General features: G+C 31.5%; 79 protein-coding genes, 5 pseudogenes and 1 riboswitch (1 of these 85 cut by a window edge). Of the genes and pseudogenes, 46 read left to right on the top strand and 38 right to left on the bottom strand.

Annotated elements, in window-relative coordinates; translation table 11 throughout:
• The 6 genes from N456_RS01150 to N456_RS01125 form a co-directional block, all read right to left on the bottom strand.
• Positions 1-3,846 (bottom strand): non-ribosomal peptide synthetase (locus N456_RS01150; protein WP_148639131.1); only part of this gene is annotated, 3,846 nt, incomplete at its 3' end.
• 23 nt (positions 3,847-3,869) lie between these two features.
• Positions 3,870-26,633 (bottom strand): hybrid non-ribosomal peptide synthetase/type I polyketide synthase, encoded by a 22,764-nt coding sequence (locus tag N456_RS01145; protein ID WP_062053012.1) that lies wholly within the window; start codon positions 26,631-26,633, stop codon positions 3,870-3,872.
• A 2-nt stretch (positions 26,634-26,635) separates the two neighbouring features.
• Complete coding sequence (locus N456_RS01140; RefSeq protein WP_062053010.1) at positions 26,636-28,048, bottom strand: aspartate aminotransferase family protein; 1,413 nt, start codon at positions 28,046-28,048, stop codon at positions 26,636-26,638.
• Positions 28,049-28,239: 191 nt separating this feature from the next.
• Entirely contained in the window at positions 28,240-29,904 is a 1,665-nt protein-coding gene (locus N456_RS01135; protein WP_062053008.1) for a cyclic peptide export ABC transporter, read from the bottom strand.
• A 170-nt stretch (positions 29,905-30,074) separates the two neighbouring features.
• Entirely contained in the window at positions 30,075-31,667 is a 1,593-nt protein-coding gene (locus N456_RS01130) for an MBL fold metallo-hydrolase (protein ID WP_062053006.1), read from the bottom strand.
• A gap of 4 nt (positions 31,668-31,671) precedes the next feature.
• Positions 31,672-32,412 carry a thioesterase II family protein gene (locus tag N456_RS01125; protein ID WP_062053004.1) on the bottom strand — a complete coding sequence of 247 codons (741 nt, stop codon included), beginning with the start codon at positions 32,410-32,412 and terminating at the stop codon, positions 31,672-31,674.
• 1,006 nt (positions 32,413-33,418) lie between these two features.
• On the opposite strand from N456_RS01125, the gene N456_RS01115 reads away from it, so the two are divergent.
• The 8 genes and pseudogenes from N456_RS01115 (at position 33,419) to N456_RS01085 (ending at position 39,582) form a co-directional block, all read left to right on the top strand.
• A complete protein-coding gene (locus N456_RS01115; RefSeq protein WP_062053000.1) occupies positions 33,419-33,991 on the top strand; it encodes a GNAT family N-acetyltransferase in 573 nt (190 codons plus the stop codon).
• The gene (locus N456_RS01110) at positions 33,984-35,090 is read left to right on the top strand and encodes a helix-turn-helix domain-containing protein (RefSeq protein WP_062052998.1); all 1,107 of its coding nucleotides are present in this window, start codon (positions 33,984-33,986) and stop codon (positions 35,088-35,090) included. The genes N456_RS01115 and N456_RS01110 overlap by 8 nt, the downstream gene beginning before the upstream one ends.
• Before the next feature lie 96 nt (positions 35,091-35,186).
• A pseudogene (locus tag N456_RS25315) lies at positions 35,187-35,480 on the top strand (transposase); the annotation flags it as partial.
• Positions 35,481-35,919: 439 nt separating this feature from the next.
• Positions 35,920-36,060, top strand: a complete 141-nt coding sequence (locus N456_RS25310) for an IS3 family transposase (RefSeq protein ID WP_148639130.1) — start codon at positions 35,920-35,922, stop codon at positions 36,058-36,060.
• A gap of 575 nt (positions 36,061-36,635) precedes the next feature.
• Positions 36,636-37,112: an Hsp20/alpha crystallin family protein gene (locus tag N456_RS01100; protein ID WP_062052988.1), complete on the top strand. Its 477-nt coding sequence runs from the start codon at positions 36,636-36,638 to the stop codon at positions 37,110-37,112.
• A 93-nt stretch (positions 37,113-37,205) separates the two neighbouring features.
• Positions 37,206-37,436, top strand: coding sequence for a hypothetical protein (locus N456_RS01095; protein ID WP_062052986.1), 231 nt, complete (start codon positions 37,206-37,208; stop codon positions 37,434-37,436).
• A gap of 35 nt (positions 37,437-37,471) precedes the next feature.
• A complete protein-coding gene (locus N456_RS01090; protein WP_062052984.1) occupies positions 37,472-37,960 on the top strand; it encodes a hypothetical protein in 489 nt (162 codons plus the stop codon).
• A gap of 380 nt (positions 37,961-38,340) precedes the next feature.
• Positions 38,341-39,582, top strand: coding sequence for a site-specific integrase (locus N456_RS01085; protein WP_062052983.1), 1,242 nt, complete (start codon positions 38,341-38,343; stop codon positions 39,580-39,582).
• A 41-nt stretch (positions 39,583-39,623) separates the two neighbouring features.
• Here the strand turns inward: N456_RS01085 and N456_RS23585 are convergent, their stop codons facing one another.
• Both N456_RS23585 and N456_RS01080 read right to left on the bottom strand, forming a co-directional pair.
• Positions 39,624-39,902 (bottom strand): helix-turn-helix domain-containing protein, encoded by a 279-nt coding sequence (locus N456_RS23585; RefSeq protein WP_082422390.1) that lies wholly within the window; start codon positions 39,900-39,902, stop codon positions 39,624-39,626.
• The gene (locus N456_RS01080; RefSeq protein WP_062052980.1) at positions 39,877-40,179 is read right to left on the bottom strand and encodes a helix-turn-helix domain-containing protein; all 303 of its coding nucleotides are present in this window, start codon (positions 40,177-40,179) and stop codon (positions 39,877-39,879) included. Before N456_RS01080 ends, N456_RS23585 begins: the two co-directional genes overlap by 26 nt.
• Before the next feature lie 762 nt (positions 40,180-40,941).
• Here N456_RS01080 and N456_RS01070 point away from each other — a divergent pair.
• The 11 genes from N456_RS01070 to N456_RS01020 all read left to right on the top strand — a co-directional run bounded on the left by N456_RS01070 (position 40,942) and on the right by N456_RS01020 (position 46,766).
• Positions 40,942-41,160, top strand: a complete 219-nt coding sequence (locus tag N456_RS01070) for a hypothetical protein (protein WP_062052976.1) — start codon at positions 40,942-40,944, stop codon at positions 41,158-41,160.
• A 2-nt stretch (positions 41,161-41,162) separates the two neighbouring features.
• Complete coding sequence (locus tag N456_RS01065; protein WP_205410239.1) at positions 41,163-41,492, top strand: molybdenum ABC transporter ATP-binding protein; 330 nt, start codon at positions 41,163-41,165, stop codon at positions 41,490-41,492.
• A 12-nt stretch (positions 41,493-41,504) separates the two neighbouring features.
• A complete protein-coding gene (locus N456_RS24815) occupies positions 41,505-41,984 on the top strand; it encodes a hypothetical protein (RefSeq protein ID WP_062052972.1) in 480 nt (159 codons plus the stop codon).
• Positions 41,971-42,381, top strand: a complete 411-nt coding sequence (locus N456_RS01055; protein ID WP_062052970.1) for a DUF6908 domain-containing protein — start codon at positions 41,971-41,973, stop codon at positions 42,379-42,381. Before N456_RS24815 ends, N456_RS01055 begins: the two co-directional genes overlap by 14 nt.
• Positions 42,382-42,385: 4 nt before the next feature.
• Positions 42,386-42,721 carry a hypothetical protein gene (locus tag N456_RS01050; RefSeq protein WP_062052968.1) on the top strand — a complete coding sequence of 112 codons (336 nt, stop codon included), beginning with the start codon at positions 42,386-42,388 and terminating at the stop codon, positions 42,719-42,721.
• Between the two features lie 244 nt (positions 42,722-42,965).
• Positions 42,966-43,481: a PRTRC system protein E gene (locus tag N456_RS01045; protein ID WP_062053035.1), complete on the top strand. Its 516-nt coding sequence runs from the start codon at positions 42,966-42,968 to the stop codon at positions 43,479-43,481.
• Positions 43,482-43,506: 25 nt separating this feature from the next.
• Positions 43,507-43,725: a PRTRC system protein C gene (locus N456_RS01040; protein ID WP_062052966.1), complete on the top strand. Its 219-nt coding sequence runs from the start codon at positions 43,507-43,509 to the stop codon at positions 43,723-43,725.
• Between the two features lie 150 nt (positions 43,726-43,875).
• Positions 43,876-45,033: a hypothetical protein gene (locus N456_RS01035; protein ID WP_062052964.1), complete on the top strand. Its 1,158-nt coding sequence runs from the start codon at positions 43,876-43,878 to the stop codon at positions 45,031-45,033.
• A 12-nt stretch (positions 45,034-45,045) separates the two neighbouring features.
• Positions 45,046-45,774 (top strand): PRTRC system protein B, encoded by a 729-nt coding sequence (locus N456_RS01030; protein WP_062052963.1) that lies wholly within the window; start codon positions 45,046-45,048, stop codon positions 45,772-45,774.
• Positions 45,774-46,562: a PRTRC system ThiF family protein gene (locus N456_RS01025; RefSeq protein ID WP_062052961.1), complete on the top strand. Its 789-nt coding sequence runs from the start codon at positions 45,774-45,776 to the stop codon at positions 46,560-46,562. The genes N456_RS01030 and N456_RS01025 overlap by 1 nt, the downstream gene beginning before the upstream one ends.
• A 3-nt stretch (positions 46,563-46,565) precedes the next feature.
• Positions 46,566-46,766 (top strand): hypothetical protein, encoded by a 201-nt coding sequence (locus tag N456_RS01020; RefSeq protein ID WP_062052959.1) that lies wholly within the window; start codon positions 46,566-46,568, stop codon positions 46,764-46,766.
• A gap of 101 nt (positions 46,767-46,867) precedes the next feature.
• On the opposite strand, the gene N456_RS01015 is transcribed toward N456_RS01020, so the two are convergent.
• The 15 genes from N456_RS01015 to N456_RS00945 form a co-directional block, all read right to left on the bottom strand.
• Entirely contained in the window at positions 46,868-47,911 is a 1,044-nt protein-coding gene (locus N456_RS01015; RefSeq protein ID WP_062052957.1) for a PDDEXK nuclease domain-containing protein, read from the bottom strand.
• A 39-nt stretch (positions 47,912-47,950) separates the two neighbouring features.
• Positions 47,951-48,373: a TraQ conjugal transfer family protein gene (locus tag N456_RS01010; RefSeq protein WP_062052955.1), complete on the bottom strand. Its 423-nt coding sequence runs from the start codon at positions 48,371-48,373 to the stop codon at positions 47,951-47,953.
• Between the two features lie 12 nt (positions 48,374-48,385).
• Positions 48,386-48,955, bottom strand: a complete 570-nt coding sequence (locus tag N456_RS01005) for a conjugal transfer protein TraO (protein ID WP_062052953.1) — start codon at positions 48,953-48,955, stop codon at positions 48,386-48,388.
• Positions 48,949-49,869: a conjugative transposon protein TraN gene (gene traN, locus N456_RS01000; RefSeq protein WP_062052951.1), complete on the bottom strand. Its 921-nt coding sequence runs from the start codon at positions 49,867-49,869 to the stop codon at positions 48,949-48,951. Before traN ends, N456_RS01005 begins: the two co-directional genes overlap by 7 nt.
• A gap of 50 nt (positions 49,870-49,919) precedes the next feature.
• Positions 49,920-51,158 (bottom strand): conjugative transposon protein TraM, encoded by a 1,239-nt coding sequence (gene traM, locus N456_RS00995; protein ID WP_062052948.1) that lies wholly within the window; start codon positions 51,156-51,158, stop codon positions 49,920-49,922.
• Positions 51,159-51,334: 176 nt separating this feature from the next.
• A complete protein-coding gene (traK, locus tag N456_RS00990; protein WP_062053033.1) occupies positions 51,335-51,958 on the bottom strand; it encodes a conjugative transposon protein TraK in 624 nt (207 codons plus the stop codon).
• Between the two features lie 20 nt (positions 51,959-51,978).
• Positions 51,979-52,989: a conjugative transposon protein TraJ gene (traJ, locus tag N456_RS00985; protein ID WP_062052946.1), complete on the bottom strand. Its 1,011-nt coding sequence runs from the start codon at positions 52,987-52,989 to the stop codon at positions 51,979-51,981.
• 10 nt (positions 52,990-52,999) lie between these two features.
• Complete coding sequence (locus N456_RS00980; protein ID WP_062052944.1) at positions 53,000-53,626, bottom strand: DUF4141 domain-containing protein; 627 nt, start codon at positions 53,624-53,626, stop codon at positions 53,000-53,002.
• Between the two features lie 19 nt (positions 53,627-53,645).
• Positions 53,646-56,219 carry a TraG family conjugative transposon ATPase gene (locus tag N456_RS00975; RefSeq protein ID WP_062052942.1) on the bottom strand — a complete coding sequence of 858 codons (2,574 nt, stop codon included), beginning with the start codon at positions 56,217-56,219 and terminating at the stop codon, positions 53,646-53,648.
• Positions 56,216-56,542: a DUF4133 domain-containing protein gene (locus tag N456_RS00970; RefSeq protein ID WP_062052940.1), complete on the bottom strand. Its 327-nt coding sequence runs from the start codon at positions 56,540-56,542 to the stop codon at positions 56,216-56,218. The genes N456_RS00975 and N456_RS00970 overlap by 4 nt, the downstream gene beginning before the upstream one ends.
• A gap of 4 nt (positions 56,543-56,546) precedes the next feature.
• Positions 56,547-56,819: a DUF4134 domain-containing protein gene (locus N456_RS00965; protein ID WP_240315461.1), complete on the bottom strand. Its 273-nt coding sequence runs from the start codon at positions 56,817-56,819 to the stop codon at positions 56,547-56,549.
• Between the two features lie 358 nt (positions 56,820-57,177).
• Entirely contained in the window at positions 57,178-57,780 is a 603-nt protein-coding gene (locus tag N456_RS00960) for a hypothetical protein (protein ID WP_062052936.1), read from the bottom strand.
• A gap of 11 nt (positions 57,781-57,791) precedes the next feature.
• Positions 57,792-58,262: a DUF3408 domain-containing protein gene (locus N456_RS00955; RefSeq protein ID WP_062052934.1), complete on the bottom strand. Its 471-nt coding sequence runs from the start codon at positions 58,260-58,262 to the stop codon at positions 57,792-57,794.
• A 12-nt stretch (positions 58,263-58,274) separates the two neighbouring features.
• On the bottom strand, positions 58,275-58,682 hold the full coding sequence (locus N456_RS00950) for a DUF3408 domain-containing protein (RefSeq protein WP_062052933.1): 408 nt from the start codon (positions 58,680-58,682) through the stop codon (positions 58,275-58,277).
• Between the two features lie 2 nt (positions 58,683-58,684).
• The gene (locus tag N456_RS00945; RefSeq protein ID WP_062052931.1) at positions 58,685-59,443 is read right to left on the bottom strand and encodes a ParA family protein; all 759 of its coding nucleotides are present in this window, start codon (positions 59,441-59,443) and stop codon (positions 58,685-58,687) included.
• 673 nt (positions 59,444-60,116) lie between these two features.
• On the opposite strand from N456_RS00945, the gene mobA reads away from it, so the two are divergent.
• From mobA to N456_RS25305, 4 genes are read left to right on the top strand one after another with little or no spacing between them, the layout of a single operon-like run.
• Positions 60,117-60,536, top strand: a complete 420-nt coding sequence (gene mobA, locus N456_RS00940) for a conjugal transfer protein MobA (protein ID WP_062052929.1) — start codon at positions 60,117-60,119, stop codon at positions 60,534-60,536.
• Positions 60,521-61,777, top strand: a complete 1,257-nt coding sequence (gene mobB / locus N456_RS00935; RefSeq protein ID WP_062052926.1) for a conjugal transfer protein MobB — start codon at positions 60,521-60,523, stop codon at positions 61,775-61,777. The genes mobA and mobB overlap by 16 nt, the downstream gene beginning before the upstream one ends.
• Positions 61,761-63,773 carry a conjugal transfer protein MobC gene (mobC, locus tag N456_RS00930; RefSeq protein ID WP_062052924.1) on the top strand — a complete coding sequence of 671 codons (2,013 nt, stop codon included), beginning with the start codon at positions 61,761-61,763 and terminating at the stop codon, positions 63,771-63,773. Before mobB ends, mobC begins: the two co-directional genes overlap by 17 nt.
• Before the next feature lie 47 nt (positions 63,774-63,820).
• A complete protein-coding gene (locus N456_RS25305; protein WP_082422391.1) occupies positions 63,821-63,934 on the top strand; it encodes a transposase in 114 nt (37 codons plus the stop codon).
• 71 nt (positions 63,935-64,005) lie between these two features.
• On the opposite strand, the pseudogene N456_RS00925 reads toward N456_RS25305, so the two are convergent.
• Positions 64,006-64,883: pseudogene (locus tag N456_RS00925) on the bottom strand (IS5 family transposase).
• Positions 64,884-64,987: 104 nt separating this feature from the next.
• Between N456_RS00925 and N456_RS00920 the strand changes: the two are divergent.
• Together N456_RS00920 and N456_RS24750 are read left to right on the top strand one after the other, a co-directional pair.
• Positions 64,988-65,506 (top strand): biliverdin-producing heme oxygenase, encoded by a 519-nt coding sequence (locus N456_RS00920; protein ID WP_062052920.1) that lies wholly within the window; start codon positions 64,988-64,990, stop codon positions 65,504-65,506.
• Positions 65,507-65,517: 11 nt separating this feature from the next.
• A complete protein-coding gene (locus N456_RS24750; RefSeq protein WP_162838813.1) occupies positions 65,518-65,688 on the top strand; it encodes a hypothetical protein in 171 nt (56 codons plus the stop codon).
• Between the two features lie 281 nt (positions 65,689-65,969).
• On the opposite strand, the pseudogene N456_RS25510 reads toward N456_RS24750, so the two are convergent.
• The 4 genes and pseudogenes from N456_RS25510 to N456_RS00900 all read right to left on the bottom strand — a co-directional run.
• Positions 65,970-66,215, bottom strand: a pseudogene (locus N456_RS25510) (HmuY family protein); the annotation flags it as partial.
• A gap of 269 nt (positions 66,216-66,484) precedes the next feature.
• A pseudogene (gene tnpA / locus N456_RS00910) lies at positions 66,485-66,895 on the bottom strand (IS200/IS605 family transposase).
• 43 nt (positions 66,896-66,938) lie between these two features.
• On the bottom strand, positions 66,939-67,376 hold the full coding sequence (locus N456_RS00905; RefSeq protein WP_062052917.1) for a hypothetical protein: 438 nt from the start codon (positions 67,374-67,376) through the stop codon (positions 66,939-66,941).
• 6 nt (positions 67,377-67,382) lie between these two features.
• Entirely contained in the window at positions 67,383-67,724 is a 342-nt protein-coding gene (locus tag N456_RS00900; protein WP_262482796.1) for a phage integrase N-terminal SAM-like domain-containing protein, read from the bottom strand.
• Between the two features lie 244 nt (positions 67,725-67,968).
• On the opposite strand from N456_RS00900, the gene N456_RS00895 reads away from it, so the two are divergent.
• From N456_RS00895 to N456_RS00890, 3 genes are all read left to right on the top strand, one after another.
• Positions 67,969-68,757 carry an alpha/beta fold hydrolase gene (locus N456_RS00895; RefSeq protein ID WP_062052913.1) on the top strand — a complete coding sequence of 263 codons (789 nt, stop codon included), beginning with the start codon at positions 67,969-67,971 and terminating at the stop codon, positions 68,755-68,757.
• A gap of 76 nt (positions 68,758-68,833) precedes the next feature.
• Positions 68,834-68,980 carry an META domain-containing protein gene (locus N456_RS25295; protein WP_420834718.1) on the top strand — a complete coding sequence of 49 codons (147 nt, stop codon included), beginning with the start codon at positions 68,834-68,836 and terminating at the stop codon, positions 68,978-68,980.
• A gap of 153 nt (positions 68,981-69,133) precedes the next feature.
• On the top strand, positions 69,134-69,424 hold the full coding sequence (locus N456_RS00890; protein ID WP_062052911.1) for a DUF4298 domain-containing protein: 291 nt from the start codon (positions 69,134-69,136) through the stop codon (positions 69,422-69,424).
• 103 nt (positions 69,425-69,527) lie between these two features.
• Here N456_RS00890 and N456_RS00885 read toward each other — a convergent pair whose 3' ends face one another.
• The 4 genes from N456_RS00885 to N456_RS00870 are packed head-to-tail and all read right to left on the bottom strand — an operon-like array spanning position 69,528 to position 74,547.
• Positions 69,528-70,409, bottom strand: coding sequence for a DUF4249 family protein (locus tag N456_RS00885; protein WP_062052909.1), 882 nt, complete (start codon positions 70,407-70,409; stop codon positions 69,528-69,530).
• On the bottom strand, positions 70,399-72,987 hold the full coding sequence (locus N456_RS00880) for a TonB-dependent receptor (protein ID WP_062052907.1): 2,589 nt from the start codon (positions 72,985-72,987) through the stop codon (positions 70,399-70,401). The genes N456_RS00885 and N456_RS00880 overlap by 11 nt, the downstream gene beginning before the upstream one ends.
• Positions 72,984-73,949 (bottom strand): FecR family protein, encoded by a 966-nt coding sequence (locus N456_RS00875; protein ID WP_062052905.1) that lies wholly within the window; start codon positions 73,947-73,949, stop codon positions 72,984-72,986. Before N456_RS00875 ends, N456_RS00880 begins: the two co-directional genes overlap by 4 nt.
• A 31-nt stretch (positions 73,950-73,980) precedes the next feature.
• On the bottom strand, positions 73,981-74,547 hold the full coding sequence (locus N456_RS00870) for an RNA polymerase sigma-70 factor (RefSeq protein WP_062052903.1): 567 nt from the start codon (positions 74,545-74,547) through the stop codon (positions 73,981-73,983).
• A 109-nt stretch (positions 74,548-74,656) separates the two neighbouring features.
• On the opposite strand from N456_RS00870, the gene N456_RS00865 reads away from it, so the two are divergent.
• The 14 genes from N456_RS00865 to N456_RS00795 all read left to right on the top strand — a co-directional run bounded on the left by N456_RS00865 (position 74,657) and on the right by N456_RS00795 (position 86,888).
• Positions 74,657-75,259, top strand: a complete 603-nt coding sequence (locus tag N456_RS00865) for a hypothetical protein (protein WP_062052902.1) — start codon at positions 74,657-74,659, stop codon at positions 75,257-75,259.
• 24 nt (positions 75,260-75,283) lie between these two features.
• Positions 75,284-76,315 carry a hypothetical protein gene (locus N456_RS00860; protein WP_062052900.1) on the top strand — a complete coding sequence of 344 codons (1,032 nt, stop codon included), beginning with the start codon at positions 75,284-75,286 and terminating at the stop codon, positions 76,313-76,315.
• Positions 76,316-77,145: 830 nt separating this feature from the next.
• The gene (locus tag N456_RS00850; protein WP_062052896.1) at positions 77,146-78,606 is read left to right on the top strand and encodes a S41 family peptidase; all 1,461 of its coding nucleotides are present in this window, start codon (positions 77,146-77,148) and stop codon (positions 78,604-78,606) included.
• A gap of 187 nt (positions 78,607-78,793) precedes the next feature.
• Positions 78,794-79,279, top strand: coding sequence for an energy transducer TonB (locus N456_RS00845; protein ID WP_062052894.1), 486 nt, complete (start codon positions 78,794-78,796; stop codon positions 79,277-79,279).
• A 118-nt stretch (positions 79,280-79,397) separates the two neighbouring features.
• Positions 79,398-79,832: a MarR family winged helix-turn-helix transcriptional regulator gene (locus N456_RS00840; RefSeq protein ID WP_062052892.1), complete on the top strand. Its 435-nt coding sequence runs from the start codon at positions 79,398-79,400 to the stop codon at positions 79,830-79,832.
• A 156-nt stretch (positions 79,833-79,988) separates the two neighbouring features.
• The gene (locus N456_RS00835) at positions 79,989-81,293 is read left to right on the top strand and encodes a serine hydrolase (protein WP_062052890.1); all 1,305 of its coding nucleotides are present in this window, start codon (positions 79,989-79,991) and stop codon (positions 81,291-81,293) included.
• Between the two features lie 39 nt (positions 81,294-81,332).
• On the top strand, positions 81,333-81,845 hold the full coding sequence (locus N456_RS00830) for a GNAT family N-acetyltransferase (RefSeq protein ID WP_062052888.1): 513 nt from the start codon (positions 81,333-81,335) through the stop codon (positions 81,843-81,845).
• Between the two features lie 55 nt (positions 81,846-81,900).
• Complete coding sequence (locus N456_RS00825) at positions 81,901-82,488, top strand: Crp/Fnr family transcriptional regulator (RefSeq protein ID WP_062052886.1); 588 nt, start codon at positions 81,901-81,903, stop codon at positions 82,486-82,488.
• Between the two features lie 138 nt (positions 82,489-82,626).
• Entirely contained in the window at positions 82,627-83,346 is a 720-nt protein-coding gene (locus N456_RS00820; RefSeq protein WP_062052884.1) for a DUF4386 domain-containing protein, read from the top strand.
• Complete coding sequence (locus N456_RS00815) at positions 83,343-83,729, top strand: VOC family protein (RefSeq protein WP_062052882.1); 387 nt, start codon at positions 83,343-83,345, stop codon at positions 83,727-83,729. The genes N456_RS00820 and N456_RS00815 overlap by 4 nt, the downstream gene beginning before the upstream one ends.
• 235 nt (positions 83,730-83,964) lie before the next feature.
• A complete protein-coding gene (locus N456_RS00810; RefSeq protein ID WP_062052880.1) occupies positions 83,965-84,792 on the top strand; it encodes a class I SAM-dependent methyltransferase in 828 nt (275 codons plus the stop codon).
• A gap of 44 nt (positions 84,793-84,836) precedes the next feature.
• Positions 84,837-85,031 (top strand): hypothetical protein, encoded by a 195-nt coding sequence (locus N456_RS00805; protein ID WP_062052878.1) that lies wholly within the window; start codon positions 84,837-84,839, stop codon positions 85,029-85,031.
• Positions 85,032-85,078: 47 nt separating this feature from the next.
• On the top strand, positions 85,079-86,206 hold the full coding sequence (locus tag N456_RS00800; protein ID WP_205410238.1) for a serine hydrolase domain-containing protein: 1,128 nt from the start codon (positions 85,079-85,081) through the stop codon (positions 86,204-86,206).
• Positions 86,207-86,273: 67 nt separating this feature from the next.
• The gene (locus N456_RS00795; protein ID WP_062052874.1) at positions 86,274-86,888 is read left to right on the top strand and encodes a hypothetical protein; all 615 of its coding nucleotides are present in this window, start codon (positions 86,274-86,276) and stop codon (positions 86,886-86,888) included.
• 29 nt (positions 86,889-86,917) lie between these two features.
• Here N456_RS00795 and N456_RS00790 read toward each other — a convergent pair whose 3' ends face one another.
• From N456_RS00790 to N456_RS00775, 4 genes are all read right to left on the bottom strand, one after another.
• Positions 86,918-87,610 (bottom strand): DUF2490 domain-containing protein, encoded by a 693-nt coding sequence (locus N456_RS00790; protein WP_062052872.1) that lies wholly within the window; start codon positions 87,608-87,610, stop codon positions 86,918-86,920.
• Positions 87,594-88,229: a class I SAM-dependent methyltransferase gene (locus tag N456_RS00785; RefSeq protein WP_062052870.1), complete on the bottom strand. Its 636-nt coding sequence runs from the start codon at positions 88,227-88,229 to the stop codon at positions 87,594-87,596. The genes N456_RS00790 and N456_RS00785 overlap by 17 nt, the downstream gene beginning before the upstream one ends.
• Positions 88,216-88,704: a DUF2938 family protein gene (locus tag N456_RS00780; protein ID WP_062052868.1), complete on the bottom strand. Its 489-nt coding sequence runs from the start codon at positions 88,702-88,704 to the stop codon at positions 88,216-88,218. The genes N456_RS00785 and N456_RS00780 overlap by 14 nt, the downstream gene beginning before the upstream one ends.
• Before the next feature lie 82 nt (positions 88,705-88,786).
• Positions 88,787-89,614 (bottom strand): AraC family transcriptional regulator, encoded by an 828-nt coding sequence (locus tag N456_RS00775; protein WP_062052866.1) that lies wholly within the window; start codon positions 89,612-89,614, stop codon positions 88,787-88,789.
• Between the two features lie 151 nt (positions 89,615-89,765).
• Here N456_RS00775 and N456_RS23565 point away from each other — a divergent pair.
• The 4 genes and pseudogenes from N456_RS23565 to N456_RS00760 form a co-directional block, all read left to right on the top strand.
• A pseudogene (locus N456_RS23565) lies at positions 89,766-90,128 on the top strand (DUF932 domain-containing protein); the annotation flags it as partial.
• Positions 90,129-90,366: 238 nt separating this feature from the next.
• Positions 90,367-90,551: riboswitch (cobalamin riboswitch) on the top strand.
• A gap of 180 nt (positions 90,552-90,731) precedes the next feature.
• The gene (metE, locus tag N456_RS00770) at positions 90,732-93,050 is read left to right on the top strand and encodes a 5-methyltetrahydropteroyltriglutamate--homocysteine S-methyltransferase (RefSeq protein WP_062052864.1); all 2,319 of its coding nucleotides are present in this window, start codon (positions 90,732-90,734) and stop codon (positions 93,048-93,050) included.
• Positions 93,051-93,057: 7 nt separating this feature from the next.
• The gene (locus N456_RS00765; RefSeq protein ID WP_062052862.1) at positions 93,058-93,312 is read left to right on the top strand and encodes a cysteine-rich CWC family protein; all 255 of its coding nucleotides are present in this window, start codon (positions 93,058-93,060) and stop codon (positions 93,310-93,312) included.
• Positions 93,309-93,695 (top strand): acyl-CoA thioesterase, encoded by a 387-nt coding sequence (locus N456_RS00760; RefSeq protein ID WP_062052860.1) that lies wholly within the window; start codon positions 93,309-93,311, stop codon positions 93,693-93,695. Before N456_RS00765 ends, N456_RS00760 begins: the two co-directional genes overlap by 4 nt.
• Positions 93,696-94,120: 425 nt before the next feature.
• Here the strand turns inward: N456_RS00760 and N456_RS00755 are convergent, their stop codons facing one another.
• Both N456_RS00755 and N456_RS00750 read right to left on the bottom strand, forming a co-directional pair.
• Complete coding sequence (locus N456_RS00755) at positions 94,121-94,384, bottom strand: helix-turn-helix domain-containing protein (RefSeq protein WP_062052858.1); 264 nt, start codon at positions 94,382-94,384, stop codon at positions 94,121-94,123.
• 265 nt (positions 94,385-94,649) lie between these two features.
• Positions 94,650-95,443, bottom strand: the 3' end of a protein-coding gene (locus N456_RS00750) for a helicase-related protein (protein WP_062052856.1). 4,378 nt of this gene lie beyond the right edge of the window; the window shows 794 of its 5,172 coding nt (coding positions 4,379-5,172); its start codon lies beyond the right edge, outside the window; its stop codon occupies positions 94,650-94,652.

The following is a 95,443-nucleotide window of genomic DNA, read 5'->3' as shown; positions in this document are numbered from 1 at the left end:
ATACAATTCCATAAACTCATCAACCAATATACCCTCTGACCAGCCATCACTGGCGATATGATGAAAAACACAAGCTAATACATACTGATCACCTCCTAAAGTATACAAACATGATCGTAACTTATACTCCTTTGATAAATCAAAAGGACGAATCAAATAGTTCTCCAAATTACTCTTTAACAGCATTTCGGACGATACTTCTTCTATATCCAATGACCAATCTTCAGCTCCTATAATTTCTTGATACCCGATACCTTCTTCTGAAACCAGTAAACTCCGTAAAACTTCATGACGGGAAACAATTTCTTGTAACGTCTGCTCTAATATTGAGATATCCAAACTCCCTTCTAAACGAAGAACAATAGGGATGTGATACTCTGTACTACCTTGCAACTGATCCAAAAACCATAACCGCTCCTGACTAAAGGATAAAGGAATACGATCCGAGCGATCCGCTACTTCAATACTTGGTAATAAAACTCCCTTAGATTGAGTCAATAAATGTTCTCCTAATCTAGAGATCGTTGTATATGCAAAAATATCTGCAATTTCAATCTCTATAGACAACTCCTTACGAATCATAGAGATTAATTGGGTTGCCAATAAACTATGACCTCCTAATTCAAAGAAATCGTCCTGTATACCAATCTTTTCTACTCCTAATAATTCTTGCCAAATAATAACTAGCTTTTCTTCTGTCTCATTACGAGGTGCTACATACTCTTTTGTCGATAACTCTGAACCATCCGGAGTTGGTAATGCTCTCTTATCCAACTTACCATTACTCGTTAATGGCATCTCTTCTAATTGAATCCATAATTGAGGAACCATATACTCCGGTAAGCTTGTCTTCAATTGGTCTTGTAATCTCTCTTTATCTAATACCTCATCCAATACCACATAACCTACCAAACGTTTTATACCAATACCATCTTCTTTAGCCAATACACAACAGTGGATAACCCCAGATAAAGATGACAATACATGCTCGATCTCTCCCAATTCAATTCGATATCCTCGAATCTTAACCTGATCATCTTTCCTACCAATATATTCTATACCCCCATCTGGTAGCCAGCGCGCTAAATCTCCTGTTTTGTATAATCTCTCATCTTCCACAAAAGGATTCGAAATGAATTTCTGTTTGGTTAATTCTTCTCGATTCAAATACCCTTGAGCTAAACCTTCTCCCCCTATACATAATTCTCCTATTACTCCAATAGGTAATAATTGTAATTCTTTATTTACTATATAGATCCTTGTATTAGCTATAGGATGCCCTATATGTATACGGTCCATGGATTGATAATTTGTAACATCCAATACACTACAACCAATTGTTGCCTCTGTAGGGCCATACTCATTAAATAACTTAACGGAAGAATTTAATTCTCCTAAATTATATAAATCTGAATGCGCTAATTGTTCTCCTCCAATAATTAACCTTTTTAGTTTAAGACGATCTAAATCTCTAAAAAATGACAGGTGTGCAGGAGTTAATTTAATTGAATTAATAGAAGCATTTAACACAATATCTTTTAACACTGATCCAACATTATCATCCTTGTAAATATGCAATTCCCCCCCTGTTAAAAGTGTTAAATAAATACTGGTCTGGGTTAAATCAAATGATAATGAACTAAATAGTGGAAAACTATAACTTGTATCATCTCCTCTATAATGCTCTATACTATATAATAAATAGTTTACTAGACTACCATGACTTATCATGACTCCTTTTGGTTGACCTGTACTTCCTGAAGTATAAATTATATAGGCTAAATCTGAGGATTGAATACTTCTCTTATCAATAGCCGATACTTTTAATTCTTCTTTTGATACTGTTTCTAACTCTATATCTATCGAAAAAACAGGTATACTATACTCTATAACATCAAATAAACTTTCTGACTCTATTATGAGTAATTTTATATTGGCATCATTTATAAGAAATGATTTGCGAGTATCTGGATAATCTTTAGCTATGGGAAGATAACATCCTCCTGATTTTAAAATACCTAATATAGAAATAATGGACCATACGTTACGATCTAACATTAAACCTACGACATCATTTGAAGTTAAATCATAGTTCTGCTGTAAATAAAATGCTAATTGATTAGATTTCTCATTTAGTTCTTTATAAGTCAATCTCTCTCCTTCAAAAACTATCGCTATATCATCTGGAGTATTCTTAACCTGCTCTTCAAATAGATCGATTATTGTCTTATCTTTTGGATAACATATTCTTGTATCATTAAAAGTATATAACAATTCATTTTCTTCCTTATTAGTAAGCATCGATAAACTATCTATGGGTTGGGAAATATCACTTACAATACTATTCAACAACTCCTGATAATGTAGTAACATTCGATCTATTGTACTCTCATCAAACAGAGCTGTACTGTAATTCACTCCTAACAAAATACCATCTTCTTTTTCCAATAAATTCAGCATTAAATCAAATTGGGCCGTAACGGTATCAAAATCATAATTAGAAATCGTAATATTTTCTAAATCTAAATCTGTTTCTTCAGATTCATCAAGAGCATTTTGTAATACAAACAACACCTGAAACAAAGGACTCATACTCCTATCTCGGCTAGTAACTACCCGATCCACAACCTTCTCAAAAGGTGCTAATTGATTGTCATAACTCTCTAAAGTTGTTTGTTTGACTCTTGCTAATACCTCTTTGAAACTCGGATCTCCGCTCAGGTCACTACGAAGGACCAGCGTATTTACAAAAAAACCTATCATCCCCTCTAACTCCGATTGCGTACGGTTTGCAATAGATGTACCTACACAAATATCTTCTTGCCCACTGTATCGAGACAATAAAACCTTAAAAGCAGCTAACAATAACATAAACATAGTTACTCCCTCTTGCTGGCATAATGACTCTAAAGAATTACTTAACTCCTGATCCAGTTTAAAAGAAATACTTGCTCCTGCATTACTCTGTACTGAAGGACGAGCATAGTCTGTTGGTAATGATAAGGTACTTACTCCCTTTAACTTTTCTTCCCAATAGGATAACTGAGCCTCTAAAACAGCTCCTTCTAAATACTTACGTTGCCAGATTGCATAATCTGAATATTGTAAACGTAACTCTGGTAGATCAGCAGAACGACCCGATTGTAAGGCACTATACAGCTCCATAAATTCATTAACCAATATTCCTCCTGACCAACCATCACTGGCGATATGATGAAAAACACAGGCTAATACATAGTGCTCATTTCCTAAATTATATAAACAACTTCTTAACATATAATCCCTTGATAGATCAAAGGGCTTTATAAGGTAATTATCTATGATATCCTCTAAATTAGATTCTGAAACTATCATCATTTCATCTAACTCCCATGATAATGGTGAAATTATTTCTTGATAACCAATACCTTTATTGGACTTGATTACTGTACGTAATACTTCATGACGGCAAATAATTTCTTTAAGAGATTGCTCTAATATAGATACATCTAAAGGTCCTTCTAGACGAAGAACAATAGGGATATGATACTCTGTACTGCCATGCAACTGATCTAGAAACCATAACCGATCTTGACTAAAGGACAATGGAATATAAGCTATATCATCTCTATTAATTTTTTCAATAACGATTCTATTTTTATATAAATTCGGTTGAATAAGTTCTGATTCTAAAAAATTGATAAGTAATTTAGAATTAGCTTTAATGAGCTTAATAAAATCAGTATCTATGGCTGAGGAATTATTCTTTTTTAATTTAAGTTTTCCTTCTTCTACATAAAGTTTATACCCTTTATTTTTACCTTCTTTTATAAGTGAAAGTGCATCTATATTTTTTAAATCCGACATATTTACTTTTTAATTTTACCTTATTAAAGATCTATGATGTCTACATCATCTTCAAATACTAATTCATTAGCCAAGAAATCAATATATAATGCTAATTTTTCTACAGTAGAATATTGAAAAATATCTTTAATGGCTATTTCAACTTCTAAGCTCTCACGTATCATCGATACCTGTCTAGTTGCTAATAATGAATGACCTCCTAACTCAAAGAAATTATCATGAATTCCTACACGCTCAATACCTAGCAATGTTTGCCAAATTTTAACAAGCTGTATTTCTATATCTGTAATTGGTGCTACATATTCATGGGTTGATAAATCTAAATTATCTGGTTCTGGCAATGCCTTCTTATCCAGTTTTCCATTACTACTAGTTAAAGGCATTGCTTCTAATTCCACCCAAATCATAGGAATCATATACTCTGGCAAACTGGATTTTAAGTTTTCTTGTAAACGCTCTTTATCTAACGCTTCTTCTAATACCACATAACCGATCAAACGTTTTATTCCGTTTGGATCTTCTTTAGCCAATACACAACATTGACTAATTCCTGATAGAGATGACAAGACATTCTCGATCTCTCCTAACTCAATTCGATACCCTCGGATTTTAACTTGATTATCTTTTCTTCCTATAAACTCTATATCACCATTTGGTAACCAACGTACTAAATCACCTGTACTGTACATACGAGACTCTTTTTCATTACTGAAAGGATTACGTATAAATTTCTCATTTGTTAATTTTTCATTATTCAAATAACCTCTAGCTAAGCCATCATCACCACCGATAAATAACTCACCTACAATACCTATAGGGCAAATATTATGATTAGAATCCAATACGAAAATTTTTGTGTTACCAAATGGAATACCTAATGGGATAGATTTTCGGAAGTTTTCAGTTAATGAAATCTTTTTTATTAATTTTCCTATTGTTGCTTCTGTAGGACCATAATGATTATAAACTTGGCAATCAATTTTATTTGAAGCAATAATATCTACAACATCTAACGTAAGTTGCTCACCTCCAAACATTAAACATTTTTTAGGTAAAAACAATTTTTCGTTATATTGTAAAGCTTTCCAATGTGAAGGAACTATTTTTAAGTAATCTATACTTATGTTAATTATTTTTTCAGGATTTGTAATTTCTTCTTTAGAAAAAATATAAAGAGAACCGCCTGTTAATAAAGAAGTATAAATAACTGTATTTCCTGAGTCGGCGGAAATTTTAGAAATTAATCCAAAACTACTACAATCTAACATATTAGTTTTATCTATAACCCCCCAAAGATGATCTGTTAAAGATTTATGTTCAATCATTACTCCTTTAGGCTTACCTGTACTTCCTGAAGTGTAAATAACATAGACCAAATGACTTGGCAATAATACACTACTAAGATTTTTTGAAGAATAACCCGAGACGACAGTCCAATCTGTATCCAAGCACAGAACGGATAAACCTTTACACTCCTCTAATACTTTGCTATTGACTGCGCTACTTAATACCAAATCAATAGCTGTATCACTAAGCATATAATCTATACGGTCCTTTGGATATTCTGGATCTATAGGAACATACGCTCCACCAGATTTTAGAATCCCTAAAATCCCTATGATCATCTCTAAACTACCTTCCATACAAATACCTACTAAATCATCTGGTTGTACACCTTGTTCGCGTAAATAATGTCCCAATTGATTTGAACGTTTGTTCAACTCCTGATAATTTAATTCTTCTCTTTCATAAACTACTGCTGTAGTATCTGGTGTGCGTCTCACCTGTTCCTCAAACAAATCTACTATCGTTTTATCTTTAGGGTAGGTTACAACTGTATTGTTAAAAACATTTAATAATTGATACTCTTCTTGGTGACTAAGCATCGATAAATTAGTGATGGGTTGAGTTATGTCAATCACAATACTCTTCAATAACTCCTGATAATGCAATAACATTCCATCGATTGTACCCTTATCAAATAAAACAGTAGAGTAATTCATTCTTAATGAAATACCGCGATCTGTTTCCAAAATATTTAATGTCAAATCAAATTTTGAAGCAACAACGTCAAAATCATAATTGGATATCGTAATACCTTCTATTCCTAATTCTTCAGATGCATCAGGAGTATTCTGTACTACAAATAATACCTGAAACAATGGGCTCATACTCATATCTCGGATAGTAACCACCCGATCCACAACCTTCTCAAATGGAACCAATTGATGATCATAGCCCTCTAATGTCGTCTGTTTTACATTTTTCAAGACATCTTGAAAACTTGGTGCTCCACTTAAATCACTGCGAAGTGCTAACGTGTTGACAAAGAATCCTATCATACCCTCTAACTCCGATTGTGTACGATTGGCAATAGGAGTACCTACACAAATATCATCTTGTCCACTATATCGAGATAATAAAACCTTAAAACCCGATAATAATAACATAAACAGCGTTACCCCTTCTTTTTGACACAATGACTCTAGGGAACTACTTAACTCTTCATCCAATTCAAAAGAAATACTTCTCCCTGCATTGCTCTTTACAGAAGGTCGAACATAATCTGTTGGTAATGATAATGTACTTACTCCCTTTAACTTTTCTTCCCAATATGATAACTGATCCTCTAAAACAGCACCCTCTAAATACTTCCGCTGCCAGATTGCATAGTCTGCATATTGTAAACGTAACTCTGGTAGCACTGCTGAACGACCTGATTGTAAAGCGCTGTACAATTCCATAAATTCATCAACCAATATACCCTCTGACCAACCATCACTAGCAATATGATGAAAAACACAGGCTAATACATAGTGCTCATTTCCTAAAGCATACAAACATGCTCGTAACTTATAGTCCTTTGATAAATCAAAAGGGTGCGTCAGATAGTCCTCTAGATTACTCTCTAATGCTGTTTTATCTGTTATTTCAATACGATCCAATGACCAATCTTCAGCTCCTATAATTTCTTGATATCCTATACCTTCTTCTGAAACCAGTAAACTGCGTAAAACCTCATGACGGGAAACAATTTCTTGTAACGTCTGTTCTAATATTGAAATATCTAAACACCCTTCTAAGCTAAGAACAGTAGGAATATGATACTCGGTACTACCTTGTAATTGATCTAAAAACCATAACCGTTCTTGACTAAAGGATAAAGGAATACGATCTGAGCGATCCGCTACTACAATACTTGGCAATAATACTCCTTCGGATTGAATGGATAAATGCTCCCCTAGAGCAGAGATTGTAGTATGTGTAAATACTTCTCGAATAGAGATTTCTATACACAGTTCCTTACGGATCATAGAAACCAATCGAGTAGCCAATAAACTATGTCCTCCTAATTCAAAGAAATTATCATATACTCCTACTTGTTGTACTCCTAATAATTCTTGCCAAATAACAACTAGTTGCTCTTCAGTCTCATTACGAGGTGCTACATACTCCCGTACGGATAATTCTGAACGATCTGGATCTGGTAATGCCTTCTTATCCAATTTGCCATTAGATGTTAATGGTATTTCATCTAATTTAACCCATAATTGAGGAACCATATACTCTGGCAAACGTAACTTTAAACGATCTTGTATTTCTTCCTTATTTAACTCTCCTTCTACAACTACATAGCCTACCAAACGCTTGTTTTTACTTGCATCCTCTCTTAACAGTACACGACATTGAGTAACTAAATCTAAGGATAATAACACATTTTCAATCTCTCCCAGCTCTATACGATAACCACGAATCTTTACCTGATCATCTACTCTACCGATAAACTCAATACTACCATCAACCAACCAACGTGCTAAATCACCCGTCCTATAAATTATTTCCCCTTCTACAAAAGGATTTACTATAAACTTTTCTCTCGTTAATTCTTCTTGATTCAAATACCCCTTAGCTACTCCTGTTCCTCCAATACATAACTCTCCAACTACGCCAATAGGTAATAATTCTTGCTTAGAATTTAAAACATAAAGACTTGTATTTGTAAGAGGTCTCCCTATTGGAATAGTTTCTGCACGATCTGATACCTTATTAATTGTGTAACAGGTAGCATATACAGTGGTCTCTGTAGGACCATAGACATGAAGGATTTTATCCGAACCTAATACTGATAACATCTCTCGAACAGGAGATATTGAAACTTTTTCACCACCAAATAATAATAGTCTTAAACTTGATAATAAGGATAGATCGTATTCTGCTAAAGAATTAAATAATGCTGTCGTAATAAAAATAACACTCAGTTTATTCCGACTTATAACCTGAGACAAAGCTCCAGCATCTGAAGCCGTTGAACTATCTATCAAATAAAGAGAAGCTCCACTTAAAAGACTCCCAAAAATCTCATATGTTGAACCATCAAATGCATAATTAGACCATTGAAGTACTCTATCTGAATCCTCTATTGAGATCTTACTTGATGGATCATTAACAAGAGTAATTACATTTTCATCACTAATAAGGATTCCTTTAGGAAATCCTGTTGTTCCTGAAGTATACATTACATAAGCAACTGAACCAAATTTTCTTTTATATAAACTTTCTGAAGTTTCATAATTATAAGATTCTACTATATTTAAAAAAGTACATCCCGAAACTGATAAACTTGATAATAAAGCCTCTTCTTTATATATAAGAAAATTTACACTTGAGTCTTTAACGATATAAGATAATCGATTAGATGGTAATGATGGATCTAAGGGAACATAAGTACATCCTGATTTCAGAATACCTAGCATACTAATGATCATATCAAAACTTCTATTAAATATAATAGCTATTCGAGAATTTTCAACCACTCCTGCCGACTCTAAGTAATGAACCAACTGATTTGACTTATCATCTAAATCTCTATAAGTTATAGATTCTCCTCTAAAGACTATTGCTGTAGCTTCTGGAGTTTTTCTTACCTGTTCTCCAAATAAATCAACTATTGTTTTTTCTTTTGGATAAGAAATCTTTGTATCATTAAAAACATTTAATAACTGATATTCTTCCGTTGCTGTAAGCATCGAAAGACTATTTATTGGCTTAGTAATATCACTTACAATACTATTTAATAACTCTTGATAATGTAACAGCATTCTATCAATCGTACCTTTATTAAATAAAGCCCTAGAATATCCCATATCTAATGAAATACCAGTATCCCCTTCAGAGACACTTAGCATCAAATCAAATTGAGAGGTAACAATATCAAAATCATATTCTGAAATTGTAATATCTTGTAGGTTTAATTCTTCAGAAGATTCAGGGGTATTCTGTACTACAAACAACACCTGAAACAATGGGCTCATACTCATATCTCGAGTGGTTACTACCCGATCCACAACTTTCTCAAAAGGAGCCAACTGATGGTCATATCCTTCTAATGTCGTTTGCTTTATTCTTCCTAATATATCTCGAAAACTTGGATCTCCACTTAAATCACTACGAAGTGCCAACGTGTTTACAAAAAATCCTATCATACCTTCTAACTCCGATTGCGTACGATTTGCAATAGGGCTGCCTACACAAATATCATCCTGTCCACTATATTGAGACAATAAAACCTTAAAGGCGGATAATAATAACATAAACATCGTTACTCCTTCTTGTTTACATAATAACTCTAAGGAATTACTTAACTCTTTATCCAACTCAAAAGAAATATTTGCTCCTACTGTACTATGTATTGAAGGTCGGACATAATCTGTCGGTAACGATAAGATACTTACTCCCTCCAACTTCTTTTCCCAATACGATAACTGAGCTTCTAAAACAGCACCTTCTAAATATTTCCGTTGCCAAATAGCGTAATCTACATATTGTAAATTTAACTCTGGAAGATCTGCAACTTTGCCAGATTGTAAGGTGCTGTACAATTTCATAAATTCATGAACCAAAACACCTTCTGACCAACCATCACTGGCAATATGATGAAAAACACAAGCTAGTACATATTGCTCACCTCCTAAAGCATACAAACATGCTCGTAACTTATACTCCTTTGATAAATCAAAAGGACGAATCAAATAGTCCTCTAGATTACTCTCTAATACTATTTTATCTGTTATCTCAATGTAATCCAATGACCAATCCTCAGCCCCTATAATTTCTTGATACCCTATACCTTCTTCTGAAACCAGTATACTACGTAAAACCTCATGACGCGAAACAATTTCTTGTAACGTCTGCTCTAATATCGATACATCTAATGCCCCTTCTAGTCGAAAAACACTAGGAATATGGTAATCGGTACTACCCTGCAACTGATCTAAAAACCATAAGCGCTCCTGACTAAAGGATAAAGGAATGCGAACAGGGCGATCTGCTACTACAATACTTGGTAGTACTATTCCCTCTGATTGAACCGATAAATGCTCTCCTAATGCAGAAATTGTAGTTTGGACAAAGACTTCTCGAATAGAAATCTCTATACATAATTCCTTACGAATTATAGAAACCAGACGAGTAGCTAATAAACTATGACCGCCCAATTCAAAGAAATTATCGTGTATCCCTATTTGCGGTACTCCTAATAAATCCTGCCAAATTACAACCAATTGTTCTTCGGTTTTATTACGAGGCGCTACATACTCACGACTTGACAATGCTGAACTATCTGGATCTGGTAATGCCTTCTTATTCAACTTACCATTATCAGTTAACGGCATTCTATCTAATGAAACCCAAATCATAGGAACCATATACTCAGGTAAACGTAACTTTAATTGTTGTTGGATATACTCCTTATCTAATACTCCTTCCAATACCACATAACCTACTAAACGTTTTATACCAGTGATATCTTCTTTAGCCAAAACACAGCATTGCTTAACTCCTGATAACAAAGATAGTGTGCTCTCAACCTCTCCCAATTCTATACGATACCCGCGGATTTTTACTTGGTCATCTTTCCTGCCTATAAATTCTATATTACCATCTGGCAACCAACGTGCTAAATCACCAGTCTTGTATAACCTATCATTTTCTACAAAGGGATTCTTTATAAACTTCTCTCTAGTTAATGCTTCTTGGTTTAAATACCCTTTAGCTAAACTATTTCCTCCTATACACAATTCTCCAACTACACCAATTGGTAGTAATGATTCCGAAGAACTCAGTACATAAAAATTATTATTCCATAAAGGTTTACCTATCGGCACATTAACTAACCCTTCTAAACTACTAATAGTATCTGTTTCGAAATAAGAACTATCTATCGTGGTTTCTGTAGTTCCATAACTATTAATGATTCGCATAGCATGCCCAAATCTAGTATAAACTCTTTTAAAATCATTAATACTACAAACATCAGATCCTAAAATCAAAAGCTGTATCCAGTCATAATCTAAGCCTTGATCATAGATATAGTCCATCAATGGCACAATTAGTCCTGGAGTACCTTCTAGTATAGTAACACCCGCTTCTGAAATCAAATTATACAATCTCGACGAATCTAATCGAACGTCTGAAGGACAAAGCACCATTTTACCTCCAAATAACAAACTCCGGCATAAATCTCCAGAGAATACATCAAAAGAAAAACTTGCCATTTGTAATAAGCATGTATCACTATTCAACTTATACACTGATTCCCAACATAATGCTATATTCAATAAATTCGAATGACTTACAGTAACACCTTTAGGATTACCTGTAGAGCCTGATGTATAAATCACATAAACAGAATGATCAGGATTAATAATGGTGTTTACTTTTTTTATTGATTGTTTTCCAATTGCTTTCCAATTGTTATCTACAATAATAACTTGCATTTTTTTATGCTCGGCAACTAAAAACTCATGAGCATGATCAGTAATAAAAAAAGAAAGAATACTATCCTCGATTATATAATGAATACGCTCTTCTGGATATTCTGTATCTATAGGAACATAGGTGCCTCCGGCCTTTAAAACTCCAATCACGGCTATAATCATATCCATAGAACGATCAATACAAATCCCTACTAAGTCTTCTGCTTTAATCCCTTTCTTAATCAAATAATGAGCTACTTGATTAGATCTCCTATCCAATTCTTTATACGTTAGTTCTTCTTTTTCAAAAATTATTGCTATTGCTTCTGGGGTACGCTTAACCTGATCTTCGAATAAATCGATTATTGTTTTATCTTCGGGAATTGCTATTTTAGATCTATTAAATATTTGAAGCTGTTCTTCTTCTTCCTTGCGTAGTATGCTTAAAGTGTTTACACTCACTTCTTCTTCACTACTCAATCCTGCTATAAGCTGAATCAATGACTCTTCCATATAAGCAAGTATACGGTCAGCACCAATACCTCCATCTATCAATACCGATAATCCAAAATCAACACCAAAATCATCTACACTTAGATCAAATGGATAGTTTGTCCGTTCATAATCATCTAAAACGGTTATACCTAAGTCTGTAATATCATCCTTTTCTGATAAAGATGGAGAAGAATGACGGTAATTTAATAATGCACTGAAAAAAGCCATCTCATTGGGGATACTACTCCAATCATGAATATGAGATAAAGGGGTTTGCTCATAGGGTAATAAATTCTGTAATCCATCTCTAACTTGTTCCAAATATTCCTTTACACTTCCTTTTAATTCCAAAACAACTGGTAGCGTATTGATAAACAAACCTAAAGAATCAGCAGCTCCTAAAGAACCTTGCAATCTACCTGAAAATAAAGACCCAAATAAAGCGTATTCTTTATTACTACATCTCGCTATAACTAATCCAAAAGCTGCATGAAACAATACCGCTGGACTCATACCAAGACTTAAACAGATTTTACGCAATGTAATACTTAAATCTTTGGAGAGAATAACTATAGATTCTTCAATATCTTTACCATCCCCTAAGACATTTGATAAATTAAAAGGATATGTTGGCTCTTCGATTGCCCCTAATAATGACTTAAAATAGAGTTCTCCATTGCCGATTGATTGTTCATATAATGTATGACCAATAAATTCTCGATATAAAAAAGGAACGGGGAGCTTTGCTTCTTCTCCTGATAAATACAACATAACCTCTTCTGTTACTTTCTCTAAACCTACATGATCCATTATCAAATGGTGATAATGTACTATCAGATAATAGCATTCATTCTTAGGGTCATCAGCCAATTTTAATTCCAATAATGGAGCTTTTGAGAGATCCATCCAATGACCTCCCGAGGCTACCAACAATTCTAACTGAGGTAAAATTTCCATGGAGGTATCTAAATCTAAGTTATCTACTGACAAAACCGCTTCTCGCAATACTACTTGAACAGCACTAGGTAAACCAACACTCAAAACACAAGTACGCAACACATCGTGTCGATTTACGACAAATTGTAAAGCCTCTATAAACGCTGCTCTCTTTCCTAGATCTGAAAATGAAAGTAAACTCGAAAGAATATAAAGATCGCCCTGATCAGAATCATTTATCAAATGATGGAAATAAATTCCTTCTTGCAAAGGAGATAAAGGATAGATGTCCTGAATATTCGAAACACCACCCGGAACCATTGCCATTATTTTGTTCAAATCGCTTTGACCAAAGTTAACTAAAGGTACCATTGATGGAGTGATATCCTCACTTGTAACTGTAATCCCATTATCAGGAACGCTATAAACTGAAGATACGGACGATAACTTATCACTTATGAAAGCTACTGTAGGGCCTGCAAAAATATCTTTTACTACAATATTAAAATCTAACACTTGTAAGCGAGATATCAATTGAACTACCAATAAACTATGACCTCCTAATTCAAAAAAGTTATCATGAATTCCTACTTGCTCTACTCCTAATAATTCCTGCCAAATCTCAACTAATTGAAACTCTATCTCGTTACGAGGTGCAACGTATTCTTGCGTAGATAATTGAGATTCATCGAACTCTGGTAAGGCCTTCTTATCCAACTTTCCGTTAGGTGTTAACGGTATTGTATCTAATTCGACCCATAACTGAGGAACCATATACTCTGGTAAACTAGACTTTAATTGTTCTTTAATCTCTTCTTTATTTAATACTCCTTCTACTACTACATAGCCTACTAATCGTTTATTCCCACTTACGTCTTCTTTTATCAAAACACGACATTGAGTAATCTGATTTAAGGACAATAAAACGTTCTCAATCTCTCCCAACTCAATACGGTAACCCCGAATCTTTACCTGATTATCTAATCTGCCAATAAACTCAATACTGCCGTCAGGTAACCAACGAGCTAAATCTCCTGTTCTATAAATTACCTCTCCTTCTATAAAAGGATCAGTGATAAATTTCTCCTTGGTTAAGTCTACTTGATTTAAATACCCTTTGGATACTCCTGCTCCTCCAATATATAACTCTCCAATAACTCCAATAGGTGATAATTCTTGTTTAGAATTTAAAACATAAAGATTTGTATTAGTAAGTGGTTTACCTATTGGAATAGTTTCTGAATTATCTGGTATCTCATAAATTTCGTGATAGGTAGCATATACTGTTGTCTCTGTAGGTCCATAAACATGAAGTATCTTATTAGGTCCTAAAGCTAATAGCATCTTTCGAACAGGAGGTACAGAAACCTTTTCTCCTCCAAACAACAAAAGTCTCAAACTTGATACTAAAGATAAATCACAGGTTGCTAATGAATTAAACAATGCCGTTGTAATAAAGACGATACTCAACTCATTTTTATGTATAACTTTAGATAAAGCTCTAGCGTCTGAAGCCGTTGAACTATCTATCAAATAAAGAGATGCTCCACTTAAAAGACTCCCAAAAATCTCATATGTTGATCCATCGAATGCATAATTAGACCATTGAAGTACTCGATCTGAATCATTCATTGCAATCTTACTTGATGGATCATTTATCAAAGTAATTATATTTTTATCGCTGATAAGGATTCCCTTAGGAAAACCTGTTGTACCAGAAGTATACATTACATACGCAACTGAATCAGGTTCTCTTTCATATAAAATTTCTGAAACTTCATAATTATGAGACTCTCCTATATTTAAAAAAGTACATCCTGAAACTGATAAATTTGATAATAACGATTCTTCACTATAAAGAAGTAAGTTTACCCCAGCATCTTCAAGTATATATGATAAGCGATTAGGTGGTAATAAAGGGTCTAGAGGAACATAAGTACATCCTGATTTCAGAATACCTAATATGCTAATGATCATATCAAAACTTCTATTAAATAAAATAGCTATCTGAGAATTCTTAACTATCCCTACCGATTTTAAATAATGAGCTAATTGATTCGATCTATCATCTAACTTCTTATAACTTAATTTTTTATCTTTATAAACTACCGCTATAGCTTCTGGAGTTTTTCTTACCTGCTCTTTAAATAAATCAATTATTGTTTTATCTTTTGGATAAACAAAGGTTGTATCATTAAAAATGTTTAATAATTGATGTTCTTCCTGTGCAGGGATCATAGATAAACGATCTATAGGCTGAGTAATGTTGCTCACAATACTCTTCAATAGCTCCTGATAATGTATTAACATTCTATTGATTGTTTTCTTATCAAATAAAGCCGTACAATATGACATATCCATTGAAATATTGTTATCGTCTTCAAATACACTCAACATCAAATCAAATTGAGAGGTAATCGTATCAAAATCATAATTTGAAATCGTAATACCTTCTAAGTTTAATTTTTGAGATGCATCAGGAGTATTCTGTAATACAAAAAGCACCTGAAACAATGGACTCATACTCATATCTCGTTTAGCTACAACGCGATCTACAACTTTTTCAAAAGGAGCTAACTGATTATCATAACCTTCTAAAGTCGTCTGCTTTACCATTGTCAGTAAATCCCTGAAACTTTGGTCTCCACTTAGGTCACTGCGAAGCGCTAAGGTATTTACAAAAAAACCAATCATACCCTCTAACTCTAATTGTGTCCGATTCGCAATTGGCGTACCAACACAAATATCATCCTGTCCACTATAACGGGATAACAAGACCTTAAAGGCTGATAATAAAAACATAAACATGGTAACGCCTTCGGATTTACATAAGGACTCTAGGGATGCACTCAGCGTTTTGTCTAATACAAAAGAAATACTAGCTCCCTCTGTACGATGTACGGAAGGGCGAACATAATCCGTAGGTAATAATAAAGTGCTAACGCCTTGTAGCTTTTCTTCCCAATATAATAATTGGTTCTCTAAAACAGTGCCTCCTAAATATTTTCGTTGCCAAATAGCATAATCAGAATACTGCAAACTTAATTCTGGTAGAACAGCTGTTCGGTCAAGCGTTAGAGCACTATACAACTTCATAAATTCATTTACTAAAACGCCTCCAGACCAACCATCACTAGCAATATGATGGAACACACTAGCTAGTATATACTTTCCATCTCCCAAGTCATACAAACAAGCACGTAATTTGTAATCACTTGATAAATCAAAGGGTTTTGTCAGATAACTATTCAGGCTGCTCTCTACTACTATTTCATCAGCTATTACAGAATGATCTAAAGACCAATTTTCTGCACTTACAATTTCTTGATACCCTACTCCTTCTTCTGAAAGAAGTAGACTACGTAATACCTCATGACGAGAAACAATCCCTTGCAGGGTTTGCTCTAATATCGATACATCTAAAGATCCTTCCAAACGAAGAACAATAGGAATATGGTAGTCTGTACTGCCTTGTAGTTTATCCAAAAACCATAAACGCTCCTGACTAAAGGATAAAGGAATGCGACTAGGGCGATCTGATGCTACAATACTTGGTAATAATTCTCCTTTGGATTGAGCCAATAAATGCTCTCCTAATGCAGAAATTGTAATATGCGTAAAAACTTCTCGAATAGAGACTTCTATCGCTAGTTCCTTACGGATTATAGAGACTAGGCGAGTAGCTAATAAACTATGACCACCTAATTCAAAGAAATCATCATGTATTCCTACTTGTTCTATTCTTAATAATTTTTGCCAAATTGTAACTAATAGAAACTCTATTTCATTACGAGGAGCTACATATTCTTTACTTGATAATTCTGAGCTATCTGGATCTGGTAACCCCTTCTTATCTAACTTTCCATTACTCGTTAAAGGCATTACATCTAATGCAATCCAGATCATAGGAATCATATAATCAGGTAAGCTTAACTTTAATTCTTCTTGGATTGATTCTTTATCTAACGTACTTTCCAACACAACATAACCTACCAGACGTTTAGTACCATTCACACCTTCTTTAGCCAATACACAACACTGAGTAACTCCTGATAAGGATGACAATACATTCTCTATCTCTCCCAACTCTATACGATAACCTCTAATTTTAACTTGATCATCTTTTCTCCCAATAAATTCTAAATTCCCATCAGGCAACCATCGTGCTAAATCGCCTGTCTTGTACATTCGCTCTCCTGCTTTAAAAGGATTGGCTATAAACTTCTTAGCAGTAAGTTCAGGTTGATTTATATAGCCTCTGGCTACTCCCAATCCGCCAATACACAATTCGCCAACTACACCAATAGGTAATAATGATTCTGAAGTGTTTAATATATAAAAACTGCTATTCCATAAAGGTTTACCTATTGGTACATTAACCAAATCATCAAGGTTATCAACATTATCAGTTTCGAAATATGAGCTATCTATTGTAGTTTCTGTAGTCCCATAACTATTAATGATTCGGATAGCGTGTCCAAACCTAGTATACACTCTTTTAAAATCATTAATTTTACATATGTCAGATCCTAAAATCAGAAGTTTTATCCAAGCATAATCCAAATTTTCTTCATAGATATAATCCATCAATGGAATAACTAAACCTGGCGTACCTTCTAATATACTAACACTTTTTTCTAAAATTAGATTATACAGCCTAACTGGGTCTAGCTTAATATCTGAAGGACAAAGTACCATTTTACCTCCAAATAATAAGCTCCGGCATAAATCTCCAGAAAATACATCAAAAGAAAAACTTGCCATTTGTAATAAACAAGTAGTAGTATCCAATTCATAAGATGACTTCCAACATAAAGCCATATTCAATAAACTTTTGTGATTAATCACAACACCCTTAGGTCTACCCGTAGAACCTGATGTATAAATCACATAAACAGACTGATCGGGATTGATAATAGTATCTACCTTCTTTGTTGGTTGTTTGCCAATTGCCTTCCAGTTATTATCGATAGTAATAACTTTCATCTTCTTATAACCTGTAACTAAAAACTCATGAGCATGATCTGTAATAAAAAAAGTAGTAGTACAGTCTTCTATTATGTAATGAATACGGTTTTCTGGATATTCAGTATCTATAGGTACATAAGTTCCTCCTGCTTTCAAGACACCAAATACGGCTATAATCATATCCAAGGAACGATCAACACAAATCCCTACTAAGTCCTCTGATTTTATTCCCTTCTTAATCAAATAATGTGCTACTTGATTAGATTTCTTATCTAATTCTTTATACGTTAATTCTTTTTTTCCAAAAACTACTGCTATATTATCTGGAGTTCGCAAAACTTGTTCTTCAAACAAGTTAATTATCGTTTTATCTTCAGGAATTACTACTTTGGTTTCATTAAATACTTGTAATTGTTGCTCTTTTTTATCTTTGGATAACAATTGTATATCCTCTATAGTACCTCCTTTGTTTTCAATTACCTGATTTAATATAAACTGATAGCTATCTAAAATATCTTTTGCTAATTCATTACTTAAGAAAGATTCTCTATAATCCAAAGTAAGAACTAAATCTCCTGATTCCTCAATAGCGTTAAATATTAAGTCAAAATCACTGTAAACCGGCTTATTATGTGTGATCTGCAAGTCTAACCCTTCCATATCAGTATTAGCTATACTAACATCAAAATTGAAAATAACGTTTACAAAATTATCATACCTTATATCAGTTTCTTTTTGTAATAATTCCATAAAATTAGCATATGGATATTCTTGATGTTCATATGCTTCGTATATTCTACTTTTTAAATCTTTAAGATATTTAAATAAAGAGTCTTTGGAATTATAGGATGCTAAGAAAGGCATAAAATGAGAGAAATCTCCAATTGCTTCTTCTATATCTGGCATGGTTCGACCACCTGAAGGCATACCGATAATAAGTTCATTTTTTTGACATATTTTACATAATAAGAGCTCGAATGCCGACAAAAATGTCATGAAAAGTGTTAAATTTTGTTGACCACTCCACTTTCTATATCTCAGAACATCTTCTTTAACAATACGTAACGAAACTGAATTAGAGGTATTACTATATTTAGATAGATTATTATCAAAAGGAAGTGTTATATAAAAGGATTTTTTAGAAAATTTATTTATAAAATAGTCTTCATGAATCTTCCACTCATTACTATTTAAGTTATTTTCTAACCATACTGTATACTGTCTAAAATCTACGGATTGTAATGAATTAAGTTTTTTTCCTTGAAATAACGAATTATAATTATCTATAATTCCCTGAATAAACAAAGCGCAAGACCATCCATCTGCTATTATATGATGCATTGTTACAATCAAAGTTCTCTTTTCTGATGAAAATTTTATTAATTGTAAACGTACAAATGGGCCATTGATAAATGAGAATGCAGTAACTAGGTTTTGATGAACTAAAGCTTCATATTTTTCTTCTTGTTCTTCTAAGCTATCCGCAGAAAAGTCAATCTCTTCTAATGGTAAATTAATAGGGGGATCAAAAACTAAATGTTCTCCATCTTTTGAAACTCTGGTTCTTAAAATACTGTGAGTATCTATTAAATTATGTATTGCCATTTTTAGCAATGATGCATATATTTTACCTTTCATCTGTAAGCTGAAAGATTGAGTATATGCTAAAGATCTTTCTGGATCAATCTCTTGAAGAAGGTTAAACTTTTTTTGTGTCAAAGTTAACTTAGTCATCGAAATCTGTGACTCTTGCACATTATCATTACTATTTGTAATATCTTTTACCTTCTCTTCTTGAGAAATATTAGAAGATGTATAAACCAGTTTGGCACATTCAGTAATTCCTTTATATAATGCTTCTATATCATCATCAGAATGAGCAAATGAGAGAAAAAGATTATTAGACTCCCACACATATATCCCTCTCTGTACTAAATGAAAAGCTAATAATTCGAAGTTAGCTTTATATCTAAATGAAAATAAGGATCCAAAGTAGACCATCATTATGGGGAGTGATTCTTTTTCAAAATAATCATTCAATCGCCCCATTAAAGAAGCTGTTCTGTTATTAAGATCCAGATATGCTTCTTTTCCATCTTTTTTTATCTGATTAAGAACTGCTCTTGATGCTGCCATAGTTAATGGATGGCGTGTAAAAGTACCTGCTACAAAAGATTTATCTATTTCTGGATAAGAATCATCTCCAAATTGCCAAGAACCACCGTCTACTGCATCAAGATATTTTGATGAACCTGCAACAATACCTATAGGCATCCCTCCTCCTGCAATTTTTCCGTAAATGGCAATATCAACTTTGATATCAAAATACTCTTGAGCTCCTCCTGGCATAATTCTAAAACCAGTAACCATTTCATCAAAAATTAAAGGAATATCTAATTCTTTGCTTAATTGACTAAGTTGATGTAATAATTCTTTTGGTTGAAAATCAGGAAATCTACTTCGTACAGGCTCTACGAGTATTCCTGCAAGATCATCTTTATGAGTCTTAATTTGTTCAATAATATTATCATCAGAATAATTAAGTATAATTAAATCCTTAACCATATTTTCTGTTACTCCTGAAGATAATGACTCTACTACATTTTCTTCACTCCCTTGAACTCCAAGTGTTATTTCTCCATGTCCATGAAAAGAGGCTGAAAAAACTACAATTTTATTCTTTCGTGTAACTGCTCTTGCTATTCTTAATGCAAAAGAAACAGCTTCTGTACCTGTATTGGTGAGACAAACTCGTTCGGCTCCTGTCAGTTCTGATACTAATTCTGCAATCTCTCCCGACATTTTATTCATAGGACCAATAATCATTCCTTGATTATGTTGTTCGAGAATTGCTTTAGCAATAAAGTCTGGTTGATGCCCAAAAATACAAGACCCAAATCCCATTACTATATCAATATATTCATTACCATCAATATCTGTAAACTTAGATCCTAAAGCATGTTCGCACACAATTGGATATACCATTTCTTTTGTAGAAATATTAAACTTATAAGTAGAACGATAATCCGCTAAAACAGCTTTGTTCTTAACAGCAAAAGACTTTGATTTCTTAGTTTTATCAGTATAACTCTCTATTAATTGTGGTAACTGTTCTTCCTGATTTTTTGGTAATTTTTGAAAATAAAAACTTTTACTACCAAATGATCCTGGGAGATTAATCTTTTGTTTTGGTGTTATTTTTTTTTTTTCAGAATCGAATGCATTGATTGTTTCAGAAACTTGAATCGGAGTTTTTTTTATATCAAGTTCATCATCAATTTTTGTTGTACTAGAGGTATTCAGATATTCAGAAAGTATCTGGTTTTGTTGTGCTAGAATACGATTCTGTTCTGCAAACTGATCTCTAATTATTGTAAGTCCAATACTACGATCAAGCTTGGTATCCTTAATTACCTCTTTAATTGGAGTTTTAGCATCTTCTTCAATCGATTTGCTTATGTCTTCTTTTCCTATATTTAAATGTATTTCATCAACAATATCTTTATTAGAGGCTCCTGAAATTTTACAAGAAGTATTTGTATTAAATACCTCTACTGCTTGTAACTGATCATCCGATTCCGATATAGTTTGTATTTGCTTCGTTTCTTGAATAATATATTTTATAATTGCTCTCAAATCTGTCAAATCTTCGAACATCTTACGAATCGGGAGTTTCACTTTGTATTCTTTCCGTATTTTGTTTATGATTTCCATCAAAGAAAATGAGTCCGCACCATATTGTAACAGTGGTCTATCTAATTCTATTTCTTTAATATCCATCTGAAGCGTAGCTGAAATTGTTTTCTTTAAAAAATTCTCTATATCCTTAAAAACCATCGTTACGGAAATGTCTTGATTGTTACTATTTGAGCTTGTATGTGATGTTTGAGAAATGGTTGTTTTATTTTCTTCTATCCAAAATCTTTTTCGTTGGAAAGCATATGTTGGGCAATTTATTTTCTTAACATCACTATTGGAGTAAAATGAATTCCATTGTACGTCACCTCCTTCTGTATACCATTCGCTTAAACTTTCTAATAATTGTAGGTGTTGCTTTTTATCTTTTCTGAAGGAAGGTAACCAAATCGCTTTATCTGCTTTTTGTTCTGACAAGCATTGATTTCCCATAGTAATCAAAACTGGATGTGGTCCTACTTCTAGGTATACATCACATTCTAACTTCTCTAGTGATTGTATACCACTTAAAAAATCTACAGGCGCACTAATATGATCTACCCAATACTGCGAGGTACTTATTTCTTTTCCTGCCACCATTCCTGTTAGATTACTTATCAGTGGGTACTTTGGAGATTGAAATTGAATTGTATCTGCTATCGCTTTAAAATCAGATAGCATTGGTTTCATTAAAGGGGAATGAAAAGCATGTGAAACGTTCAATCGTTTCCATTTAATTTCTTGTGAAGAAAATATACTCGTTATCTTCTCAATCGCTTCTTTTTCTCCAGACAATACTATTTGATCTGGCGTATTAATTGCTGCGATCGTAATTTTCTCTTTATAATCCTTTAATAGTTCAGAAATATATTCTTTACTTGATTGCACAGATATCATTACTCCTGCCTGTGATAGTCCTTGCATAAGACGCCCTCTGGATGCTACTAGTCTAAGACCTTCTTCTAAGGAAAATACTCCTGCTACGCAGGCTGCAACAAGTTCTCCTACACTATGCCCCATTACTACACTTGGTATAACACCCCAGTGTATCCAAAGTTGGTATAATGAATATTCTATTGCAAATAGTGCGGGTTGTGTATATTGTGTGTGATCTATTAGCTTTGCTTTTTCACTTCCTTTTTGTGCAAATAAAACTGTAATTAAATTTTCATCTAAATAAGGTTTTAACAATTCTGTACATAGATCTAAAGTATTCTTAAAAACTGGTTCGGCAGCATACAGTTCTTCTCCCATCCCCGTATATTGAGCGCCTTGTCCTGTAAATAAGAATGCTGTTTTTAATGATTTCTTTTTTTGAAATGAAACCACTGCTTCATTTAGTTTTTGGACTAGTTCTTCTTTAGTTTCGGAAACTACTCCCAATCGGTTTTCAAAATGATCTCTGGTAACCGATAAACTATACGATAAATCATTAATTGTAATTTCTGGAGTATTCTTTATATAATCAATTATCGAAACAACTTGAGATTTTAATGCTTTTTCTCCCTTTGCAGATATTGTTGTTATTGTTATTTTTTTAGAAGAAATTGGATTTTTTGATATTTCTGTTTTATGAAACGGAGCTTCTTCTAGTACTATATGTGCATTTGTTCCGCCAAATCCAAAGGAACTTACACCTGCACGGCGTATGTGATTTTTTTTCTGATTCCATAATAACAAATCTTTAGGAATCGATATATTCAATTTTTCCCAATTAATATATTTATTAGGGGTGTTATAGTGTAACTGTTTTGGGATTGCAGAATGCTGTAAACATAAAAGCGTCTTAATTAAGCCTCCAATTCCTGCTGCCGCTTCTAGGTGACCTATATTGGCTTTAACTGATCCTACTATTAAAGGGGTATCTATGTCTCTATTTTTTTTGAATACTGCATCTAGCGCATTAATTTCTATTGGATCTCCAAGAGATGTCCCTGTACCATGGGACTCTACATAATCAATATCTTTAGAGTGTAATCCCGCAGATTGTAATGCTGATTGTATTACCTCTTGTTGAGCCAATCCGTTTGGAGCAGTTAACCCATTGCTTTTACCATCTTGATTAATAGCAGATCCCTTAATTACACCTATGATATCATCCTTGTCTTTTATTGCTTTTGATAGTGGCTTTAGCAATATTAGTCCGGCACCTTCACTTCTTACGTATCCATTAGCAGAATTATCAAAAGTTTTACACCTCCCATCTACTGCCATCATTTTAGATTGGGACAATGCTATTGTAGATTCTGGTGTTACTATTAGATTTACACCTCCTGCAATAGCCATAGTACATTCCCCACTGCGAATACCTTTTATGGCCATATGTACACTGACTAATGAAGAGGAACAAGCTGTATCAATGGATATACTAGGCCCTTTAAAGTCATAATAGTATGATAATCGATTGGAAACAATACTTAATGCTGCCCCCGTTCCTGAATACATATCCTTAGGGTAATTTTTAAGTAGTGCTGCATAATCACTTTGAAGAACTCCAATATAGATCCCAGTTTTTGATCCTTTTAATTCCTTTGTCGGGTATCCTGATCTTTCTAATAACTCATGGGTTAATTCTAATAAAATACGTTGTTGAGGATCCATTAATTTAGCTTCTCTGGGCGATATGCCAAAAAAAGATGCATCAAATTCATCTATAGTATCTATAAATCCTCCCCAACGTGTATTCATTTTATTCCCGTCAATTTCTTCATTACTACTGAAGAAATCATCTATTTTCCATCGGTTCATTGGAACCTCTGTGATAGCGTCTACTCCTGACTTTAAATTTTCCCAAAATGTTTCTAAATCTTGTGCTCCCGGAAAACGACAAGACATCCCAATAACTGCTATCGGCTCTGAATGCAATATTTTTTTATCTTCAAAACCTGAAATTAAGTCACTCCCTTCATTAGATAATAAATAGGTTGCTAGATCCTTTATATTTGAATAGCTATAGATAATTGTTGGTGTTATTTCTGTATCTAAATAATCCGACAATTTCCCAGTTAATCTTATACTTTGTAGGGAGCTCATACCTAATTCTGAAAAAGAAGTACTGACATTAATCTTTGATATACTTACATTTAGCTCTGCTGCAATCGCTTCTTGCAACCACTTTTCTAAATCATTATTAGCCAATTCAGCTACTTTTAATAATTTATCTTCTTGTAAGTTTTCACTTGGGGAATTTATATTTTTACCTTCAACCCATTGCTCTAATATTCCATCAATAGCATTGGATTCATATAGCAATTTAGTGGCTAATCGTTTAATTTTTCCACTAGATGTTTTCCCTACTCTTCCTGGTTTAACCAATATAATGGCATATATGGATAGTTCATGTTGTTCAAATACACTATCACAGATACTTTTAATAATCCTATCAAAGTCATACCTTCTCATGGAGGTTCGTTTGATTTCTTGAACAATAACCAATTGTTCTTTCCCTTTTATTTCAGCACTAAAAGCCACTCCTGCATTGTTTTGTAAATCAGTATGTGATTTTTGTACAACACGTTCTATATCTTGCGGAAAATGATTGACTCCATTAATAATCATAAGTTCTTTTAAACGACCTGTTATATAGAGTTCTTTATTGTTTATAAACCCCATATCTCCTGTACGTAAATAGGTATCTTCTTGTTGGTTTGAGTCAACAATCTGCGCTTTAAAAACTTCTTTAGTTAATTTCTCTCTTTGCCAATATCCTTTAGTGATACTTTTCCCACTAACCCAGATCTCTCCAATCTCATCCTTATCACATACTTTTTTAGTATTTGGATTTACAATTATAGCATTCATGTCTTCTAATACCTGTCCACTGCTCATACATCTTATCATGTCTGATTCGTTACAGTCGTTTTTAGAAATCACAACTTTTCCTGAATGAAAATTTTCTTTATTCAGGAACAATGTTACAGGTATAGCATTAAAGTCCTTAGTACTTATAATCAAAGTTGTCTCTGCCATTCCATAACAAGGTGACAAATAAGTTGTTTTCAATCCAAAAGGCTTAAAAGTTGCTTCAAAACTATCCATTGTTTCAGGTCTAATCGGTTCTGATCCGTTAAACACAACACTCCAACTACTTAATTCTAAATTATTTAGATCTTCTTCTTTAATTTGCTGAACACATAGGTCATAAGCAAAATTAGGGGCTCCGCTAGTAGTTCCCTTATAATTTGAAATAGTTCTTAACCATCGAATAGGTTTTTGAATAAAAGCAGTAGGGGGCATAATTATTGTTTCGCATCCTACATATACGGCCTGAAGAATATTTCCTATCAATCCCATATCATGGTAAATCGGTAACCAGCTAACAATTATAGTTTCAGGATTATGACGATAACAATTACAAATTAGCTTTGAATTATGTATGATATTAGTATGTGTAACCATCACTCCTTTTGGGTCTCCTGTTGATCCAGAAGTATATTGAAGAAATGCCGTGTCACTAGGAAAAACAACTGGTAAGTCTTTATCTATGCCATCGGGCAAGATATCGGTTTGAACCCATTTTATATTCTCGAAATCTTCATTATCAAACCACTTATAGCTTTTTACATAAATAACGTCGGTAGTTAATATAAGGTTAGCCTCACAATCTGCTATGATATTCTCTAGCCGACCTATTCTTCTTTTTCCTTGTGGTGGAAAAGCTGGAACGGCTATTACACCCGCCAATAAACAACCAAAAAAAGCATCTGTAAAATCTAATCCTGATGGATATAAGAGTAAAACACGATCTCCGGGTTTTACATATTCTAATATATGTAATGCAATACGTTTTGCATTATCATATAAATCTTGATAGGTTCTGGAATCACTTTCTTCTTCTCCTTTTGCTAAAAATCTATAAATAACCTTATCGGGGGCTTGACTGATATGATCATTTAATATTGTAACTAAGGTTTTTCCTGAATTTATGTCCTCTGGGATCGCTGATTTTATTAATGACATTTTTATTCGGTTTTATTTTTTGCTAGAATTGGCTCCATATATTCTTCCATACAAACTACTATCGCATCTTTCATAATTTCAATTGCTACATCAATAATATTTTTAGTTGTAATTAAAGGTGGAACCAATCGCATTACATTATTATAATGGCCACCTACTTCAAATAATAGTCTTCTCTGAAAGCACTCCGCTCTAAATTTTTTAAGATATTCTGGGAAAGGTTCTTTTGTCGTTTTATCCTTTACAAATTCAACTCCTATCATCATTCCTTTTCCTCTTACTTCTCCTATAAAAGGATTTTCTGATTCTAATACCCTTAACTTCTCTACTAAATAAGATCCTATAGTCTTAGTATATTCTTCTATATTATATTCTTCTATAAAATCAAAAGCTCCTCTTGCTGCTGCTATACTAACTTGATTTCCTCTAAAAGTACCTATGTGATCTGCCGACTTCCAAGCTTCTATATTTTTTTTATATATTAATCCAGAAATTGGAAAACCTATCCCTCCAAAACCTTTAGAAAACGTTATGATATCAGGCACTGCTCTGGTATTCATAAACTCTAAAAAACTTCCAGTTCTATAAAAACCACTTTGGATTTCATCAAAAATTACGATAATCCCATACTTATGAGCTATTTCTACTATGCGCTCCAAGAATCCTTCTTTAGGCAAAATATTACCTCCTTCTCCTTGTAAGGGTTCTAATATAATTGCGGCGGGTATTGTTATACCAGAATGTCCTGTTTCTAGTATCCATTCAAAATGCTTGGCACAATCATAATCACAACTGTTTTCTTCTTTATTAAAAGGACAACGATAGCAATAACTATAAGGGACAAAATGCACGTTAGGAATAAGGGAAGTTATTTTTTTACGAAAAAAAGTATCGGATGTAACTGCTAGTGCACCAGAAGTCATCCCATGATATCCTCCTGAAAAAGCAATTATACCATCCCGACCTGTCTTTATTTTTGCTAATTTTATTGCGGCTTCTACTGCATCTGAACCGGTAGGACCTCCAAAACTAACCTTATAATTTCCTTGAATCTCTTTGGGTAAATGTTTTAATATTTTTTGAATTAAGGCAAGCTTATTTTCTGTCGGAAAATCTAATGCATGAATCAATTCTGATTGTTGTTCTTTTACATAATCCAATACATACTCATTACCATGACCCACATTTAAAACTCCACAACCTCCAAAAAAGTCAATAAAATGATTTCCGTCTACATCTTCTATAATGCTTCCTTTTGCCCTCTTTATAGCTATTGGCATATTTTTAGGGTATGAAACAACATTTCCTTCTATTTCACCTTGTAATTTTAATAGTGCCTTTGACTTTTCTCCTGGTAATGAAGGAGAAACAATTTTCACTCTTTCAGATAAATGATACTTTTTAAGTGACTTCATAATAAATTACAAATATTTAAATTATTTAAAAAAACAGGTCTTGATCAGTAAAATTCTCAAGTCAAACTATAAGTCTACAGTTGCATAGCTATTCAGGCTAATAAAAAATTATTCATTAGGTAATCAGCAAAATTGAAATCTAATAGTTAAACTACTTTTAAATAGATAAGGTTACTATAACGTTAGTAGATCTAATAACTCGAAAATGTTACCGTATCTTTTTCTATCATTTTTCCATAATCAAATTTTATTAATCGATCACAGTATTTATAATATGCATCATCATGGGTTATTGCTATTACAGTTTTTCCTTTACTTTTTAAATCAGGAATTATGTTCTCATAAAAATATTTTCGAAATTCTGGATCTTGTTCTGCAGCCCACTCATCAAAAATAAAAATGTCTTTATCTTCCAACACCGAATATATCAATGCTAGTCGCTTCTGTTGTCCGCTAGATAGATTTTGGAATATTCTATTGTTAGCTATATCTTGTCGAATAATTTCGTCAAGTTTCATTTCTTTTAAAAGCTTCGTTAGGTGTGTATTAGAAGGGAGTAAATCGAAATTATCGTAATTCTCAGTAAAAAGATAATTATCAGCAAAAATACAGGATATCATATCTCTATAGTTGGATCTATTGTTATTTGTAATGAGCACATCATTAACAAATATCTCCCCAGATTTAGGTATGTATAACCCTGATAATAAATTGATAAAAGTGCTTTTTCCACTACCATTACTTCCAGAAATAAAAACTACTTCTCCTTTATTAATTTTTAGGTTAATCGGCTTTAGTTGAAACGTAATATTTCCTTTTTCATCAATATGCTGATAGTCTATATTATTAGTATAAAGAGTTTCAAAAACAGGTAACTCTTTTGATGTTGATAATAGAATTGAATCTGAGTCGTTAAAATTATCTGTAAGAGTATCATTGAACTCATTAATTCTTTTAAAAGCTACTTTATAACTAATAATGCTTTCCATAAGGTTTATTAAAATAGCGATTGGTCCCATTAAAAATAATAGTGTAATCATAAAACCAGAAATAACAGTTGCATCAATGCTAAAAAAAGTAGGTAATATAAAAAGTACAGTACCTATCAAAAGATAAAAGAAATAATCTCCTAATAATTCATTACCAAAAGCTGATAATCCTGATTTTATACTAAGTTTTATTGCTTTATCACGATTTTTAGTAATATGATCTAAAAAGATAGAATCACTCCTTTTAGTACTCATTTTAACTTTATTGAAACCATGTAAAAAATCATTATAATTCCTCATAAACACATCATCAAGATCTCTTTTAGCATCCATATCCTTTTCAATAATTCCATTCCGATGTATGTAAATAAAAACTAATATGAGAATAAGAAAGATCATCATTATAGCTCCTTTAGGATATAACCAAAACATATATCCTATTCCTGCTAATATCATTATTATAGAATTAAAAAAAACTATGAAATTCCCTGGCAGTGATTCTAAAGTACGTACATCTTCCAATGCAGTTCTAACTCTTGCCTCTCCCATATGTAAATAAGATTCATAGTTCGATAATCGAAGTTTATTTATGATTTGAAGCGTCATTTCTTTACCAAAGTTTAATGTTGCTTTTATCATGTACCCATTAAAATAGTACGTTAAAAAAAAAGACCCAACAACAAAAAACAAGTAAACTAACCAATCATAATCATCAAAAAGAGGTAAAGGAGTACCTGCTATTTTATGACTTACTAGCATTAACAAACTACCGCTCCACAGACCATTAATTACAGCAATAAAACCCAGTATTGGTAATGCAACTTTTATTTTTACTCTTAATAAATTAAGTAATGTTACTTTTCTCAATGTCCTAAATAGTTTAGTTATAAATATTAATTTTAAATTCCTCTAATAAATACCCACAAAATAATTTCATTATATTTTAATCTAAGTAACCATCATAGTTCTCTTTTTATGATGATGAGTATTGTTTTTATCACGCTTACTTTTTTTAGCACCAATAAAACCGAAATGATTTAATACATAATCTCTTTCTCTCCAAATAAGCGTTCTGCAATCATATTATTATTGTTACAATACTTGATTAATAAATCGGATTGCACAATAGGATTAGATTCATCTGTATACTTAATGCTACTAATAAACTCTAACCAAGGCTCTTGTCCCATTGCATATACATATACCTCTTTAGGGTTAAATGCTTCTACTAAACCTTTTCCTCTTTCGAAATTAGAACCTGCCAATCTACGTGAAGAATCTTTATCTCTTGCCAATGGTTCTGATAATAAAGGTCCATAAAGCCATGAAAGTGGAGCTCCGTCACATTCCATTCCTAAAAAGATAACATCTACATCTCCTATTAAGGTTTGTACATGTTCATAAATTTTAGATTCAACATTACAGGAGTCTGCGACAAAAAGTATCTTAAAACCTCCTACAGATACATGATGACAAATTTTAGCTTGTATATTTAGATCTGAATGTTCTCCTATAAATGGAATACCGGTAATAGCACAATCTTTAAAATTAATAGTATCCATTTCATCAATTTCAATAACATTATCAAAACCTATTGATTTAAACATCAGTTTTAAACTTGGATCTTGTAAACTACCATTAGACGATCTAGGGACAACGATATTTCTTATCTTATGCCTCAATGGAATTAGAGTTTCAAACAAAATATGATCTTGATGATTATGGGTGATTAGCACATAGTCAATAACTTCTGGCAAATGCATATCTGAAAATCGATCCACTTCCTGATGGTAACCATAATAACTAATTATAGGGTCTAAAAGAATACTGACATCCTTTGTCTCTATTAAAATGCATGCGTGTCCAAAATAACGCATTCGAACCTTATCTCCTGTATATTTTTCATAAGGTTTTGGTGCTTCAGTGGTAAAAAAGGAATCAAAAACAGACTCCATATCAGAAGTAATTCCTAAAGTTTCTTTTATTACTTTTAAAGAATTTGGAGTACGTCTCATCTTACTAAGGACATCTAAACCTTTATGATTAAAAGGTATGTTCAAGTGTATTTTATCCTTATCTTCTAAACGCGGTGTACTCAATACAAAAGGGCGTTCATCATTATTGGTTAACCAAAGTGAAATACTTTGTGATGTTTCTTTATAAAATTCGCTGTTGTATAATAATGATTCAAAAAATCGAAAAGAAGGCTGGTTATTGAGGTCATAAATCAATTCTACATAACCTTTTAATACCTCTGGAACTTCTTTATACAAAGGTTCTAAAGAATATCCTTTTGCTTTTGTCTTTAGCATTAAATCTAGCTCTTTAACTGCTTCACTAAAAACAATAAGCTCTTTTTGATTCTCTAAAGTGTCATTACGTAACTTTTCTATTTCACCTACTCGTTTTCCTTCATAATCAATAAAAGGTCCTCCCAACATTTTTGGGTTTTTTACTGCCGCAGCATGGGCTGTAGGAGCCTGAATATAGGAACTCATTATTTTTAAATGCCTACCAATAACATTCATCGCTGCTGTTGATGGAGATATCAAATGGCTCCATGCATACCAATTATCGAACAATGGCTCTATTACTAAGTTTGGTTTTAAATAAACTTGGTCTGTTTTCATAATATCATTTTGTATTTAATTTACCTTCAAATGCAAAGCAAATTTTTTGAGCAATAGTTTTAGGATGTTTAAGTATAAAGAAATGATCTCCTTTCAGTAATTCAAATGAACAAGAATAAGATGTTTCGTTGCTCCAAGCTTTCATACTGCTTAAGGGTGTTTTATCTTCTTCTTCTCCTATTTCTTCATTTCCCATGCAGATATGTATCGGAATCAAAAAAGGTTTTTTCATTTGGCAAAACTCATAATCTTCAACTGCTTTAAAATCAGATTTCATTATCGGAAAATATAAATCCAAAAGGTCTTCATGGTCTAAAATATCATTAGGAAAACCTCCCATTTCAATTACTTCTTTCCAAAATAGCTCCTTAGGTAAGGTTGACTTTTTATTTTTAAACCTATCAAACCCTGGGGCTCCTCGTCCTGTAAAAAATAAATGTTTCGGTAGTTTTAATTTCTCCTGAATGATTCTTTTTGTTAGTTCATAACCTAACAATGTTCCCATGCTATGACCATAGATTATATAATCACTTTTTTGAATATGAGGTATTATTTTATCCAAAAGGTCATCGACCATATCATCAATTTTTACCAATAGATTCTCTTTAAAACGGTTCCCTCTACCTGGGAGTTCTAAGGTAATCCAATCTATATTTTTTGGCACATGTTTTTCAATACTACTAAAACTATATCTATTACCTCCTGCAAATGGAAAAGCTATTATTTTATGATTTGTTATCATCATTATTTTAATCTAAATTGTTAAAAACTGAAAACATTTTAACCTTATTGAAATATAATTGAATCTTTAAATGAGTCTAACTTTATAATTTCCATTATTTCATTAGTAATTGAAGTATTCATAGATCTATAGCATTTGTATTCATTATCTAATCTAAGTTCTTTTAGAAAGAAATTTTTGTCATTAACAACTGTCTTATTGTGTAAAATTTTAAGGGATTTTAATCGAATAAAAAAAACTTTTTTGATCTTGAAGTCAGCTTTTTTTAGTACTCCATAATCATAAAAAAAATCGATCTTAAAAGAAAATTTAGTGTTATTAATTCTCATCATTATCTGATGTTTATGATTTAAAATTTTCTGCTTGAATATCATTTTGTAAACCTTAACTAAAATGCTTCTAAAAATTCTTTATGATAACCTATTGATATATGATTAGTATCATTTTTAAAAATTAACAATTTTAAAACTTGAGTTTTATACAAAATAACTCAAACTTGGATTTTTCATCTACTAATTACATAAGAGATATATTTACTACTCTCAAAAAATATATTTTAACATTTCTTATAAGACTTCATCTGTGTATTTAAAATAATTAGTTACTAATTTGGTACACTATTGTTTCTGTCTTAAAAAAATAAAAAAGTCCTATTTTTTTTGAAGATAACTAACCTATATCAAAACGGTTTTACCATTTATAGATTGTGGAAAATTACTTCTAATTATAATACAAAACCTTAAAAAGTAATCTGTTTTCAAGAATTACGAGTCGTAATTCACGGAAATACTTGTGCTATCAAAAATATTAAAATACTGATTTTCAATTAACTAAAAAATACTATGCAATTACAAAGCTCACAAATGAAATTTGTGCTATTTTTAATGTTTTTGTTCTTCTAGAAATAAAAAAACAATAGAAGAATTAAAAAATGAAGAATTAAACGTTTTATTAATTAAAAAATTAATGTCTTGAAATATTTAAATAATATTTCAAAAAAATAGTATAAATGAGAGAAGCTACATCAAATGATAAAAAAAGAATAATAGATATTATTTCTACTTCTTTTGATAAAAATAAATCCATTAATTATGTTGTAAAACAAGATAAAAAAAGAGGTCAGAGAATCAGATCGCTTATCGAATATTCTTTTTTTTACGGAATGGAATTTGGTAAAGTATTTATCTCTAATGATGATAAAGCTACTTGTATAATTATACATTCTAATAAAAAAAGAGGTACCCTAAAATCTATTTTATGGGATCTTAAGCTAGTCATAAAGTGTATTGGTATCAAAAGAGTACCAGCTGTAATGAAACGTGAAAATTTGGTGAAAAAAAATCATCCTAAAGAAGATTTTATTCACTTATGGTATATCGGAGTAGATCCTAAATATCAAAATCAAGGAATTGGGAGTGATCTCTTAAAAGAGGTTCTTAAAGAATATAGCTCTAAACCATACTATCTAGAGACTTCGACATTATCAAATTTGCCTTTTTATAAAAAATTCGGGTTTAACGTTATTAATAAAATAGATTTGGGTTACCAACTATTTATTATGAAAAAAGAATCATATGTTTAACACAGAAATGCATGTTAGCACTTTTGTAATTCTTGTGCTTCAATCATTAGTTCTTTTCTCTCAATTATTATTTTTCTTGTCTCGTCCAAATGATAACTCAAGATTAAGGTTCCTAATTCTAACTATTACTTATATTTTATATAATCTTTTTTCTGGTATTTTTCCCGATAATAGATTTTCATTAAGTATATATTATCAAAATATAGTTGCTTATTTAGTTGGTATAATTGTCGCAGTATATTTTATTTATTATATCTACAAAGAATTCAATATTTATCCCTTTAAACATTTTAGGGTCAGAACCCTTTTTTTAGTTTTAATTGTCTCTTTTATCTCTTTTTTTATAGTCCCTTATTATTTTACAGAAAACTTATCTCTTTCGAGAAAACTCTTTATAATTACCCCACTTTTCGTTTCATTTGCTTTCTTCTATCAAGTTGGTAAAGAATTAATCGAGATATATAAAACCTCATCTTATCAAAATGATAAAAATCGTTATTATAAGACACGAATTTTAGCTGGTTACCTTGGTTTGTTTTCTCTATCTCTTATGCCAGTAATTGTTGCAATTGGAGACTATCAAAGCATTGAACAACCTATTGTAAATTCTGGATATATGATAATGACTGTAACCTACATAATTGATTTGGTTTATAAATCAAGAATAGAAAGCAAAGTTTTATTCAACTTAAATCAAAAATTAACCGATACTAAAAATAATAAAAATTTCAAAATCCCAGAAGAGGTTACTCAAAAAATATTAGATGATTTAAAAAAATTTGAAGCAAAAGAGTTATTCTTAAAAAACGACATAAATATTAGAAGTCTCTCCAAAAAAATAAATACAAATACCAAATATTTATCTAAAACAATAAATGATTATAAAAATCGAAATTTTAATGGTTATATCAACAAATTAAGGATTGATTATACTATTAAAATACTTAACGAAAATCCTAAACTTAGAAATTATACTATAGTACATCTATCACAAGAAGTTGGTTTCAATAATGCAGAAGCTTTTTCTCGAGCTTTTCATAATGTTACCGGAAAAAAACCTTCGGTTTATATTAAAGAATTACTAGCTGAAAAAGCTTAATCTTTCTCTGGAGTTAGTACCTTTGATTGGATGTTTTTAAAACAACCTTAAGCATAAGAATTATACACTTATACTTATGAAAAAAAAGGGTATAGCAAAGAGTTTAAATTTCAAGCAATTTCATTAGCTGTTGATCGAGGAAGCATTTCTGAAGTTGCTAAAGAATTAGATATTCGTCTAGATTTATTGAGCAGATGGAAACGTGAATATGAAGTTAAAAAGTCAGAAGCTTTTCAAGGTTCTGGTCATTTACAAAAGCAAAAAAACAGAAAACTCACAGAAATTCTAGCATTAAAAAGGGAAGTTAAAGCACTTAAATTAGAGCGAGATATATTAAAAAAGGTGGTAAGGATCTTCTCCAAGAGCAACGGGTTAGATATGGATTTATAAAAAATCATACGGATTTATTTCTTGTTGAGCAGATGTGTAAAGTAATGAAGGTAAGTTCTTCTGGGTATTATTATTGGCTTAAAGACCCAGAAGGAAAAAGAGGGTTGAGAAATAAAAAGTTACTTTTTCATATTAAAACAGCGCTTTCTTGTATCTAGAAAATCTCAAGTATGGGTAAGTGACATTACTTATATCAAAACAGATCTAAGGATAGGTTTATTTAACTATCATATTAGATGATTTATTTGATCGTAAAATCATTGGGTGGTTTATTAGCGAGTGTATGAATACTAGCCATACTTATGATACCTGCCTAGAATATGGCTTGTAACAACAGAAAGATTGAATTACCTCTTATTTTTCATTCAGATAGAGTGTTCAATATGCTTCTGATAGGTTTAGAAAAAAATTAAAAGCACATAAACTAGTAAAACAAAGTATGAGTAGAAAAGGGAATTGCTGGGATAATGCAGTAGTAGAATCGTTCTTTAAAACATTAAAAACAGAACTTGTTTACCATCATAGTTTCAAAACAATACAAGAAGCTAAAACAGCTGTATTTGATTACATAGAGGCCTGATATAATAGAAAAAGATTACATTCTTCTTTGGGGTACAAAACTTCTATAGAAGCCGAAATAGAATTTTATAAACTTAAAAATGTAGCATAGGCCTTAGAAAAACTGTCCGAATTTCTCTTGCAAGTCCAACCGTAATTGGGCTTATTTTCTAGAGCAGTTTTCATTGTTGTTTATATTCTTGTTCGGGTTGCACATAACAGTTTTGTATATGATACGTTGCGTGGTTTAGCACGTAATTTAGCAAATAAAAACCGAATAGAAAATCCTCGCGGATTTTCGTAAGTAGGCTTTCACTAGTAATGGATTATATACGTTGTTGTCTGTAGTGCTATTCCTTTTCACATTATTTCACAAAAGTAAATTCAAAATACTATGTTAAATTTAAAATGAAAATATGTCATTTATTTAGTATATAATATGTCAATTAATCATAATTATGACAAAATTTCATTTAATAATGTAATGAAATAGATTAGAATAAACACTTATTCATAATGGCATTTTATTTGCGAGGTATAGAGTGAAGTCTTAACAGATTTCAATTTGAAATAATGTTTAATTAAAATTTTGTAATTATGAGCAATTTAGTTAATGTTCCTAAAAACGGAGGTTTAGCAAACACTAATTCAAACCTAAACTTCCCAAATTGGTCTAGCTGGTTAGATGATATATTTAATAGAGACCTTCCTTCAGTATTTACTTCAAATTTTAATACTGGAATTACTTTGCCAAAAGTTAACATTAAAGAAACAGCAGATGCTTTTATGGTAGAAATGGCAGTTCCTGGTCTAAAAAAATCAGATTTCCATCTTGACCTAGACAATCAAGTATTATCAATTTCGACCGAAACAAAGGAAGAAAATGAACTTCAAGAAGATAATTATACTCGAAGAGAGTTTGGTTATTCTTCATTCAAAAGAACATTTACGCTACCTGAAAGTGTGAATGAAGAAAAGATTAATGCGAACTATAAGGATGGGATTTTAAATATTCTTCTACCTAAAAAAGAAGAGGCAAAACAAAAACCTTCAAGGACGATTAAGATTTCATAATTGAATTATTAATCTTTAAGTAATTTTTGAGGATGAGGCTGGAATTTTAGCCTCATCCTTATAATGATGTTTAACTTTTAATTCAATTGTAATATGGCAAGAAAATTTAAATCTGGTGATTGGGTAAAATTAAAAGGAAAAACTCTTGCACCAAAAATGGAAGTTTTAAAATATGTTCCAAAAAGAGATTCAATTTTTGGTTTGACTGATAATGATAGTTATTTGGAATGTATTTGGTATAAAAATGGTGAGAGAATATCAGAAGTATTCCACCAAAATAGATTAATCAAGATGATTGAAACAGGTGGTTTGTATAAAACATAATTTTTTAGAATGTATAATTTTTTAAATAAAGAACAATGAAAAAGTATATTTTATTATTATCATTAGCTTTATTTAGCTTTAGCTGTAATAGTCAACAAAATAAAGCAAAAAAAGACGAAACAAAAGAAATTGAAAATAGTATTGTTGAAAAACCTAAAGGGACTTGGAAAGTTGATAAAGAGTTTGATGAAAATGGAAATTTAATTAGATATGACAGTATTTATTCTTGGTCTTCTAGTAGTAAATTTGATGATATCGCATCTTTAGATAAAGATAGTTTGATTCAATCTTTTAAATCAAGATTTTTTACTAATTTTTCAAAGTTTGAAAATGAAGGATTTGAAAATATTTTTTCTCAAGATTCACTTTTTAGTAATCATTTCTTCAATGATGACTTTTTTATAAGTCCTTTTGGAAAGGATTTTATGGATATAGATAAAATGCGACAACAAATGATTGCTAGACAGAAAAAGTTTTTGGAAAAATATCAATCTGAATTTATAAAACCAAAAGACGAAAACTAAATAGTTTTCGTCTTTTGGTTGGTTTATGTTTTTCACGCATTACACATAACGGTCTCGGCTATGAGTAGTTGCGTGGTTTAGCACGAAACTTTGCAAGTACGCACCAAACTGAAAATCCTCGCGGAATTTCCGTTAAAAAAGAAAAACAAAGAAAACAAACGTAACACCATGACAAACAACGACTTAAAACAGTTTTCAAAATAAAAAAGCGACATAGCTGGACATTTAAAAGACATCAAAAGACAAAGTTCAGTTACCAAATCGTTACTTTTTATTTTAAGCAGAAACCCTAATAAACCACTGTTTTTCTGTCAATTGCTTCCTTTTTCATAGTTTCAAATAACTCAAATAAATTTAATTTTAATCTTAAATCTTGAGTTATGAAGACAACTAAAAGAGCCACGTTCAAAATCTTGTTTTACCTTAAAAAGAATGCACCAAAAAAAGATGGATCTATTCCCGTTATGGGCAGAATTACTATCAATGGTAAAATCACACAGTTTAGCACTAAAATTAGTATTGATGCTAAAAAATGGGATATAAGCCATAATCGACTGAAAGGAAAATCAAAAGAAGCCAATGAAATCAATCAAAAATTAGATGCTATTCGTGTACGGATAAACGATTGCTATAATCGTATTTTAAACCAAAACGGATATGTATCAGCAATCAAAGTTAAAAATGCTTTTCTAGGCATTACTACTGATGAAAAAATGCTGTTGGTAGTATTTCAAAAATATCTGGACGATTTTTACACCAAAGTCGGAAAAACAAAAGCAAAAGGTTCTTGGGCGTATTTTAGATTCTCTTTTCAGCATGTAAAAACTTTCCTTAAAGAAAAACACAACTTAAAAGATATTCCGTTTAGAGAATTAGAAGAAGATTTTATTACAGATTTCGAGCATTATTTAATTTTTGACAAAAAATTGCATACAAACACCATAGCCAACTACCTAAAAACCCTAAAACGTGTGGTAATGATTGCTGTTGACAAAGGGTGGATAGTAGTCAGTCCGTTTGCCCGTCACAGAGTAAAAAAGGTTAAAACCAATAGAGCTTTCTTGACTAAAGAAGAATTAAAACAATTTGGTTCTGTTACCGTTAGAACTAAAAACGAAGAGTTAGTACGCGATTTATTCGTTTTCTGTTGCTTTACAGGATTGTCCTATGTGGATTTAAAAAATTTAACTTTTGATGAAATTCAGCGTTTTTGGGATAAAAGTTTATGGATTATCAAAAAACGTCAAAAATCAAAAGTAAAATTTAGTGTTCGTTTGTTAGATACACCCTTACAAATTATGAAAAAATATAAAGGTTTGGGGAATGATAATTTAGTGTTCAACGTACCAAGTCATAGCAGTTGTATTACACATTTAAAGACAATTTCAGAACTTGCAGGAATTACAAAACACGTAACATTTCACGTATCAAGACACACCTGCGCCACCTTGTTTTTATCAAATAATGTTCCAATTGAAAGTGTAAGTAAAATGCTTGGTCATACCAATATTCGAACCACACAAATCTACGCCAGAATTACCAACAAAAAGATTAGTGAAGATATGGAACGATTGGCGGTTCAGCTTCAAAATGTAGAAAGTCAACTAGCGGTTAATTTTTAAAAAGTAATGCGGATATTTTTTAGTATCCGCATTTGTTTTTTTTATTGATAATTAGCTTCTAATAAGTTGATTATATCCGATTCTTTGTATAAAATTTTACCTTGAATTTGAATATACGGAAGCAATTTATCATCTCGATAATATTGCAATGTGCGTGAAGATATATGCAAAAGTTCGCACACTTCTTCGCCTATCAAATAGTGTTCGTCATTTAATAACGGACGATAATTTTTTTGTACTTTTTTTAGTTCTTCGGAAATGATTTTAGCCGTGTTAAAAAAGGAAATAATTTCTTCAGAAGTTGTTGTGAGTAGTTCCATTTTCAGCAGTTGTTTTTAGTAACTTCTTTACTTCGGATGCTTTAAAATAATTTTTACGATTGATTTTTGAATAGCCTAAAACTCCCTTGTTTTTATAATTTTGAAGGGTTCGTTTATCAATTCTCAATAGTAAACATACATCTTGATTATCCAACCATTCTTTATGCAATAACAATCGTTTATAAGGTTCTGTTATTTGCTGGGTTTGCGCTTGTAATTCTTGCAAAATAGTCATCATTTTTTCAAATGTTTTTCGCTCTATTGTTACTACATCCATTGGTAAAAGTCGTTTATTTTTCGTCTAAAATAATGGTGTAATTGGCATCATTTTTTATTGGTTTTTTTCTGACTACAAATTGCGTTCAATGGCTTTTTATGGCTGTTTGTTTTATTATTTTTTCAGCATATTTTCTTGAATTTCTGTTTCAACAGTGTAACATATCAGAACAAAATTCAAGAAAAAAAGCCTCTGAAAATCCTTTTAAAAAGAACATTCTTAAACCGTTGCACTCTTTTAAGAATACTCTTTTCTTTTTCGAACGTATTCTCATTTTTTCATTCTATTCTTCTTCAATTTTTAAAAACGGAACGCCAAATACCTCCGTTTTCTTCACAGCCCTATCACCAAAGTTTTCTTTTAAACTTTGGCAATACGTCTTAAAAACGAAAGCATTTGTCGAAATTTTAAGGGGTTTATAATAAAGGAAGCCTTGGTTATTTTTCGGGACAGCGAAAAATAGGCAGGAAATAAGAAGTTCTAATTTGAACCTATTTCCGTGCATCGCTTAACTCTCGGTACACGATACCCAAAAATAGTTTCAAAAGAACTACTAATTCCCTTATGGAACTTGTCAAGACTATACAAAGTTTTAGACAAAAATAAGGTTTCTACTTCCTTGAAAATCCTAGGATTTTACTACGTCGCAGACACTCCTGATTTTTCTCTAAAAGTCTTGACAAAACCCACTTCCTTTATTGTGCTACGCACGAAAGAAGCAAACAAACACCCCCTTAAAATTTAATTATTAAAATAAAGATTATGGTTTCAAGACAAACAATTAAAGACTACGGTTTTAACTCGATTGAGCAGTATTTCGAGCATATCTTAAAATCACTCATTAACAGACAACGAAAACAAGCTATTGAACTAGCCAAAAAACTATCAACTGCACAAAAAGTGGATGCTGTTGAATACTTGGAAAGCTATGTTACCAACTATGCTAACGAATGTAAAAACATCATTTTAAATACGATATAGTTATGAAAACAATCGCATACAAATTTGTTAAATGGGAAGTTTCGCCACTTGGAACACTAAAAAACGCTAAAGCATATATACTCAAAAAAAAAGTAATAAACAGCTTACCTCTTTCAAAAGAGGAAAAAGATTGGTTGGTAAGACAACTTATCAGTAACATCTATTTCAATAAGGCTATTCCGCTTATGGGTTATGCTTTTGATTTTAGCATTATTCTAAAAACTTATTTGGTAAAACAACATGATAGTTGGCACGAATACTATGCTCCAAATAAAACAAGTTTACGCAATAATTTATATGGGCGTATTCAAAAAATAGTAGAGATAACTTAAAAAAACAATACAATGAAAAAATTTAGATTTTATCAAGACCAAAAGGTCATCAAATGGGAACGCTTGTTTTTTGAAATCACAGCAGAAAACATCGAACAAGCAACAGCAAAAGTTAAAGAATTATCCAATGAAGATATTGCCAACTTCAATGAAAAAGCTATTAAAATAGAACGTATTGAAAGTCTTACCGATACAGGAAAAATAATGGATTTAGGACTAAATGACGGAAATCCAACTCTGCAAATTTTCAATGATAATGGTCAATTAATTGCCGACAATGAAAACGCAGAACCGCAAGGTGCTTACGAAGTTGCATCGATTAGTGTAGAAGATTTAGAGCAATTAGGGTTCGACACCACAAACATTAAAAATACTACGTTACAGCAAATTGCTCGAAAAATGGTATTGTCCGATGTTTATTGGATAAACCTTGAGCATACTGCCAAAAAAAGTGGGTTAAAATTTAAACTTAATAGTAATGAAAATAATTAATAGAACAGCAACAAAAACTTTTTTAAAGCTCGTAGCTTTAGCTAAAGCAAATAAAGGTTATACAAAAATCGACAATAACGCAGGGTTATATATGCCTTTGTCAGTTGAAAAAATTGACGAAATAGAGGGATATGAATTGTACTCACTTGCTCATTATGGTAAACAAATGGGCGACTTAATGGCAGACCCCGAAATGTGTTTTCTACTCGCTCAAAATGAAAACGATGCTATTGTCATTCCTTATAGTTTTCGTAACGATTATTTGGGAATATGTACCACAGATATACTTTTTGAAAATGGAAAAATAAGAGGAGTAAGAAAAAAGGCAATTGCAAAAAATGTAGCCTTTGCAAATACGTGGCTAGAAACAATTAAACAACAGCAAAAAATTAAATAATACAATGGCAAATTTATGCACCAATCTGTTTTTTGCTACCATAAAAGTAGCAGAAACAACCGAAAAACACGAAACAGTTTATCAAACCATTAGCACTTTTTTAGAAGACAATTTACTAATTGACAACATCGACCTTGATGAATGTTTTATTGAAGCCCATTTTCAGAGCAAGTGGTCGTTTCCAAATGTAGAAATGCAACAACTCGCACAACAACTCAAACAAAACTACCCCAATGAATGTAAGGATTTGTATATGCGATGCTTATCCTATGAATTTGGATGCGAATATGCAGATTTTCAAATTTTTGAAAATGGCAAATGGCAATCAAAAATGAACTAACAATGAACACAAATCTATTAAAATACACCATAAAATTAACGACGCTCATCGGTGTTGGCTATGTCTTATCAATGATTATTACCAAAGAAGTGCTAACCCTCATCACGCTGTTAATCGTCTTTTCAATCGCTCGTTGGGTGTTTAGAACTGCGGTGTCGTTACTTTTTCTCATTGTGAAATGGATTTGCATTATCGCAGGAATGAGTCTATTACTATCAAATTTCTAATCTTAAAATCACTAAAAATGAACACAAATTTTTTCAATCAAATTGCACAACTCAATATTGAGGGTAACTTGCAAATCAACATTCAGAAAACAGCAGAACACACACAAATTGTATCGGTGTTACTGCAAAACGAAAATTGTGGCGACACTGCCAAAAACAACATTCCGCCTTTAATTTTAAAAGGTACTGCGGATGATTTAGACAACGGATTTTTCGAGAACATCTCACAACCTTTAGAGCAAACATCGGCGTTAATGCTCAATATGGAAGCCTATTTAAAGGCGCAAGAACTCGCTAAAAAACAATCGGCAATGGAAAAAGAGAAAGCCGAAAAAGAGAAAAAACAAACTGATGCAAAAGAAAAGAAATACCAACAAGCAATGAGCAAAACGGACAAATTAGAAGCAGAGGGCGACTACCGAAAAGCGTGGACAGCTGTACCCGAAGTAAACGATTTTCCGCATCACGAAGAGGAAATTCGTAAACGTAAAAAAGAGTTATCTGCACAATTTGCACCAGACCTTTTTAAGTAATATTTCATCATTTAAAACAAACATTATGTTAGTAGCAACTCAATTAGAGCGAGTATTCTTACTCAAAGACAAAGGACAACACATTACACTTTACGACCCCAATCCGCAATGGTCGCCACAAGCGGTGCTGAACTTTTATGCAAATACCTACCCTATTTTAACGACCGCTAAAGTTTCCACCCCAAAAATTAAAGCCGATACAGTGCAATATAAATTTGAAACCCTAATGGGAACTAAAGGCTAAAATTATGATTGGAAGTAGTTTAACACCAAACAATTTAGAGCGCATTTACAAGGCTATGCGACACATTAAACCGATTGACCGTTCGGATAACTTTAATAAATATTTAAAAGAGTTGGAATGGCGAATGGAAGCAATTAAAACCGTAAATCAATGAATTATGCAACGCAACATCATACAGGGTACAATTCTGTTACCCAACAAACGAGCGCAACAGCAATTTCACCAACGTTTAGGGGAATTTTCAGTCTTTCTGAAACGTCCAAAAGACCAAGCGAAAATTCTAAAAGACAAGCGACAAGCTGTACCGATATCAGCATTGCCAATGGTTTTTTAAGAACTCAATTTTCACCCAAAATGCAAGTGAGTGAGGAAATTACCAAGCAATCGAAAAAAGTTCAGACACAAACGGAAAAAGACTTTTACAAATCCCTCATTCAACTTGCTGATTATTATAAGGTACGCCCAATGAAAACACAACATTTGGAATATCCGTACAATATTCGTCTTGCCTATTGGGACATCAAACGAAAATTAAAAGAAACATTAAACGATAATAACGAAGTTCATATTATTCAAACTGCCGAAAATCAAACCGTTTTAAGTGTTTCGGAAACCTACGATACAGATAGCTATTTGTATTATGTGCCTATCCATTCGTTGTTTAAAATGCTAAATAATAAAGAGTATAAACAAACCAAAATCTTGTTATTTTCCGTATTTTCTTACTTATATCGAAACATCGGAATACCGTTTTATCGTGAAGAAGATGCGTATTTATTTTGGTTATACGATATGACTAAAGATTGGATAATTGAGGGCGAAATGTATGACGGCGACGAAGAACATAAAACACAAACTTTAAAAGAAATTGCACAATGCGAGTACATTGGCGATACTATTTTAAAGAAAATTCAATCGCAAGAAAACCTACATCATTGGCAACAACGTTTACAATCGTTTTGTGTTAAAAATGAATTTGATAATAAGCTATTTTCAATTGCAGAACAGTTTTATCAGTTGTGGCAAGATTATCCAAATGAGTGTGTTTTTAGATATGCAAATCCTCAAAATGAATATAATGATGAATGTTTAACTATGGATAAATACCTATCCTTTACGTGCAGTTTTGAAGGAGTATTACAAGACCAAATCAATGAAATTCTAAACAATGATTTATCGGTGTATTCTGAAATGCAAGAACCAACTTTACACAAGATTTTCAACGGAAAAGAAATCCCAAATCAAAACTTTGATTTTGAGCATCGCTTTTTTAATCTGTTAGATAAACTTATCTGTTTACTGGCTTAAAATTCAATAAAAATGGACACTAATTATAAAAACATCGCCCCTTATTTGGGAACACTTTACGAGCCAATATCCGCATTAGTTATCTACCAAACCAAAGAGGAACACAACAAGCAAATCTATGTAGAGCATTTTGATATGGATGCCAACGGAAATCCGATTAATGCGCATCCGCTAACTGTTCGTGAAGCGGAACAATTGAGCAAATTACTCAACACAAAACAATTACAAGAAAACGCTTGTTTTTTGCCTAACGGAATATTACCGACAAATGTTTTACATATCAATTCCAATGAAAACGGACACGTAATTTGGTTTACCAAACCTCAAAAAAGACAATTGTTTTTTGTGAAAAGTTTAGGTATTTCTAACGGAAAAGCCAATGTACCAACCTTACTTTGGAAAGCGACAAAAACGGAACTTTCAGTTTTTGCATTGAAAGGTACAAAGCGACCAACATTAAAAACGAAATTGTTTTATGCTCCTTTTTTTAACGTATATGAAAGTGGAACTATTTGTATGGGAACGGTGGATATTCAATCCTCAAAAGCACAATCGTTAGAGGAATTTATCTATTTATGGGAAAACTATTTTTTCAATAGTTATTTCAGTCATTTATTGGATAATTATAATCCTATTTCCGACAATTTAGTAAATGTTTGGAACGACCTTATGAATACCGAAAAACCATTTCCGAAAGACGTTTTAAAACCGAATAACAAAACTTTACAAAATATTATCTGATGAAAACGAATGTACATTTTACCGATACTTCGCTTATTGAAGCGACCAATCCTATAACCATAAATTTAATTGGTGCAGGTGGTACAGGCTCACAGGTTTTAACAGCCTTGGCAAGAACAAACCACGCTTTAAACGAACTCAATCACGCAGGTTTTGATGTGTGTTTATGGGATGATGACACCATAACCGAAGCTAATTTAGGCAGACAACTATTTGCCGATTGCGAACTCGGATTGCATAAATCGGTGGCTTTAATTAATCGTATCAACCGATTTTTTGGCACGAATTGGAAAGCGGAAACGACACTATTCAACAAAAAAAGATTAGACAAAGTAAGAGCAACTATTACCATTTCGTGTGTGGATAACGTAGCTACTCGTTTTGAAATTGCTGAAATATTAAACACGCTACATTTAGGAAGTCGTAACCACCATCATCACACACCTAAATATTGGTTAGATTTTGGAAATAGTCAACACACTGGGCAAGTTATTTTAGCAACGGTTGGCGAGTTGCAACAACCTCATTCTGAAAAGTATAATACTATTAGAAAACTACCTTTTGTTACTGAAGAATATGGCGAGTTATTACAACAGTCCGAAGAAACAGACAACACTCCAAGTTGTTCACTTGCCGATGCTTTAACTAAACAAGATTTGTTTATCAACTCAACATTGGCACAAATGGGTTGCTCGTTACTTTGGAATATGCTACGAAATGGTTTGATTGAAAACAAAGGCTTTTTTCTGAATTTAAAAGATTTTCGTTCGCAACCTATAAAACTATAAACTATGAAAACAACAGTAAATGTTTATGATTTAAACAAACAAAAACGTGTAGGTATATTTCCTATTACATCGTTAAAAAAGAAATACGACCAATGGAGAGCCGAAGGCTATTCTGTTTGTGTAGATAGAGATGGTGATGTTTGTATAGACAATGAAGATGATTATGACAATGGTAAATACTACGAGGAACAAATTCTCGATTAAAAAAAGGAAGTGCTTTTTACACCTCCTTTTGCACTTCTTTTCTTTTAAAAATTGCGAAGAAAGAAAAGAAGCAAAAGAACTTCGCTTGGACAGAATGGATTTTATGATTTCAGTTCGTCTTCAATAGCTTTAATACTTGGTAAATTACTTTCTATTTCTTTCGATAAAACTTTTGAAAGTTGATATTCTGATATTCCAATAGGATGCGTAGTCGATTCTAATGTATATTGTGCCACCACATCATCTTTACTTTTACAAATTAGCAATCCGATGGTTTGTGCATCGTTTTCGTGTCGCATTTGATGATTGATTGCCGATACATACAGACCTAATTTGCTCACATATTCGGCTTTAAATTTGCCTGTTTTTAGTTCTACCACCACGAAACAGCGCAATTTTAGATGATAAAATAGTAAATCAGCAAAAAATTCTTCTTCGCCAATTTCTAAACGTACTTGTCTGCCTACATACGCAAAGCCATTTCCTAATTCTAATAGAAATTTGGTAATATTATCAACCAAAGCATCTTCTAACTCTTTTTCTCTGTAATTTTCTGTTAAAGCTAAAAATCCGAAATTGTATGGGTCTTTGGTTATTTCTTGAGCCAAATCTCCTTGTGTATCGGGTAATTGTGTTTTAAAATTACTAATTTCTTTTCCTTGAGCTTCAAATAAATTAGTTGCTAATATATTCATCAAAACCGAACGACTCCAGTTATTTTCAAGTGTTTTTTGCATATAAAACATAGCTTCTGAAATGTTATTTGTTTTGCTAACAATTTCTACTTGATGTCGCCACGGAATTTGAAAAATCAAATTTTCCAAATCGGCACCAGCTTGGTGACGTTTTGTATTTGATTGGTTATAAAACAAATACACTCGCTTCATATATTTTAGGTTTGTCACTGAAAAACCCGATATATTCGGAAATGTATCTTTTAAATCTTTGCTTAATTCCTCAAAAAAACCGCTTCCCCATTTAGCATCGGCTTGTTGTTCTACAATATCTTTGCCTAGTCCCCAATAGGTTCGTATCAATTCAGAATTTACGCTTACAAAAGCTTTTAATTGATGTTCTTTTATACGCTTTTTCAACGTTAAAAACCACGATTGATACTCCTTATCTTTCTTAATTAATTGTCCCATTGTAAAACTATTTATCACGACTAAAATACGTTAAAAAAACTATTCGTTCGCCTGTGTGTCAAATTCAAAACCAACTTTTTCTACCTGTCCAAAACTATCTTCTATATACACATCAAATTGATGATTTTGAGAAGACATTGCTTTATAATACAATCGAAATACTTTATTCTCTAAAGGATATCTATCATTAGGAATTTCAAGAAATATATCCTCTAAAAATAACTGTCCTTTTCCTTCATTTTGAAAGAAACGAATAGTATAATTTGCATCTTGATAATTTCCTTCTACTTCTAACTCACAACGAATTTCTACTGTTCCATTTTCATCAATATCAGCAGGAATAGGTAAATGTGTTACTTTAAAATCATAGTCTTGTTGAATATCTAATTGTTCATCGGTACACGAAGTGAACAACAAGATACACACCCAACAGATAAGACCGATAATTACGTTATTTTTCATATTTTTTTGTTTTTAATTTATAATAATGCGTGTCCCCACACCAAACTGCGATTGCCATTGGGTAAGCTCACTTTTAGGTAGATAGTTTATTTCAGAAAACCCGAACAATACCCAACGATTAGACACATAACTTTCTAACGATAATGTTCCTACTCCTCCATATACAAATCCCGATTTGTTATGAAGTGTTGCACCGTCTTGCAATAGCGAAGCATCGTTATTAAACACTTCATATCCAGCTACACCTGAAACTCCCACATACAACAAAATGTTTTTTCGATGATTGCTAAATGCTTGTAAAAAGTAACCAATCTGCCCGTTATAAAAATCATACGGAAGTTGCCACTCTTTATAATTGAGCGTTTTACGCTGATAAGCTGTTCCAAATTTCCAATAATTACCCGATGCTGTATTAACAGTCATCGCCAATTGAAAACCGTAGTTTTTCGACATTGCATCGGTACTATTAAAAGGCACATTAGTTGCGAGTTGAAGACCATTTTCTCCTCCTAACAACCGTTGAGCATGTATTGGGTTTATCCACCAGAAAAACCCAATAATTAATATGATTCGGATTACCATCGTAATTGCGTTTTGTTAATGATTTCCGCTTGTTCCCAATCTTTACTTTCTAATCGAAACGATTGATGTCTTCCTCCATTTTTTTCAAAAACACTTACTTCCAATATTTTATCATCAGGTAAGGTTAATTTTCCTAAACAGAATACCGAACGCTCTTTGCCTTTTCCTTTAATCTGATTTACAAAATGATACATTCGTAATGGTTGTATCTGTTTTTCTTGCATTGCTGTTTGTTTGAGTTGTTTTTTGTCCACTACTTTAAAGCTGATAAAATCAATTTCAAATGGAACTTTCGTTCGATTCTTTAACTCTGTATGGAAATACAACAAGCCATTTTCAGTGTATAATCCTTTTAATCGAAATTGCATTCCTGATTGTTTGGAACCAATATGACGAATTTCGGTTTGGTTTTCGTCATAAATGGATTGCATTACCAAATCCACCCAACGAGGGGATTCATTACCCAACTCTTCAAAAAAGACCGTTTGCTTGTTCGGTTGTTTTCTGTTTTCCTGCAATACTGCCTCATTCATATCAATATTGAGTTTTTCGGGTTCATCGGCATACTTTACATTAAACGTGTAAAAACTACCGTCATCGCAAATTACAGTAAGATTGGTTTCTTGATTGAAATTTGCTTTGTTTGCCTTTACTCGCAATACATTTTCGGCTTGTTTGGCTTTTCCTGCAATCAAATCGTTACTTCCTAAATCCACATAGCGGATGGGCGATTTGAATAAGAGGTGCGTGGTTTTATGGAAGCTCACTTCCAAACCATACGGAACAATCATTTGTTCGTATAAAAAAGGCTGACTCCATCCTCGAAATAAGTCGCTTGATACTTCTTTTTCCTGTGCGTTTCCGCTGTTACCTATCATTACTAAAATGATAAATGCTAAAATTGTTTGTTTCATTTTTTTGAATATTTATGACGATATGCTGATAATCTATCAGACTTCGTCTGTTATTGAATTTCAGAAAGCAGTAAGACATTGTGTCCTGCTTTCAAGGTTATTTTTGTGTGTTGAATTTTCTTTTTGAGGTAATTTGATGTGCCTTGTAACACACCTCTGCCCATATCCGTTAAAAGTTGGTCGGATGCGGAATTGTTCATCGTAAAGGCTGTTCCTGAAGCATTGCCTAAACTCGCTAACACTTCTTTTACTGCATTTTGTTCTAATGTACCAGGCACGTATAATCCTTTTTGCCCGTCTAAATCATAGGTGTTCAATTCTACAGGTACTAATACGCCTTGATATTGAATAGATGAAACAGTTAGTAACAAACGATTGCCCTCTAATTTTGGACTTGCCATTAAAACCGTTTGTGCAGGAATCACCAAATTCGCCACCTGAATGGCTTCCAATAAACGAATAGGTACACTTTCGCCTTGTGTTAACGCTATTGTTTGATGCACGCAGGCTTTAATCGTATTTTTTTGCGTTGTTGATTTTGTACCAACTGCGGTTTCAAATGATTGTTCTGTTGTCCAATTTCGCTGTTGTAAACTCGATACCACCAATTCTTGGTGTTGCTGTACCGATTTTACCAATCGTTTTTGTTTTTGAATTGTTTGAACTGGACTAACCTGAACAGCATTTCCTTGTGATATTGGCATCGTTCCTTGCGCGGATACAGGCAAGTATTTTGATGCCATTTGATACGATTTTTCTAACAATGCCAACTGACGTTCTTCTTGACTGACACCACTTTCTTTAGCTTCTAGTTGCGTTTTAAGTTCTTCGATTTCTTCCTGCAACGCTTCATTTTCAGAATTATCATCGGTGTAAAAATTACCCAAGGTTTGGTTGATGCTTCGATATGCCGAAACTGATGCCCCTATGGGATTTTCCTCTGTAGTATTTTGGTAGGGTTGCGATGCGTTCATTGGCATTGAATCTTTTTGAAATAACACTGATAGATTTGCCATCGCTTGCCGTTTACGTTCTTGTACTTCGGCTAATTGTTGTTGCTCATACGCTGATTGCTTGTCATCTAACAAACTAATATTTGTTGCTTGCGGAATGGAAACATTCATTCCTTGACTACCTTCTGCTAACTTTGTCGAATCCGTACTGGGTGCAAATAGCAAGTACATAACACCCACAAACAATAATCCTAAAGCAGAAAACACTAATATTTTTTTATGCTTTTCTTCAAGTTGTATCGGACGTTTTTCGTTGTTGTTTTGAATATCTTTCATATCTTTTATTTTAATTGAGTTTATACTTTACTATGAGGTAACAAATACCTCTACAACTACCCACAACGTGAGTAGTGTATAACTTACCAACAGCACCCACAACAACACTCTTTGTTGCTTAGGTGTGAGTGCTTCGCACTGCGTTTTTAACCATTGCGATATTTTTTGTTGTCGTTTCATCGCTTAATGGTTTGCAAGTCTTTGTTGGCAAGCACCTTGAAATTTTCAATCGTAAAACCTTGTGGATTGTTATCGGAACGCACAGAATTGACCAACTGACACGAAGTGATTAAACTCCGTTCGGTTTTGTTACTCGCTCTGATAATCCACTGTGTGCCGTACAAGGTCATTTCATACGGATAGGAATTGAAATTTGTCTGAATACTATCTACCACCACTCGCTGATGGATATTTCCTGAAATTATTCGATTGTAATACCCTTTCTCTGATAAGTCTTTGTAGTAATCAAAAGCACTTTTATCAGCCATAAACAAGGCTCTTTTGATGTTTGCTTCGATGGCTTTATTATCGGGTGCAAGGGTAAAAAACAGTTCGTGAAACCTGCGGATATGCTCTCTAGCTTCCACAGGTCGGTTTAACGAAGCGTCTTGAGATAAGGCTAACATCAACGATTTTCCTTTGTCTAACACATAGATTTTTTGGCGTTGTGCTTCGGCAAATTGGTACGAACTAAATACCGAATACCCTACAATTCCTGTACATAATACGATAAACAAAATGCTGAATAAACGTATTTGTTTAAAGCTACTTTCAACCGTAGTGAGTGTTTTAAAATTTATCTTGTTTTTCATCTTATTTATTATTTTTTCCCTACTAATCTTCCTTTAATATTCCCTGCTAAAGCTCCCGTTACTGCCGCTGCTGTATTTCCTGCCTTTTTGGAAGATTGATTGATATTTCTATTATAATTGCCCATGCCTCCTGACTGAATAACCCAATTGGATACCGTTGGAATAGTGAAATAGCCAATAATTCCGATAAGCATAAACACAGAATACACCGTGTTTGAACCATCAGGAATATAGTTGGGGTCGGATAAAGCTTCAATGTCTTTGGTGAGCATTAATACTTGAATTTTTGCTAATAAGACTCCGAATAAATTAGAAATTGGCAACCAAAAATAAACGCTGATATAGCGATTGAACCATTGCATAAGTGTATTATGAAATCCGTCCCAAATAGAAATTGCAAAAGCTATCGGTCCTAAAATGGACAAGACCACTAAAAAGAACGTCCGAATGGTATCAATGATTAAAGAAGCGGCTTGAAAAAGAAGTTCTAATAACGAACGAAACGCATTTCGCATACTTTGATTCAACTCATACATTCCTTGTTCTATGTACATTCCTGTTCTTGCTGCTAAATCGGTAGCCGACCACCCTAATCCATCTAACTTTTTATCAAATTCTTCATTACTTACTAAATAGGCGGTTTCAGGGTTTCGTAGCATTGCCTCGTATTCTAACCTATCTTTTTGCTCTTGATACGCTTGCATATCAAAAGTTTGTGTTTCTAACATACTTGCTGTACCACTAACCACAGGACTTAACACTCCGTTAATCGTTCCTAAAACCATAGAAGGAAAAAACAGGATACACAAACCAATCGCAAACGGACGTAGCATTGGGTACACATCAATAGGTTCGGCACGAGCCAAGGATTGCCAAACCCGAGACGACACGTAAAATAATGCCCCAAGCCCTGCAATACCTTTGGCAATGCCTATCATATTACTGCATAAAGGCATCATTTCAGTATATAAACTGCGTAATACCTGATGTAAATTGTCAAATTCAGAAACTAAAAACATCGCTTTATTATTACCAGTTACGTTCGTTTGCTGTTCCGTATAAGGCTAATACACGTTGTGTATTTCCTTTCTTTTTTGCTCGTAAATAGCTTACACCTATGTTCTTTTGGGTGTAGTAATTCACTAAATTTCGGTAGCCTTTTACTTCTTTATAGACTTCGTTTATCACGTCCATACGCTCTTTATCATTCATAGATAATGTAGAGGGATTGACAATTTTTTTGAGGTCTTTTACTAAATCGCCACTTTCTTCTAACAGTTTGGAATACCCGAAAGCAATGGCTGTTAATTCCTGTGGAGTGTAATTTTCATCTTGTAACATTTTCTGAAAATTATTGACATAGATGTCTGAAATTTCACCAACCATTAAGACTGTTTGCTGTACTTTTCGTGCGTCTTTTACCAAGTTTTTGACACTCTTTAGTTGGTCATAATACTTTTTACCTTGCTTATAGATTTTTACAGTTTCTTTGAAATTGTTAATCATATTTGTTGCTGTTGAAGAGGTTTGTACAATCTCTTGTGCAGTATTAACAATGCCTTGTGCTAAATTCGTTGGGTCAGTCACTACCCATTGTGCTTGCGTGCTATGATGAAATCCTATCATCAATAGCATTATTACGATAATTCGTTTCATACTATTTGTTTTTAAAATTTTATGATTTATTTCTACGTTCTTCTGCCAAATGTTTAATGGCATACTCTATATTTCCACCTTGCGCTTCGGCAAGTTGTAGTACCTTCATTTTCTCGGTTTCTTCGGTGGTATAGGTCAAGTATTCTTCGGCACTTACTTCGGTAGCATAGACTGCGGATTGTGTACCTCCTAAACCTATCCAAACTTCTTTATACAAGCGACTTGGATGATTATTAAGATTAATCGACAAAATCTGTGCTTTTTCCTTTTCAGTTAATCCGAGCATTTCCTGAATACCATCGAATTTGTTCATATACTTTCGTTGGTCGAGCAGTATCTTACAATCCGAATTATTGATAATCGACTCCTTTACAATCGGTGATTGAATGATATCGTCCACTTCCTGTGTCACCACAATGGCTTCTCCAAAAAACTTCCGAACGGTTTTGAATAAGTATTTGATGTACTCTGCCATTCCTTCTTTGGCAATGGCTTTCCACGCTTCTTCAATTAAAATCAGTTTACGGATACCTGTCAATCTTCTCATCTTGTTGATGAAGACTTCCATAATGATAATAGTCACAATTGGAAATAGAATTTTGTGGTCTTTAATTGCATCAATTTCAAACACAATAAATCGCTTATTCAACAAGTCTAATTCTTTGGTTGAATTGAGCAGATAATCATATTCACCACCTTTGTAATACGGCTCTAACACGTTTAAGAAATTAGCTAAATCGAAGTCTTTTTCGCGTACCTTTTTTTCTTCTAAAATAGCTTTGTAATCGGTTTGCGTGAACTCGTAAAAACCATTGAAAGACACATCGGTAACTGTTCCTTTCTGAATACTTTTAATGAACAAATTCACGGCATTAGAAAGTGCCACTTCTTCTGAACGTGAAGCTGGTTCATCATCCCGTTTCCACAAGGTCATAATCAGTGTTTTGATACTTTCTCGTTTTTCAATATCAAACACACCATCGTCTGTGTAAAACGGATTGAACGCTATCGGATTTTCTTCAGTATAGGTAAAATAGACCCCGTCATTACCATTCGTTTTTTGACGAACTAACTCACATAACCCCTGATAACTATTACCTGTATCCACCAACAATACGTGTGTCCCCTGTTCGTAATATTGTCGGATAAGATGATTGGTGAAAAAAGATTTTCCGCTTCCCGAAGGACCAAGTATAAACTTGTTTCGGTTGGTAATAATTCCTTTTTTCATTGGTAAATCGGAAATATCTAAATGAATGGGCTTCCCCGTTAGCCTGTCCACCATTTTTATTCCGAAAGGTGAAAGTGAGTTGTGGTAATTGGTTTCTTGAGTAAAGAAACACAGCGCAGGGTCTATAAATGTGTAAAAGCTTTCTTCCGCTGGAAAATCACCAGCATTACCCGCCATTCCTGCCCAATATAATGTTGCTGTATCAACTGTATTGTGATGCGGACGACACTCCATTAATGCTAATTGACTACCAACATCATTTTTGATTTTTCGTAATTCGTTTCGGTCATCACTCCAAGCCAAAACATTACAATGACATCGAACCGAAGTTAATCCATTCGAGTGGGCTTCGTTCAAATAATTCTCAATCCACTCTTTATTGATTTGATTGCTACGACTGTACTTACCTAACGAGTGCATATTTCGAGCTGATTTCTCAAACTTTCGTAAATTTTCTTCGCTATTATCTATAAAGATATACTGGTTGTAAATGTGATTACAACTTAATAGCAATCCTACAGGTGATGCAAAGGATAATTGACAGTCACTTCGGTCAGTAGATAAACGTTCAAATCGTGTATCAGTACTAACTTCATTGGGTAAATCTTCAGTATCCGACAAGGTATGTAGGCACACTATTTTGTCGCCTACTTTTACCTCATTTGCCCCTAAATGGATGTCTTGTAAAGTGAAATTATCATTTCCTGATAAGGATAAATATTCTTCTAACAAGCCTTTTTTAGTGTCTGAACCGATAATGTCTGAATCAGTTAAACGTTGCAATCCTACATATCCTGAATCGTTAATGATGCGTTCAAACTGATCAACGGCTTCCATAAATTTGAGCATCGTTTCTTTATCTTGAATTTCTTTTGGAACAAGACGTTTACGTGTAAGCGTTGAAAAACTACTTTGACGACGCATACGCTCTTTGGTTGTTTTAGTAACGTACACATAACAATGGTGCGCCAAAAACGGACGTTGATTAAAGTGTTTTTCAAAACTCCGAGAAAGAAAACTCAAATTATCCTTCTGAATTTGACTTCGTCTTCTTCCTCCTTGCAGTGCAGAGCCAAGCTCGCTTGCCTCTGCTACTGCTTCGTTCGTCAGTTCTGGCTCATAAGTCTCTTTTAGAAACCAATCTTGTTTATGTACAATTGTATAATCAGGCAAAACCTTAATGGCTTTGTGCCAAGCTGAATGGATGGCTTCGTACTCTTTACCAGTTACTGTAAACAGTTCAGGTAGTGTAACTTTAAACGCAATGGTAATGTCTGCATCTTTGCTGATGATGCAATTATGCTCTACCGCCCAAATTGGGAATTTATCGGCTAATGTATTTCGTTTGGCTATAGGTCTCATTTTTCTTGATTTTGAAGATGCATAAGTTTTTGTGCCGAGCGCAGACGGGTTATAAATTGCGGGTGGTTTTTACGAGCTGAAATTTTCATCAGTCCGTGTTCGCCATATTTGTTGTTTAAAGCGAACGTTTTCCAAATGAGGAATCCGCCACTTGCCAATCCCAACGTGAGGCAGATATACTGATTGATACCTATCATATACAGAATGACGACTGCGATAAATACGCCGAGTAATCCGCCTGCAAAGATGAACAGGTATTGTGCTTTTAAGCCTTTAAACTCTACCGTTCTTCCGATGCCTTTATTGATTTGAAAACTTGCCATAATCTTACAGGAAAAATGAGCGTAATATGGTTGCCGAAACAATTAAAAAGATACAAGCTCCAAACCATGATGCGGCCGTTTTGGAAGTATCTGGGTCGCCCGATGAAAATTTATTATATACTTTTACACCACCGATTAATCCTACAACCGCACCAATGGCGTAGATGAGTTTGGTAGCGGGGTCGAAATATGAGGTAACCATTTGTGTCGCTTGATTAATTCCTCCTGCGCCATCTTGTGCATAAGTAGTGGCTACAAATACCAAAAAGCAAAGCATACTAAATGCTGTTTTTTTATAAATTCGAGTGTTCATTTTTTTGATGATTTTATTTACTGAATAGAATGTTTTGTGGTCTAAACCTTTGATTGATGGTTTAGAAAAAATGAGAGTATCAATCTCTTGCTATCCGTACTCGAAATGTTGTTGAATGAATTGTAATTCTTTCATTTTCGTGCATTTTTTAAGCTGTTTTTTTAGCTTGTTTTGCACGAAAGTATTTTGAAGATGAAGCCCTTTTTAGAAATCCATTTTTTTGGCTTTAGTTGGCTTTGAGATGGTAGGGTTTGGAAAGTTTTGGGTATAAAAAAACACCTCAATTTTTGGTGAGGTGTTGTCAAAAATTAGAAGTTGTAACTCACACAAACTCCCCAATATCAAAATCCCTCCAATCTTCGGATATTTTAGGATTGTGATGTGTTTTTAAATACTTATCTAATAAAGAAGTTACTCGTTGTTGTGCTTGTGGTATTTGCTCGTTTAAAAGTTCTAATAATTCAGTATCTGCAATTTTTACAGCTACGGGTAATGTTTCGTTTGTTAGCTCCTTTTGTTTTAATAAAGTGGATATTTTACCCAATTCATCTACTGAAATTCCTGTGCTAAAATCTTGGTCGTGTTCTATAGAAATATTAGATTTTAAATCCTCTTCTTCTTCAATGAACTCCCAATCATCGGCGATGAGGGTTTGTGTATTGGGCCTTCCAAAAACTTCGTCTAATGCTTCCGTAGGAATTACTTTAGAAGTATTCTTTTTAGGTGTGTTTTTTGTCAGAGCCTTCTTTTTAGAAGCTCCTTTTATTGATTTTTCAATAGTTTTAGGTTCGCCCATAATAGAGGAATTCTTTTTACTTTTTTTATTCTTTACTATTGTTTCTTTTGTTATTTTTTTAGGTCGAAAACGGTCTATCAATAAAACAATCAACAAAAGTAAAATCAGTGGTTGTATATAAGTTTCCATAATACTTGATTTTAAAAAATGGACTTATACTTATCTTCAAATTGTTTTGTTATTTCAGCCTGATATTCTTCAAAATGACAACGTAAAATATTATCCAAATAATTGGCAACTGAAATCTCATTATCTGTAATCTCCCTTGTAATTCTAAATAATGTCTTGTGCATCTTTGGTTGAATATAAACCGACTTTCCTTTACGAGCTACTACATCCGATTTTTGCAAAAACAACTCTTGATAAGGCTTGCTATTCGAATTTTTAGAAATCACTTTTGGTTTTTTAGACAGCTCTACCTGTTTTACTTTTTGAGATGGTTGTTCTTTTATCTCTTTCTCTATTTTTTTATGTTTCTGTCTTTCTTTCAAGCAAAAAATTTCTTCTTTAACTTGTTGATACTTTTCTTTTTGTACTTGTTGTCTTTTATAACTAATAAAACGTTCGATTAATAAAATGACTAAAATAATAGTTTGTAAATGCGTTTCCATAATAATTAAATTTTATAAAATAGGTTTATACTTGTTTTTAAATTGTTTTATAATTTCGGCTTCAAATTCAGTAAAATGATATTCTAAAATATTATCTAAATAGTTCGATAGCGATACTTTATTTTCTCCTATAACACGAGATATTCTTAATAATCGTTCGTGGTGTTTAGGCCTAATAGAAACTGTTTTTCCAGTACGAGCTGTAAAGTCATTTTTTTGAAAAAACAGTTCTTGAAACTCATTCTTTTCTTCTTTAGAATTTGTTTTGGGTTTTCGTTTCTGCTTGGCTTTAGGCCTTTTTTCTTCTTCTTTTTGAGTATTGATTTCATCAAGTTCAGGGAACTTTCTATCCTTTGAAAATGGTTGTGCCATTAGCTCCATTAACTTTTCTTCATCAATAGATGTTTCGTCTTTTTTCATAACTATAAATTTAAAAGGTGTAAAAATTCATTCATAAAAGTTTCTAATCGTGAAGTCTGTATCATTCGATGATGAGGCGGAAATAAGGTAGAACGAAATACCAAACCTTTGCTGATTTCTGGAACCTCTTTACGAAAGCGTTTGCTATCTGAAAAATAGTGTTGCATTAGATGAAAATCGAGTTCTTTTAAAACCTTTTCATAGGTTTTATACAAAGGAGATTTCTCTCTGCCATCCACCATATTCCAAAATAAGTGTAACCCATTCTTGTTTGACTTCTGTTTAAAAACCTTTTTTACAATTTGTAAGAATGATAGTGTACTCTCCATAACCACCCTATCAGCTGTAATTGGAGAAAAAATAGCATTCATCCCTAATAATGTTCTGAAGATTCCTGCTGAATTTACCGTTCCTGGTAAATCGAAAAAAGCAAAGTCATAGGTAATGTTACTTTTTTTAAAAAACGCTTCTGCTTCTTCTAAAGCGGTATTTCCATTGCATTTAATAACTGGGTAAGCTTTCTTATTCAACTGCGAAAATTGCGTGTGTGCCATTCGTTTAAAATGGTCGTGTTCCATCACAGCTTTTAACTCTCGCTCTCTTTGCATTGCAATACTTAACTGCGGATAATCGCAATCAAAGACCACTACTTGATAGCCCAATTTATAATGTAACATTCCTGCGGTAAGTACCGTAATAGCACTTTTACCGACACCTCCCTTTTGAGAGGAAAAACTGATTTTTAAAGGTTCTTTTTTCATGAGATTAAAATTTATGAGTTCGTATATTATTTCGTTTGTTCTTTTATCCGTTAGTACCAACAATCTGTCGTTTAAACTTTTCGTTTTACGTGCTTGCTGATGAACGAATGTTAAATTGTTAAAACCTATATTCCAATATCGAATCGTTTAAAAGTTCTTTTGAACAGAGAAGCAACCATTCTTTCAACACTACTAACAAATGTTATGTCTTAATTTCATTTGTTCCTCTAATTGTTCGTTTTTACACTATACTGAATGTTGTAATTCTCATCTACAACAATTGCCGAATGTTATTTTTTTACCATACACTAACGTTGTGTTTTTGGTACGCTCTATCGGATATGTTTACCACAAATAAACAACAGATTTCATCTCATTTTTAAACATCTCAAAAAGTGGCTTTTAATGGCGTTCATTGACGCTTTTTGGCACTATATCTCATAGTGTTACAACCATTTATCTCCTCTTACTTTGTGTTATGATTTTTTGGGAGTCATATTGAAAAAAATTATCTCAAAAACTGTTCAGCGGAACAGAGCAAGTTGTGTAATGAGTGCCTCAAAAATCCTTTTGTGCCTCTCCTTACAAACTTGTCCTGCGGAGCTTAAAATCCCTCCGAAGTCGAGGATTTTGAATAGACGAATTGGAAGTTTCACTTTTAAAAACACTTACAATGAAGAAAAAACAACTTAAAAAAGGACGAAAACCGAAAGAAAACCCTTTGGTGTATCGGTATGTTTTTCGATTAAATGCTGAAGAAAATGCCGAGTTTTTGCTCCAATTTGATATGTCAGGATTAAAAGTCAAAGCCGATTTTATCCGCTCCATTTTGTTTGAAAGAGAAATTAAAGTGGTGAAAGTTGATAAATCTGCTCACGATATTTATGTAAAACTGACAGAACTCTACGCTCAATTTAGAAAAATAGGTGTGAATTATAACCAAGTAGTCAAGTTATTACATAACACTTTCACTACAAAAAAAGCACGGTTTTTACTCTCTAAACTTGAAAAACAAACTATCGCATTGATTGCTATTACTGAAAAGATGACTCGTTTAATACAAAAAATTGAAGAAAAATGGTTGCAAAAATAGGACGAGGAAATCACTTAAAAGGAGCATTAATATACAATTACGACAAGGTAAAAAAGGACGAGGGTACTATTATTCATACGCATAAAATGATATTGCCCATGGAAAGAGATTTCACCATTCCATTATTAGAACGTTCTTTTGAGCCGTATCTGTTAGCAAATAATAAAACTGAAAAGCCTGTACTACATATTTCGTTAAATCCAAGCTCCAATGATGCAGTTTCAAATGAACTTTTTAGCGAGTTAGCAGACAACTATATGCAAGAAATGGGCTACGAAAAACAGCCGTATATCGTATTTAAGCATACCGATACAGATCGGACGCATATACATATTGTTTCGGTTTGTGTGGATGAAAATGGCAAACGAATTTCAGACAGTTTTGAGAAAAGACGTTCGATGAATGCTTGTCGAAAACTCGAAAAACAATTCAAGTTGACCTCTGCACTTGACGTTTCTGAAAAGAAAGATATTCCATTACAAAAAGTGGATGCAACACAGGTAAATGTGAAACAGCAAATTACTTCTGCACTTTGGTTTGTTAATGATAATTATCACTTTCAAACATTGGGTGAATACAAAGCCTTATTGTCATTTTTCAATATTACTGCTGAAGAGGTAAAAGGTGTCATTCATGGGAAAGAAAAACGAGGATTGGTTTATTTCGCAACTGATAGTACAGGTAAAAAAGTAAGCAACCCGTTTAAGTCGTCTCGATTTTCTGGTGCTTTTGGATTGAATGATTTGGATAAAAAATTCAAGAAATCTAAACTTTTTATACAACAGCAAAAACCTCAAAAACGTGTTCGTATGTTGGTACGTGAGGCAATGCAACAATATCAAACCCAAGAGGACTTTAGAAAACACTTACAAGATAACAAGATATCGCTATTTATTCGTGAAAATTCGCAAGGTAGAATTTATGGTGTGAGTTTTATAGACCATCAATCTAAAATAGTATTGAATGGTTCTCGATTAGGGAAAGATTTGTCTGCTAACACATTCCATCAATGGTGGAAAGGAAGCAAAGCTTCACCAAGTATTTTTTCTACAAAAGATTTACCAACTCCAACGACAGAAATAGCTACAACAGACACTTTTATAGAAGAAGCAGAAAACTTCTCTAATGCGAATACTTTGGGAGTATTGGGTGGATTATTACCAATGGATGTTCCTGAAGATAATAACAATCAGATACTAAAGAAAAAACGAAAAAAGAAACGCTATGCAAAACGAAGATGATATTAGAGGATTAGCCAAAACAATGGAATTTATGCGAGCTATTAGCATATTATTCGTCATTTTACATTGTTATTGGTTTTGCTACGAAGCATTTACAAATTGGAAATTTACCATTGCTATCGTAGATAAAATTTTATGGAACTTTCAACGGAACACAGGCTTGTTTTCATCACTATTGTGGACGAAATTCTTTGCAATAGTTTTTCTAGCACTCTCTTGTTTAGGTACAAAAGGCATTAAAAATGAAAAAATTACGTGGACTAAAATCAGTATTGCACTAATCATTGGTGTTATCTTTTTCTTCTTTAATTTTTGGATACTGTCTATTCAGCTACCTAAAATTCAAGTAGCGTCTTTATACATTTCGAGTGTATCAGTAGGGTATATTGGACTGTTAATGGGCGGTGTGTGGATGAGTCGATTGCTTAAAAACAACTTAATGGACGATGTGTTTAATATCGAAAATGAAAGTTTTATGCAAGAAACGCGTCTGTTAGAGAATGAATATTCGGTAAATCTACCTACACGTTTTTATTATCAAAAAAAATGGAATGAAGGTTGGATTAATATTGTCAATCCTTTTCGAGCAACCATTGTTTTAGGAACTCCAGGTTCGGGTAAATCATTTGCAGTCATCAACAATTACATCAAACAGCAAATCGAAAAAGGATTCTCTATGTATATCTACGATTTTAAGTTTGATGACCTTTCTACCATTGCCTACAATCATCTATTGAAACATACGGATAAGTACAAAATCCCGCCAAAATTTTATGTGATTAATTTTGATGATCCTCGTAAAAGTCATCGTTGTAATCCGATTCATCCAGCGTTTATGACTGACATTTCAGATGCCTATGAAAGTGCATATACCATAATGCTTAATTTAAACAAAACATGGATTCAGAAGCAAGGCGACTTCTTTGTTGAAAGTCCGATTATTTTGTTGGCATCCATTATTTGGTATCTAAAAATTTATGAAAACGGAAAGTACTGTACATTTCCACACGCCATTGAATTATTGAATAAAAAGTATGCAGATGTTTTTACTATTTTACGTAGTTATCCTGAACTTGAGAATTATTTATCACCTTTTATAGATGCGTGGGAAGGTGGCGCACAAGACCAATTACAAGGACAAATAGCAAGCGCTAAAATTCCGTTATCACGAATGATTTCACCAGCCTTGTATTGGGTAATGACTGGGGACGATTTTTCGTTGGATATTAATAATCCTGATGAGCCTAAAATTTTATGTGTAGGAAATAATCCCGATAGGCAAAATATTTATTCAGCAGCTTTAGGCTTGTACAATAGTCGAATTGTAAAGCTGATTAATAAAAAGGATCAGTTAAAATCCTCTGTAATTATTGATGAGTTACCGACTATTTATTTTCGTGGACTGGATAATTTAATTGCCACAGCTCGTAGTAATAAAGTGGCAGTATGTTTAGGTTTTCAAGATTTTTCTCAACTCACACGTGATTATGGCGATAAAGAAAGTAAAGTAATTCAAAATACCGTTGGTAATATATTTAGTGGACAAGTAGTTGGAGAAACGGCTAAAACCTTGTCAGAACGTTTTGGAAAAGTATTACAAAAACGGCAATCGATGACGATTAACAGACAAGATAAATCTACTTCAATTTCTACGCAAATGGATAGCTTAATTCCGCCCAGTAAAATTTCCAATCTAACTCAAGGGATGTTTGTAGGTTCGGTCTCTGACAATTTCGACCAACGTATTGAACAAAAGATTTTTCATTCTGAAATTATCGTGGATGTGGAAAAAGTACTCTCTGAAGAAAAAAAATACAAACCTATTCCCGAAATTATGTCTTTTTTGGATGGAAATGGTTTGGATAGTATGGAGACTCAAATAAACAGTAATTATAGACAGATTAAAGAGGATGTGGAGAATATTGTTTTGCGGGAGTTGGATCGGATTGAAAATGATCCGAGTTTGGAACATTTGGTGAAAAATGACAAGAAGTAAATAAAAATGAATTTCATTCTACCAAAGATGTAACCTTACCAGAAAACATTATTTTAGTCCCGCTTCCTACTTATTCTCCTGAACTGAATCCTGCTGAAAAAATGTGGCAATGGTTTAAAGATAAAATAGCAATGAAAATGTTTAAATCAATTGACAATTAAAAGTTAGTAATTTACTACTAAATATTCTACTTTTTTCACTACAAAAAGTTAGTTTTTTTTTATGAAGTGATTTAAACTTTTTTAGTTTTCCTTTTTTTGATTTTTTTCAGCGCTATAACAAAGAAAGCTAGGTAGTTAAAACCTTTCCAGCTTTCTGTTGTGGTATCAAATCGATTTAATAGTGATCTGAAGCTATCCATCCAAGCATTGGTGCGTTCTACGGCATAACGTTGGTCATATAAATCTTGGTCAAAGTACTCTTCTCTATCTTGAGTATTTCCGTTTCGCTTGTTAAAACATACATTGGCATTAATCTCTTTTTTATCACAAGCTTGTCTAAAATTTTTTGAATCAAATCCAGCATCAGCGTTTAAAAACATCCCCTGAACTGAGATATCTGCTTGTTCGAGTGTGGCTGTAACCACTTCAAACTGTACTTCAATATCATGAAGGTCATTATGATTACCAGATACGGGTTCGCTCATGGCAAGGGGCAAACCCTGTCTATCAGTCAGATAGAGAGCATTGGTAGTCTTCCGTTTCTTTCTAGCTTGATATTCTACCTGATCACCACCTCTTAAAGCTGGCGTATGACTCCCGTCTAAATCAACACTAGAAAGGTCTAACTCTTTTTTATGAGCCTTAAGGAATGTAATCCAGCTATGCTTTAATATATCTGATAAACACCACTTTCTATAATGGTAGTAGACCGCATTCCAAGTAATGGCTTGATGTTCAAATAATGCTTTGACCGGAAGTTGATACCATTGAACCCCAGTCTTGAGCTTATAAAGTATCGCATTAATGATTTCAACAAGCGGAACCGTCGGTGGAAAACCTCGTTGTGTTTTTGGTAAAAGTGGAACTATTTCCATTTCTATTGTATCTTTGTCTAGTACAGTGTACATAATGGGTTGTTTTCAAATATTTTACGTGTAGTAACGCAAATATCGACAACCCTTTTTTATTTCTTATAAAAAGTTTAAATCACTTCTATGTCAAACTCACATTCATGTACTATCTTTGATTTTTAAATTAAGTCAAAGATAGTACATGAAAACATTAAAAGACGCAACAAAAGAGAATCATGAAAAAGCAGAAAAAATGCCTTTTAATATGAGAATGTTTAGCGGACAATTAACCGAAGACCAATATCTTCTACACTTAGTACAACAACTAGAGATTTTTAAAGCTATAGAAACTAAAGGACTTCCTTCAAATGCTTTATCAAGAATTGAGGCTACACAAAAAGACATAGACGAACTTCTAGCAAAAGGCAATGCTTCAAAAACTATTTTAATAAGCACTCAAAACTATGTCGATTACATTAATACACTAACAGAAAATGATGTATTACCTCACGTGTATTTGAATTATTTAGCATTAATGTTTGGTGGCAAAATAATGAAAACTAAGGTTCCATCTACTGGTAAAATGTACGATTTTAAACATCGAAAAGAAGCTATGTTATCGGTAAGAACTGTGCAAAAAGATGAATGGGCAGACGAAGTTAACAGAGCATACGGTTATATAATTGCTATTTTAGACGAACTACATAAGGAAACATCATAAATAAAAATGCTATGCAAGAGTTTTTAAAAGATATAGGAATTGCGGGTTTTTTATTTTTTCTAATAAAAGGCATTTTATGGCTTGTTTTATTTGCTTTAGTATATTTCGGACTAGTAGATAAAAAAAAGATAATAGCTTTTAAAGAAAAAATCTCTTTTTGGAAAAAGAAAAAAAAACTTTAAAACTCTTTTTATGTTTACACTAAAATAAATATAGGATGAGTTTATAAATTCATCCTATATTATTTACATTTTTTTTTCAACTATTTCCTTGTTCTTTTTTAGACCTAATTTTGAGGTAACTTATACTAATTATTGATATTTTATTCTTCTATACTATACCTAAATGTATAATAACTATAATTTTCGTCTCCTGGTTCGGGATCAAGAGCATTTTTATAGAAGCTTAAGACCTCCATTTTTACGTTTTTCTTATTACCATTTTGAAAAACTAAAATCCGTCCTGGAATTGGTAAAACATAGTGCTTTTCCCTGTTATAACTCCATATACCGTTTTTGCTTAAAACATCATCATCAATAGCTAATGTGCCTGCTTTATCTTGTTTAAACCTGTTCTCGTCTACTGATTTTAAATCTTCAAAAGTGTTTTTAGCAACATATACACCAACACTCCCTATTCGTTCTGGCTCAGAATCATACCCAACTTTAGTTCCTCCATTAACTAAAATAGTAGCGTATCGAAAAGCAATATCCCAATCGGTTTTGCTATTTGTTACTGCACCTGTTTTAAAACTAAATTTTACAAAATCTCCTTTTTTATCAGCAGGGTTATATCCTTTTCCTGTTGAAGGAGCATATAAATTTGTTACTTTCTTTTCTTTACCAAACGATACTGTATTTCCTGTTACAGGATTGTTATCATTATCACCTCCACCACATGAAATTAATGAAAATGTAAAGAACCACCGTTAAAAACGGTGGCTTTGGTTTTCAGATTAGACCCAAAGGGTCATAACAATCATTTCGAATCATTATGCTCTTGATATTTCACATATCGCCTTATCATAGCTTCATCTAATCCTACTGTACTCACAAAATAGCCTCTTGACCAAAAATGATTGCCCCAATAAGGTTTCTGCTTTAAATTCGGATAAGTTTTGAAAAGTTTGATTGCCATTTTTCCTTTCAATATTCCCATATATTCTGAAATTGAAACTTTGGGAGGTATTGAACAAACCAAATGAATATGGTCTTTTTGAACATTCAATTCAATAACATGAACATCTTTCCATAAGCTGATTAGTTGTAAATCATGCTCAACCAGTTATTTTACCGTACCTTCAAGTATCTGAAATCGATACTTTGGTGTGAAAACAATGTGATAGTCACATTTGTAATACACATGTGTTAATTTTCTATATTTACTCATCTTAAAAAGTTGTAGATGGCAAAACTAAAAAATGGCAGAGCCTTTAATACATGACCACCGTCAAAGACGGTGGTTTTTCAATATGAAATAAATTATTAGGGTCGTCTTTTGTAACAGTAAAGCTTTTTGTACCTCCTTTTATTATAAACTTTCCTAATTGTTGATTAACAGTATCATCTAATTCATTGGTTTCTACAACTTGAGAGTCGTTTATTTTATGTAAAGTCATTGTATCAGGGGCTACTACTGTTACATTAATAGAAGCTTCTGCTACTTTGTCTGTAACTGTTACTGTTGTGGTTCCAACTGCAAGCCCTTTTAATATTAAAGCTCTTTCAGAGGTGTTAGAACTATCTTCAATATTTTGTATTATAAACGTTTGGAAACATACATATAGAAGTTTTGTAATACAGAGACGCTTTATGTTTTCACAAGCAGAAATTAATCTGATAATTTCGTTTCTTGTTAAGTATTTAGGCAATGAACTTTATCCTTCCGTAGCCCTGCTATGAAACTCAAAAAAGCCTTCAACACAACCAAAAACATCTAATTTTCGCTTAAACCCAAAAAGTTTAAACGAGTTCAATGTCTTTTGCTTACGCTTAAGATATAAATATTTGAAATCTAATTTTCTTGAATAAAACAACTCATAGTATTTACCAATAGCATTTAGGAATTGTTTTTGATATGCACTACTGATATTTTCTGTCTTTTGTAAATGGAATAGAAAATTCTCAATATTTTGTTCTTTAACTTTCTCTAATAGAGACCCTACAAAGGCAGTCAAAAATTTGGTTAAGGCATTTGTATATGACTTTGTAGATGATATTGCAATGTGAGCTTCTTTTTAAATTCAAGTAATATTTGTTTGGTTGACAGCATAACATTCGTTTTACAAAAATAATTATCACTCTTAATACAAATAAACTAACTGAATTACAATTATTTATATATTTACACTATATTTGAATAACCGCCATAATTAAAAAAATAACCGCAATGCCCATATTTAGGTGTTAGAGCCAATAAAAGAAACATTACCTTTATAAAACCTAACTTTTCGATACAAAAAGATGACAAAAAGTATACAACTAGGAAATATTACAATAGAATACTTTTTAAACGGAGAAAATAATTCAGAAACAATATTATTTGTTCACGGATTGGGAGCTAATCTTTCTCAGTTTAAACATCAGCAAAACTATTTTAGTAAAAATTTCAAGGTGTTGTCAGTTAATCTCCGTGGTCATGGTAACACTACATTAACTCACGCATTAACGAGTAACGATGTTGAATTGTACAAAATAGCAGATGATATTACTACTTTATTAGATCGCTTAGGCATATCAAAAGTTCATTATGTTGGAAATTCAATGGGAGGAAATGTTGGATTTGAAATTATGAAAACCAACCCCAATATTTTAAAGACAATAACAACCTATGGAACAACGGGGCAATTAAATACATCTAGTATCGCTTTAAAAATTATGAAATTTTTACATAAAATAATAACTCCTACTATGCGAGGTAATTTATCAAAAATTGCAGGACAAACAAATGAATCGAAGGCAAAGATAAAAGAGATGATGCTTAAATCTGAAAAGGCAACTATACTTAGCTTCATTCCAATTCTAGCAAATTTCGATTACTTAGAAGTCATTAAAAAATCTAAAATTCCTTGTATGATAATAAAAGGCGAAAAAGATAAAGAAATTAATAATGTGATATATACTACAATTAGAGAATTTAAAAATCGTGGAAATTTTGAACTACAAGAAATAAATGGAGCAGGACATTTTGCCAATCTTGACAACCCCTATTATTTTAACAAAATAATTGAGGAATATATATTACACAATTAAGACTCATAAATGGCTCATACACTTGAGCCGTTAGCAGTAATAAAAGAACGAAATCGATTAATCAATAATTTAAAAGATTGCCTATACCCTCATGACTTGTAACAATCAACACTCTAGCGAAATGGAATTTAACAAAATGCTTGAAACTGTTAACAACTTTACTCTTGAGGGCAGCCAACTAATGCTTAAGAACGGTAAAAGAGCACCTTTGGCAAGAATTTGAAGCTATATACTTTTAATAAAATAGAAAATAAACCAATCCCCTTGACTGTTAGCAGTAGTTAAAATCTCAAAGCAATTAATAATATTAAAGCAAAATTTCCTTTTTCGTGATTACATATCGAAAGAAAAATAAGGAGAAAATAATTTACAAATTATGAAAAATAATAAACATAAATTAGAACAGTTTGAACAGTTACTTGAACATTGTCAAGTCGATGCTAAATATTTAGAATCAATCAATAAAAAATTACCAGATGTAATCAATCGTTTAAAAGAACTAGAATTATATTACAAAAACGATTATATGGACGATTTAGACAACGAATCTGAACATGATAGAACGTATGGAATTTTAGACCAAGATAGTATTTGGAATTTGTTAGTGTCACAGCAATCAGAAAAAATTAAAATAATAAAATCATTGATTAATTCTATTGAAAATTAGTTTTTTGAACTTACTTATGGAAGAGTTTGATTATAAATTAGTATTAAGTAGAACTTACGTTAACTTAAAAAAAACATTAATGCACAATATTAACTTTGATAGATTAAAAATCAATTTTTTTAACATCTTTAAAACAACCTCCCCAAAAACCTAATCCGCCATTAATATTACTTTGTAGTTGAGGTAAATTCGTAAAGTCTAATGTATTTTTTTGAACTTCGTAATCATACAGATATTTATAATACTGTTTTTTAGTAGACTTTGTCCATATAAAGTAATTATAGTTTTCTATATCCATATCTTCTTTTTTAACAGAAAAACGGAGCCTCTTTTTTTTGTCTCCTTTTACGGATAAAAACAGTTTACTAAAAGGAGTTCTAAGCTCGTTAAATTTAATATTATCTGTTTCTTCATCATTGGTAGAGATAGCTACTCTAAAGTATTCATTAGTTAAATTAACAAAGCTGTTTTTTTGTTTTGATAGTAATGAAATTGTGGAAAATGCTGAAGATTGATTAGGATTTTCAATGTCTATATCTATTAAAATTTCTGTTTCCTTTTCGGTTATTTCTACGATAGTAACATCAATAGGGTTTGGTATTACTGTGGTAGACATTAATTTTTTTGCACCTAATTGAACGTCTATTTTATAAGTTGAGTCTACTTTTATTTGATTTAACTTATTTGATTTCCATTTTTTTTTATTATTGTTATAAAATAACTGATCTATTATTTCGTCTTTATCGTTTAATATTAAAACTTCACCTTGTTTTATTTCTTCTATTTGAGATCCTATAGTTAAATTACCTGCCTTAGCCAAAATAACTTGAATAGTATCTACTTGGTTAAGTTCTCCTGTTAAAGCTAATTCTTGTTGACTCCCCATTAATGGAACTTCTATTTTTTTATCTTCACAGGAATTGAAAACAATAAAAAATAGAGGTGTTAATACTAAAAGATATTTTCTAATTATTTTAAAATTCATAAGAAATATTTAAATAAGGTATGTTTCTTTTCAACTTTATTTCGTCTAATCTAATTTTGTTGCTGTTGTCATTTAGTGTTGCATCTAAAAAAACAGGTGGTGCATTACCCAAAAGGTTATAAACTCCAGTATTTATTTGTAAAGAAGTATTATTTTTAAATTTCTTTTTATAGGTTCCTCCTAAACTAAAATTGTAATTATTAGGAAGCCTATGTGTATTTAGAGAAGAAACTTGTAATGTAGCAGGTAGCGATATTAAAACTCCACTGTCTTCGACATCTATTGCATCATCAAAGTTAGTGTAATTATATGTAGGAATATTTATTCTTTTCCCTGTACTATAGCTAAATGTAGAATTAAGAGATATGCTGTTATTAACATAAAAATTGGTAGAAGCATTAATTATATGTCTAAAATCTAATGCTGAGGGAAAATATTTTCCTTCATTTATTTCATCAAATGAATTATCAGAATTAGAAAGTGTATAGTTTAAAGTCATTTTTAGTTTTTTTCCTAAATGTTTTCTTGTCTCAAATTCTATTCCTTTTCTTATTCCTTTTCCGTATAAAAACCTATCTTCCCAATTCATAGCTACATTATTTGTAATTGCATCTTGTCCTGGACGATAAATTATTATGCCTTTCACTTTTTTATAATAACTTTTAATACTAAAATAATCTTTTTTGTTAAGATTGTAAATATATCCTATTTCAAATAACGTGGCTCTTTTTGGAGGTGTTTTTTTTGTACTTGGTGCACGTAATTCGTTGGGTAAAGAAAAAGTAGCAGAAGTAATTTCATGATTAAATTGTGAAATAGAATTAAAAGCTCCAAAAAAAGTATGCTTGTTATTCGGTGTATAAAAAAATGACAACCTAGGTAAAAAGTAATTATATGTTTTTGAAGGTAAAAAATAGTTAGTAATATTAACCCCTGCTTTTAGTAAGAATTTATTATTGAACTTTATTTTGTTTTCTGCATAAGCATTTAAGTGAAATGATTGATTTTTGTATAAACTTGATTCCAAAATTTCATTAGCATTAAATTTTGATAGGTTTTGTGTAAATTCAATAAACTTAAGACTAACTCCGAAATTAGTTTTTAGTTTTTCAGATGCAAAATATTCAATATCGTTTGTTAAACTAATATCTTTAATTTTATTTGTCATTTTAGAGTTTATATTTGAGTATTCAAAAAATCTATCAAAAAAATCTCCTAAAAAACTACTTTTAAAATTGCTATAAGTAACACTTAAATGTTGAAATGTTTTAGGGTTATATATATGGTTCCACTTAAATGAAACAAGTTGATTTTCCAAATTTAATTTAAGGTTATTAAGTCTAAAAAAATCAAAATTCTTTATCTCTAAATCGTCTTTGCCTATGTAAGCACTTAAAAAAAATCTATCCGAATTATTTGGGAAATAATTAGTTTTAAAATTATAATCATAAAAACCATAATCAAATCCTGAATCACTAGATAATATCTTGTTAATTAAATCTAACGAACTTCTTCTAAAACTTGAAATAAATGAGGCTTTATTTTTTTTTATTGGACCTTCTGCTGTTAAAGAAAAACTTATTGGGTTTAAATTCATGCGACCATGGTATTCTGTCATATGCCCATCTTTTGTTCTAATATCAATTACGGAAGATAATCGACCATTATATTTAGAAGGGAATCGCCCTCTATGAACATCTATATGCTTTATTACGTTGGTATTAAATATTGAAGCTATACCCCCTAAATGGTTATGGTTGTAAACTGGTGTCCCGTCAATTAAAATTAAATTTTCATCAGAACCACCACTTCTAACATTAAGTGTTGTGGTATTATCCATACTACCCGACACACCTGCGGATAATTTTAAATATTTTAATGGATCATTTTCACCTAGTAACATAGGTGCTTTGTTCATATCCTTTTTAGTAATACGTTTATCACTTCTATTATAAATTTTTCGTTTATTTGGGTTAGCCTTAATAATTACAGGGTCTAGCTTATTTTCTTCAATTAAATAAAAATTTTGAGTTAAATTAGTTTTTGTTAAATCAATTTCTATTTTTTGTTTTTCAAAACCTACATAACTAATTTCTAAAATATATTTATTACGAGGTAGGCTTAAACTGTAAAAACCATAAGAGTTTGCAACTGTTCCTTTATTTGTTCCTTTTACATATACAGTAGCTCCTATGAGTACTTCTTTAGTTGAGTTCTCTTTTATAAAGCCACTAATAGTAATTTTATCAGAACTATTAATAGGTTGAGATGTTAAAACAATTTTTCCTTTTAGTTCAATAATTCTAATATCTCTATTAGCTATAACGACTTCTAGAAGTTCTTTTAGATTGTAATTGTTCTTGCTTAGTATTATTTTACGATTAAAATCGAAATCATTAGAGCTGTATGTTAATTTAACTCCTTTTTTCTTTATCAGCTTAAAAATTTCTAAACAATTTGTTTGAAGATTTTTTGTGTAAATTTCTTTTGAAAAAACATCTGTTTTATTTTGAGCAGTTAAGTTTAAAGAAAAAAATAACGCGATGAAAACAAATATTAGTTTTTTCTTTTTTATCATTTACAATTTATATTACTCAACTTAATGGTATGGTTATCCTTTTTTATATCAAAACCAAAAAGCAGCTGTAATTCGTTAAGAGCTTGATCTAATGTTTGGTTTTCTAAAATAATAGACGCAAAACAATTAGATTTCTTACTGTCAATTAATATAGTAGTTTTATAGTAGTTTTCTAGTTGAGAAATTATACTGGTAAGTGGTTCGTTTTCAAAGATGAAAACCCCTGTTTTCCATGAATTGAAATTTTTATCTGTGTTAATTTCTTTATTTAATAACGCACTTTTGTAAATACCTTTTTCTCCTTTTTCAAGTATTATTTTTTGGTCTTTTTTCTCCTTTAATTCTACAGATACCTTTCCTGTTTTTACAACTACTTCGGCATAACCATTTACTTCAGACTTTATATTAAATGATGTTCCTAAAACAGTTACCAATACATCATTTACATAAACTTCAAAAGGTTTGTTTGGGTTTGGTTTTACCTCAAAAAAGGCTTCACCTTTAAGCGAAAGTGTTCTTTTATCATTGTCAAATTTTCTAGGGTAGGTTAATGTTGTGTTTTTGTTTAACGTAACAATTGAACCATCTGTTAAATGTACAGTTTTTGCGTATTGAGTAGTTTGAACAGTAATAGGATTGTTAAAATACCAAATTAAGCTATAACCTAGAGTTACTAAAATTAAAAATGAGGCGGCAATTTGCCATTTTCGTATCTTAATTAGATTTAGTTTTTTTACTTTAGGCTTTTTAGTATTCGTTAATTTAGCATCAATTTCTTTCCATCCGTTATCGACATCGAATAAATCTTTATAATTATTTAATTTAGCACCGTCATAAATAGTTTTTAGAGAATTAAATTCATCTAAATTATCTCTCTTCCATACGGAGAATTGCAACTCCTCATCTGGTGTAGCTTGATTTGAAAAATGTTTTGCTAGTATTTTGTCTATATCTGTTGCCATTTCTATTAAAACGTATTTTTTTTGCTAACCCCTATTTATTTTCTAAAAAAGCAACAATAATTAAAAATAGTGCTTTGGGTAATTTATGTTTTTTTAGATATTCCCTCATGATTCGAATTGCTTTTCCCATTTGATTTTCAACTGTTTTTACAGATAAGTTTAATTTCTCTGCTATTTCTTTATAAGTCATATTATCAAATCTACTCATCATAAATATGAGTTTACATTTAGGAGGTAATTCTTCTAATGCTTTTTTTATAAATTCTTGTACTGTTATATTTTCATCTTCATCATCATTATCATAAGTTTCATCATCTGCTAATGTATTAGCAACAGTTTCATCACTTAAAGAAAGTGTGTATTTGTGTTTTCTAAGTATATCAATACAACTGTTTTTTACTGATGTAAAAAGATAGTAATGAGCATTCTTTTCTGTTATTAAGTTTTGCTTCTTTTCCCATACCTTAATATAAACTTCTTGAACTACATCTTTACTTTTTTCTAAATCTTTTAAATAATTATATGCTAAAGAACACAGCTCGCTGTAGTGCTTCTCGAATAGCTTTTTAAAGGAAGTGTATGTTTGTGATGCTTTCATTATTTATAATCAAAATCAAATCAATCAAAAAAAAATAAAAAGTTAAAATAGGGGTTTGCAAAATTTTATCGTGCTAATAATATAAACAAATTTATAAAAAGTAATTACAATGAGAACAAAAAGAATTAAAATCAATTCAATCTTATTTATTTTATTACTAATCTCTACAGGAATTAGTAATTTGAATGCTCAAGAGAACACCACAAAGAAAAATGAAATTAGAGTTTCTGTAAGTGATGCAATTCCTTTAACATTTTCTAATGCTTTTGCATCATCTATAATATCTGGATTTGATATTGCTATAGGAGGAAAAGGATATGAATTAAATAATGCTACTTATGGTATGTTACATCTTAATTATCAAAGACGCTTAAGTGATAAGACTAAAATCGGAGTAGATTTTTCTTACACAAATTTTGACTATAAAAATAAGAATAATAAGAGCGATTCCTATAAAATTCATTATTTAGCTATAGCACCTCAATTTGAATATTCTTATATAAGAAAAAACTTTTTCGAACTATACGGTAATGTTTCTGCGGGTCTTAACAGATCTTTTTCAAAAGTTGACAAAAAATCAATATCAAATTATGGATTTGCTTTTCAAGTTAATCCAATAGGTATTAGAGTAGGAAAAAAATTAGGCGGATTTTTAGAGGGTGGATTTGGTTACAACGGTTTTGTAAACTTGGGTGTAAGCTATAAATTTTAAATAAAAAATTAAAAAACAAATAAAATGAAACGTATCAATAAACTTTTTATTCTCGCAGTAGTAGCGATGAGTGCAATTTTCATAGGATGTGATAGCAGAGATTCTGATAGTATTTTACCTGAAAACCCTATTTTTCAAGATTACTATGTTAAATACGATAATACAAAAAAAGAGACCGATGCAAGGGCAACTTTTAGAACTATTGATAATAATGGGGTAAGACTTGTGCTTAAAGGAAACTCAAGTGTTAAGATGAATGGAAAGAAACATAGTCAATTTACGACAGCTGCCATAGATGGATACTTTTACAGATGGAAGAATATTAAAGGGTTAGTAAATACTAAGTTTACGTATGTTAAAAACGGCTCTGAAACATTTGAAAATGTTTTTAACCCTTCTGATGCACCAAAAATAGACTTTAATTCAGGACATGATGCTATTGATTTGAAAAAGGATAATGAAATTATATGGAAAGGCCAGGCTTTAAAATCAGGAGAACAGGTATCGGTATATATTTATCAAGATGGTAAACTAAAAGCGTTGTTTGTTACAAATAAAGTTGGCGCTACTTCATTAGTGCTTGAAGAAAGTCATTTAAAAAAGTTAAAAGCAGGCAAAGCAGAAATACATTTAGTAAGAAGTCTTGTTAAAAATACTCTAAGTAAGTTAGATAAAAATGCAGGAGGTAGAATTACTTTAGAAACCTTGGTTAGCATACCTACTGTTTTGTTAAGTAATAATAATGGTAATAATAATAAGTCTATCAATGTAGTCTTATCTGCTGTGGTAACGGGTACACTTAGTAATTCACCAAAAATTCAATACAGAAATGCTTCAGGAAAATTACAATCTGAAACACTAACCGTAGGTAACTGGTCTAAAAACTTTACCGTACAAAAAGGGTTTCAATTGTTTGTAAAAGCTACAGGTACTATCAATGGTAATATAGAACTTAAAGCTAATGCTAGTGGTAGCGGTATTAGTTTTGAAAACAATAAGAATTCAAACACAAGTACAGATACCGATTTTAATCTTGAAACCTCTACTAATTTATAACTCTATTAAATACGAGTTGTGACTTAATAATTAAAGTTGATTACCTACAAACCTTTATGAATTAATCGGTTTATCGAAAAAATAAAGTAAGTCTCCTTTAATAATAAGAAAACGTTTTAAAACAATATATAAAGCAATAGCGGTTTAATCACTAAGATGAAGTAAGTAAATATAAAAAAACATGTTTAACCGAAAAATTGATGTGTAATAAATCCGCTATTGCTTTTATAACAAACTATAAATGCCATTTTCACAAGGTGTGATATGTATGTTTTGAATATTTTACTAAAAACAATAAAAATGAATTTAAATAAAATAGCTAAACAATTGTTTACGTTGGTATTTGTCTTAACTGTAATTTACAGTTGTTGTCAGGAGGTAGATTATTGTCCCCAAAGGGTAAACACTCCTCGGTGGGATCCAGTTAAAAAGACTTTTGTAGATAACTTTCAAAAAAAATCTTGTACTTTTGATTCAGAAAAATCAGTAGATAAAACTGTGAAGTGAGTTTTAAAAATAAAAACTAAAAATTACTCTAAAATCTAAACAACAAAAAAAATAATAGTTTTTAGAGGTGATCTTAAGATAAAAAAACACCCCTTTTATAAGAATATCGGAGGATTCCCCTAACCCTCGATATAAAAAAATCGATAATGAACCTTACATGTTTTTATTAATAAAATTCATCATCACGAGGACGTAGGACGAAGCAATCTCTACAAATTTATATATTTTCATAAGATTACTTCATTCGCACCTCATTTGTAATAACAAAAAAACTGATAATAAATGATCTATAAATCGAACTCACTTATTTACTATATCCTATTATGAAAAATTCTCTGTTCTCACTTATTTTTTTATGTTTTATTCCTTGCGTTTCGCAAACCTTAAAAATAGACGAATTAACATTAGATGATTATCTCTCTGATTTATCTTTATTAAATCAACTGATAAAAAAACAACATCCAAATCCTTATAAAATAATCTCTGAAAAAGAGCAGTTAGAGGAAAAAAAACAGGCTATATCTCTATTAAAAAAAACGCCTTCATATCCTAATTTCATAAAATGTATTAATAGAACTGGTGATGGGCATTTGGAATACACGCTTCCTAATGAATTTACTTACGATGTTATTGAAAACTCATCTTTTTTTCCTTTTCCTGTACTTGTTAAAAATTATAGAATATTTACTAATATAAAGAGCAAAATACTTCCTTATGGTACAGAAATAATCAAAATCCAAGATATTACTACAAAAGAATTGGTAAAGAGGATGAATAAACACATTCATGGAGACAATTATAATGTAACTAAAACGGCATCTCATCTTACTTATAATTCATTTCCCTTGTACTTTTCTAATCTTATTGAGAGAAACCCAAAAACGTTTAAAATTGAATATTTAGATTTAAAGACCAAAGACGTAAAAACAGTAACCTTACCTTCTATTGATTATTACGAGCTATATAGAATAAGCAAGCTATCTATTTTACCTATTAATAAATTAGAAAAGGAAAGTACCATACATCCTCATTATTATAAAGATAAAAAATTTGGGGTGCTCACTGTAAATTCTTTTAATCTTACAGAAACTTCTGCTTATGATGAGTTTAGCAAATTTTTTAAGCGAGTTAATAAAGAAAAATATAATAACATTGCTATTGACTTAAGATATAATCAAGGAGGTAATCCAAATATAGCTGCCTTATTGTTTTCTTTTATTACGGATTCAAGTTTTAAAAATGTATTTAACTATAGAGCTTCTAGTATTAAAATTGAAAAAGAAAACTTACTTAACGATAATGGAAGTCCTGCTGGAGAAGATGTAGTTCGAGATTTTGAAAACTTCTTGTATCAAAGGTTTAACGAAACAAAAGACAGCCTCTATATTGGTAATGATCGACTAAAAGAAGGTATATTAGAAAATTTTCCTGCAGATAAAGACAATTTTAAAGGTAATGTATATCTAATAGTAGGAGGACAAACCTTTTCTGCTGCCGTTTATTTTGCTAAGCTATTTAAAGATCACAATAGAGGAAAAACTATCGGAGAAGAAACCGGAGGGAATGAAAATTCAACCTTTGCTGGCTATTTTTTAACTTATAAGCTCCCAAAAACAAAATTAAAGGTAAGAATTCCTATAACAGAATTATTTTTTGACAAGAACACAACATCAAAACATGGAATTATACCAGACAATAAAATTCCTATGCAAAAATATTTAGAGTACTCTCTTTTGGAAAAAGATCCCGAAATACAATTTTTATTTGATACGTATTTACATTAAAACAAGTAATATTTTTCAAATCATAGAATGCAAAGTTAGAGTAAAAAACCTCCGTTTTTAACGGAGGTTTTTGATTTTCAGATTAGCATCAGGTCTTTTCAATTAAAGATAGTTATTAATTCTATATTATTATTTGATATATCAAATAATTTATTATATTTGTTGGCAACTATTTAAACTCATACAAATGAAAAAAACAATATTTTTACATTTAATTATCGCACTTTTGTTTTCTTGTTCTGCTGTAAAAACGCAAAATGTTAAAGGAGAAACTAAAATTAAATCATTTCCTTTAGGTCAATCTCTTTGGAATGAAGAAGATGTTGATATTCCTTTTGCAATAATAGATAACCCGCCTATTTTCAAGAATTGTAAATCAGAAAAGAAAAATAATATTAATGAATGTTTTGAGCAACAATTCAATAATTTCATAAAAAATAATTTGAAGTATCCTAAAATAGCTAAAAAGAATAAAATACAGGGGCGAGTACTTATAAAGTATATAATTAACAAAAATGGAAGTGTTAGTAATGTTTCAGCTAAAGGAAATGAATATCTTCTTGATGAAAGTATTAGATTAATAAAATTATTACCAATAATTGCTCCTGCAAAACAAAGAAATAGACCTATAAGCTTTGAGGGAAATAAAGTAATTAATTTTGAATTAGATTAATAATAACAGCTGTTAAGAATAACTATAACTTCTAAAGGTTAGCCTATTTTTCATCTTCGCAAATCTTTTGATTTTAAGATATTTTTTTACTAATTACAAGTAAATAATACCAAATAAAATGAATTTAGACACTCCAACAAATACAGTTTTATATGCTATAGAAGAAACTATTAAAGCTTACAGAAAATTAAGTTTTAAAAACATTGCAAGTGTTGTAAAAGGCATTACTGTAGATCAGGCTCTTATATTAATAATAATTGATAAAAACGAACTTACTCAAACAGAATTAGCCGACCTTATATTTAAAGATTATGCCTCTATAACGAGAATACTAAACCTTATGATACAAAAAGAATATATTATAAAAACTACTAACAAAAACGACAGGCGAAAAACTAAAATAAAAATTACTCAAAAAGGTATAAATACTATAAAAATGCTTAATCCTGTTATTAAAAAAAATAGAGAAACTGCTTTAAGAAATATTTCGACGCACGAGCAAGTAAAATTATACGAAACTTTAAGTAAAATAACCCAAAACTGTAAATTTTAATCGCAGGGCGATAGTCAAGGGTTTAATTCCCCGAGGCTTGCCTTGAGGTAGTTGATTAACAATGAAAGCCCATAATGGACATTTGGTAAACAATGGTTATCACCTACTTAAATAATTAAATAACTGAACCATAGGTTCTTGATTAAACTTAAATAAATGAAATTTTTAATATTATTGCTATGTGTTAGTGGTTTGTCCTTTTCTCAAAACAAGACAAAATTAGAAAAGTATATGAATGCTCAAGCCAGTATTAATGGCTTTTCAGGAACTGTTTTAGTAACAAAAGGCGATTCGATATTACTTAAAAAAGCATACGGATTTGCCGATTATGAATGGAAAATTCCTACTACATTAGACACAAAGTTTAGTTTAGCCTCTGTTTCTAAACAATTTACCGCAGTTGCAATTTTACAACTTGTAGAAAAAGGAAAACTATCGCTCGAAGATAAATTAATACAATACTTTCCAAAATTTCCTAAAGCAAATGCAATTACCATTAAAATGATGCTAACACATACCGCTGGTTTTCAAATGGATTTTGACGAATTGTACCTAGCTAAAACATCGCTACAAAAAGACACTGTTTTAGAACATATTGCCGAAAAATCTTTTTTATTTGAACCAGGAACAAACGTTTCTTATAGTAATATTGGGTATTATTTACTTTCGCAAATTATAGAAAAAGTATCAGAACAACCTTATGCTACCTATTTAAAGCAAAATATATTTAAGAGAGCAAAAATGTATAATACTGGGGTAAGTACAAACGATTCAATAGTTTCTAAATTAGCCAAAACGTATTATTTAAAAGAAAATGTACTGGTAAAAAATCCGTATATAAACTGGAATTATAATATAGGGCATGACGGAGTTTATACCACCATAGACGATTTATTTTTATGGAATAAAGCATTGTTTGAAACAAATAAGCTACTTAATAAAAATGCTAAAAAGAAAATGCTCACATCTTACAATAAACATAATTTTGGGTTTGGATTGTTGATCAATCCTTTTTATAATCACAATCATGAATTAGTAGCACATGATGGTAGTTTTTTTGGCGTGATGACTTCTTTTAATAAGTTTATAAAAGACGATATTTTTATAACAGTTTTATCTAACAATCAATCTCCTTCGTATTTAATAGCCTATGCGCTGTCTGCTATTATTTTTAATAAACCTGTTGAAATTCCATACAAACATGTACAGGTAAAAATAAATCCAGAAATTTATAACGATTACATCGGAACTTACGAAAATGTAACAATTTTAAAGAAAAATAATAAACTTTATTATGCTAAATATAACGATGTGTTATTACCAGAATCAGAAACTAAATTTTTCCTTTCAAAAAATAATAACAGAACAGTTGAATTTATAAAAAACAAAAAAGGAAAGGTAACAGCAATTATAGTAGCTAAAGCAGGAGTGTTACAGCGATTTAAAAAAAAGAGTAAATAACTTTTTTCATAGTTTTGTAGCATATTATTTCACTAATGTATGATAAAAATAACTAAATATTCTGAACTCGATAGCAATACTAAAACAATCTTAAAAAACTATATAGATACCGAGTTTGGGCATATACCAATAGTAAACAAAACTAAATGGGCTTCACCAGATTATACACTCATTTTTTATCATAACAATAAAATAGCTACATTTTATAACATTGTACAGCGAGCGATTACTATTAATGACGAAACGTATAAAGTAGCAGGAATAAACAATGTAATTACTCCAAAAGAGTATAGAGGAAAAGGTTATGCCAGTAAGCTTTTAAAAGAAACCGAAACATATATTTTTAATGATTTAAAATGCGATTATGGGGTTTTACTATGTGCAGATACACTTATTCCTTTCTATAAAAAACTGGGTTGGTATGCTATTGATTGCCCTGTATATTTTAAACAACCTAATGGTAAGCAACTCTGGAAAGCAAATACAATGCTTTTGGCTAATAAAAATAAGGTAAAACCTAAACTCATCGATTTAAAAGGGTTGCCTTGGTAGTTGTAGTTTTTTAATAATTAATACGTCTAATAGTGCAATAATAAGCATCGACCTAATGAATAAGCAAATAATAGAATACCTCTCAAAATATACTGTAATTACTAAAGAATTAGAGGATATAATTGCCGAAAGTACATTTTTTAAAAACTATAAAAAAGGAACGATTTTACTTAGCGAAGGAAACCTTTCAAATGAATGTTTTTTCGTATTAAAAGGATGTATTAGAAGTTATTTTTTTAAAGAAGGAGAAGAAAAAACCATTGAGTTTTATACAGAAGAACAAGTCGTTACACCTGCTAATTACGGAAAATCAACACCATCTAAATATTATTTAGAATGTATTGAAGATACAGTTCTTAATGTTGCTAATCCTACCATAGAGAATGAGATGTTTCAAAAATATCCACAACTAGAATCTTTATCAAGGATAATAGCAGAAGAAATAATTACAAAGCATCAAACATCTTTTACCGAATTTAAAACATCGAACCCTGAAGAGCGTTATTTGCATCTATTAAAAACACGACCTAATATTATTCAAAGAGCACCTCAATATCAAATAGCTAGTTATTTAGGTATAAAACCAGAATCTTTAAGTAGAATTAAAAAAAGATTAATGAATAAAATGAATTCATCTATTTAAATTTCAACAATATATTGTTTACCAAATCGCCTATAAAAATGCTCATTATCGCTTTTCTTAACTTAAGTCAATAAGTTAAAAGTAAGGCTATCGTATTTTTGAAGCGAAACTCATAAGTTGAGTTTTTTATAAAATTATATGGTAAGCACTATTAGAAAAAAATCGATTGTTGTAGGCGTATTATTAGTTTTTAGTATAGTTGTAGGTGTTTTAAGTATTGATACGGTTATTGATACTCCTAATAACCTTACAGATGTTTCTATACATACAAATGCTATACTAATTAGAGCTTTAATGCATTTTATTTTAGCTATAATTTATGCCAGTATTCCAATAATTCTGTATTCATTATTTAAAAAAGTTAATGCCAATTTAGCAATAGGATTTCTTGCTTTTAGAATTATTGCTGTTACATTTATGTTTATGGGATGGTTAAGTATATTGTTATTATTAGGTTTAAGCAAAGAATTTGTAACGTTAAACAACTCGGATTTGTTATATTTTCAAACATTAGATAACTTATTACGTTTGGCAAGAAACTTAATCAACCATATTGCAATGCCTTTAATTTTAAGTGTAGGAAACATACTATTTTACTATATTCTTTATCAATCGAAACTCGTAGCTAGGTGGTTGTCTGTATCGGGAATTATTGTAACTTTATTAAGCTGTGTAGTAGCAAGCTCACTTCTTATGTTTAATATTATAGATATTATTACACCAATTTATGTAACTCTAACGTTTCCTACAGCATTGCTAGAAATAGTTTTGGCAATATGGCTAATAACTAAAGGGTTTAACCCAAACTATTTATCAAGCCTTGATATGCTTACAAAACAATCAATAACTAAATCATGAGATTAAACGCTGGAATTTTAACAAGCAAGCTTTCTGAAACAAAGTCTTTTTACGTAGAAAACTTAAGTTTTAAAATCAAGTTTGAAAATGAATTTTATTTACTTTTAAAAACCCCTAATAATAAAGATGCTTTAAGTTTTCTTTTACCACATCATCCTACACAACAACCGTTTTTTCATGAACCATTTTTAGGTAAAGGCATGTACATAACTATTGAAGTTGAAAATGTAGATGAACTTTACGAAAATATTAAACGTAAAGGTGTAGAAATTAAAGTAGATATGAGAGATGAACCTTGGGGAGAAAGACATTTTGCTATAGAAGATCCTAACGGAATTGGAATTGATATTGTGAAATATACCAAACCTCTTGAGAAAAATTAATTTTTCTATCTTTGTAGCCTGTTATATTAATTCAACATATTGTCTAAAGTCTTATAAAAAAAGACAAACTCAAAAAAATGAGTAAGTAATGTATTGAAAAAACTTCAACTATTCAATACATAGACAATAACATCCTTTTATTTCATAAAATATAATCGCAAAAACATAGTCAACAACTTAATTATGATTGTGTTGACTCAAAATCTTTGAAACAATTTTCTTTGAACATCTTACAATGAAACAAAAACAATTAATTAGCAGAAATATAGAACGCTTTTATAACAAAGCATCCGAAGAAACCAGACTAAACAAAGGAATGGGAGTATTCGAGTTTGAAAGAGTTAAAACACTTATAGAAAAATACATATCAAATTCATCATTAAAAATAATTGATATTGGTGGAGGTACAGGAAAATATTCAGAATGGCTTGCCAAAAAAGGACATCAAGTTCATTTACTAGACCCTGTTTTAAAACATATAAAAATAGCCCAAAGTAGAGCAGATAGGCTAAAAAATAAATTTTCTGTACATTTGGGTGAATCTCGAAATTTAAAATTTCCGAATAATTTTGCAGACCTAATAATTTTACACGGTCCTCTTTATCATCTTCAAAAAAAAGAAGATAGAAATACTACCATTAGTGAAGCTAAACGTGTTTTAAAAAACAATGGAATTATTTTAGGCTTTGCTATTAATTATACGGCATCTACCTTGGTTGGCTTACTAAATGGTTTAATTCATAAAAAAACATTTTTTAACATGTGTAAAGAAGAATTAACTAGTGGAATTCATAATCCACCAGACGATTTCCCTTGGTTATTGGCAGAAGCGTATTATCATAATCCTAAAGAACTCAAACAAGAGTTTATGGCTCAAAAATTAACATACCTTAATATGTATGCTGTTGAAGGTATGGCTTGGTTAGCTAAAGATTACTTTACAAGTATGTTAAATAACAAAAAGAAAAATACATTGTTAGAACTTATTAATATTACCGAAAATGATAGTAACTTGTTATCTTTTAGTCCGCATATAATGATAGCTGTTCAAAAATCCTCATAGAGGAATTCTTTTCGATTAAACAACTATGTTAAAATTTTGAATACATGAAAAATAAAGAAATATATTACAAAGCATTAGTAGCAAACAACGGTAAATTAAATGAAATTGACCTTGGAGAAAAAATTGGATTTAATGAAGAAGAAACAAGAGCAATAATTTCTCAACTTTTATCGGAGCATAAAATTGAATATAAAGAACACAAATCTTGTAGTTATAGTTTTAAAAAATTACGAAAATGACACACAATAATAATTTATCAATACCAAAGAGCGTCATAAAAAAATATATGATATTAATTTTATCGTTAATGGTTATAGGCTGTAAAGAAAAATTAAAAAACAGTACTAAAACAAAAAATATTGATACTCAATTTATACAATTAATTGATAGTGCTACAACAAATATGATTAATAAGCCTTTAATCAATTCTGCTTCAATTGCCATATATTACAACGGAAAAGAGTATATAAATCATTACGGTGAGTTGGTAAAAGGAAAAGGAAACACGCCAACTAATACAACAATTTACGAAATTGGGTCTTTAAGTAAAGTATTTACTGGTACTATGGTAGCGAATGCTGTTTTAGAAAAGAAAATAAATGTTGAGGATGAAATTAGCATGTATTTAGGTAAAGAATACCAAAACCTACGCTACTCAAATACCCCCATAAAAATTAAACATGTATTAACACATTCTAGCGGTTTTCCTAATGTACTTCCTTTAAAATTAAATGCTATATTAAATAACTTTTTAAACTATGACACCCCTATGAAAATAAATGAAGTACTAAAAAATTATAGCAAAAGTCAATTTCTTAAAGATATTCATGCTATTAAAACAGATACAATACCAGGTTTTAAGTATGCATATTCAAGCGCAGGAACAGAATTAACAGCTCATATTTTAGAAGTAATTTACAAAGCCGATTTTGAAGATTTGTTAATCGAATTCTTTTCTGAAAAAATCGGAATGAAAAACACTAGCATTACGCTTACTCAAGCTCAAAAAACAAATTTGGCATGCGGTTATCATACAGATAATCCAACAATCACATCTCCGATCGAAAAACTACCTTGGGGAGCTTCTGGAAGTATCAAATCTACGCTACCTGACCTAATGAAATTTATAAAGTATCAATTAAAAGATAATGAAATTGTACAAGAATCGCACAAGCCACTGGTCCAATTTAATGAAGAATTTGCACTTTCATATTTTTGGAATATAGACTCGTCTAACAAAAAATTAGGAAAACAATATTATCATCATGGAGGAGTTCCAAGATCGCAATGTTATATATTTATTATTCCAAAACATAATTTCGGGGCTTTTATCATTACAAACCAAAGTGGAAAAAACACAGCTACTGTAATGATGGAAACATTAAATGTAATTTTTGATGGAGTGATAAAGTAAAAAACATATATTCAATTAAAATTTCTCAAAATCAAGCATTTAAATCATCTTAATATTAAATAAAAACATGAAACAATATTTTATTATCCTTTTTATATTGAGTTTAACACATATAAATGCTCAAAAAACCGATGATTTATTAGAAAAAATAGAACTGAAAGAAATAGACAATTTTAACTTTAAAGAAAAAAACTTTGATATAACTTCTGTATATAATTTAGAAAAAAACTTTTTGGTTATTGGTAATTATATTCCAATTAATGGAAAAATAACATTTCCAGACACTATTAAAGATTACGGAATAAGAATTTTATTTTTAAATGATAAAAAAGAAATTACTTATAAATCACATGGTTTAATGGATGTTTGGCATTGTAATCCTACTTTTTACAAAAATGGGAGTAAATTTATATTGGTTTGTCAATTAAGTATGGAACAAGATTGCGGGTTAGAAGTCTACGTAATAGAAAATACTAACATAAAATTCATCGGCAATATAAATGTTGAAACATCAAGTGAAGAAAGTCAGGTTATAAATTTTCTAAAAATTAGAAAACAAGGCGAAAAATTAATTTTTTCTTTTAAATCGGACACTCTTTTGTTAAATATAAATGACAAATTTATTAAAAAAAGTAAAGTTGAATATGAGTATTTTAAAAACAAATTGGTCTTGTTAAATTAAGTGGTTATTAGCAGTAATAAGTTGGTTTATTAAAGTTTAAATTTATGATTTAACCCTACCATAAGTGTGTGATTATTTTCTATGCGGTTAGGATTTATAACAAGATATTGGTTCATATATCCTAAACTAAAGGAAGTTGATTTGGTCAAAGTTGTTTCTATACCTATAAACGCTCTGTTTTGATTGAAATAATTTTGGTTTTTGACATTGCCAATGTTTAGAAAAATTGAATTAAATGCTAATAAATTAATTTTTTCAGACTGCGAAATCGGAATTTTTACGCCTATTTTCATACGAACGCGATGAGTTGTTTTGTCTTTGAAAATACGTTGTTCCAGCATTGCTTTGTAGCCTACTTTTACCTTGCCTATTTTATTTTTTACTTCTATGCTTTCAAAAATGCGATGTTCGGTTCTTTTTTCAGGAATTGGGTGGGCTCCGTAGGGGAATAGTATTATCCATTCATAACCCGCTCCAAAACGGACGTTTTTAATTTCGATATAATGAACGCCTACTGATAGTTTGGACTGTTGCCAATTCTTTATAAATTCGTTTCTACTCCAAGCATAAAGAGGTCTAATCATAATTTTATCATTTATTGTATATTCGCCAGAATAGTACCACCAAGAATTAAATTGGTCTGCTTTTTGGGCTTTACAATGTATAATTGATAACAAAAAGGCAAAAAACGCTATATATTTAAAACTACTTTTTTGTGCCAAACCCCCTTATTACTTTTCCGATTCCATTATGAAAATTGCCCTCATTCAGTTGAACTTTTACATCTTCTAAAATTTTAAAATCAAAATTTGGAAAATCCCTTTTTATTTCTTTTACCGAGAAAAGCATATCCAAGCTTTGCGGACCTCCAATCTTTGGGTTATTTTCTTTAAATGGCAAATGTGTTTTACTATACGCTTCAAAAATTATTGAGCCTTTTGGTTTTAACGAATCATTCAATTTTTGATGGATTGTAGCGATTTTATCAGGCGAAAAATGAGCATAAATCAAACCAATACAATCAAATGATTCTTTAGGGAAATCACACTGCCCAATGTCGCCAACAATGTATTCAAGAGATGTGTTTTTTTCTTTTGCCAATTGCAATGCCTTATTTTTCCCTTCTTCACTTAAATCTATAGAAACCACTTTCCAACCCAAATTTGCTACATAAACACCGTTTCTACCCTCGCCATCAGCAGGTAATAAAATGTTTTTGGGTGTTAATTGGTTTATGCAGTTTTTGAAAAATGCATTGGGTTTCGTTCCGTAGGCGAATTGTTGGTTTTTGTACCTTTCATTCCAAAATTCTTGGTATTCTAAATCGTTAAAATTGCTCATTATCTATTTTTTTGTTATGATTGATTTTAAGAATTAATATTGATGTGAGATAAATTCCGATTCCGTAAACCAAATGAAGTATTATGGCTTTTGAAACAAGTGTGAATTGAATTGGGGTTTTTGAAAAAGCAACCCCAAATCCTATAATTGGCCAACCTATAAATAATGGAAAAATTACAGTAATGAGTCCGAACAATAAGGATTTTGGTAATTTTGGGCTGTAAAACCAGTCGTTTTTAAAAATTGAAATAAATATAAAAGCGAATGCAATACCTATTATGTAGTGCGTTGTCCAACCAATAATCCAAGCCTGTGTAGTACTTGCATCTATGTTAAAAAGATTGTTAGAAACCCAATTACCAATAATTAGCAGTCCGCTTGATTTTATTTCAAAAATGCGAAGCAATATTGCCCAAATGTCTGTTAGAAATGTTGCTCCAATCCCTAAAATAAATGTCCTTTTCCAAGTATTCATAAATTATCTAATGCTTTATGTTAGGCAAAATTAGATACTTAAACCTCTTGTTTAGTAGGACAAAATTTAGGTTTTATGGTGCTTATTCAAAGTTTTTTCGGAAAGCTTCGGGCGAATAAGAGGTGTTTTTCTTGAAAAATCTAATGAAGTAGGAAACATCTTCATAGCCCAATAAATAGGCTATTTGTTGTACTTGATTATTTGTTGCTAACAAAAGTCTTTTTGCTTCTAAAACAACATATTCATTGATAAGCATTGAAGGTGTTTTGCCGAGAAGTGCCTTGGTAATGGTATTTAATTGATAGGTGGTAAGGTTCATTTTTTCAGAATAGAATGCAACGGTTTTCTGTTCCTTAAAATAGATTTCTATCAATTCCAAAAGTTCTTCCAGACGCTGTTGGTTGTAATGATTTTTTTTAGGAATAGAATTAAAGTTATATCGGGAAAGTTCTATTAGCAGTATTTTTAAACAAGATAAAATTACAGTTCTGTAATCCTTTCGTTTATTGATGTATTCATTTTCGATTTTTGAAACAACTGGTTTGATTTCGTGGTATATTCCATCATTAAGTTGTTGGCTGTTCGCTATTTTGAATTTTCTGGCTTGAAAAAAATCTTCTGTAAATTGAATGATGTAACCCTTGCTGTCTGCCGAAAGAATTAGAGAATGAACCTGTCCTGGTCTTAAGAAAAACACATTGTACTTTGAGATAGTGTGAGTATTAAAGTCTATGCTATGTTTGCCATTTCCGCTTTCGATTAATAAAATGAAATAGAAGTTATGTCTATGCGTTTTTTGGTGCATTATATTTCCATTTAACAATTTTTCCAAATCGTAAATTTTGAAACCCTCAATGGAATTTGACTTTGGTTTTTCTTCCTTAATACATCTTACAGGAATTTTTTCCATCTTGTTATTTTACTTTCGTTAAACTCAACTTTCAAAGTTAAGTGGTTTTTTGGTGAGGGAAAAAACAAAGGTGAATATGAGTATTTTAAAAAAAAATGGGCTTGTTAAATTAGGTGTTTTTAATTGAAAACAGCCTACAGTAATGAGTTGGTTTATTACTGATTTTATTATTAACGACGGAAATCAATTTTCACTGAAGAATACCAATGATAACATTTTACCAATATTACGATTTAAAACTCGTACTACGGTAGTGAAAAAACATCAAGGCATTTTGGGTTTTATCGTGAAGTTTGTTCTAACGGATTACACGTTTCACAATCTGAAATTGCTTTTGAGATAAAGCACAGTAAGAATTGTACTGATTTAATTATACCGAAGCCTCAATCAAAACCCGAATTTATGATTAGGATAAAATGCCTTTAATTCGGTATTGCACAATAACATTAAAAAGACATTCTCACAACAAGAACGATTGGAAAAACTCTTTGATGTTATTTACGAAATGGCATAAATGGCCATAATAAGCCTACTTAAAAGTAAGCATAAATTACTGTAAGATATAGCATTGTTTTTTTCTAAATTATCCAATATTAAAATATAAAATAAACTTTTTAGTTTTTGTCTCTACAAAACAAATTCATAACATTTAAGATTAATCTATCTTATTTTAAAGGCCTTAAAAATTTACTCTTTAAGGGACTGAAACCAAAAAAATAATCTTTAGCTTTGCTGTTATTGTTCTTTAACATACTTCATCAAACGGATTAGGTTTTACTTAAGGTAGATTAATAGGGAATCTGGTGCAAATCCAGAGCTGTCGCGCAACTGTAAGTAACACCCCAAAGGTTTTATCAAATTTATGTCCACTGTTTTTAATGGGAAGGACGATAAAACTGTTATAAGTCAGGAGACCTGCCTATTCTGAATGGACAATGCTTTCGCGGTTTGAAGCTTTTGGTCTTACAGATGACATATTTTTAAGCGCTTTTTTCTTTTTACGGGAGAGCTGTGCCTTGTTGCTATGTCATTTTTTTCCAAACTTATTACTTAAAAAGCATTGCGAAGCATTTCAAAGAACTTTTAAAATTTATGTTTAACTTTTAAAAGTAAAAAGATGCAAACGCACAATCTTGGCTATCCGCGTATTGGTAGCAAACGAGAACTCAAAAAAGCCTGCGAGCAGTATTGGTCGGGCAAAATCAAATTACACGAACTTCTTGAAATAGGTAAAAAACTCTGTATTCAAAATTGGAACATTCAAAAGCAAGCAGGTATCGATCTTGTACCTTGTAACGATTTTTCCTACTACGACCAAGTTTTAGATATGACTTTAACGGTTGGTGCAATTCCAAAGCGCTATAATCAAATCGCAGTAAAATCGAACAACGAGCAAGATTTATATTTTGCTATGGCAAGAGGTTATCAAAAAAACGGACTTGACATTACCGCAATGGAAATGACAAAATGGTTCGACACGAATTACCATTATATTGTTCCCGAATTCTACAAAGACCAAGAATTTCAGCTTTTTTCTAATAAGATTTTAAACGAATTCGAAGGCGCAAAACAAACAGGAATTAATGCAAAACCTGTAATTATAGGTTTGGTTTCTTATTTGTTGCTTGGTAAAGAAAAAGAAGAAGGTTTTAATAAACTCGATTTAGCAAAAAATTTACTACCCGTTTATATTGAAATTTTAAAGAAATTAGAACAACAAGGAGCAGAATATATTCAGTTTGATGAGCCATTTTTAGCATTAGATTTATCAGATAAAGCTAAAGAGACATTTCGTTTTGTTTATAAAGAAATCCGAGCAAAGTTTCCGAAGTTAAAATTCATAATTGCCACCTATTTTGATGGTTTAAAAGATAATCTTTCACTTGCAACTTCGCTTCAAGCTGATGTTTTACACATAGATTTGGTAAGAAATCCAGAGCAATTAGAAGAGGTTTTAGCCACAATTCCAAACAATTTAAGTTTATCACTTGGTGTGGTAGATGGAAGAAATATTTGGAAAAATAATTTTGAAAAATCACTAAAACTTATTGAAAAAGCGGCCGAAACATTAGGCTCTGAAAGAATTTTCATTGCTTCGTCTTGTTCTTTACTTCATTCGCCTTGTGATTTAGATGTTGAAACACAACTAAATTCTGAAATTAAAAATTGGTTAGCTTTTGCCAAGCAAAAAGTAGAAGAAGTAGTTGCATTAAAAGAATTGGCAAGTGGCACAACCGACGAAACATTTCTGAATATATATACGGAAAATAAAAATGCAGCAACAAGCAGAAACAATTCCTCATTAATTCACAACAATAGTGTAAAACAAAGAGTAAATGCTATTAATGAAAAAGATACAAGAAGAAAAAACAGTTTTAACATTCGAAAAAATGAACAGCATAAAGCGTTGAAATTACCTTTATTTCCTACTACGACCATTGGTTCGTTTCCGCAAACTAAAGAAGTAAGAAGTTGGAGAGCAAAATTCAAAAAAGGCGAACTAACAACCGTAGAATATGATAATTTGTTAAAAGAGGAAACTAAAAGAACAATTAAATGGCAAGAAGATATTGGAATTGATGTTTTGGTACACGGAGAATTTGAACGCAACGATATGGTTGAATATTTCGGCGAACAGTTAGAAGGAATTACATTCACAAAATACGGATGGGTACAAAGCTATGGAAGCCGATGTGTAAAACCGCCAATTATTTTTGGAGATGTGTCTCGACCAAAACCAATGACTGTATATTGGTCTCAATACGCGCAATCAATTACTCAAAAATTGGTAAAGGGAATGTTAACAGGACCCGTTACCATATTACAATGGTCTTTTGTTCGAGACGACCAGCCTCGTTCAGTAACTTGTAATCAAATTGCATTGGCTATTCGTGATGAAGTTGCTGATTTAGAAAAAGCGGGTATCAAAATAATTCAAATAGACGAACCTGCCATTCGAGAAGGATTACCTTTACGAAAAGCAGATTGGCAAAATTATTTGCAATGGGCAGTTCGTGCTTTTAGAATTTCATCGAGCGGTGTAAACGATGAAATACAAATACATACACATATGTGCTATTCAGAATTTAATGATGTTATCCATAATATAGCCGATATGGATGCTGATGTTATCACTATTGAATGTTCTCGTTCACAAATGGAATTATTAGACGCTTTTGCGGAATTCAAATATCCTAATGAAATTGGTCCAGGAGTTTATGATATTCATTCACCACGAGTTCCTTCGAAAGAAGAAATGGTGCATCTTTTAGAAAAAGCGCAAGCTGTTATTCCTGCTAATCAGCTATGGGTAAATCCTGATTGTGGTTTAAAAACTCGTCATTGGGAAGAAACCGAAAAAGCTCTAAAAGCAATGGTGGAAGCATCTAAACAAGTAGCTAATTCTCTCACGAAAAAAGAATTAGTTAATCAATAGGTATTAATTGACAAAACACGAAGAAAAATATTGCCCAAAATGTAATAGTTTTTTTGAATGTAAAGTAGGTTCTATTTTGCTTTGCCAATGCACATTTGTAAAATTGAGTAATGATGAGTTAAAGTATATTAATTCAAAACACGAAGATTGTCTTTGTGCAGAATGTATGAAGATGTTAAAAGCAGAATATCATAATCAAAATTTTCAAAACAAGCTAAAAAGTATTTTGGGCATATTTTATAAAAATCAAACAAAAAAATGACAATAAACGAGCGAATACGACAATCAGAGACACATATTTTTAAAGCAGTTTTTCCAAATACCACTAATCATTATGACACACTTTTTGGTGGTACTGCATTACAGTTAATGGATGAAGTAGCTTTTATAACCGCAACACGATTTACTAGACAACGAGTAGTTACGGTAAGTAGTGAAAAAATTGATTTTAAAAAACCTATACCAGCAGGTACAATTGTAGAACTCATAGGTAAAGTAATTCATCTTGGAAATAAAAGCCTAAAAGTAGGTGTAGAAATGTATGTAGAGCAAATGTATTCTGAACATAGAGAGCGGGCAATAAATGGCGAATTTACTTTTGTTGCTATTGATAAAAATAAAAAGCCAATAGCAATAACGAGATAGTTATCATAGAAATCACGTTAATACTATATATTTTTGGGTAGCTCTAAATCTTTTGTAGAATGAAAAGCCGTGTTGTCAACGATTAATATTTTGAGTTGACACTATCCTAAAATCTTATAAATAATTCTTTACAAACTACATTGGTAGTCATACAAAAATTTTCACCTGTAATTGGAGAAAAGCTTCCCCATAACCATTTGTACTGATAGCTATGCTTATAGTTCCCTATAGGTTTTACACCTTTGACTGTAATTACTCTAGCTTGTTTGGTGATTAAACAGAATCTACTTTCATCCTGATCATAAAGATTAACAGATGTAATGACATCTATATCAAGACTAGAACTAATTTGTTTGAATGAAGTTTCAAGGTTTTTTAAAAAGCTCTTCGGCTTTAGGACCTTTCTTGTAGTGAGTACTTACGTACTACTTATGATTTTGCTTACAGTGAGCATATAATACAAAATAAGAAACGATTTCTTCTATTTCAGAGGCAATCAAAAGTTGTAACTCAATATAGGAAGTGATCAAGATAGTCGAATCAGAAAGCTTATTTGCTATAAAATCTTTGGCTTTTTCAGATAAAATTTTTGTGTTGTTTCCTCCACTTTTAATAGTTTTTAATTCTTTGAAACCAGACTCTGAATATTGCTGTATCCAACCTCGAACGGTTTTTTCTGTTCTATCCAATTTTTAGCAATTTCACTCTGAAACGTATACTTCCCTTGTTTGATAAAGATAAGTATCTTAATTCTATCCTTGGATAAGGAACTTTGGGATTTTGAATACTCCCGCTGTAAAAACTCTAGCTCTTCTCTAATAATTAGTTTGATCTTTTTTAGCATAATTAAATTTACTAATTATTACAGTAAATTCAAAATTAAAATGGTATGAGATGATTACACAAATATAGATATTGTTATATAAAACTATCTTGAATTAACAATACAATATCTTAAGAAACTTTTCGGGTAAAGTTATTTGTTACCTTTTCTACATTTTTATTTACAACCAATCTACTCTCTGATGTATCATTTGGAGTAATTTCATTTTGTATTTTTCGATTTAAACTATCTAATTCTATTTTTAATTCCTTTAATTCAGGCTCTTTTCGCCATTCTGCATTTACAACCTCTTTTAATGTAGGAATTTGCACTTCATTTTCGCGTAATTTCTGTGCTTCCTTTTCAATTAATGAAGGAATTTTAAACAAAGCGTTTAGAAAATTAGCAGAAGCCAGTTTTGGGTCAAGTGCTAAATTACCATTGTTGTATGTATATTTTATATCTCCGCTTCCTAACACAAAGAATCTATTTTGAGTAAAATCAAACTCATCCTTCATGGTTGCTTCCGTTTTAATCAGTAAGGTAAATCCATATAAACTACCAATACTGCGATATTCTCCTTGGGTATTCATTTCTTTGGATAACTTGTTGAGGTGTTTTCCAATAGCTTCTACATCCGTAGCATTACAATTTTTCAACTGAATTGGGTTTAAAATAGTTCCGTTTTCATCCTTTTGCAAACTCGATAGAAACTGTTGCTGGTCGTTTTGCATTGCAGTAACTCGTTCTTTGCCAAGTACTGCCAACTTGGTAAGATTTTCTAATTTGTTTTTAGATGCCCATTTTGAACCATGAAACGCTTTTCGCTCACTTTCTAAAGCGGTGATTTTCTTTTCAATTTTTGCCTTTTCTAATAAATCGGTATTACCCGATAAAATAGCTACGTATTCCGAAAAATTCATTC

The organism is Aquimarina longa SW024 (genome assembly GCF_001401755.1).
Lineage (GTDB): Bacteria > Bacteroidota > Bacteroidia > Flavobacteriales > Flavobacteriaceae > Aquimarina > Aquimarina longa.
Note: the sequence above shows the minus strand (reverse complement) of the source record. Positions and strands in the feature narration are given on the sequence as shown.

Excerpts from the sequence above, each read along its gene's own strand:
- N456_RS01145 (WP_062053012.1), bottom strand. The coding sequence starts at position 26,633 with ATGTCATTAATAAAATCAGCGATCCCAGAGGACATAAATTCAGGAAAA.
- N456_RS01140 (WP_062053010.1), bottom strand. The coding sequence starts at position 28,048 with ATGAAGTCACTTAAAAAGTATCATTTATCTGAAAGAGTGAAAATTGTT.
- N456_RS01130 (WP_062053006.1), bottom strand. The coding sequence starts at position 31,667 with ATGAAAACAGACCAAGTTTATTTAAAACCAAACTTAGTAATAGAGCCA.
- N456_RS01125 (WP_062053004.1), bottom strand. The coding sequence starts at position 32,412 with ATGATGATAACAAATCATAAAATAATAGCTTTTCCATTTGCAGGAGGT.
- N456_RS01115 (WP_062053000.1), top strand. The coding sequence starts at position 33,419 with ATGAGAGAAGCTACATCAAATGATAAAAAAAGAATAATAGATATTATT.
- N456_RS01110 (WP_062052998.1), top strand. The coding sequence starts at position 33,984 with ATGTTTAACACAGAAATGCATGTTAGCACTTTTGTAATTCTTGTGCTT.
- N456_RS25310 (WP_148639130.1), top strand. The coding sequence starts at position 35,920 with ATGAGTAGAAAAGGGAATTGCTGGGATAATGCAGTAGTAGAATCGTTC.
- N456_RS01100 (WP_062052988.1), top strand. The coding sequence starts at position 36,636 with ATGAGCAATTTAGTTAATGTTCCTAAAAACGGAGGTTTAGCAAACACT.
- N456_RS01095 (WP_062052986.1), top strand. The coding sequence starts at position 37,206 with ATGGCAAGAAAATTTAAATCTGGTGATTGGGTAAAATTAAAAGGAAAA.
- N456_RS01090 (WP_062052984.1), top strand. The coding sequence starts at position 37,472 with ATGAAAAAGTATATTTTATTATTATCATTAGCTTTATTTAGCTTTAGC.
- N456_RS01085 (WP_062052983.1), top strand. The coding sequence starts at position 38,341 with ATGAAGACAACTAAAAGAGCCACGTTCAAAATCTTGTTTTACCTTAAA.
- N456_RS23585 (WP_082422390.1), bottom strand. The coding sequence starts at position 39,902 with ATGGAACTACTCACAACAACTTCTGAAGAAATTATTTCCTTTTTTAAC.
- N456_RS01080 (WP_062052980.1), bottom strand. The coding sequence starts at position 40,179 with ATGGATGTAGTAACAATAGAGCGAAAAACATTTGAAAAAATGATGACT.
- N456_RS01070 (WP_062052976.1), top strand. The coding sequence starts at position 40,942 with ATGGTTTCAAGACAAACAATTAAAGACTACGGTTTTAACTCGATTGAG.
- N456_RS01065 (WP_205410239.1), top strand. The coding sequence starts at position 41,163 with ATGAAAACAATCGCATACAAATTTGTTAAATGGGAAGTTTCGCCACTT.
- N456_RS24815 (WP_062052972.1), top strand. The coding sequence starts at position 41,505 with ATGAAAAAATTTAGATTTTATCAAGACCAAAAGGTCATCAAATGGGAA.
- N456_RS01055 (WP_062052970.1), top strand. The coding sequence starts at position 41,971 with ATGAAAATAATTAATAGAACAGCAACAAAAACTTTTTTAAAGCTCGTA.
- N456_RS01050 (WP_062052968.1), top strand. The coding sequence starts at position 42,386 with ATGGCAAATTTATGCACCAATCTGTTTTTTGCTACCATAAAAGTAGCA.
- N456_RS01045 (WP_062053035.1), top strand. The coding sequence starts at position 42,966 with ATGAACACAAATTTTTTCAATCAAATTGCACAACTCAATATTGAGGGT.
- N456_RS01040 (WP_062052966.1), top strand. The coding sequence starts at position 43,507 with ATGTTAGTAGCAACTCAATTAGAGCGAGTATTCTTACTCAAAGACAAA.
- N456_RS01035 (WP_062052964.1), top strand. The coding sequence starts at position 43,876 with ATGAATTATGCAACGCAACATCATACAGGGTACAATTCTGTTACCCAA.
- N456_RS01030 (WP_062052963.1), top strand. The coding sequence starts at position 45,046 with ATGGACACTAATTATAAAAACATCGCCCCTTATTTGGGAACACTTTAC.
- N456_RS01025 (WP_062052961.1), top strand. The coding sequence starts at position 45,774 with ATGAAAACGAATGTACATTTTACCGATACTTCGCTTATTGAAGCGACC.
- N456_RS01020 (WP_062052959.1), top strand. The coding sequence starts at position 46,566 with ATGAAAACAACAGTAAATGTTTATGATTTAAACAAACAAAAACGTGTA.
- N456_RS01015 (WP_062052957.1), bottom strand. The coding sequence starts at position 47,911 with ATGGGACAATTAATTAAGAAAGATAAGGAGTATCAATCGTGGTTTTTA.
- N456_RS01010 (WP_062052955.1), bottom strand. The coding sequence starts at position 48,373 with ATGAAAAATAACGTAATTATCGGTCTTATCTGTTGGGTGTGTATCTTG.
- N456_RS01005 (WP_062052953.1), bottom strand. The coding sequence starts at position 48,955 with ATGGTAATCCGAATCATATTAATTATTGGGTTTTTCTGGTGGATAAAC.
- traN (WP_062052951.1), bottom strand. The coding sequence starts at position 49,869 with ATGAAACAAACAATTTTAGCATTTATCATTTTAGTAATGATAGGTAAC.
- traM (WP_062052948.1), bottom strand. The coding sequence starts at position 51,158 with ATGAAAGATATTCAAAACAACAACGAAAAACGTCCGATACAACTTGAA.
- traJ (WP_062052946.1), bottom strand. The coding sequence starts at position 52,989 with ATGTTTTTAGTTTCTGAATTTGACAATTTACATCAGGTATTACGCAGT.
- N456_RS00980 (WP_062052944.1), bottom strand. The coding sequence starts at position 53,626 with ATGAAACGAATTATCGTAATAATGCTATTGATGATAGGATTTCATCAT.
- N456_RS00975 (WP_062052942.1), bottom strand. The coding sequence starts at position 56,219 with ATGAGACCTATAGCCAAACGAAATACATTAGCCGATAAATTCCCAATT.
- N456_RS00970 (WP_062052940.1), bottom strand. The coding sequence starts at position 56,542 with ATGGCAAGTTTTCAAATCAATAAAGGCATCGGAAGAACGGTAGAGTTT.
- N456_RS00965 (WP_240315461.1), bottom strand. The coding sequence starts at position 56,819 with ATGCTTTGCTTTTTGGTATTTGTAGCCACTACTTATGCACAAGATGGC.
- N456_RS00960 (WP_062052936.1), bottom strand. The coding sequence starts at position 57,780 with ATGGAAACTTATATACAACCACTGATTTTACTTTTGTTGATTGTTTTA.
- N456_RS00955 (WP_062052934.1), bottom strand. The coding sequence starts at position 58,262 with ATGGAAACGCATTTACAAACTATTATTTTAGTCATTTTATTAATCGAA.
- N456_RS00950 (WP_062052933.1), bottom strand. The coding sequence starts at position 58,682 with ATGAAAAAAGACGAAACATCTATTGATGAAGAAAAGTTAATGGAGCTA.
- N456_RS00945 (WP_062052931.1), bottom strand. The coding sequence starts at position 59,443 with ATGAAAAAAGAACCTTTAAAAATCAGTTTTTCCTCTCAAAAGGGAGGT.
- mobA (WP_062052929.1), top strand. The coding sequence starts at position 60,117 with ATGAAGAAAAAACAACTTAAAAAAGGACGAAAACCGAAAGAAAACCCT.
- mobB (WP_062052926.1), top strand. The coding sequence starts at position 60,521 with ATGGTTGCAAAAATAGGACGAGGAAATCACTTAAAAGGAGCATTAATA.
- mobC (WP_062052924.1), top strand. The coding sequence starts at position 61,761 with ATGCAAAACGAAGATGATATTAGAGGATTAGCCAAAACAATGGAATTT.
- N456_RS00920 (WP_062052920.1), top strand. The coding sequence starts at position 64,988 with ATGAAAACATTAAAAGACGCAACAAAAGAGAATCATGAAAAAGCAGAA.
- N456_RS24750 (WP_162838813.1), top strand. The coding sequence starts at position 65,518 with ATGCAAGAGTTTTTAAAAGATATAGGAATTGCGGGTTTTTTATTTTTT.
- N456_RS00895 (WP_062052913.1), top strand. The coding sequence starts at position 67,969 with ATGACAAAAAGTATACAACTAGGAAATATTACAATAGAATACTTTTTA.
- N456_RS00890 (WP_062052911.1), top strand. The coding sequence starts at position 69,134 with ATGAAAAATAATAAACATAAATTAGAACAGTTTGAACAGTTACTTGAA.
- N456_RS00885 (WP_062052909.1), bottom strand. The coding sequence starts at position 70,409 with ATGAATTTTAAAATAATTAGAAAATATCTTTTAGTATTAACACCTCTA.
- N456_RS00880 (WP_062052907.1), bottom strand. The coding sequence starts at position 72,987 with ATGATAAAAAAGAAAAAACTAATATTTGTTTTCATCGCGTTATTTTTT.
- N456_RS00875 (WP_062052905.1), bottom strand. The coding sequence starts at position 73,949 with ATGGCAACAGATATAGACAAAATACTAGCAAAACATTTTTCAAATCAA.
- N456_RS00870 (WP_062052903.1), bottom strand. The coding sequence starts at position 74,547 with ATGAAAGCATCACAAACATACACTTCCTTTAAAAAGCTATTCGAGAAG.
- N456_RS00865 (WP_062052902.1), top strand. The coding sequence starts at position 74,657 with ATGAGAACAAAAAGAATTAAAATCAATTCAATCTTATTTATTTTATTA.
- N456_RS00860 (WP_062052900.1), top strand. The coding sequence starts at position 75,284 with ATGAAACGTATCAATAAACTTTTTATTCTCGCAGTAGTAGCGATGAGT.
- N456_RS00850 (WP_062052896.1), top strand. The coding sequence starts at position 77,146 with ATGAAAAATTCTCTGTTCTCACTTATTTTTTTATGTTTTATTCCTTGC.
- N456_RS00845 (WP_062052894.1), top strand. The coding sequence starts at position 78,794 with ATGAAAAAAACAATATTTTTACATTTAATTATCGCACTTTTGTTTTCT.
- N456_RS00840 (WP_062052892.1), top strand. The coding sequence starts at position 79,398 with ATGAATTTAGACACTCCAACAAATACAGTTTTATATGCTATAGAAGAA.
- N456_RS00835 (WP_062052890.1), top strand. The coding sequence starts at position 79,989 with ATGAAATTTTTAATATTATTGCTATGTGTTAGTGGTTTGTCCTTTTCT.
- N456_RS00830 (WP_062052888.1), top strand. The coding sequence starts at position 81,333 with ATGATAAAAATAACTAAATATTCTGAACTCGATAGCAATACTAAAACA.
- N456_RS00825 (WP_062052886.1), top strand. The coding sequence starts at position 81,901 with ATGAATAAGCAAATAATAGAATACCTCTCAAAATATACTGTAATTACT.
- N456_RS00820 (WP_062052884.1), top strand. The coding sequence starts at position 82,627 with ATGGTAAGCACTATTAGAAAAAAATCGATTGTTGTAGGCGTATTATTA.
- N456_RS00815 (WP_062052882.1), top strand. The coding sequence starts at position 83,343 with ATGAGATTAAACGCTGGAATTTTAACAAGCAAGCTTTCTGAAACAAAG.
- N456_RS00810 (WP_062052880.1), top strand. The coding sequence starts at position 83,965 with ATGAAACAAAAACAATTAATTAGCAGAAATATAGAACGCTTTTATAAC.
- N456_RS00805 (WP_062052878.1), top strand. The coding sequence starts at position 84,837 with ATGAAAAATAAAGAAATATATTACAAAGCATTAGTAGCAAACAACGGT.
- N456_RS00800 (WP_205410238.1), top strand. The coding sequence starts at position 85,079 with ATGATATTAATTTTATCGTTAATGGTTATAGGCTGTAAAGAAAAATTA.
- N456_RS00795 (WP_062052874.1), top strand. The coding sequence starts at position 86,274 with ATGAAACAATATTTTATTATCCTTTTTATATTGAGTTTAACACATATA.
- N456_RS00785 (WP_062052870.1), bottom strand. The coding sequence starts at position 88,229 with ATGAGCAATTTTAACGATTTAGAATACCAAGAATTTTGGAATGAAAGG.
- N456_RS00780 (WP_062052868.1), bottom strand. The coding sequence starts at position 88,704 with ATGAATACTTGGAAAAGGACATTTATTTTAGGGATTGGAGCAACATTT.
- N456_RS00775 (WP_062052866.1), bottom strand. The coding sequence starts at position 89,614 with ATGGAAAAAATTCCTGTAAGATGTATTAAGGAAGAAAAACCAAAGTCA.
- metE (WP_062052864.1), top strand. The coding sequence starts at position 90,732 with ATGCAAACGCACAATCTTGGCTATCCGCGTATTGGTAGCAAACGAGAA.
- N456_RS00760 (WP_062052860.1), top strand. The coding sequence starts at position 93,309 with ATGACAATAAACGAGCGAATACGACAATCAGAGACACATATTTTTAAA.